Origin of the sequence: Butyricicoccus porcorum (genome assembly GCF_002157465.1) — a bacterium.
Lineage (GTDB): Bacteria > Bacillota > Clostridia > Oscillospirales > Butyricicoccaceae > Butyricicoccus_A > Butyricicoccus_A porcorum.
This window is the reverse complement of record NZ_NHOC01000001.1, coordinates 1-114,642: the sequence shown is the minus strand read 5'-3', so window position 1 is coordinate 114,642 and position 114,642 is coordinate 1. Positions and strand designations below refer to the sequence as shown.

Below are 114,642 nucleotides of genomic sequence, written 5' to 3'. Positions count from 1 at the left end.
ATAGCGGCAGACAGATTCAGCGGTATATCCGTCTGACAGAGCTTATTCCTGAAATTCTGGATATGGTGGATAACGGTCAGATTAAATTCAATCCTGCCGTGGAGCTTTCCTATCTCGCAAGAGAAGAACAGCAGGATTTTCTTTCTGCTATGGACTTTGCCCAGGCTGCGCCTTCTCTTTCACAGGCACAGAGAATCAAAAAACTGGCACAGGAGGGCGAGTGTACGCTGGACGCTATGTGCGAGATTATGAATGAGGTCAAAAAGGGCGAGCTGGACAGGGTGACATTCAAAACGGACTCCTTGCGGAAATACTTTCCGAAGTCCTATACCAGCAAGCAGATGGAGGATAAAATCATTCAGCTGCTGGAACAGTGGCAGAAGAAACGAGAGAAATCTATGGAAAGGTAAGGTGAATCCCGATGTTTAACGAAAGAGAAATGAGCAAAGCAATCGACTGGCTGTTTGAGCTGTTTTCTCCCGAAGATTATGAGGGGTATGATGAAGATGAGATCGGCTATGCCGGTGGTTTGTGTCTGCCGGAGGTTTGCACCGCATTGAGAGGTGCGGCACAGACGGTATATCAGTATTCCGTAGCCGGTGGCTATGAGAAATGCTTCAATTACCGTGGCATGGAACTGTTTGACCAGCGTGCCTGCCTCATTATTTCCGATGTGGAACAGGCGGTTTTAGATGAAATCAAAACCACCTATGAAACCGAACTGTGGCTTATGGAAGATATGAATTTTGCCATTGTCCGCTGTGTGTCAATGCTGATCGGGTCTGATGATACCGGCTATGTGACGGAGTACCGGGCTTTCAAAAAGATTTTGAAAAGTGCGGAGGATTTGTTCTTTTCCCCGGAGGAACTGATCGAGGAACTGGAATCTATGTGTGTCCCCCAGTGGGAACATGAAGCGACTATTTATGAACTGTAACAGGTTCATGGATAGCCGCTTTTCTTATATCTGAGGAAATGGAGGTATCGAAGTTTGAAGGAATACGATGTAAAGATCACCGAGACACTGGAAAAGACGGTAACGGTGGAAGCCAAGTCCCGTGCTGATGCAGAAGAACAGGTCAGATCAGCCTACTACAATTCCGAGTACATTCTGGACTCCGAGAACTTTACCGGCGTCGAGTTTGGCACTACGGAGGAACGTGAAATTCAGCAGGAACAGGCTGAGACAATGACGGTTCTTCTGGTAAAGCCCCACATGTATCCCCAGCAGGTTCAGATCGGCTGCGATTTGGAGGATTTGCAGAAAGCTGTCGGTGGCGACATTGAAGCTGTTTACCCTTTTAATGAGCCTGTCGCATTGGTGATGCACGATGAGGGAAAAATCATGGGGAAAGACCTGAATCGTGCGCTGCGGGACGGAGACGGCGAGATCTACGACATCATCGCCGGTGACTTTCTGGTTGTCGGTTTGGGCGAGGAGGATTTTTCTTCCCTTTCCCCGGAGCTGATGAAGCAGTTTGAGGAACACTTCCATCAGCCTGAAACCTTCGTCCGCATGGGGCGCAGTATCATGGCTTTGCCGTTGCCCGATGATATGTCCTCTATCCCGTTGGGGGAAAACCTAATCCATATCCAGCGGGGCTTGACGACTTCCAGCACCGCTATTTTTGTCCCCTTTACGGTACAAGAGTTGTTCCAAAGCGGCGAAGCGTTGTATTACGGCTTAAACGCCCTTTCCAACAACATGATTTTGTGCGACCGAAAACGGCTGAAAAACCCTAACGGCTTGATACTCGGCACACCGGGAAGCGGCAAGAGTTTTTCGGCTAAACGCGAGATCACCAACGCTTTTCTCATTACCGCAGACGATATTATCATTTGCGATCCCGAAGCCGAATATTACCCCCTTGTGGAACGGCTGAAAGGACAGGTTATCAAGGTTTCGCAGAACAGTACGCAGTACATTAACCCGATGGATATTAACCTCAATTACAGCGAGGGCGACACGCCCATAGCGTTAAAGAGCGACTTTATCCTTTCCTTTTGCGAGTTAATCATGGGAGGTAAAAACGGGCTGGAAGCCGTTGAAAAGACCTTGATTGACCGCGCTGTTATCAGCGTGTACCGCAGCTACCTTGCAGACCCGAAGCCGGAAAATATGCCGGTTTTGGGCGACCTCTACAACGAGATTAGGAAGCAGCCGGAAAAGGAAGCGCAGCGTATCGCGTCGGCGTTGGAACTGTATGTAAACGGCAGCTTGAACCTGTTTAACCACCGCACAAACGTTGACATTCACAACCGCCTTGTCTGCTTTGACATTAAGGAACTCGGCACCCAGCTTAAAAAAGTCGGTATGCTCATTATCCAAGACCAGGTGTGGAACCGCGTAACGCTCAACCGCAGCGAGGGCAAGGCGACGCGGTACTACATCGACGAGTTTCATTTGCTGCTCAAAGAGGAACAGACCGCCGCCTATTCCGTTGAGATTTGGAAGCGTTTTCGGAAATGGGGCGGTATTCCGACAGGCATTACGCAGAACGTCAAAGACCTTTTGACGAGCAGAGAAGTTTCAAACGTTTTTGAAAACAGCGATTTTGTGTATATGCTCAACCAAGCGCAGGGCGACCGGGAAATCCTTGCAAAGCAGCTTAACATTTCACAGCAGCAAATGACCTATGTAACCCATTCCGACGCGGGCGAGGGGCTTATCTTCTACGGCAACGTGATTTTGCCCTTTATTGACCGTTTCCCGCAGGACACAGAACTCTATCGCGTGATGACGACCAAGCCCGGCGAGGTGTCGGCATGAGGATAGAAACGGATAAAATCTATTGCGGCGACAGCTTGCAGGTGCTTCAAACCTTGCCGGAAAACTGTATTGACTGTTGCGTAACGTCCCCGCCCTACTACGGCTTGCGGGACTACGGCGCAGACGGGCAGATCGGGCGGGAAGCAACGCCGGAGGAATACGTTTCCCGCATTACGGCGGTTTTCCATGAGGTAAAGCGGGTGCTTACGCCGGAGGGCACTTGTTGGCTGAATATCGCGGACACTTATTGCGGCACAGGCAGCAAAGCCGGCCACCAAGACCCCAAATATCCCAAAGGCAGGAACGGGCAGCAAGTGGCGGTCAACCACCGCGCCCCCGGCTGCAAGCCCAAAGATTTAATCGGTATCCCGTGGCTTGTAGCCCTTGCCTTGCGGGGCGACGGTTGGTATTTGCGCAGTTCTATCATCTGGTACAAAACAAACCCCATGCCGGAAAGCTGCAAAGACCGTCCGACCCGCTGCTATGAGTATGTATTTTTGCTCACCAAGTCGAAGAAATATTACTACGATTGGCAAGCAGTAGCCGAGCCGATAGCCCCCGCAACGGCGGAGCGGCTGAAAAGCGGCGTTGGCAAAGGTAACAAATATGCCGTTACTGTTCCGGGGCAGAACCAGCCTCAGAAAATCAACCGCCCCCGCGAAAAGGGCGCATACGCCGACGAGTTGATTTCCCCCGTCCGCAGCCGCCGCAACGTTTGGCAGATCAACAACGTTGCCTATCGCGGCGGGCATTTCGCGGCATACCCGCCCAAACTTGCGGAAACGTGCATTTTGGCGGGCTGTCCCGTGGGCGGGATTGTCCTTGACCCCTTTTTAGGCAGCGGCACCACCGCAGCGGCGGCAAAGCACCTTTCGCGCCGCTATATCGGCATTGAGTTAAACCCCGAATACTGCACCCTTGCAAAACAGCGGATTGGAGGTGATGAAGATTGAGCAAGGAATTAAAAGCCCCCGACAAGGTAACGCAGAAAATGACCCGCGACGGTGCGGTTGCGGAAAACCTCACGACGGGCGAAACAACGAGTATCAGCGAAAGGCCGCAGGAGGAAAACTATGCAGCTCCCGCAACGGCGGCAGCGGAAAAGGCTTTTCAGCATATCGGCGCAGAGGTTGAACGGCAAGCGGCAAAGGGCGCGGAGAAAAAAGCTCTTGACGCGGCGCAGCTAAAAACCCATACTTCCCGCTTGCAGTTTTCCGAAGCGGAACGGGCAACGCCGGAATTGCAGAAAGCTATCCGTAAATCCGAGAAAGCGGCAGACCGTTTAGACGCAGCGCGGGCGGCTATCCCCAAGCAGACCAAAATCAAGAAAGAGCGCGTTTTTGACGAAGCGAAAGGCAAGGCAAAAACGCGCCTTTCCTTTGAAAAGACGGATAAGCCCCCAAACGGCAAGTTGCGGCATAACCCCTTATCCCGTCCGGCGCAAGAGTTAAACAATACCGTACACGGGAAAATCTACGAGGTAGAGAAAGAAAACGTCGGTGTGGAAAGCGGACACCGGGTAGAACTCGCGGGCGAGAAAGCGGGCGGTATGGCGGCGCGGTCAGCAAAGCGCAGCATACGCAGCCATAAGCTGAAACCCTACCGGGCAGCGGCGGTAGCGGAGAAAAAAGCGGTAAAGGCAAACGCCGATTTCCTCTATCAAAAGGCGTTGCACGATAATCCCGCCCTTGCGCACTCAAATCCCGTTTCCCGGTTTTGGCAGAAGCAGCGCATTAAAAAGCAGTATGCAAAGACGCTGAAAGCGGGCAGCAAAGTGAAAAAGACCGCCGAAGCCACCGCAAAGGCAGCGAAGAAAACCGCGCAGGAAACCAAACGGGCGACGTTCTTTGTCGTCCGGCATTGGAAAGGCTGCTTGATTGTGGGCGGAATTGCCTTTATCGTGCTGCTGCTTTTCGGCGGGCTGTCCTCTTGCTCCCTCTTTGGCGGCAACAGCGGCAGCGGCTTGATTGCGTCGTCCTATCTCTCCGAGGACGCGGATATAACGGGCGCGGAAAGCGCGTATGCCGCTATGGAAGCCGAGTTACAAGATATGCTGGACAATATCGAAAGCGAATACCCCGGCTATGACGAATACCGGGTAAACGCGGACGAGATCGAGCATGACCCCTATGTGCTAATTTCTATCCTTTCCGCGTGGCATGAGGGCGTGTTTACACTCGATGAAGTGCAAAGCACCCTTGAAATGCTCTTTGAGAAACAGTATATCTTGACGGTCGAGGAAGAAGTACAGGTACGCTACCGCACCGAAACAAGGACGGACAGCGAGGGCAACCCCTATACGGTTGAAGTCCCCTATAACTATTACATTCTTCATGTGGATTTGGAAAACTTCAACCTCTCCCATGTCCCCGTTTACATCATGGGCGAAGAACAGCTATCCATGTACGCTATGTATATGTCGTCGCTGGGAAACAGACCCGACCTTTTCCCGCAATCCGGCTATGTGTCTAAATACTATGAAAACCCGCCCGCCGATTATGAAGTACCCGCCGCGCTGCTGGGTTCCGATGAAAAGTTTGCGCGGCTCATGGAGGAAGCAGATAAATACGTCGGTTTTCCCTATGTGTGGGGCGGCAGCACCCCGGAAACCTCTTTTGATTGCAGCGGCTTTGTGAGTTATGTGTTGACGAACAGCGGCCTATACAATACGGGCAGACTTGGGGCGCAAGGGCTTTACAACATCTCAACCCCTGTTTCTAACCCGCAGCCGGGGGATTTGGTGTTCTTTACGGGTACATACGACACCCCCGGCGTTTCCCATGTGGGGATTTATGTGGGCGAGGACGGGGACGGAAGCCCCGTCATGCTGCATTGTGGCGACCCTATCCAGTATTCAAAGCTGGACACCAGCTATTGGCAATCCCACTTTTACGCCTACGGGCGGTTAAATTACAATTAAAAGGAGTTGAAAAATGAATATTGTATCTTTTGGCGGCGGCACGAATAGTGCCGCCTTACTTATTGGCCTATACAAGCACAAAATCCCGATTGACCTTATCACCTTTGCCGATACGGGCGCGGAACACCCGCATACCTATCAATTTATCGAGATAATCAATCAATGGCTTGCGGAACACGGTATGCCGCAGATTACCGTTGTGCAGTATGTTGACCGCTACGGCAACCGCCTATCTCTTGAAACCGAGTGCTTGCGCTCTCATACGCTCCCGTCGATTGCCTACGGGCATAAGCGTTGTTCGCAGAAACACAAAATCGCACCGCAGGAAAAGTTTTGCAACCACTATGCGCCTTGCCGCGAAGTATGGCAGCGCGGCGAGAAAGTCAACCGCTATATCGGCTATGACGCGGGAGAAGTGAAACGGTATGAACATTCCCGCAAGTACAACGAAGCCGACAAAAAATATCATAACCGCTACCCCCTCATTGAAGAATGGGGCTGGAACAGGGACGATTGTATCCGGGAAATCAAAGCGGCAGGATTGCCGCAGCCGGGTAAATCGTCCTGTTTCTTTTGTCCGAGCATGAAGAAACAAGAGATTTTATATCTCAAAGAACACTATCCCGATCTATTTAACCGGGCGGCGACTTTGGAAGAAAACGCTATGCCCTATCTTAAAACCGTTAAGGGATTGGGGCGCAGCTATTCATGGAAAGAACAGTTTGGAAAGGAGTAAATGACTATGGCGAACACGAAACTTGACCGTATCGAAAGGGATATTGAGAAAACGAGGGCAAAAATCCTTGAATGGGTATTTCAGTTTGACCGACAAGCGTATTGCAATCAAAGAGGGCGTGAGTGAATTACAGGCGGTAAAGACCGCCATTCACGAAATCGCCCATGCGAAGCTGCACGACGTAGACTTAAACGCCCCGCCGGAGCAGCAAAACCGCGTTGACCGCCATACCTGCGAGGTAGAAGCGGAAAGCGTCGCTTATACGGTTTGCCAGCATTTCGGCCTTGATACTTCCGATTACTCTTTCGGCTATGTGGCTGGTTGGAGCAGCGGCAAGGAAATGACCGAGTTAAAAGCGTCCCTTGAAACAATACAGACCACCGCAAAGGAACTCATTACCGAGATTGAGGGGCATTTTACCGAGTTGCAGCAGCAGCGGCAAGCCGAGCAGGAGCAGGGCGATACCTTTTCCATTTATCAGTTAAAGCGCGGGGACGAAACAAGGGACTTGCGCTTTGAGCCTTATGACCGTCTGCAAGCGGCTGGACTTACCATTGACCGGGTAAATTATGAACTCGTCTATACTGCACCGCTTACAAAGGATATGACGCTGGGCGACATTTGGGAAAGGTTTAATATCGACCACCCCGCCGACTTTAAGGGGCATAGCCTTTCCGTTTCCGACATTGTTGTGCTTCATCAGAACGACGAGGACACCGCCCACTATGTAGACAGTATCGCTTCTTCCGTATAGGCCGCGCCGAGCGTCTTTGTGCGGGTAAACCGTTCCTGTCCGGCAGCGCGAAAGGAAATGTATTTGCCCTGTTTGATTTCATACCCCATTTCCTGCAAGCGGCGCAGCAGTTCGTCAAAATCTTTCACTTGGGGAATGAGAGTATCTATCGCCGTTTTCAGCTTTGCTTTGTAGCTTGTCCCTTGCTTTTCGGCGGTGTATTCTGCATAGCTTTTTCCCTTGTCCTGTCCCGGTACGACGACGGATAGCCCATGCTCTTTACATATCCTGTCGCTGGTGCGCCGGATAGCGTGATAGCTTTGCTTGTTGGAATGGTACTTTTTGTAGTCAACAAAGCTAACCGCATTGAAAATCAGGTGATTATGCAAATGTTCTTTATCAACGTGAGTTGTCAAAACAAACTCATACTTGCCGCCTAATACCGCCCCGGCAAGTTCCATGCCGATTTTGTGCGCTTCTTCCGGTGTGGTTTCTCCCACCGCAAAGGATTGTATCAAGTGCCGCCCTAAATGTGTGCCGCGATCTCCGGCAGCTTCCCGCGTCCATGCAAACTCAATATCGGCGGTTTCCAGCCCGCAGCCGAAAGAGGACGCAAGCAGCTTCCCGTCTGTCTTTTCGGGATTTAAGATATAGTCTATCGCAGCCTTTAAGGTTGATTTAATAGGGTGCGTCTTTGTAACCGCCATATCTCGTCCACCGCCTTTTTAATGTCCTCTATATCCTGCCTGTAAACCGTCCCCGTCGCATTGGCGCGTTTTGCAATTTGGTTGATGTTCCGGCTCACCGCTTGCAGTTCCCGGATATATGCTTTTGTGTCGCTTCGGTCAACGACAAGAATATACCCGTCTATCGCCATTTTACGGAAGTATGCCCCATACTGCTTTATGGGAAGCTGCTTCATCTTCTCGTCGATCAGCCGCTTTTCTTCTTCCGTAACGTAAAACTTCATCTGTATATTTCTCTTTCGGTTTTCCATTTCCGCACCGCCTTTCGGTATAAGGGTTTGGGATTATCCCAACAAGCATTTTCCGCAAACGGGTACTCGTTTGCTGTGCTTGCTATCTACTCCATACCCCCACCGAAAGGCGGTATTTGTTGCGCGTTCCTTTGATTTTGGACGCAAAAAAAGATTGCAGCCGCCATGCGCTGCAATCTCCCGATTTCTCATATTGTGAGGTTAATCCTCTGCTTTTTCGACTTCCGTTATCTCCCTTGCTGTTGCGGTTACAATCCGTATGCCTTTATCGCTCATACCGTCCAGCAGCGCGTCAAGCTGCCGCCGCCCGGTGGATTTCTCCGCATTGCTGTTCGGGAAGAAAAATTGATCTACCGAAATATGATACCGGGTTACAAGGTCATAGAATACCTGTAAACTCGGCTGTTGTCCCTTGTTCTCGATATTCGCAAGGTAGCGCGGGGAAATATATAACTCGTCGCTTACCTTTTTGCGGCTCTCGCCGTATTCATTTCTCGCGGCTTTTATAGCTGCCCCGAAAGCCTTAAAGTCGTACAATGGTACGGGTCTTTTTGCCATTTTCATTCACCCTGTTACATTTTACAGTTCACCTTTCTTTTTGGATATGTCCACACAATTCATATCATTAGGTTAAATACTTCCTGTTGTGTATTGACAGTAGACTGATTTTCTGATAAAATAAAATTTATGTAAAAGGAGGCGGCGTTTATGTTGCATAGCATGCGTATTAGATAAGCATTGAAAAAAAGGATTTTCCCATTTTCAACATGGGCTTTTTTGTCATGCTTATTTTGCGGATGCTATACAAAAAACTAACGACGTATAGATATAGTATAGACATAGTGCAAGCTATGCCTTAGTTTTGTTGTACTGCTCTGTGCATTTTTTTGTGTAAAAAGGACGAGTGAAATATAATGCTTAAAAAATATTGGATAAAATGTCCGATTTGTAACGGAAAGACGAGAGTTCAAGTATTTCATAATACTGTATTAAAAGATTTTCCTCTTTTCTGCCCTAAATGCAAATTGACGCATATCATTGATGTAGAAAAATTAGAGATTGTAATCAAAAATACAGAAAAACAAACTTTTATTATTTAGAAGAAAGGATATAAAAATGAAACGTTTACCTAAATATACGCCTGCGGAAGTACGGAATGATCCATACGGATTTACTTACAAAGAAATGTCGGAAGTTATTGGCGAGAATGAAGCAAAAGCCTTATATGAAGAATTATATAAGCAATTACCACGCAAAAAAAATCTATCAATGTTGGTAAAAAATATTTGCAAAAGCAGTGATACTGAAAAGTATGTTTACGAACTGAAAGACAACAAATACATTGAAACGGTTTTTATCAAGCGGCGAGATGGTGGAACTGTTTGCGTGAGCACACAAGTCGGTTGTCCTGTTGGTTGTATTTTTTGTGAGTCCGGGCGAAATGGCTTTGTTCGTAATCTAACATCGTCAGAAATCGTACAACAGATTATATTGTTGCGTCGAAAAGTAAACCGTATCGTTTTTATGGGTATGGGAGAGCCTTTATTCAATTATGACAACTTGATAAAAGCAATCCATATTCTCCGAGATAGATATGGGCTCAACTTTCCAACCGACGGCATTACCATATCAACAGTTGGTCCGGTCGATCAATTAAAAAAATTGCGCGAGGAACATCTTAAAATTCAGTTGACAATATCTTTACACGCAGCAACACAATCTGCAAGAAATCGTATTATTCCTCACATGCGCATATATGCTATTGAAGATGTTGTTAAGCAAGCCTTATCCTATTCTGAAAGGCATAATCGCAAAATTGTCTTTGCGTATTTGCTTTTACCGGGTATAAATGACCGGCCCTCAGATGTAAGACAACTTGCAAAATGGTTTCGGGGCAAAAAAGTTATGATTAACTTGTTACAATACAACCCAACAAGCAATTCAAGAATTAAAGCACCACAGAAACGGGAAATAGTTGCATTCAAACATCAATTAGAGCAAGCAGGACTTGAAGTTACTATGAGAGTTTCTCATGGCAGAGAGATTAACGCGGCTTGTGGACAGTTAGCTAACACATATAATAAATTCAAAAAAAAATGATTAAAAGTGCCAGACGCATAGACGCAGAGCCGATAACGCATTAGGTCAAAAAACCTATGTGTTATCGGCTTTTTTATTTAATATTGCGCAAAAGCCGCTGTTCCCTATTATAGAATGGATTGCGGGTAGTGTATTAAAGTCGCCCTTTTTTAAGGATACGGCGGTATCGGGGAGGTATCGCCGTGTCCATTTTTATTTACTGTAACCCGCCTAATGCTTTGCGGTCAAAAAAAGCTATGCTCCGCAAGCGGGATATTCCGGCTATGAATGTGAACTGTCAATACATTTAGCTACTGCTTACATTTCCTTTGCGCCCGTCCGCGTCTTGCGGACGGGCGCATTTTGCTTTTTTCAACTTTTTTCTGAAAAGCGCACTCAAGAGCCATCTCCCGAACGGGTACGGAGCTAAAGGGGCAGAGAGGACAAGCCCTTAACTCCCGTCCTCTACTCCACGCGGGAAGCAGGTGAACTCTATGGAGCTATCTTCTTCCGACAAGGAAAGAATACAACATCAGTACGACGCATTAGCAAAGAAAACTTTGGTCGGCGAAGCGAAAAGCCACCGCCGCACTCTTGCGAAACGCGCAGCACGCGAAGTTACTTTTTCGGATTTGAGCGAAAGCGAACTCGCGCAGCTTTTCACAACGGACGAATACGAAAGCGATTATTTCCGTTTTCAAGTGTCCGGCTTTGATGTACTCGTCAAAAATGAACTGCTTGCCGAAGCCCTTAACGCTTTGCCCGAAAGGAAACGCGACATTATCCTTTTGTCCTACTTCTTGGATATGAGCGACGCGGAAATTGGCGAACTGCTGAATGTTGTACGCACGACGGTTTTCCGGCACAGGAAATCCGCGCTTGCGAAAATCAAACAGTATTTGGAGGGAAAAGCAGATGATGAATACCGTTAGGAAGTCTGAAAATCTGTTGCCGTTCCCTGTCATTTCCGCAGCGGCAAACGGCGACACAACCGCCATGTGCGCGATCTTGAAGCACTACGAGGGTTACATAGCGAAACTTTGTACCCGCACGCTGAAAGACGACGCGGGCAATACCTATTCCTATGTGGACGAGGAAATGCGTAACAGGCTGCAAGTGCGCCTTATTACCCGCACCCTTGCTTTTCATGTAGGATAATCTTTTAGCCCATGCGGGGAGCGTGTCCCCTTTCCACGCTTCCCGTTATGGGCTATTTGTCGTTCCGCAAAAGCATATCCGCTGTTGATGTGCTTTTGCAGGCCGACAAAGCCTATTGTTCTTTGACAAAGAAAGCGGCCTTTGGTGCGCAGCATAACAGGCAAACGGGTACATTCCGTCTGTACCGAGCCAGTCGGCGGGTACGCCATGACAGCTTTTCCCCATAGGGGAAAAGCCGAGCGAGAACTACCGCGCCGTAAAACAGGTTTAGCAGCTTGTGGGCGACGACATACAAGGCGGCACAATGATACTCCCGCGTTGAACACCCTCAAAGTATTGCGCGGCGCACCCATAAGCATGGGCCGGGGTGAAACTCCCGTGAGGTTGCAGCTAACAACCGCCCGTTTTTGCCTTTTGACGAATATAGTTTATCCATACAGGAAAAGGAGGTTTTTCTAATGGATAAAAAACAGACAATTACAACCGAACGCAAAATAGGGAAAATCACCTATCTTGTTCAAGCGTTGCCGAGTGAAAAGGCAACCGATACAATCCATAAAAAGATTGAGAAACTCATTGTAAAGGATTTGCAGAAAAAGCCCGGAAATCCGGGATTTTTAGCGTCCGAGTAGTGCATTAGGCGGCGGGATATGGTATAATGATAGCAACACATTATACCTGTTTATTCGGCTGTCGGAAAGGAGGACTAATGTTACAGTCGAATAAAATCACCGCCCTTTACTGCCGTTTAAGTCAAGAGGATATGCAAGCCGGAGAAAGCGGAAGCATACAGCACCAAAAAATGATACTTCAACGCTATGCGGACGAACACCATTTTTTGAACACAAAGTTTTTTGTGGACGACGGATTTTCCGGCGTGAGTTTTGAGCGCGAGGGGCTGCAAGCGATGTTGCAGGAAGTGGAAGCCGGACGAGTGGCGACGGTCATTACCAAAGACCTTTCCCGTCTTGGCAGAAACTATCTGAAAACGGGCGAACTCATAGAGATTGTATTTCCCGAAAACGGAGTACGCTATATCGCGATCAACGACGGAGTTGACACAGCGCGGGAGGATAACGAGTTTACCCCCTTGCGGAACTGGTTTAACGAGTTTTACGCCCGCGACACAAGCAAGAAAATCCGCGCAGTTAAACAGGCACAGGCGCAAAAAGGCGAGCGCGTCAACGGGGAATATCCATACGGCTATATCCCAGACCCGAACAACCGCCACCACCTTATACCCGACCCGGAAACCGCGCCGATTGTCAAACAGGTTTTCGCTATGTTTGTTAGCGGCGTGCGTATGTGCGAAATCCAAAAATGGCTTGCGGAAAACAAAGTCTTGACGATTGGAGCGTTGCGCTATCAGCGTACAGGACAGGCGCGGTATCAGCGGGCAATGATCGCCCCCTATACTTGGCCGGACAAAACGCTCTATGACATATTAGCAAGGCAGGAATATTTAGGGCATACCATAACCGCGAAAACTCACAAGGTATCCTACAAGTCGAAAAAGACCCGGAAGAACGAAGAAGAACAACGCTATTTCTTCCCAAACACCCATGAGCCGCTTGTTGACGAGGAAACCTTTGAACTTGCGCAAAAGCGGATTGCTACCCGCCACCGCCCGACAAAAGCAGCGGAGATTGATATTTTTTCCGGCTTGCTGTTTTGCGCTGGTTGCAGACATAAGATGTATTACCAACAGGGCGTAAATATCGAGCCGCGCAAGTTTTCCTATTCTTGCGGCGCATGGCGCAACAGGGCAAGGACAGGCAGCGAGTGTACCTCTCATTATATCCGCAAAAACGTACTTCTTGATTTAGTGCTGGAAGATATGCGGCGGGTTTTGCGGTATGTTAAGGAACACGAACAGGACTTTATCTGTAAAGCTACCGAGTACGGCGAAGGTAACTGTATTTAACGGAAGTCCCGCCGGGTGCAATAGTGCAACCAATGTCATTGCCAGCGCCTTTTTGAAAGGAGCAATGTCAGCTGGAGCAGAAACGGAAAATATATTTTTAGGTGACTATCATATTACCCAATGTCAGGGGTGCTTTGCCTGCTGGTTTAAGACACCCGGAAAGTGTGCCATGCAGGACGATATGGCGCAACTGTTGCAAAAATATAATGAATCAGACATTGTGTGCTTTGCCACCCCGGTATATACATGGAATATGACAGCACTGCTGAAAAACTTTGTAGACCGCCTGGCACCCTTGAAATCTCCCAAAATCAAAGCAGAGAATGGAAATTTTGATTTACAAGACTCCAAAGCAAAAACTCAAAAGTTTGTAATAATTTCAAATTGTGGTTTTCCAGGCGAAAACAATTTTGACGTGCTTCGCGCGGCGGTTGCATGTTGCAATCCTTCTCTTGAAATCTACCGTAATTGCGGCAAATTATTAAAAAGCAAAAAGCCTGAAATTGCTAAAACTGTTGATCGATGGTTGAATGTAGTAGAACAGGCGGGAAAGGAAATGACTATACAAGGAAAAATCTCAGAGATTACAGCGAAAGATTTGAATATGTCTCTCATGTCCATTCCAGATTACATAGCTTATATTCAAATGGGATAATACCCTCTTGATTGATAGATTGATATTTAATTAGATTGTTATTTGATTCTTTGGTATTTCTTTTATTTAGTATTCAATTGTGCGGGATTTTCCGTGTACGGTTTTCCCGTGAACGGATTATCCGTAAGCGAGTTTTCCGTATACGGATTTTCCCTGTGCGGATATTGCCCATACGGAGAAGTCGAAAAACAACTCATTTAGCCTTTGAGCGCCGTTTGTCGGAGTAGGAATACCCGGGATATGGCAAGCCGTCCAAAATCCGCTTATAGCGAAAGAAACCCCCCAAAATCAACCCTTATCCTGACAGTTAGCGATTTGTCAAGTTGCTATTCTCGAAAAGAACATTTTGAAAATGGGGGACTTAAGTCCCTCTTGGTTGCTGCAAAGCACTGAAGCTGGAGGTGGTCAAGGGTGCCGTAGGCAAATTACTTTCTGAGGCAAGCAAGCTTGAAAGCGACTTTCTTTGTGTGCTATAACTGGATTAAATGGGGCGATAAATCCTAATTTGGAGGAGAAAACTATCAATGAACATAGAAAAAATAGAGAAGAACGGTACTATCTGCGCGGTTGTCCGTAGTGATGAGGTTGTGGTTACAGATCCGCAGTCTGCTCTTGACTTGCTAATGACAGCAAAGTACGATGTTGGGACAAAGAATATAGTGATTGATAAACGATTGATAAAAGAGGATTTCTTCATTCTTAGTTCCGGCTTTGCGGGCGAGATTCTCCAGAAGTACGTGAACTATGGCGGACGTATCGCTATTTATGGTGATTATTCACATTACACCAGCAAGCCATTGCACGATTTCATCTATGAGAGCAATAAAGGACATGATGTGTTTTTTGTTGCCACAGAGGATGAAGCGATAAAATGTTTGTGCTGATAAAGGCAAATTTGTCGGGGAGCTGAATAAGACGGGGCATGACCAGTTTTCACCAGGCCATGCCCTGTTGTATATATGTCTCCTTTCCCTCTGCTGATTGTCACTTTGCCAAAAGTGAACCGTCAGCCGGTAGTAATGTAGTAGGCGGTGTAATCCCCCTTATACAGTACATCCCAGTAATTTTTCCTCTCTATCCCTACTGTAAAACCTAAAGCCGTCTGCTCCATCATTCTATTAAATAGGCACAGAAGCAGATGTTTTTTTCAAATCATGCTGCCCATCAAGATTGATAGATTGATATTTAATTAGATTGTTACTTGATTCTTTGGTATTTCTTTATTTAGTATTTATTTGTGCGGGATTTTCCCTGTGTGGTTTTTCCTTGTGTGGATTTGCCACATCTGGATTATCCACGTGTGGATATTCCCTATGTGGAGGGGCGGAGAAATACTTGATTCGCGCTCTGAGCGGCGTTTTCCTATGTGGGAATTCGGAATATGGCAAGCCCTTCAAAAGCCGCTTACAGCGAAAGAAAATGCCCAAAATCGACCTTTATCCTGACAGTAAATCGTTCTGTCTATCCACCCATTTAGGGCAAAGAAAACCGCCTGTCCCACAGACCGATTCACTCGGCCACAGGGACAGACGGTTTGGATTTTCTGATTGCTCACGCACTGATGGTTTTGTGTCATTCTTTATTCAAGGTTGTCATTGAAAAAGTAATCCAGGGAACCTATGACAAGAAAGGTTTACCGGATGATTGGGCTGAGTTCATGGAGTCGGTGTTTGACTTTATGACCTTCTACGGTTGGGGCGAAATTATGAACCCAGCCGTCTATGGAAAAGTGCGGCGGTGTGGCAACGACATTATCTATTGTAGCGTAACCTTTGACGAAGGATATAAGAGCTATTATTACATAGCCGATGACGACTCAATCGAGGTTGGTGATTATGTGATTGTTCCTGCTGGTAAAGACAACCATGAAGCTACTGTTGAAGTGGTGAAGAAAGAATATTTTGCAGCGGACGAAGTGCCGCTGCCGATGGAAAAGACAAAGCATATTATCCGGAAATGTACGAAAGATGATTTTGATTTACCTAAAGAATAATGAAAATTTGAATTTATTGCTCTACTTAAGAGAGAATTTGGGCTATGGAGCCAGATTCTACTTTCGAGGGGTGTGATTTCTTCCCTACAAAGGGTACTATCACATCAAACGAAGGAGGTAATCACATGGATCTAATTAAAATTGGAAAGTATATAGCCGGCAAAAGAAAAGAACTGGGTATGACACAAAAGCAGCTCGCTGAGAAATTGGGCATGAGCGATAAGTCAGTTTCTAAGTGGGAACGAGGAGTTTCACATAATTAAAGATACCACACCAATCCCATGCTGACTTTTGCTCAACCGATACAGCCGGAGGGCTGGATAACAAGAAAAGGCGGTATGCGCCCCGTGGAGGGGTAGCGTACCGCCTTTTCTTGTGGGGGTTTCCAAAGGGGGCAAAGCCCCCATTTGGCACACGACTTTGCGAAGCAAAGTGTAGTGTGTTATACCTGCTGGCGTGGCTGACGGGGGAAACGGGGTGCGGTGCTTTTTGCGCCCCGTTTGCTCCGGCAGGAAAACAGGCTGAATTTTTGTGAATGGGAATGAACAAAAAATCGGGCTGGTTTCAGAGAACGGCGGCAGGTATATGAAAGCCCCGTCCCTCGTCCTACGCTCCGACTTGTGGACAAAATGTCCCGAAGCTGTGGCCACACTCCCGGAAAAGTAGCAGGACAGCGGGCAACCGTCAAGGCTGAAATGAACGGTTTTATACCCGGCCTTGACCGCCGCCCTCCGTCCCGCTGAACGGGCAGACAAGGCGGCCAATCCCTCAAAGTGCTTGGCCGCACTTTTTTTAATTTGGGAGCGTTCTCCCTTGCAAAATTGAAATGGGCGGGAAGCCATTTTGTGGCTTTCCCGCCTTGATTACCCATTAGCAAAGACGGGCGAGACTGTCAACGGCGGCGCTGAAAGCGCCGTTCATCTTGACCGTTGACTGGCTCGCCTGGCTTTGCTACTGCCCGTAAGAGATGGAAAAACAAGATGGAAAACAAGGTTAAAAATGGTTGACAAGTCTATCGGATGTGTGTTATACTGTGCGACAGTTTGAGATTGGAAGGAGGCTTACGTGTGTTAATTTGTGTACGCTAATAAGCAATAAAAAGTAGAAGTACCTTTCCACATGATGGTGGGCTTTTTTTGCGTGCGTATGCAAAGGAACACGTAGGTTTGACACGAGCAGTCTTTGAACTGTATCGTGGTGTTTTTTCGTGCTTTGTTGTTATGCAGGCGTCTGCCCTCTCTGTGGGACAACGCCTGCTTTTTATTGCAGAAACAAAGGAACAATGCAATAAAAAAGGAGGTTCGCATTATGACCCAAAACAACAATTCATGGAGAAAAACTTATTTTACACTTCTTGCCGGACAAGCAATATCCTTTATTAGCAGCGGTATTTTGCAAATGGCCATTATCTTTTATTTGGTTGCGAAAACTAATTCTGCAATCATATTGACGGCGGCAACACTGATTGGATTTTTGCCGCAAGCCTGTTTAGGCCCGTTTGCAGGTGCTTTTGTTGACCGGCACAGCCGTAAAAGCGTAATGATTGGTGCGGATTTGATAATTGCCGCCGCTGGCGGTATTCTGGCGCTGGTGGCGTTTTACATGGAATTGCCCGTATGGTCTATTATGGTTGTCCTGTTAATCCGAAGTGCGGGAACTGCTTTTCATTCTCCAGCATTCAGCGCAGCAACACCTATGATTGTGCCAAAAGAGGAACTTACAAAATGCGCTGGTTACACGCAGACCATGCAAGCAGTAAGTGCGATTATCAGTCCAGCTGCCGCAGCGTTTTTATATGCTGTTTGGCCTCTTAATGCAATTATATTGTTAGATATTGTGGGTGCAATCCTTGCCTGTGTGACTGTTGCGATTTCGTCCATACCAACGCCTGAACTATGTCCAGAAACGAAAAGACAACAGTTTTTACAGGATATGAAAGAGGGGTATGTGGTATTAAAGCAAAACAGGGGCCTCTTTGCTCTGCTCTGGATTGGTGTAATTTATATGTTCTTTTATATGCCAATCAGTACGCTTTTTCCTCTCATCTGTATGTCATACTTCAAAGGAACACCGGCCCATGCCTCTGCCGCTGAAATTGCTTTTGCGGTTGGTATGCTGCTTGGCGGAGTCATTCTGAGCATTTGGGGCGGTTTTAAGAAACGGCGGTACACCATCGGTCTTTCCGTTCTCCTGATGGGCGTTAGCATTATGCTCTCCGGGCTTTTGCCGCCAGACGCATTTCTTGTCTTTGTTGTGTGCTGTACTGTTATGGGAATTTCCGCTCCATTTTACGGTGTGCAAAATGCGATTTTTCAAGAAACGGTCAAACCAGAATATCTGGGGAGAGTTTTTTCTCTACTGACAAGCGCCGTTTCCCTCGCCATGCCGTTTGGCCTTGTCATTTCCGGGCCTCTGGCGGAGCGGCTGGGAGTTGAGAAATGGTTTGTCATTTGCGGAATTGGCATTATCATCGTTGCGCTTGCCGTATTTTTACTACCCGGTTTGAGAGAGATTGACAATACGCAATAATCAACTGCACCTTTTTCTATTACTAAACAAAATGCCTGGATGGTGGTTCTGAAAAACCAGAACCGCCGTTCAGGCATTTTTTATCTTCGTCCTCTCTGCGGTTTTGGATTCTTCAGCAAGTCGGATTTTTCCGCAATCTTTTTCAGCCACTTCCGTTCTTCTACTGACAGCTTCCTAAAATTCAGCTTGAGCCGTTTGCAGATAAACGCCAAGTACGCTTGTTCCGTGTCGCTGTCCTGGCTGACGATTTCACCAGCAGTTTCCAGCATTTCTTTTAGCGGGTTATCCTCTGGGACGCTGAAAAAATCGTCCTTGTGTGTTTCCCGCAGAGCAAGGGCAATCCCGTTTATGTCCCGTTGTATCACATAGCGGCAAAACTCGTCCTCATCAATATGGGCGGTGATAAGCTGTCTTAACTGCGTATCACTCATGCCAGGATTATGCTTTTTTATAACAGTTGCGCTCATCGTGTCCACTATCGACCTTACGCAGATTACCGCCGATGATATCAGCCTGAATGAAGATACATACGAGCTCACAATTCGTATTCCACATGCTGTACTCTATAAGACAATATTTGATCCGTCAAAAACAGAGATAGGCGACGCCCAAAACGGGTGGCTCGCTTTCGGAAGCATCAAGTTGGATGCAGAACAGCAAAAGGAGTTTGAAGTCACAGCTGAGCAGGAATTGAAGACAAGGCTCAGCGAAAAGGAATGCTTGGAAGAGGCAGACAGATTCGCCAAGCTCTCTGCATACGAAACATATCAGCCGATCGTAAAGACAATCTCACCGGCTTATAAAGTTATTATTGAATTCCAATAAAGACATTTCACACGGAAAGGTCAGTACGCATCGGGAGCGGACGCGACTGACCTTTTCATATGCTGCAAGCTGTCTTATTCAATTCCTTTGCGCGGTGAGAGATTTGCACATCAGAATTTGAACGGGAAGGCCCTGCCCCTTGCCACATTGCGGAAACAGGAAAATTATGTTATACTGGTTACAACATAGAACAGATCAAAACCCGGACTCACCGGAAGGAGGCGAGCCTGTATGAAACGGAAATATGCATGGTGTGCCCTGCTGTTGGGGGCACTGCTGCTCACTGGCTGCTCGAATGCGAAGACAGTGTATGAAACAGACAATCTGCGGGCAGTGCGCAGCACAGACGGCGGTGTGACAACGCTGGATGTCTACTGCACGTTTGCGGGCGCGGAGCTGAGCGAAGCGGCGCGCGGCAATCTGAAGGAACTTCCCGTTGTCACAGAAGAAGAAGTCACCCTGTCTGACGGGCAGACCTATGGCGTACAGACGATGGAACAGGAGAGCAGCTGGCATACCGGGCTGTTCCAGTCCTGGGAGCAACTGGAAGAACTGCTCGGCCTGTCCCTGGTACAGAGCACCGCCGTACAGTATCCGGCGGACGGGAATCACTTTTATGTACAGTACAGCGAAAACGAAGGCTCGGTCGCAATTACCTGCGCACAGACGGAACAGGATGCCATGACCATATCGCCGGACATCTTTTTCTATCTGGATACGCAGGGCAAGCAATATATCACCGGCGGCATGGAGGTCAGCAAACAGGTCGCCCACGAGACTTATGCGCCCATCGAAGGCAAACAGGTGGAAATTTTTGCGGATGACAGCACACAGGCGGCAAAGATTCTTGTACAGGAAAACAATATCCTGTATGTCTGGAACCTGACCTGCGGCATGCAGGAGGCAAAGCAGTTTGCAGATACGCTTGCATGGCCGGTACCCGAAGCGACACGAAACATCACAAGGGGATAAAAATCGCGGCATTTCCTCGAAATCCGCTCGATTGGGATTGGACTTTCCCCATCTTCTTGGTATAATAAAGATAGAAAGGAAGTATCCGAAACGATGCAGAGCACCTGCGTTGCGGACAGGCCTTGTCAGAGCAACAGGCGGGCGTCGCAGCATGTGGTTCAGATACATTTGGAAGAGTGGGAGGGGTCTGGTATAAAGGATAGAAAATGGCATCTGAAGGAAGCCATCGCGTTTTACCAAAGTCAGGGGGCGCCGCACGATCAGCAGGCTCTTCAGGAGCTTTTGACGGAGGTGCAGAAGGAAAAAGGCGGCGTGATTCCAAAAAAGCATTGGGAAAAATCGCCGATGCCTATGATGTAAAGAAATCCTATCTGCGCGTTGTCATCCGGCAGTCGCCTGAACTGCATCTGGAGGATTGACTGCTTAAAAAATCAGTGAGGGGACAGCGTTTTCCGCTGTCCCCCTTTTTTGCACGGTTCGGATTTTGTTTTCTGTGTCACAGCATCTCAATAAACGCCGCCATGCGGGTGTTCAACTGTTCGATATCCGCCTGCGAATAGTCGGTCTCAACAGCTGTGTACGGGATGCCCTTTTGTTCCTTTACCAGCTTGCGCACCATGCCGGTCTCGACGTTGTAGGTATGACAGGCCTGTAGAACGAGGTCAACCACACCGTCAACCTGGAAATCGTCAATCAGACGGTCAAGCAAAGCCATCCGGTTTTTGTTGGGCGACATGCAGGAGCAGCCGATGTTCAGGTATTTTTCTGCCAATGCACCGTATACATCCGGATTGGTCTCATCGACCGGGTCGAGCGGCTTCATACCGGTACAGTTCTCAAAGCAGACGACGACACCGCCATTTGCTTCAATGGCACGGACAACCTTGAGCGCTGCGCCGCCGGATGGCGAGCCGGTCAGCAGAATACGCTTTTTGTCACCGACGTTGCTGCCCGATGCATATTCCTGTTCAATTTTCGCCGTAATGTCGTCAATTTCTTCTGCCAGTCCCTCTGTGCTGACGCGGAAGCCGATGTTGTACACAGTGTTGATAATATCCAGTCCGCTGACCGGTGCGGGATTGTGTGCCATCGTATATTGCAGACGCACCAGTGCCGCGTTGATTTCATTGCGGATATGAATCTGTTCGCACACAGCATCGTCCGGGATGGCGGTTTCAAAGGTTTCCTCCAGCAGATTTTTGAAATCAATCAGTTCCTGACGGTACATCTGCATGCCTGCTTCGGTCTGGCTGTTCGGGAGCTGGACGACATGCACCGGCTTAAATTCCGACATCATTTCATACATTTTCTTTTTGCCGTCACAGGTGGTCTCACCGACCACGAGATCGGAGAAATAGAAGAATGGACATTTGTCCGTCTTGGCGAAGCCATAGCTCGACTTAATCAGCGGACACAGGTTGCGCGGCAAATCCTTTTCTGCCTCCGGGATGGTTTCATCGGATACGGAGCACAGTCCGACCACTGCAGCACCCATCGCGTTGGGGATTTCGCGCGGCAGGTAGGTGCAGTAGATGCCGATAACCGGTACGCCTGCATCCTTCAGCTCTTTGATTTTCAGGAATGAATTTTTTCGGGTTTCTGCAAATTTCTCAAAGATTTCCGGCAGCTCTTTTTTTAATTCCATGGGGGTTATCTCCTTCTCTGGTATTTTTGCCAACCCAGTACGGCGGCGCCGACGGCGCCGGTAAACTGTGCGAGCGGGTGCGTGGTGATGTCTGCGGGCTTCAGGTATTCGCCCAGAACTGTGCGCATGATGTCTGACTGAGCCAGCCCTCCCGAGAAAAATACCGACGCATGCGCGGCGGCGAGCCTCTGCGCAAAGATTGCTGTACGGCGGCAGATGGAATGCACACAGCCGAGGACAATATCACCGGGCGCGGTTTCCCGCGCCATAAGGCCGACAATTTCGCTCTCCGCAAATACTGTACACATACTGTTGATGGCGACCGGCGTGCAGCCGTGTACAAACGCATCCAGATGGTCGATATCACTGCCGACACGCGCCATGGTCATCTGCATAAACCGCCCGGTTCCGGCGGCACATTTGTCGTTCATCAGGAAATCAGTCACACAGCCATCGCGGTCAAGCGTGATCACCTTGCAATCCTGCCCGCCGATGTCAATGACGGTGCCACAGCCCGGTGCGAGAAATGCGGCACCTGCGCCGTGGCAGGTGATCTCCGTAATTTTGTAATCCGCTTCGCGCAGCAGGTTCCTGCCGTAGCCGGTCGTGGTGACAACGGCGGCTTTTTCCCCGCACAGCTCTGTATACATCTCGCGCAGTGCGGCAGCCGGATTCATGGAAGTCGGGCGCATGGTGCAGGCAGTAATCTCTGTGCCATCGAACAGGACACCCTTGGTTGCCGTTGAACCGGAATCAATTCCAAGGCTGAGCATAGCATCCTCCATTTTCGTTATATTTTTGAAAGAATAACGATTGCTTGAAAAAAGCCGCATGTTTGCGGATTGATGCAGCTCTTGGTGGAAAAATATGCTGAATTGGTATAAAACTCCACAATAGTATCGTTATTTTTTATTATTATAGCATATCTCATACCTCTTGTAAATACAAAACGCCAAAAAGGGCGCCTACACCGTCGTCCTGCCATCCCCGTTATCGCATTCCGACGGCGCAGTGCGCCCCAAAGACCCCGTGCCCACCCTGCCTGCTGACGCTCCCCCGTCCGGCAGGCCATCCATACCTGTCAACGCTCGTGCGCAGTGTGCAGTCAGGAAACAAAACCGCGCCGGTTTCGCATCTTGCTGGATCATGGCTACAGTATATCACAGCGGCGCATGCACAAGGTCGCTTTGCGGGCGACATCGGCAGAATGGGGCGTTTTCCGCGCGCAGAAAAAGCTCCCTCGGCCGGGGCGAAGGGAGCAGGCGCGTCTGTTATTCAGGCAAATACGTGGTCAAATCCTGGTCAGGCGCCCAGCAGCTTCTGGTCAAATGCGAACAGCGCTTCATTGATTGCATAGATGTCGTAGATACCCTCTTCGATGAAATATTCAATAATCACATCGAATTTGCTGCTGTGTGACAGTGCATAGCCTGCCTTGCCAAGCAGGTCGCGTGTCTCATCCAGATCGAGCCGCAGTGCAATGGCGAGCGCAAGCGCAGTCGGCTTGCTCGGATTGTAGCCGTTGTCCTTGCGGATTTTGGAAAACAGCTTGCGGTCAATGTTTGCGCGCTTATAGGTTTCGACATCCGTCATGCCTTTTTCATCAATCAGCCGCAGCAGCATGCGTGAAAATGATTCGTCCAGATTGTAGACAACATCCTCCAGCGACCGCGTGGCGGGAATCGAGCGGAAGGAACAGTTGGACATCAGGGTGTTTTCCTGTGTTTCACTGGTGTCGGGCGGCATCCGGAAATCCGGTACCCACATGTCTGCCTGCTCACGCAGCCGGTTCCGATCGGAGCGAAATTCGGCTCGTCCCCGGCGGGGAACTCTCCGCGTGCCGATATAGTGGTCATCGAGGTACGACTGGACACGTGTAAACTGCTTTTCGCTGCGAAGCGCCGCGCCGGAATCATGGACGACGAGATAAATGTCCATGTCGTGCGTCAACAGGAAGCTGCTGATCGCCAAAACAGCGACATGCATCGTCTCCGCAGGCGGATAGCCGTGTGCACCGGTGGAAATCAGTGGGGACGCCAACGAGCGGCAGTCGCACTGCTGTGCGCGGATGAGCGCATTGTGGTAGCAGCGTTCCAGCAGCTGTGATTCTCCCGGCCTGCCGCCATGCCAGACCGGCGCGGCAGTGTGGATGACATAGTCCGCCGGAAGCGCAAAGCCCGGTGTCATTACGACATCGCCTGTGTCACAGTGCCCGATGGCGCGGCAGGCCTGCTGCATGCGGTCAAAGCCTGCCGCCGCAAAAATCGCGCCGGAGACGCCGTCGCCCGGCGTAAGGCTGCTGTTCGATGGGCACACAACCGCATCGACCGGCATGGCTGTAATATCATTTCTGACGATGGAAAGCGGCATCGTTTCATCCTCCCGCAAAATGGCATAATAACAACAGGATACACCTGTATTTTACAGGAAAACAGCAGGTGTGTCCATGGACAAAACAGACACAGAGAGAAAACTCCCCTGACCGCATGCGGTCAGAGGAGCCGGTTCTATGCGAGGGAACGACGGCAGATCAGCCCTCGTATTCGTCCTCGTTTTCCCAGTTGTGCCAGACATGCTGGACATCATCGTTGTCTTCCAGTGCATCGAGCAGCTTGCGCATGCTCGCCATGTCGTCCGGATTTTCCAGCGTGATGCTGTTGGACGGAACCATCTGGATTTCCGCCTGTGCAAATTCCATACCGGCGGCCTCCAATGCCTCGCGGACAGCGGAGAAGTCCTCCGGGGAGGTGTAAATCTGGAAGCAGTCTTCGTCTGCCTGGAAGTCATCCGCACCTGCGTCCAGTGCGGTCATCATGGTTTCATCCTCGTCGAGGTCGCCGCGCTCGATGATGAGCACGCCCTTCTGTTCAAACTGCCAGGAGACACAGCCGGCATTGCCGAGGCCTGCGCCGAACTTGTCAAAATAGTGGCGGACGTCTGCAACGGTGCGGTTGCGGTTGTCGGTCAGGGTCTCGCAGATGACAGCGATGCCGCCGACGCCGTAGCCCTCGTAGGTATTGGCTTCGTAGTTTACGTTGCTGGTGTTGCCGCGGTCAAGCATGCGCTTGATGTTGTCGTTCGGGACGTTGTTTGCCTTTGCTTCTGCGATGCAGTCGCGCAGCTTTGCGTTGTTATCCGGATTGGCGGAACCGCCTTCTTTGATGGCGACAGCCATTTTACGGCCGATTTTGGTGAAAATAGCCGCCTTTTTGGCATCATTTGCGCCTTTTCTCTTGGCGATATTGTTCCATTTTGAATGTCCAGACATTGGGTCGTACCTCCATATGATATCAGATCATTAAATTTTTTATTAAAAAAACAGGGTTTCAACATCTAATTATATCAAACCTGCGGATGGTTTGCAACAGCGGATTTTCTGCACGGGCGCGGTATAAAATGCGCATGCCGGGTTCATACTAAGCTGCGAAAAGAGGTGATTGTAATGTCCCGCAACCAGAACAGAAACCAGAACCAGAACAGAAACCAGAATCAGAACCAGAATCAGCAGCAGAACAATCAGAAGCAGGATCAGAACCAGAACAGAAATCAGCAGAACAGCCGCAACCGGAACAACAGCTCCGAGGGTTAAGCGGACAGCGAACGGGGAATGCCGTCCGGCAGGACAGCATTCCCCGATTTTATTTCTGCTGTGCCCACTGCTGTGCGGCAGGGAGAATGACCTCGAACAGCTCGTTGAGCCGGTCATACTGCCCGCGCAGATACAGCCAGCCGAACAGCGATTCGACTGCGGTGGCGAGTGCATATTCCGTCGGAGAGGATGATTTGGGAACCGATTTCGGCTTGGCATTGCGCCCGTGGCGGAATACCGCCTGTTCCTCCTCTGTCAGCATCGGCTGGATGACATGTGCGCCTGCTGCCTGCGCGCCCGCACAGACCAGTCGGATGGTTTCCCGGTGCAGGTTTCGGCTCGTGACCAGACCGGAGGCGATCAGCCAGCCGCGCGTCATCAGCTCATAGACACTGTCGCCCATGTGCGCGAGCGCAAGCGCGCTGCATTGCCGCAGTGCGTGCTCATCCATCATCGGATGCAAAAAATCAGTCATAGATCTGTCTGCCTTTCATCCGGCGCGGCGGCCGGAAAGTTTTTCTGTTTTTCACAAAAAAAGAATTCCCTTCGGGTGAAAAACAGGGTATAATATCTATGTACTATTATAACGTATTTGCCGCGGCTTTCCAATATGCAGAACTGCCGAGACACATGCGTTTTTCAGGAAGGAAGATTGGTAGAATGTCTATCATACATATTACAGAGGAAACCTTTGACAAGGAGGTTCTGGAGTCGCCCGTGCCGGTGCTCATTGATTTCTGGGCGGACTGGTGCGGCCCGTGCCGTATGCTTGCGCCGACCATCGACGAGCTGGAGCAGCAGTACCGCGGCAAACTCCATGTTGGCAAAATCGACATTGATCAGCAGCCCAAGCTCGCGCTTGTGCATAAGGTCATGTCCATCCCTACCGTCAGCATTTATGCGCACGGCAAGGAGGTCAAGAGGCTGATCGGTCTGCGTGACAAGCCGGAGCTGGATGCAGTCATTCAGGAAGTGCTTGCAGCGAAATAAAAGAACAAAAGAATGTCCCCGCGGTGCGGTTTGGAAGAGCCGTTCTGCGGGGCATTTTTTGCCGGGAAAGGAGATCAGATGAAACGATATGCAAAAACCATAGGGGCGTTGCTGCTGTCCCTGCTCTTACTGCTGTGCGGCTGTACAGTCCGTGTGGAGATGGCGGACACCGGTTCTGCCGCCAGCGGGCAGACCGTCGAGGTGGACGGCGCGGAGGCTGAGGGCACGGCGCCAGAGGAATCCCCGCTGGACGAGGACGGGACATATACCTCCAAAGAGGAGGTCGCCGCGTACCTCAATACATACGGCCATCTGCCGGGCAATTTCATCACCAAGAAGGAGGCACAGGCGCTCGGCTGGGACAGCAAAGAGGGCAATCTCGGTGCCGTTGCGCCCGGCAAGAGCATCGGCGGCGACTATTTTGGCAACTATGAGGGCAGGCTTCCCGAAGCGGACGGGCGTGAATACCACGAATGCGACATCGACAGCACCGGGAGCTACCGCGGCGCCAAACGTCTGGTGTATTCCAATGATGGCCTGATTTACTACACCGAAGACCATTATGAGACCTTTGAGCTGATGTATGGGGAGGAATCGCCGTGACTGTCGTGCTGGATGCCCGCCGCATGGGGCGGGACGGAGTGTATGCCTATCTGAAGGACATGCTGGAGCTGCCGGACTACTGCGGCAGCAATCTCGATGCACTGTATGACTGCCTGACCGCCCTGCCGGAGACAGAGCTGCTGCTGACGCATGTGCCGGAGGCTGCGGATGGCTTTGAACGCGTCTGCCGCGTGCTGTGTGCAGCGGGACGCGAAAACCCTGCGCTGAAGATTACGATACAAGAAGCATAAATGCATACAGACAGACGCCTGCGATGGGATGAAATCGCAGGCGTTTTTGCTTTCTGGTATCAAATTTCGGCGTTAAGCGCATGGAAAAACGGCGGATTCGGGAGAAATTCGGCACTATTTCAAAAAATCCGCTTACATGAGGCGATAAAAAGGTGTTACAATAAATATAACGGAAGGATGTACAATGAGGCAAATATACGCATTTGCCGGACAGAACGGAAATCCGGCGGAGGAGGAATTCAGATATGTATCAGGCGGGAGATTTGATTATGTACGGGAGCACAGGTGTGTGCCGTGTGGAGAGCGTCGGAAAGCTCGACGGCAATCCCAGGGACAACACACAGTATTATAAGCTCGCCCCGGTTTTTGATACGGAGACCATTTATACACCCATTGATACCAAGGCGTTCATGCGCCCGGTCATGACCAGAGAACAGGCAGAGGAGCTGATTGCACGCATTCCGGATATCCCGGAGGACGTATGCGGCGGCTGTGACATCAAGATGCTGAGTGAGCGCTATCGTGCCTGCCTGAATACGCATGAAAACGACGACCTGATTCGATTGATTAAAAGCGTCTACCTGAAAAATGAGCGCTCCATCAAGGCGGGGCGCCATATGGGACAGATCGACCAGCAGTATATGAAGCGTGCGGAAAAGCTGCTGTATGGCGAGCTGGCTGTGGCACTGGACATGGAATTTGACCAGATTCAGCCCTATATCAAAAAGCGCATGGGGCATGCGAAAAAGAAAACCGCTGAGTCGTAACGCATCCACTCGCTGCCTGTGGTATACTGGGGCAGAGGTGGACTCCTATGAAAGCATTTTTTATCTGACCTGGATGCTGGATACGGACGGACATCCGCAACCATCCATTACAACAGTTAGACCTATAGAAAAAACCTCCCGCGGGCGTTTCATCCTGCGGGAGGTTTCGCTGTTTTCAGATTGTTTTTTTACAGCCTCAGCATGCGCGCCAGTTTGGACAGCGGCTGCGGCCGGAGGGAAAATTTGGCCTGCAAAGCGAGGGCAAGCGTGTTGAAATCGTCCGTACTGCCGTCCTTGAGCTCCAGCTCCATCTCACAGATCGGGCTGATACGGCCACGGTGTGTGATCTTGCCGGTGTCAAACGCCAGCTCACAGGTGCAGCCCTGATAGGCGAGCTGATAGGTGCGGCGCGTAAAAATCGTGCGTCCCAGCTCCATCAGGTCAGACTTGAGAATTTCATCGCAGAACTCCTGCGGTGCACCGACCGAGGGCAGGTTGAGCATGCCGCTGCGGACATCCGGCGCATAGCATTCGTATTCTTCACGTGCCTTGAATGCGCCGTCAAAGTCCTCCTGTGGGGCGAGCTTGAGACAGACGACACACTCGCCGTCCTCGCGGCGCAGGCGCAGACCGCCGCGTACCTTCGCAAGCTGTCCGTCAAAGGTGTCGTAATAGATGGCTTCCATTTCGGTTGTACCGCTGGACTGTACCAGCGGCTGGACTGCATCACTCTCCGCAATGCGGTCGAAGTCGGCAGGGTTAGCAATCTGCCATTTGAATTCGCGTTCCATGACAAGGCTCCTTTCTGTGTGCAGGAATGCGCGTCAGCGAATTTGTCCTTCTCCATAGATGATATATTTGCTGGAGGTCAGCTCCTTCAAACCCATCGGGCCGCGTGCATGCAGCTTCTGGGTGGAAATACCGATTTCTGCGCCGAAGCCGAATTCTCCGCCGTCGGTAAACCGGGTGGAGGCGTTGACATAGACCGCCGCCGCATCGACGCGGTCGAGGAATTTCTGTGCCGCAAAATAGTCGTGCGTCACAATGCTCTCGGAATGACCGGTGTTGTAGTGGTTGATGTGGTCGATGGCTTCCTCGACCGAATCGACAATTTTGCAGGAAATCTCATAGTCGAGATATTCCGTGCCATAATCTTCGTCGGTTGCGGGGACAATGCCGGGCAGGATGGCACAGGTATCCGGACAGCCGTGCCAGACGACATGGTGTGCGTCCAGGCGCTGCTTTGCCAGCGGCAGGAAGGCGTCTGCGATATCGCGGTGCACAAGCAGGCTTTCTGCCGCATTGCAGACAGAAACGCGCTGACATTTGGCATTCTCCAAAATATTCGCCGCCATGTCGAGGTCGGCGCTGGCATCGACATAGATATGGCAGTTGCCGACGCCGGTTTCGATGACCGGGACAGTGGCGTTGTGCACGACTGCCTGAATCAGGCGCGCACCGCCGCGCGGGATGAGCACATCGATCAGGCCGTTTGCCTGCATCATGACGTTGGCGCCCTCGTGTGTCGTATCTTCGACGAGATTCAGGATATCCGGCGACAGGCCGCAGGAGGCGACTGCGTCGCGCATGATGTTCATCAGGCACTGGTTGGAACGGAAGGCTTCTTTTCCGCCGCGCAGTACGCAGGCGGAGCCGGCCTTGAAGCACAGCGCCGCCGCATCGACCGTGACATTCGGGCGCGATTCATAGATGATGCCGATGACGCCCATCGGCACGCGCTTTTTGCCGATTTTCAGACCGCCGGGCGTGACCTTCATTTCGGTCACCTCGCCCACCGGGTCAGGCAGTGCAGCAACCTGGCGGCAGCCCTCTGCGACGCCGTCAATGCGGTCATCGCCCAGCGTGAGACGGTCAATCAGGCCTTCGTTCAGGCCGTTTTTGCGTCCGGCTTCGATATCCAGCGCATTGGCGGCCTTGATGTCCGCACGGTGCGCCTGCAATGCGTCCGCAATGGTGAGCAGAACGCGGTTTTTTTCTTTGGTTCCAAGCGCGCCGATCTCATGCTTGACAGCAGCGGCACGGCGGCAGGTATCGAGTACAGAGGTCATGGTACCATCCTTTCTCAGTCCTTGTCAGGGGCTTCGGGCGGCAGGAACAGTGTTCCGGCGAGCCGTCCCTGGGTGATTTCGTACAGTGTTTCCGGCTTTGCACCGTTGATGACGAACATCGGAATGCCGCGCTCCATGCACAGCTCAGCGGCGCCCAGCTTGGTCGCCATGCCGCCGGTGCCGTTTTCCGTTCCGGCGCCGCCCGCGATGCCGCGCAGGTCATCGGTGATTTTGTGGACAACCGGGATGAGGCGTGCCTCTGGATTTTCACGCGGGTTATCGTCGAACAGACCGTCCATATCGGTCAGGATGACCAGCAGATCGGCGTGCGATACGCGCGCGACGACGGCGGCAAGGCGGTCGTTGTCGCCAAATTCGATTTCTTCGACGGCGACGGTGTCGTTTTCATTGACAATCGGCAGTGCGCCGGTTTCAAGCAGCGCGTCAAATGTATTGTGCACGTTGAGGCGGCGGCGTTCGTCTTCTGTATCGTCGGTGGTGAGCAGAATCTGGGCGGTAGAGATGCCGTATTCTGCAAAGATTTTATCGTACACATGCATCAGCTCGCACTGGCCGACCGCAGCGGCAGCCTGCTTCATGCGCAACGTGGTGGGGCGCTCCGGCAGGCGGAGCTTGGATGCGCCGACGCCGATGGCACCGGACGAAACGAGCATCATATCGTAACCGCGGTTGTGCAGGTCAGCAATGCAGCGGACGAGGCGTTCAATGCCGCGGATATTCAGCTTTCCGGTCGGATAGGTGAGCGTCGAGGTGCCGACTTTGACCACGATGCGGCGCACCTGGCTCAGATTCATCATAATATATGGGTCTCCTTTTTGCGCCGCGGCTGCGGCGAAGCGTTTGTTTGTGTTTTTCATTTTAGCATGAAAAAGCGCCGGATACAATTTCTTTTCTGTTTGTTTTTCTGTGCAGGATGCACACAGCGGCGGCGCGGCACGCAATTGTTACGCATTCCGTGCAAAAAAAGCACAGTTTCTGCAACAAACTGTTAACAAAATAGCGGGGACTGTGATATAATACCCGTGTATGAAGAAATCCGCCCGCGGCAGCGGCTGTGAGAGCGGACAACTGGAGGCAGGGATTCATGAAAAACAGAGTCGAAGTCGTCATTGCAGGCAACCGGTTCACGATGACCGGTGAGCAGGATGAGGAATATATGACTAAGATTGCCGCGCTGGTCGACAACCGCGTGTGCAAGATTCGGGAGAACGGTGCGAACATGATGCAGGCGCTCATGCTGGCAGCCTGTGACATGGCGGACAACTATGTACAGGCCGTGCAGGGCGCGGAAAACCTGCGCACGCAGATTTCCGGTTATCTGACGGAAAACAAAAGCCTGACACAGGAGCTGGCGGATGCGCACGAGGAAATCAGCAGCCTTGAGAAGAGCGCGGCGGAGCGCGCAGAAGAAATGGCATCGGTCAACCAGTTCAAGGACCGCATTGCCGAACTGGAAGCGCAGGTCGAAGCGGCGGAAAAGAACAAGGTGCGCATTGCCGAGCTGGAGGATAAGCTGGGCGAGACACAGAAGCGCATGCAGGCCGCACTGGGTGAGGCGGAAGCGCGCACCCGCCGCGTCAACGAGCTGGAGCAGCAGCTGAATGACGCGGACACGCGCCATCAGACCGACCTCGAGCAGGCGGAGCGCATCGAGCGCGAGCTGCGTGAGGTGCGTGAAAAGGCGGCGGAATGCGACAAGATGCAGCGCCGCATTGAGGAGCTGGAGAAGGAACTGGCGTCTACGGAGCGCCAGCTCAATGACCTGCGCTCCCGCCTGTCGCGCTTGCTCAAGTGACGCAGCAGACCCATTTGCCGGAGCTGCTTGCCCCGGCGGGCTCCATGGACGCGGTGCGCGCCGCCGTACAGAACGGCGCAACGGCAGTCTATCTGGGCTTTGGAACTTTTAACGCGCGGCGCGGTGCGAAAAATTTTACCGCGGACGAGATGCGGCAGGCGCTGTCGTACTGCCGCCTGCACGGCGTCAAGACCAATGTCACGGTCAATACGCTGATTTCCGACCGTGAAATCCCTGCGCTGCTGCGCGATGTCCGCCTGCTGCTGGAGGCGGGCGCAGATGCGCTGATTGTACAGGACCTGGGTGCGGCGCGCTGCATCTGGGAACATTTCCCTGACGCAGTGCTGCACGCTTCGACGCAGCTGACCGTGCATTCGCTCGCGGGCGCACGGGCGGCGAAGGCGCTGGGCTTTTCGCGCGTAGTGCTGTCGCGCGAGCTTCCGCTGGAGGAAATCCGGTATATCACGGCGCATGCCGGTGTGGAAACCGAGGTGTTTGTGCACGGCGCGCTGTGCATGTGCTATTCCGGGCAGTGCGAGTTGTCCGCCGTCATCGGACGGCGCAGCGGCAATCGCGGCATGTGTGCCCAGCCGTGCCGTCTGCCTTATGGCGGCAAAAACCGCTATCCGATGAGCCTGAAGGATTTGTGCCTGCTGCCGCGCCTGCGCGCGCTGTGCGAAGCAGGTGTGTCCTCGCTCAAAATCGAGGGACGCATGAAGCGCCCGGAATATGTCGCCATTGTCACAAAAATTTATGCGGCGGTGCTGAATGAAGGCCGTGCCCCGACACGGGACGAGCTGGACACACTGGAAAAGGTGTTTTCCCGCGACGGCTTCACACAGGGCTATCTGGATGACCATATCGGTCCGTCGATGTTCGGTATGCGCGCGCCGACACCGGAAAAGGGGCTTGCGCCGCTGTATGATGCGGCGGCGCGCACCTTTGCAGAAGGGCAGGAGCGTCCCTGTGCCGCAGTGTCGTTTGCCTTTTCGGCACACGAGGGCGCGCCGGTCACGCTGCGTGCGGACGACAGCGCGAATACCGTGACGGTGACATCTGGGATTCCGGAACGCGCACAGAAACGCGAGACGATAACAGAAGATATTGAAAAATCCCTGCGCAAGACAGGCGGCACAATATTCAGCGTAAAGCAGATTGATATGCAGCTGGACGGTGGCCTGCGCATCGCGGCGAAGACGGTCAACGACCTGCGCCGACAGGCGCTCGCTGCGCTGGAGGAAATGCGCACGACGGTACCGCCGGTGCGCGAAAATACAGAGACCGTTGAAATTGAAACCCTGGATACCGGCTTTTCCGGCTATACCGTGCAGGTGCGTGAGCTGGAACAGCTCACAGACGCACTCGCACAGCTGCCGGTACAGACGTACTATGTGCCCGTGCATGAACTCGCAGCGCACAAAGCGCGTGCAGCGCAGCTGCTGGCGCGCGGCTGTATGCTGGTTCCCGTTTTGCCGCGCATCATATGGGACAGAGAGCAGAAACAGGTGCTCGAACAGCTGGAGGAATGCAAGACGATCGGCTGCACGGCGGCGCTGTGCGGCACCATCGGGCAGATTGTCCCGGTGCGCGCACTCGGCATGCAGGCGTTCGGCGATTTCGGGTTGAATGCGTTCAATTCGGGTGCGCTGGAGGTGCTGCGCGGCATGGGTGTTGCACGGCAGACGCTGTCGTTTGAGCTGCGGCTGCCGCAGGTGCGCGACCTGCACAAGCCGCTGGAAACCGAGCTGATTGTCTGCGGCAGGCTGCCGCTCATGCTGACGGAAAATTGCATGATTGCAGGGCGCGAGGGCGGCTGCAAGCGCGACGGTACGGGCAAATGCGCGGACGGCGCATATTACCTGACCGACCGGCGCGGCGCAAAATTTCCTGTGTTCCGCGAGGAGCACTGCCGCACCAGCCTGTATAATTCGCAGCCGCTGTATCTGGAACCCGATGAATACCGGCAGACCGGCATCACATATGCCCGGCTGTTGTTTACCGATGAATCCCCGGCGCAGGCGGCGCGCATCGCGCGCGCAGTGCTGGCAGGTGAAACGCCGGACTTCGGCGTGCAGCTCACACGGGGATTATATCGCAGAGGAGTGGAATAATACTGATGATAACCGTGAAGTTCCGGCGCATCGCGTCGCCGCAGGGACGCCTGCCCGCGCTGCCGCGCCGGGCAACCGAAGGCGCGGCAGGCGCAGACCTGTGTGCCAATATGGATGAGGCGGTGACTGTACCGCCGATGGGGCGCACGGTCATTCCGACCGGGCTTGCCATCGAGCTGCCGGATGCAGGCTATGGCGCGTTTGTATTTGCGCGCAGCGGGCTGGGAATCCGGCATGGGCTGACACTGTCCAACGGCGTCGGCGTGATTGACAGCGATTACCGCGGCGAACTGTGCGTCGGGCTGGTCAATCTGTCCGACACGGCATATACCATAGAGCCGGGCGAACGCATTGCACAGCTGTGCATCCTGCCTGTTGTGCCGTTTGCGGCGGAAGAAGTGCAGGGGTTGGGCGAAACTGCGCGCGGTGCGGGCGGCTTCGGTTCAACCGGACGATAAAGGAGGAACAGCATTGATGATACCACAGTATCATCCGATTATACTGGCGTCGCAGTCGCCGCGCAGGCGCGAGCTGTTGGCGCGCATCACGCCGGACTTTATTGTCTGCCCGGCGGATGTGGATGAAAGGCTGTCGCCCGACAGTACGCCGGAGGAAAACGTGCGGCAGCTGGCACAGCGCAAGGCGCGTGCGGTGTCCGCGCAGGCGGAATCCAGCGCGCTGGTCATTGCGGCGGACACCATCGTCGTATGCGACGGCACCATACTGGGCAAGCCGCAGGACGAAGCGGACGCGGTGCGCATGCTGCGGATGCTGTCCGGGCGGACGCATCAGGTGATGACGGCGGTCTGTGTCAAAACCGCAGACGCCGAATGTGCGGAGGTATCTGTGACCGATGTGACCTTCCGCACGCTGCATGACGGAGAGGCGGAGGCCTATGCCGCCTCGGGCGAACCGCTGGACAAGGCGGGGGCCTATGGCATTCAGGGCGCGGGCGGCCTGTTTATTTCCGGCATCCGCGGGGACTATTACGGCGTGATGGGGCTTCCCATCTGCCTGTTGAGCGAAATGCTGCGACAGGTGTGCGGCGGTACAAACGTAAATACGCAGAAAGGTTGAGTGGACTTGCGAAAAATCTGGAATAAAATCGTCCATGCCAGATGCTTTCCCGCGGCAGTGATCGCGGCGGTCGTCTGTGTGGTGCTGTCGGTCTATACCGGCGTGTCCGGAGAGGGTAGCATCGTGACGCGCGCAGTCGGCACGGCACTGCTGCCGGCACAGCGCGCCATTACGCACACCGCCGTGCATGTGGCGGATACATACAATAAATATTTTAAATATGACGAGCTGGTGGCGGAAAATGAATCGCTCAAACAGCAGGTCGCGGAGCTGACCGGACAGCTGGAGGACGCACAGGCGGCAGTCAATGAAAACAAAGACCTGCGCGAGATGCTGGGCGTTGCGGAGCGCAACACCGAGTTCACCTATGCCGCAGCGGAGGTCATCGGCCGCACGCTGGACGAGTGGTCGAGCGTGCTCACCATCGATGCGGGCAGTGCGGACGGACTGGAGAAAAATGACAGCGTTGTGACCGCACAGGGCATGGTCGGCTATGTCAGCAGCCTGACCGAGCATTCCGCTCAGGTCACAACCATCCTCGACAGCAATATGTCCGCAGGTGCGCGCCTTGTGCGCACGGGTGAGATTGCGGTCGCACAGGGCGATTACCAGCTGATGACCGACGGCAAGCTGAAGGTCAGCTATCTCAGCCGCGATGCGGATGTCGTCGTCGGCGATACGGTGCAGACCTCCGGTTCGGGCGGTCTGTTCCCCAAGGGGCTGGGCATCGGCACGGTCGAGAGCATCCAGACCGAGAGCGACGGCATGTCCAATTATGCAATTATTCAGCCGCTGGTCGATATCTCCTCGCTCACACGCGTGTATATCATCACCGAGACAACCGTCATCGGTGAATAAGGAGGGCGCGGCATGAATCAGAAACTGTCTGTCGGCTTGCGCACGGCACTGTGCATTGTGTTGCTCGCGCTGGCCTATGTCGTGCAGACCAGTCTTGGACTGCGCATTTCGATTTTCGGTGTGCACATTGATCTGCTGCCGTTGATTGTCGCAGCGGCTGGCATTGTGATGGGTCCGGGCGCAGGACTGGCGTGCGGGCTTGCCGCCGGCGTGCTCTATGACGTTTCCGGTGCGGGCATTGAGGGCATGTACCCGCTGTATTATATGATCTGCGGCATTGCCTGCGGCTTTTTCCGCGGGCAGTTCCGCGGGCGCGAGATCCGCGGCACCATGCTGTGCTCGGTGTGCACCATTACGCTGCTCGCTGTGCTGCGCTATCTGTTTGATTTTCAGTTCGGCAGCACCGGCATCTTGGCATTTGCGCGCGATATGGTATTGCAGGCACTGCTCGCAGTGGTGTTCAGCCCGCTCGTGCTGGTCGTCGTGCGCGCAGTCAGCGGCAGAAAGAAGCCGAAGGCGGCTGTGCTGCCGCCGGATGCCTGATGGAAGGAGAGAGCAATGGATCTTCACAAAAAACAGCAGATGCACCGCCTGGCCGTGCTGGTGGGCGGTTGTGTCGTCTGCGGACTGATCGTTGTGGCGAACCTGTTTTCCCTCCAGATCATCCACGGCGATGAATACGCGGATCAGGCAAACCACCTGTTTACTTATACCAGTACCTCTGCCGCCTCGCGCGGCGATATCCTCGACCGCAACGGCGAGACGCTGGTCACAAACACGACGGTTTACGGCCTGCGCATTACGTATGCATTCTGGGAAAAGGACGGGCAGAACGATAAAATTCTGCAGCTGGTGAACATGATTGAAGCAGATGAGGACGCGGAGCTGAACGATACGCTGCCGATTTCCTCCGGGCGCTATGGCGCATATACGTATACCAAGGACACCGATTCGTCCGATTACACCAGCATGCAGAAATTCTGCGCAAATGAAGGCTGGGATACCGATATGAGTGCGGATGCCGTGATGACGGCACTGCGCGAAAGATATGAAATTCCCGCAGAGACCGGCATGACGGACGCACGCAAAATTGTCGGCGTGCGCTATCAGATGGATCAGGAGCAGTTCTCCATGTACAACGCCTTCAGCCTCGCGAGCAACATCTCGATGGATCTGGTCGCAAAGATCAGCGAACAGCATGAGGATTATCCCGGTGTCGAGGTCGATACACGCGCGGAGCGCGATGTCCAGACGGAATATGCCGCAAACATCCTCGGCTATGTCGGCCCGATTTTTGCGGAGGACTGGGACAAATACAAAGAAGAAGGATACTCGATGAACGCAAAGGTCGGCAAGACCGGTGCGGAGCAGGCGTTTGAGGAATATCTGCGCGGTACGGACGGTGAGCGGACGATTGAGACCGACTCGCGCGGCAATGTCGTCAGCGAGAATGAAACCGTGGAGGCACAGTCGGGCAACAACGTCGTGCTGACACTGGATATCAACCTGCAAAAGGTGGCGGAGGAGTCGCTGGCCAGCCAGTGCCGCAGCATCAGCGGCGCACGCGGCGGTGCAGCGGTTGCCATCGACGTCACCAACGGCGAAATTCTCGCGCTGGCGAACTATCCAACCTACGATCTGGAGACCTTCAACGAGGATTACAACGAGCTGAGTCAGGACGAGCTGACACCGCTGCTCAACCGCTCGATTGCAGGCACGTATGCGCCCGGCTCGACTTATAAAATCTGCACGGCGGTCGCCGGCCTGGAGGAAGGCGTCATTGACGCGGATACCAGGATCTATGACGAGGGCGTGTACACCTATTTCAAGGGCTACCAGCCGCGTTGCTGGATTTATTCTTCGACCGGCCATGGACATGGCTGGGAGGATGTCACCGGAGCCATTCAGGATTCGTGTAACTATTTCTTCTTTGAGACCGGACGGCTGCTCGGCGGCGACAAGCTGGAGAGCTATGCAAAGCAGTTCGGCTTCGGCGATTACACCGGCCTGGAGCTTTCGGGCGAAAAGAAGGGCCGCGTTGCGGGACCGACCGCACGCGCTGCCGCACAGGAAAACGATCCGTCGCTGCGCGACTGGTCGGGCGGCGACACGATTCAGGCAGCCATCGGACAGGGCGACAATGCATTTACGCCGTTGCAGCTGGCGAACTATTGCGCGGCCATTGCGACCAGCGGCACGCAGTATGAGGCACATCTGCTGCGCTCGGTCAAGGCATATGACTATTCCGAAACCGTCTACACCAAGGAGAGCCGTGTGCGCAGCAAGATTGAGGCGAAGGACAGCACCTGGGAGCTGGTACACGAAGGCATGGCGAAGGTAACCGGCGAAGACGGCACCGCCGCGAGCGTGTTCCAGAATTACCCGATCAAGGTCGCGGGCAAGTCGGGTACCGCCCAGGTCACCGGCACCGAGCGCGACAACGGTATCTTTATTTCGTATGCACCATATGACGACCCGCAGATTGCGATCTGCGTCGTCATTGAGGGCGGCGATTCGGGCAACAATGTCGCACCTGTCGTGCGCGATATCTACAATGCGTATTTCTATTCGCGTAGCGGTTCGGATTCCGTCAGCGACGATACCGGCAATTACGATGTCATCGCCTGACAGGTGTGCAGCTTTGGGGCACTCTGACGGATTTTTTCCGTTTCGCCCCGCCGCATTTGTAACGAATGTGAAAAAAGATAACAGAAACACTTGTGTAAAACTGGGAATTGGTATATAATTTTTTTAATTGGCAGGAGGAGTTATGACGAAGATCATTATCATTGCATCCGGCAAAGGAGGAACGGGCAAAACCTCGCTGGCAGCCGGCCTCGGCGCGGCGCTGGCGGCGCGGGAACATCAGGTTCTCGTGATTGACGGGGATTCCGGCCTCCGCAATCTGGATATCGTGCTCGGCATGAGTGACCGCGTGGTATTCAGCTTTGCTGATGTGGCGTCCGGCATGATCCCGCTCATGGAAGCGGCGGCACGCCACCCCTCGCTGGAACGGCTTTTCCTGCTGACCGCACCGGCGGAACCGCTTTCATCCGGCTCGCTCACCGCAGACGGCATGCGCAGGCTCGCAGAGCAGGCGCAGGATGTCGGCTTTGACTACATTCTGATCGACGGCCCCGCCGGACTGGCGGAGGAGTTTCATGCGTTCGCCGCAGTCGCGAGTGAGGCGATTGTCATCACCTGCGGCGGCGAGGGCAGTCTGCGCGGCGCCGAACGCATGGCGCGCGTGCTGGAGGATGACGGCGTGCCCAATGTGCGCCTTGTCGTCAACCGCATCCGCCGCCGTCTGATCCGCCGCGGCGCCATCGGCACGGTCGATGACGCGATGGATGCCACCGGGCTGTGCCTGCTGGGCATCGTGCCGGAGGACGAGGAGGTATCGGTGAGCGCCGGGAAGGGCGTGCCGATTGCGTCGGAAAAGGCGCGCAGTGCGGCGCATGCATACCGCAATATCGCGCGGCGTCTGGACGGAGAGGACACTCCGCTCATGCGCCTGTAATGCGGGAAAAAACGATAAGAACCATTTTATGTATAGACTAGGAATCGCATTGTTTAGGAAAGAAGGTGTCTGAGTCGTGAACATCGCATTGATCGCTCATGACAAGAAGAAGGAACTGATGGTTCAGTTTTGTATGGCATACTGTGGCATTTTATCCAAGCACCGGCTGTGTGCTACCGGTACAACAGGCAAGCTGGTTGCGGACGCCACCGGGCTGAACATTGAGAAGTATCTGGCAGGTATGCAGGGCGGCGAGCAGCAGATCAGTGCCCGTGTATCGTACAACGAAATCGACATGGTGCTGTTTTTCCGCGACCCGAACTCCAATACCGAATACGAGCCTGATCTCCACTCGCTCGTGCGGCTGTGCGATATGCATAACATCCCGATTGCGACGAACGTGGCAACCGCGGAGATGCTGGTTCTCGGTTTGGATCGCGGCGACCTCGACTGGCGCGATATTGTCAACCCCAAGCCGAAGCGATAACCATCACAGATAATCAGGCGGTTTCCAACCGCCTGTTTTTCGTCGCGTCCGTTTTGTTCGCGGCAGAAACATAGAGAGTACTACTGACGAAAGGAACTACCGATTTTATGGCAGAGCTTATCAAGGCCCCCAAGGGCACGAAGGATATCGTGCCGTCCGAGGTATATAAATGGCATTATGTGGAGGGTGTGCTGCGCACGATTGCGATGCAGTACGGCTTCGAGGAGATCCGTTTCCCGAATTTTGAGCACACCGAGCTGTTCAACCGCGGCATTGGCGACACGACCGACGTCGTACAGAAGGAAATGTATACCTTCAACGACAAGGGCGGCCGTTCGGTCACGCTGCGCCCGGAGGGCACGGCATCCACTGTCCGCGCGTATCTGGAAAATTCCCTGTACGCAAAGGGACTGCCGTTCAAGGGCTATTACATCGTCCCGAATTACCGATATGAGAACGTCCAGAAGGGACGCCTGCGCGAGCACCATCAGTTTGGCGTGGAGGTATTCGGCGCACCGACGCCGGCGACCGATGCCGAGATCATCTCGCTCGCGGATACCGCACTCAAGCGCCTCGGCATCACAGAGGTCGTCGCGCACATCAACTCCATTGGATGTCCGGAGTGCCGCCCGAAGTATTATGCGGCGCTGAAGGAATATCTCGAAGCGCGCAAGGATCAGCTGTGTGAGGACTGCCTCGACCGCCTGGACCGCAACCCGATGCGCATTCTCGACTGCAAGCATGAATCGTGCAAGAAGGTTGCCGAGGGCGCACCGGTCGCACTGGATTACCTGTGTGACGATTGCCGCGAACACTTCGAGAAGGTCAAGGCTTATCTCGACGATATGGGCATTCAGTATGAAATCGACACCGGCATTGTCCGCGGTCTGGATTACTATACCAAGACGGTCTTTGAGTTTGTTTCCAGCAACATCGGCGCACAGGGCACGATCTGCGGCGGCGGACGATATGACGGCCTGATTTCCCAGTTGGGCGGCCAGCCGACTCCGGGCATGGGCTTCGGCTGCGGTCTGGAACGCCTGATTATGGTCATGGAAGCCGTCGGCGCACCGTTCCCGGAGCCGCCGAAGGTGGATATCTATCTGGCACCGCTCGGCGACGCGGCAGACCGTCCGGTCGAAAAGCTGGTCTACGACCTGCGTCAGCTCGGCGTTTCGACGGAGCGTGACCTGGTCGGACGCGGTCTGCGCGCACAGATGAAGCATGCAGATCGCATCGGCGCGCGCTTCTCCGCTGTCATCGGCGACGGCGAGCTGGAAGCGGGCATGCTGAAGGTCAAGAACATGGAGACCGGCGAGCAGACGGAGACTGCACTTGATGCGGAAGCCATCGCCGCCGTCGTCATGGCGTAAACAAACGCCCGCTTTCCGCCTGCTGCGCAGACAGCTCTCTCAGAGGAGAGAGTCTTTGGCGCTGCGCGAACCACAATGAATTTAAGATATGGAGCATGGGCAGTCGCAGAGCGCCGGTGCTCCGGGGAGGTTATTATGAATACATCCATTCACGGCATGAAGCGCACCGCATGGTGCGGCGAACTGCGTGCAGCTGACGACGGCAGGGAAGTCATCGTCAACGGCTGGTGCGACCGCACCCGCGACAACGGCGGTGTCCTGTTTCTGCTGCTGCGTGACCGCACCGGCATTGTGCAGTGTACGTTTGACAAATCGGTCAATGCAGACCTGTTTGATATCGCCTTCGGCGTGCGCACCGAGTACGTGCTCGCCATCAAGGGCAAGGTTGTCCGCCGCGACGAACGCGCCGTCAACAAAAAGATGCCGACCGGCGAGATTGAAATCGTTGTCACGGATATCCGCGTGCTGTCCAAATCCGAGACAACGCCGTTTGAGATTTCCGATGACAAAGAGGTCAACGATCAGCTGCGCCTGAAGTACCGGTATCTCGACCTGCGCCGTCCGTCCATGCAGAACAATCTCGCGCTGCGCCACCGCGTCACGCAGATTGCCCGCAATTACTTCGATGAGCAGGGCTTCCTCGAAATCGAAACCCCGATGCTTCAGAAGTCCACGCCGGAGGGCGCGCGCGATTACCTCGTACCATCCCGCGTGCATCCGGGCAAGTTCTATGCGCTGCCGCAGTCTCCGCAGCAGTACAAGCAGCTGCTCATGCTGTCCGGTGTTGACCGCTATATGCAGATTACCCGCTGCTTCCGCGATGAAGACCTTCGCGCCGACCGTCAGCCGGAGTTCACCCAGATCGACCTCGAAATGTCGTTCGTCGAGCAGGACGATGTCATTGCAGTCAACGAGGGCTTCCTCCAGCGCGTGTTCAAGGAAGTTTTGGATGTCGATATCCAGCTCCCGCTGCCGCGCATGAAGTGGAAGGATGCCATGGACAAATACGGTTCGGACAAGCCGGATCTGCGCTTTGGCTATGAAATTCAGGATATTTCCGACATTGCAAAGGATTGCTCGTTCAAGGTATTCAGCGGTGCAGTAGAAGCGGGCGGCACAGTTCGCCTGATTAACATCAACGGCGCCGCGGACAAGTTCCCGCGCAAGGAAATCGACAAATTACAGGACTTCGTCAAGACCTACCGCGCAAAGGGTCTGGCCTGGATGAAGCTCGCAGGTGACGGCAAGATGACTTCCTCGTTTGCCAAGTTCCTCTCTGAGGACGAGGTAGAGGCAATCAAGCAGCGCGCCGGCGCAAAGGATGGCGACATCCTGTTTGTCGTCGCAGACAGCGACTGGCAGACCGCAGTGACCGCACTGGGTGCGCTGCGCTGTGAGCTGGCAAAACGCCTTGGTGTCATCGATCCGCACGATTACAAGCTGCTGTGGGTTGTTGAATTCCCGCAGTTCGAGTACAGCGAGGAAGAAAACCGCTATGTCGCCATGCATCATCCGTTCACCGCGCCGATGGACGAGGATCTGGACATCCTCGAGAGCGATCCGGCAAAGGTTCGTGCAAAAGCATATGATATCATCCTGAACGGCTGTGAGCTGGGCGGCGGCTCGATCCGTATCCATTCGACCGAGACACAGGCGCGCATGTTCCGTGCACTCGGCTTCACGGATGAGGATGCAGAGGCGCGCTTCGGTCATCTGCTGACTGCGTTCAAGTACGGTGCACCTCCGCACGGCGGCCTTGCGTATGGCCTCGACCGCCTGTGCATGCTGCTGGCAGGTCTGGATTCCATCCGCGACGTCATCGCGTTCCCGAAGGTACAGAACGCTTCTGAGCTGATGACGGCATGCCCGTCCGAGGTCGACCAGAAGCAGCTGGATGAGCTGCACCTGGCTGTTACCGAAGTTGAAAAGTAAAACCTTCAATTGAACAAATGTGATAAAAAAAGCCTCTGTTTCTGCGGAAACAGAGGCTTTCTGCCTATTCTGTAACCGAACTGTTGCTGAATTGTTCACGCTTTGTTCATTCCAATTGACAGATGAATATGATAAAATAAAAAACGTGGGATGATACGCTCCGATGCGTTGCACCGGGCATATCTCGTTTTTTTGCGCAGGATTGCGCATGTGGATTAGGGCGTATCTGAAAAGTCGAAACGTTTGACTCTTTCTACAAATGCGGATCGCTTCCTCGTTCAAAACACTTGAAATCCGAACGGATTCCAGCGTGCTTTTGTCTTGAATCGACCTCGCCTTTGCGAAATATTCGTCATTTTCTTGGTTTTCAGATAGCGCCTGGATTTCAATTTTTTGTGGAGGAAACCAAAAGTGCCGAAGGAAACAAAACGAGACTTTTGCTGTCTGATTATCAGCGGCTTTGGTGCAGGCTATCAGTCCGGCATCATTCTGCGCGATCATCTGTGTGACAGCGGCATTGATGCATTCCTGACCACGCCTTCCGGAACAGAAACGCTGCGGATGGATCAGGAACATTGGATTCATGGCATCCGCATGGAATATCTCGCTCTGCGCAAGCAGTACCGGCGCATTGCGCTGATCGGTCTGTCGCTGGGCGGAATGCTGCTGATTCATCTGCTTGATCTCAGCCCGGCTGCGATTGTGTTTGTCAATACACCGGTTGCGCGTCCGCGCAACGGAAAGGAATTGAACCGCATTTTTGATGCGGATCTGAAATCCCGCATGCACGGCGTATTGCAGCAGCCGCGCGGACGGTATCAGCTGCATCGGCTGGCGGAGGACACGCGGGAGCGCGGCATACAGGGCGTAATCTGTCCGGCGCTGGTATTGCAGACGCTGGATGACTGCGTTTGCAACTCATCCAACGCAGATGAGCTGTTTAAGCTGCTGCATATGCCGGACAAAAACATTCGGTTTTATCCCGAGGGCGGGCATGATGTGCTCACCAGCCGCGCCGTACTTGCGGTGTGCAGCGATATTTTCCAGTTCTGCTCGCGTGTGCGTGCAGAGGGACATAAGGTATAACGAAGGAATCTCTCACGCCGGCGCCGGCAGGAGGGATTTTTTTGTGCGCAAAGCAGTTTCTGCAAGGTCTGCGGCGGAGGGGCAAACGGACGGACCTGTTTTGTCCGTTCGTTTGCGGTGCGCGGGAGCGCACGAGACGTTTCTTTTGCCGAGCTTTTCTTTCCGCAAAGAAAAGCGGGGAATACCGCAGAGGAAAGCCGCATAGGTTGTACCAGATACATCAGACGGCGAGGAGCGGGACATATGTTTATCATAACGGCAAAACTTTCCAAACAGAAGCTGGTGCTGGGCGCGGCGGCGCTTGCGGCAGTTCTGCTTGCGGTCGGCACGGCGGCAGGGCTGGCGGGTGATGTGGCGGCGTTGGGCACACAGGGCGAAGCAATAGAGGGCTCGGCGGAACAGGCGGAAGAAACAGTATCCACCCTTGCGCTGACCAATGAGGAGCGTGTGGCATATCTCAGCGCGTGCGGCTGGGAGGTAGATGCATCCTCCTGCACCATCCGCGAGGTCATTATCCCAGAGGAATTTGACGAAACATATCAGAAGTATGCCGATTTGCAGGCCAGACAAGGCTTTGATCTGGAACGGCTTAAGGGCAAGCGCGTCAAACAGGTCACCTATACCGTCACCAATTACCCGGACGGAACGGATGTGGTTGCGGACCTGCTGGTATACCGCGGCAACGTCGTCGCAGGCGACATTTCTTCGATGAAAACCGACGGCGGTTTTACACGCGGGCTGATGGATCATCCGGAAACAGGTACAGATTCCACAAATACGACGAACAAATCCGACGGGAGTTGACGGCAGAATTACCTCATATTTGCTACTTTTTACTACAAAGCAGGCGAAAATTATCGCCTGCTTTTGTAATTTTGCAAATGGCTCTTGTACAAATGTCACAAAAGTGTTACAATGATGAAAAACTGTGATGGGAGGCGCTGACATGCCGGTTCAACGCATTGACAGGCTTCTGACCAATATGGGACTGTGCTCCCGGAAGGAGGCTGCGGCCGCAGCCAAAAGCGGTGCGGTCACTGTGGACGGCGAGATATGCCGCGATGCGTCGCGTAAAATCGATCCGGAGAAATGCCGCCTTACCTTTCGCGGCGAACCGGTCAGCTATGAAGGAAACGTCTACCTCATGCTGCACAAGCCGCTCGGCGTGCTGTCTGCAACCGAAGACCGGGAGCAGAAAACCGTTCTCGATTTGCTGCCGCAGCCCTACCGCGCGCGAGGGGTGTTCCCTGTGGGGCGGCTGGATAAGGATACCTCCGGGCTGCTGCTGCTGACCGATGACGGCGCACTCGGACATGCGCTCACCTCGCCGCGCCGGCAGGTAGAGAAGGTCTATGAGGCCGAGGCGGACGGCGTGCTCGGACAGGCGGATATCGACGCGTTTGCGGCCGGACTTGCGCTGCGCGACGGTACGGTCTGCCGGCCGGCAAAGCTGGAGATCCGCGCGGTGCGCGAAGGGCATTCCTATGTCACCGTCACCGTCTGTGAAGGAAAGTATCATCAGGTGCGGCGCATGCTCGCCGCGCGCGGCGCACCGGTGCTGGCGCTCAAGCGCGTTGCGGAAGGGCCGCTTCCGCTTGATCCCGCGCTCGAGCCGGGACAGTGGAGACCGCTCAGATCGGACGAGATCGGCTTGCTGCGTGCCGGTTTCGGCTGAAAAACAGGAAAAATTTTCCCTACAGGTTACATAGGGGAAAATTCACAAAGAAACATAAAAAAATTTGTACAAATTTCTGTCGATTTGTGTTATAATGGAAGAAATGAACAGCATGACGACAGAGTGATTGGTAATGTTTCTGTTCCGTGTGCGGACTGAAATGCGCGGGCAGATGATTGATAAGTAAAGAAGGGTGAAGGAAAGATGGCATCAAGAATGTTTCAATCGATTATTTTGCAGATGAAGGAAGCGGTGGACCGTACCATCGGCATCATCAACGCCAGCGGCGCAGTTGTTGCCTGTACCGATCTCAAGCGCATCGGCGAAATGCGGGAGGACGCAGCGGCAGAGCTGTCCTATGTGGGCGACATGATCCGCTTTGGCGGCTATACCTACCGCCCGGTTGCTGACCGCACCACCCGTTTTGAATATGCGGTTTTTGTACACGGTGAGGACGAAAATGCCCGCAGCATCTGCGCAATGGCAACCATCGCAATCAGCAACATCAAGACGCTGTACGATGAAAAGCATGACAAGGCAACCTTCGTCAAGAATATCATCATGGACAACATCCTGCCGGGTGATATTTATATCAAATCGCGAGAGCTGCATTTTGAAGGCGACACCCCGCGCGCTGTCTTCCTGATCCGCCAGGAGGAGCACGCAGATGTAGCCGCACTCGACGTCATCCAGGGGCTGTTCCCGGACAAGCAGAAGGACTTTGTGCTGCACATCAATGAAACCGACATCGTCCTCGTCAAGGAAGTCAAGGCGACAACCGATGTCAAGGAGCTGTACAAAATTGCAAAGGGCGTAGAAGAAACTCTGGAAAATGAAATTCAGATCAAATGCCTCATCGGTATCGGTACCGTATCCACACAGCTCAAGGACATCGCCAAGTCGTACAAGGAAGCACAGGTCGCGCTGGAGGTCGGCATGGTCTTTGAAGACGAAAAGACCATCGTCAATTATGAAAACCTCGGTCTCGGCCGTCTGATTTATCAGCTGCCGACGACGCTGTGCGAGATGTTCCTCAGCGAAATCTTTAAGAAGGGATCGATTGATGCCCTCGATCAGGAAACCCTGTTTACCATCCAGAAATTCTTTGAAAACAACCTGAATGTGTCCGAGACATCGCGCAAGCTGTTCGTGCACAGAAATACGCTGGTCTACCGCCTGGAGAAAATCAAGAAGCTGACCGGCCTCGATCTGCGCGAATTCGACCATGCCATCGTCTTTAAGGTCGCTCTCATGGTGCGCAAGTATCTGGCTTCGCGCGAGGCGGGACGCATTCAGCTGTAACCACAGGAGTTGGTCGTATTGATGAAACCCACAACCGCAAAACGAATCGTCGCCATTGTCGCACTGGTGCTGGCGCTGCTGATGCTGCTCAGCTCTCTGTCCGTGCTTCTGTGACGGAATTCCGATCTTTTTGTGAACATGGAAAAAAACAGTTGCCGCAGGCTTTGTCCTGCGGTATTCTTTTTATAGTGCGTGCGGCAATGCAGATACGGATTGCCGCACAGAAAGGAGCAGGCTATGAAACATACGGTATCCCTGCGGCGCGCGGTCGCCGTGGGTGCGATGGCGGCTGCGACATGCAGCCTTGTAACTGGAATGGCAGTATACGGTGTCGCGCATCCGAGCGGTGAACTCGCGGAAATTTATGACGCGCTGGAGGAAGTACAGGCCATTGTCGACAGCCGGTTTGTCGGCGATTATGATATGGATGAGGTGCGTGATTACGTGCTCACCGGCTATGCGGAAGGACTGGGCGATCGCTGGACAAGCTATATGACAGAGGAATATTATCAGAACTATCTGGACTCGGCGGCGGAGAGCACGGTCGGCATCGGTGTGACGGTCAGCGCGAAGACGGAGGATGACGGCAGCACGGTGCTGCGTGTGGAATCCGTTGCGCATGGCTCGCCTGCGGAACAAGCGGGCATCGGTGCGTATGACGAGATCACTGCGGTAGACGGCACAACCATCGATGAGCTCGGCGGCTATGAGGACGCTGTGGATGCCATCCTCGGCGAGGAGGGCAAGCGCGTCACACTGACTGTACACGGTTATGCAACCGGCAAAAGTACGGACATCACCGTGACGCGGCAGGAATATGAACAGATTCATGTCACCGCGCGCATGCTGGAGGACAACATTGGGTATATCTGTATCGAACGCTTTACCGATCAGACCGATGAACAGTTCCTTGACGCGCTGGAGCAGATGCAGGAGGAGGGTGCAACCAGCCTGATCTTTGATCTGCGCAACAATCCGGGCGGTCAGCTGACAGCGCTGGTCAATTCGCTCGATCCGCTGCTGCCGGAGGGCGATATCATTTCGCTCAAAGATAAAGAGGGCAAAACCGAGACCTATACCTCCGATGCCGATGAGCTGAAGCTGCCGATGGCGGTCATTGTGAATGAGGATTCATACAGCGCGGCGGAGTTTTTCGCAGCGGCATTGCAGGAATACGGCAAGGCAACTGTGATCGGTGAAAAAACCTGCGGCAAAGGCTATTCGCAGCAGGGCTTCCCGCTTTCGGGCGGCGGCTGCCTGAATATTTCGACCAACTGCTATTACACACCGAAGGGCGAGAGCCTGATCGGAAAGGGCGTCACACCGGATGTCACCGTCAGCCTGAGCGACGACAAAACCGAACGGTTTTATGTGCTCGAGGACAGCGAAGATGACCAGCTTCAGGCGGCAATTGACGCAGTCAAATCGTGAGAAAATTCACGAGGTGCACAAAACCCGTGCTTGACATCACAGAAACGGGTTTATATAATGGGATGTAACATAGCTTAGGTGCTAAAATTTGTAATATATTGTGAGGAATCGGCCATGAAGCAAGAGTTCAAGCTGACACAGGAGAATCTGGATAAGCTCAAGGACGAGCTGGAATATTTAAAAACCGTCCGTATGCAGGAAGTTGCGGAGCAGATCAAGGAAGCACGTTCCTTCGGCGACCTGTCGGAGAACGCCGAGTACGATGAGGCGAAAAACGAGCAGGGCAAGGTAGCCTCCCGCATCGCGGAGCTGGAAACCATTATTGCCAATGCCGTCATCATTTCCGAGGACATGTATGCAAAGGACGAGGTTTCCCCGGGCTGCCGCTTCAAGGTGCTCGATCTGGAATTTGACGAGGAAGAGGAATATCATTTCGTCGGCTCGCAGGAGGCTGACCCGATGGACGGCAAGATTTCCGATGAATCCCCGTTCGGCAAGGCGGTTCTCGGCCACAAGGTCGGCGATATTGTCGATGTCGTTGCGCCGAACGAGACCACCGTTCAGTTCAAGATTACCGAAATCATCAAGTAACACTGACACGAAGAAAGGCTGTTCGCCTGTCCGGAACCGGAGGGCGGACAGTCCTTTTGCACTGCAAACAGAGGAGGAAAAACATGGAACAGAACCTGACCGCTGAACAGCAGGCACCGGAGCAGGGCAAGAAGTTCAACAAGCCGGTTCGCTCGGAATCGGAGGAGCATGACATCCGTACGGCAAAGCTGGCGGCCATGCAGGAGGCGGGAGAAGACCCGTTCCAGCGCGTCCGTTTTGACCGCACCAACTATACCACCGACATCATCGAAAATTTCGATGAGATGGAGGGCAAAATTGTCCGTCTGGCAGGCCGCATGATGAGCAAGCGCATCATGGGCAAGCTGACCTTCTCGGATATCACAGACCGGTATGGCCGCATCCAGCTCTGCGTCAAGCGCGATCTGCTGGGTACGGAGGAATACAAGCAGTTTAAAAAATATGACATCGGCGACATCATCGGCATCGAGGGCGAGGTGTTCCGCACGCAGAAGGGCGAAATTTCTGTCCGCGTCAGCAGTCTTGAGCTGCTGTCCAAGTCGCTGCGCCCGCTGCCGGAGAAGTGGCACGGCCTGAAGGATACCGACATCCGGTATCGCCGCCGCTATGTCGATCTGATCGTCAATCCGGAGGTGCGCCGCACATTTGAAAACCGCTCGAAGATCGTGCGCGAGATCCGCAATTTCTTCGACAACCGCGGTTTTATGGAAGTTGAGACACCGTGCCTGAACACGATTCCGGGCGGCGCTGCGGCGCGTCCGTTCATCACGCACCACAATGCACTGGATATCGACATGTACATGCGCATTGCGACCGAGCTGCACCTCAAGCGCCTGATTGTCGGCGGCATGGAAAATGTCTATGAGATCGGCCGTATTTTCCGCAACGAGGGTATGGACACCAAGCACAACCCGGAATTCACCACCATCGAGGTATATCAGGCGTATACCGATTACAAGGGCATGATGGATCTGACCGAGGATATGGTCATCCACTGCTGTGAAAAGGTGCTCGGCACGACGAAGGTCATGTATCAGGGCACGGAGCTGGACTTCTCCAAGGGCTGGAAGCGCCTGACCATGGCGGAGGCTGTCAAGCAGTATTCCGGTCTGGACTTCATGGCGATGGACGGCGAGCAGGCACTTGCTGCTGTCAAGGCGGCAGGCTTTGAGCCGGAGAAGGGCAAGGAGAGCTGGGGTGACCTGATGGCGATGGTCTATGACGAGACCGTCGAGGAAAACCTCATTCAGCCGACCTTTATCACCGATTATCCGGTTGAGATTTCCCCGCTTGCCAAGCGCAAGCCGTCTGATCCGCGCCTGACGGAGCGCTTCGAGTGCTTTGTCTATGGCCGCGAGCTGTGCAATGCGTTCTCCGAGCTGAACGACCCGGTCGACCAGCGCGGACGCTTCGAGCGCCAGGTCGAGCTGCGCAACGCAGGCGACGACGAGGCGAACATGATGGACGAGGATTTCCTGTGCGCGCTGGAATACGGCATGCCGCCCACAGGCGGTATGGGCATGGGCATCGACCGTTTGGTTATGTTCCTGACCGACAGCGCGTCCATTCGAGACGTACTGCTGTTCCCGACCATGAAGCCGCTTGACTAACTGAAATCAAGCAAAGCCTGAGCGGCATCTTCCTGCTGTTCAGGCTTTTCCCCTTGCAGGAAGGCGAAGGAGGGAACAATGGCAAAAGAGTATGATTCGCCATACCGGCACATCGCGCATGCGCGCAGCGCGCACCGCCGTGCCGTGCGTCCCGGCCGCGTGATTATGCTGGGATTCCTGGCAGTCATCGTGCTCGGCACATTGCTGCTGCACCTGCCGGTTTCGGCGCGCAGCGGGCAGATGACGCCGCTGGTGGACTGTCTGTTTACGGCGACCTCGGCGACCTGTGTCACCGGATTGGTTGTCGTGGATACCTATCAGCACTGGACGATATTTGGTCAAACAGTCATTTTGTGTCTGATCCAGATCGGCGGTCTGGGTATTATGTCGGTCGCGGCGATGGTATCCTTTTTTACGCGCCGTACCATTACCGTGCGCGAACGGCTGGAAATGTCCGCCTCGCTCAGTGTGGATGATATTGCAGGCATCGTGCGCCTGACAAAAGGCGTCATCCTGTTCACCTTTGCGGTTGAGGGAGTGGGTGCGGCACTGCTGTCGCTCCGGTTTATCCCGCAGTTCGGACTGTGGAAGGGCATTGGAAAGAGCGCGTTCCATTCGGTATCCGCGTTCTGCAACGCAGGTTTTGACCTGATGGGTGAGCAGCAGGAATTTGCCAATCTGTCCGGCTATGCGACCGATCTGCTGGTCAACGTGGTCGTTGTTGCGCTGGTTGTTATGGGCGGTCTGGGCTTTCTGGTCTGGAATGATCTGGCGCATCACCGCCGGTGGCATCAGCTGTCCGTGCACACCCGCCTCGTGCTGGTCACGACGGCGATTCTGCTGGCGGGCGGCAGTGTGCTGCTTTTCTGTCTGGAAGGGACGAACCCGGAGACCATGGGTGGCATGACGGTGGGACAGCGCGCGGTGGCATCGCTGTTTCAGGCAACCACATGCCGCACGGCGGGCTTTAACACCATTGACCAGCAGGCGATGACCGATTCGTCTGTTATGGTCAGCATGCTGCTGATGTTCATCGGCGGCTCGCCCGGTTCAACGGCGGGCGGCATCAAGACGACCTCAGCGGCGATGCTTGTGCTGGCGGCGGTAAACGTCCTGCGCGGCAGGCGGGATATTGCGGTATTCCGCCGCAGGATTGACAGCCGCACGGTGCTGCATGCTCTGACCGTGTGTATGGTTGCTGTCATGCTGGTTTTCATCGGCACGCTGCTGCTGTGCGCATGCGACGGCATCGCGGTGGAACGTGCGCTGTATGAAACCGTGTCTGCATTCAGCACGACCGGACTTTCACAGAATCTCACGCCGACACTGGGTACAGCTTCCAAGCTGTGGCTGGTTCTGGAAATGTATCTCGGCCGCATCGGCATCCTGACGCTCGGCGTCGCCGTGTTCTCACGGCGCGTGATGGAGCCGAAAATCCGGTATCCGGAAGGCCGCGTGATGATAGGATAGGAGATAACATGAAATCATTTATTGTGATCGGGCTGGGCCGCTTTGGCACGGCGGTTGCGGAGGAGCTGTATTCGCTCGGGCATGAGGTGCTTGCGATTGACAGCAGCGAGAGCGCAGCACAGGCGGTCGCGGAGACCGTGACGCACACCATCATTGCAGATGCCAAAGATGAGGCCGTGCTGGAGTCCATCGGCGTGCGCAATTTTGACAGCATCATCGTCTGCATGACCAACATTGAGGACAGCATGATGATTACGCTGATGCTCAAGGAGCTGGGCGCGAAGTATATCATTGCAAAGGCGCGCTCCAGCCAGCACAGCAAGATGCTCAAGCTGATCGGAGCGGATCGCATCATCTTCCCGGAGCACGACATGGGCTGCCGTCTGGCGCACACGCTGTCCTCCCGCCGGGCGCTCGACTTCATCGAGCTGGCACCGGATTTTGCGATTGTGGAGCTGACGCTGCCGCAGTCGTGGGTCGGCAAAACGCTGGCAGGCGTCGGCGTGCGCCAACAGTTCGGCGTCAACGTGCTCGCGGTGCGCCGCAGCAGCACAGAGGTTGTAGTTTCCCCACAGGCGGACTATGTATTCCGTCAGAACGAAATTCTCATTGTTGCGGGTGAAAATAAAAAAATTCAGAAGCTGGAGCGTCAGTCATGAGTACACGGATTGAGAGCCGCGAGAATGCGCTGGTCAAGCGGCTGGCAAAGCTGTCTGCTGACCGGAAATTCCGCCGGGAAACCGGGGAAATGGTCTGCGAGGGCGGCAAAATGCTGGGGGAAGCACTGGCCAGCGGCGTCACCGTGCATGCGGTGCTGGTAGCGGATGACGCACTGGTGTCCACTGCCGTGCTGCACAGCGCGGAACAGGCAGGGGCAAAGCTGTACAGCTGTCCGCCTGCGCTGCTGGCAAAGGTATCCAACGTCAAGACGCCGCAGGGCGTGGTGTTTTCCTGTACGCGCCCGATGGCGGAGCTGGAATCGTTCGCCGGTGCGCGCCGCCTGATGGTGCTCGAAGGGCTGCAGGATCCCGGCAATCTGGGCACGATCATGCGCACAGCGGATGCATTTGCACTGGATGGCATAATTTTATGCGAGGGCTGCGTCGATCCGACGTCGCCCAAGGTTGTGCGCGCGACAATGGGGGCGGCGTTCCGCCTGCCGATTGCCGCCGCAGGCATTGAGGAGACCGCCGCATTCCTGCACAGGCAGGGTCTGCCGCTGTATGCGGCGGCGCTGGGTGCGGACAGCGTGCCGGTCACACAGGTCGATCTGCACCGCGCGGCGGTGCTCATCGGCAACGAGGGACGCGGCGTGTCCAAAAAAGCCGCCGCACTCAGCGACAGACAGATTATTATCCCGATGGAGGGCCGCGCGGAGTCGCTCAACGCTTCGGTGGCGGCGTCCATCCTGATGTATGAAATGAGCAGAGGCGGAGGCGAAGCGATATGACACGGGAGGTCTGCTGGATCTGGCTCGCGGAGCGTCTGGGCGCAGGTTCCCGGCTCTGCCGCAGGCTGCTGGAAGCGTTTGGTTCACCGGAGGAAATCTGGCGCGCACCGCGCGAACAGCTCGCTGCGGTTTCCATGACGAGGCGCCGGCTGGACTATCTGGCAGACAAAGACCTGTCGTATGCGCAGCACATCTGGGACAGCTGTGTGCGCAAACACATCGCGGTCATTCCACTGACCGATACCGCATATCCGCCGCTGCTGCGTGAAATCGCAGATCCGCCCACCGTGTTGTATGTGCGCGGCACCCTGCCCGACATGCGTGACCGGCTGGCGGTTTCGGTCGTCGGCACGCGCAGGGCGACACGGTATGGCAGACATGCCGCGCGGTATTTTGCCGGGACGCTGGCACAGAACGGCTGTCTGATTGTCTCCGGCATGGCGGCGGGCATTGACAGCGAAGCAAACCGAGCCGCACTCGACGCGGGCAGAGAGACGATTGCCGTGCTCGGCTGCGGCGTCGATGTCTGTTATCCGAGAGGCAGCGAGAGGCTGATGGCTGATATTATCGCGCACGGTGCAGTCATCAGCGAATATCCGCCCGGGGCAGACCCGGACGGCAGCCATTTCCCGGTGCGCAACCGTATCATAACCGGCCTGAGCCGGGGCACACTGGTGGTGGAGGCACCGAAGAAATCCGGCGCGCTCATCTCCGCCGATCTCGCACTCGAACAGGGACGCGAGGTGTTCGCCGTTCCGGGTGATATCAACCGGCCGAACAGCGCGGGCTGCAATGTACTCATCCGACAGGGCGGTGCCGAGTTGGTACAGTCCCCGTCGGACATTCTGTCGTATTATGAGCACGGGGACAGCCGCCGCGTACAGTCGGTTCCGCCCGGCTTTGTGCAGGCGGAGGAACCGCCGGAACGCAAACTGGCAGCAGCTGTTCCGCCAGCGGTTTCCGCGCCGCGCGAAATGCGTGCGCTGGAGGCCTCGGAGCAGGAACGCACCGTCTGGTGCGCCGTGCGGGACGGCAGGCACACGGTGGACGGCGTGGTTGAACAGACCGGCCTGTCCGCTTCCGAGGTGCTGACCGCGCTGACGATGCTCGAGGTCGGCACCTATGTCATCCGCACCGCCGACGGCTACCGCGTGGCGGATGATGTGCAGCTGTAACAATCGAAAGCAATTCCATTTGATCGAATAGATTTTTTTTGAAACATGGTGTGCACCGCAGTGCAGGACAGACCTGCGCGGGAAGCACCCAACAGGAGGAAGACATGTCAAAACTTGTCATTGTGGAGTCCCCGGCCAAGGCGAAGACCATCGGGAAATATCTCGGGTCGGATTATGTGGTCAAGGCATCGATGGGACATCTGCGCGACCTGCCGGCAAAGACGATGGGCGTGGATATCGAACACGATTTCCGCCCGGAATATATCCCGATTGAAGGCAAGGATAAAATCATCAACGAGCTGCGCGAAGCGGCGGAGGAGAGCGACTTTGTCTATCTCGCAACCGACCCCGACCGCGAAGGAGAAGCCATTTCCTGGCATCTGAAGGAGATGCTGTATCTGGGCGACCAGCGCTCCAAGCGCGTGACGTTCAACGAGATTACCAAACGTGCAGTACAGGACGGCATTGCGCATCCGCGTGATATCGACCTCGACCTGGTCGACGCGCAGCAGGCGCGCCGCATCCTCGACCGCATTGTCGGCTATGAGTTGTCGCCGTTCCTGTGGCGCAAGGTCAAGCGCGGCCTGTCCGCCGGTCGTGTCCAGTCGGTCGCAACGCGCATGGTCGTCGACCGCGAGAAGGAAATCCGTGCGTTTGTACCGGAGGAATACTGGTCTCTGGAGGCGGAGCTCGCCACACAGACGGGCGGTGCATTCACCGCGTCGTTTTATGGCGATGCTTCCGGCAAGGTTGAGCTGAAGACCGAAGCACAGACCAATGCCATTGTCGAGGCAGTCACCGGAAAGCCGTTTACGGTCAGCAAGGTGCGCCGCGGCAAGAAACGCAAAAATCCGGCCCCCCCGTTTATCACCTCGACCTTGCAGCAGGAAGCCAGCCGCAAGCTCGGCATGACGCCGCGCCGCACGATGGCAGTGGCACAGCAGCTGTATGAAGGCATTGAAATCGGTGAGCAGGGGCTGACCGGTTTGATTACCTACATGCGTACCGACTCGCTGCGCCTGTCCGACGAGGCGACGGATGCCGCAAAGCAGTTTATTCTGGAGCGCTATGGCGAACAGTATTATCCGGACAAAAAGCGCGTGTTCCGCACCAAGAACGGCGCGCAGGATGCGCATGAGGCCATCCGTCCGACCAACGTCACGCTGACGCCGGACGACCTGCATCCGTATCTGACAGAGGAGCAGTATAAGCTGTATAAGCTGGTGTGGAGCCGCTTTGTCGCCTGCCAGATGTCGGAGGCAATTCTGGATACCGTTTCCGCCGATATCGTTTCCCAGGGCTATGTGTTCCGCGCGAGCGGCTATAAGGTCGCATTCCCGGGCTTTACTGCCGTCTATGAGGAATCCACCGATGACGCGAAGCAGAGTGACACCACCTCCGGCAAGCCGCTGCCTGATTTCGGCGAGGGCGACACGCTGGACTGCAAAAAGCTCACGCCTGCCCAGCATTTCACCCAGCCGCCGGCACGCTATACCGAGGCATCACTCATCAAGGCGATGGAAGAAAAGGGCATCGGACGCCCGTCCACCTATGCGCCGACCATTTCCACTATTCTGGCGCGCGATTATGTCGTCAAGGAGGGACGCAGCCTGCGCCCGACACCGCTCGGTGAGGGCGTAACCGAGCTGCTCGTAGACAAATTTACGTCGGTCGCGGACCTCACGTTCACCGCACACATGGAGGATGAGCTGGACGAGGTCGAAAAAGGCAAGATGAGCTATGTCGAGGTTCTGCGCCGCTTCTACGGCGACTTTGAAGCCGCTTTGCAGCAGGCGGAGAAGGATCTCGAGGGTCAGCGCATTAAAATCAAAGACGAGGAAACCGATGTCATCTGTGAGCAGTGCGGCCGCAAGATGGTCATCAAGTCCGGTCGGTTCGGCAAGTTCCTCGCCTGCCCGGGCTATCCGGAATGCAAGTTCACCAAGCCGATTGTCGAGGAAACCGGCATCGCCTGCCCGAAGTGCGGCGGGCAGATTGTCGGGCGCAAGTCCAAGCGCGGCTTCCCGTATCTGGGGTGCAGCAACTACCCGGACTGCACGTTTATGACCTGGGATAAGACGACCAAGGAGGAATGCCCGGAGTGCGGCTCTGCGCTGTTCCGCCATTATGACCGCGAGACCGGTGAGACCCATCTGGTCTGCTATAAGGACGGCTGCGAGTACAAGAAGTTTATCAGCAAGCGCACCCCGCGCAAGACCAAGGCGCAGAAGGAAGCGGAGGCTGCCGCAGCGGCAGCAGCGGCGGGTGAGACCGGTGCAGAGACGGCGGAGACCGCAGAGGAAGCGCCGAAGAAAAAGACGACCCGCAAGACGACTGCAAAGAAAACGACCGCGAAGAAAACAACGGCGAAAAAGACCACCACCCGCAAGACGGCAAAAAAGGCAGAGGCGGCTGAGGGCGAGGAAGCGCCGAAGAAGCGCACGACGCGCAAAAAGGCAGCTGCTGCCGACGGGGAGGAGGCGCCGAAAAAGCGCACCACCCGCAAAAAGACTGCCGTGACAGAGGAGGAACCTGCCAATGCTGAATAAAGCAACCGTCATCGGAGCCGGACTCGCGGGCAGCGAGGCGGCGTGGCAGCTCGCGCAGCGCGGCATTGCCGTCGATCTGTACGAGATGAAGCCGGTGCGCATGACACCGGCGCATCACTCCAATGATTTCGCCGAGCTGTGCTGCTCCAATTCGCTGCGCGGCGCGGAAATCTGCACCGCGCCCGGCCTGCTCAAGGAGGAACTGCGCCGTGCAGGCAGCCTGTTGATTGCCTGCGCGGACGCAACGCGCGTGGAGGCGGGCGGTGCGCTCGCCGTTGACCGCGTCGCCTTTGCCGCGATGGTCACGGAGAAAATCAAGTCGCATCCGAATATCACGGTGCATGCGGGCGAGATCACGCACATCCCCGACGAGGGGCATGTGATTGTTGCGACCGGCCCGCTGACCTCCGACGCGCTGTTTGACGATATCAAAAACAAAATCGGACAGCATGAATATCTGCATTTCTATGATGCAGCCGCGCCGATTGTCAGCTTTGACTCGGTTGACATGGAGAGCGCTTATTTCGCTTCCCGCTATGACAAGGGCACGGCGGATTATATCAACTGCCCGATGGACCGCGAACAGTACGACGCGTTCTGGCAGGCGCTGTGCGATGCCGAGCAGGCACCCGTGCACGGCTTTGAGGACAAGAAAGTGTTTGAAGGCTGCATGCCGGTCGAGGTGATGGGCCGCCGTGGGCACGATACGCTGCTGTATGGCCCGCTCAAGCCGGTTGGTCTGCGCGACCCACGCACCGGCAAAGACCCGTATGCTGTCGTACAGCTGCGCCGCGACAATGCAGCGGGCTCGCTGTACAATCTCGTCGGCTTCCAGACCCATTTGAAATTCCCCGAGCAGAAGCGCGTGTTCTCGATGATCCCCGCGCTGCGCAACGCGGAGTTTGTGCGCTATGGTGTCATGCACCGCAACACATTCATGGATTCGCCGCGTCTGCTCGACCGGCATTTCCGCCTGCGGGAGCAGCCGCGCATCCGCTTCGCCGGACAGATGACCGGCGTAGAGGGCTATATTGAATCGGCGGCGTCCGGCTTTGAGGCGGGACTGAACCTTGCGCGTGAGCTGAAGGGACTGCCGCTCATTGAGTTCCCCGACACGACTGCCATCGGTGCGCTCGGACTGTATGTCTCAAATGAAGCCAATGTGAAATTCCAGCCGATGAACATCAATTTCGGCATTATCCAGCCGCTCGGCTACCGCGTGAAGGGCAAGCGGGAGAAGAATACGCAGATCGCCCTGCGCGCGCTGGAACAGCTGGACGAACTGCTGGATACCGTAAAGGAGGATGTCTTGTGAAACTGATTATCGACGCGATGAGCGGCGACAACGCGCCGGAGGCGATTGTATCCGGCTGTGTGATGGCCGCACGCGAATTTGGACAGGAATATATTCTGGTCGGCAAGGAGGACACCATCCGCGGCCTGCTCGAACAGGAGAAGGCCGCAGATCTGCCGATTTCCGTATATCATGCAGATGACGTCATCGATATGCATGACGACCCGGCAACGGCTGTCCGCCGCAAGAAAAATGCGTCCATGTCGGTTGCGCTGCGCCTGCTGCGCGATGGCGAAGGTGACGCCATGGTATCCGCGGGCAACACGGGCGCGATGCTCTCCGGCGCGACGCTGGTCGTCAAGCGCGTGAAGGGAATCCGCCGTGCGGCACTGCCGCCGATGCTGCCGTGCAAAAACGGCCATGTGCTGCTGGTGGACGCGGGCGCGAACACCGAATGTACGCCGGAATACTTATTGCAGTTTGCCTATATGGGCAGCTTTTACATGGAGAAGGTCATGGGCATTAAGTCCCCGCGTGTCGGACTGGTCAACAACGGTGCGGAGGACACCAAGGGCGATCCGCTGCGCAAGGAGGCCTATCAGCTGCTGAAGGAAGCAGGCGATGCCGGACGCATCCACTTCGTCGGCAACGTCGAGGGCAGCGATGTGCCCAAGGGTGTGTGTGATGTCGCTGTCACCGATGGCTTTACGGGCAATGTCATGCTCAAGACGGTCGAGGGTGTTGCGAGCTTCCTGATGGGGGAGATCAAAAACCTGTTCCTCACAAACACGCGCACCAAGCTGGCATATCTGCTGGTTAAGCCTGCGATGGGCGGTCTGAAAAAGCTGCTGTCCACCAGTGAGGTCGGCGGTGCGCCGTTCCTCGGCATTTCCAAACCGGTCTTCAAGGCACACGGTTCGTCTGACGCCAGAGCCATTCGTTCCGCTGTGAAGCAGGCGATGGACTTCGTAAATGCGGATGTCGTCGGGGAAATCGAACGCAATATTGACCACATGACGCTTTGACGCACATTTCCTATTGACATGGCCGTTAACGGCGCATATTATTTGAATATAAGATGGGAAAAGGGAGGTGAGCGTGTGGTATTCGAGAAGGTATGTAATATCCTCTCCGAGCAGTTCGGCGTAGATGCCGGCTCTCTGAATATGGACACGGCGTTCATAGAGGATCTCGGCGCGGATTCACTCGATGTGGTCGAGCTGATGATGAGCATTGAGGAAGAATTCGATGTCGGAGAAATTTCCGAGGAAGAAGCAGCAAGCATGAAGACCATCGGCGATCTGGTTCGCCGCATCGGCGATGACGATTGAGTTGAGACACAGCGGTGCGCCGGGGAACAGGGGCACATTTTTCCCTCGCTTCCCGGCGCATCTTTTGAGTAAAAATAAGTAAAAACAGAAAGGAGAGAATTTTTTATGGAAAAGGACGAGCTGATTTACCAGTTTCATGACACCGGCCTGCTGACCACTGCGATGACGCATTCGTCGTATGCGAATGAGCACCGTGACCAGCATATTCAGAACAATGAACGGCTGGAGTTTCTTGGCGATTCCATACTGGGACTTGTATCCGCCGATTATGTCTTCCACCGCTATCCCAACGTACCGGAGGGACAGCTGACCAAGATGCGTGCGGCGGTTGTCTGTGAGCAGACACTGTATGAGGTCGCCAAGGAACTTGGGCTGGATCACCTGCTCCTGCTCGGCAGGGGCGAGGAGAACGGCGGCGGGCGCAAGCGCCCGTCTATTCTGGCGGATTCAGTGGAAGCGCTGATCGGTGCGATTTATCTGGACGGAGGTCTGGAATCCGCGCGCACGTTTATCCTGTCATTTCTGCCCGCAAAGGTTGACCTGGCGGAGCAGGGCGGCGCATTCCGCGACTACAAGACCGCATTGCAGGAGATTGTGCAGAAAAACCGGCAGGAGACGCTGTGTTACCGTCTGAGCGGCGAGAGCGGTCCGGATCACGACAAGCGCTTCACCGTGCAGGTGCTGCTCAACCGCAATATCTTTGCGGAAGGTACCGGACGCAGCAAGAAAGAAGCCGAGCAGATGGCGGCAAAGGCCGCGCTCGAGCTGATGGGCAAGGAATAACATGGCATCGATTGTGCCGGTGTTTGTGCCGCACGCCGGCTGCCCGTGCCGCTGTGTGTTCTGCAATCAGCGCGCGATTGCCGGACAGTCCGCGCGCATGACACCCGAACGGACGCGGGAGATTCTCACGCAGGCGCTGTCCGTCCTGCCGGACGGGAGCACGCCGCAGGCGGCGTTTTATGGCGGCAGCTTTACGGCGATTCCGGTCGAAGAGCAGGAGGCACTGCTCGCCGTGACAGATGAATTTCTGGCGCAGGGCAAGCTGTCCGCTGTGCGGCTGTCCACGCGTCCGGATGCGATTGACGAAGACACACTCAGCCGTCTGCGCCGCCACGGTGTGGCGACGATTGAGCTGGGCGCGCAGTCGATGGACGACGAGGTGCTGCGGCTGTCCCGGCGCGGGCACACAGCAGCGGACACCGTGCGGGCATCCCGGCTCATTCGGCAGGAGGGGGTCTCGCTGATTTTACAGACCATGGCGGGACTGCCGGGCGATACGCGTGAAACCGTGCGGCAGACTGCGGAGCGCGTCGCCGCACTGGAGCCGGACGGCGTGCGCATCTATCCGGTGGCGGTGCTGCCGGATACCGAGCTGCACGACCTGTGGCAGGCGGGCAACTATACGCCGCTGGATAACGAAACCGCAGCGGTGTGGTGTGCTGACATGCTGGAAGTGTTCCAGCGTGCGGACATCCCGGTCATCCGCATCGGGCTTAACCCGACGGAGGAATTAAACCGCACGGTCGAAGCGGGTGCATATCATCCCGCACTCGGCGAGCTGTCATGGAACGAGCTGTGGTACCGCAGACTGCGCGCACAGCTGGAAGCACAGGCGGGCGGCACGCTGTATGTCCCAGCCCGCGCGCTTTCGCGCGCCATTGGGCAGAACCGCCGCAATGTGCAGCGGCTGAAACGGGACTTTCCCGGACGGGATATCCGGATCAAAGCGCAGGACACGTAAGGCAGGACCCTCTCGCCGGAGCAGGATGGAGAGGGTCTTTCCTCATGCCGGAAAACCGACAAAGGCGTCGAATTTGTGCGGCGCGCACCGGAAAAAAGGTATGAATGTGGCGACTTTCTGCATGGATTGATTGCAACGAAGCAAAAAACATGATATCCTGTATCATAGAATCGGTATCGGCAATTGCGCCGCTGCCGCCAATAACAGAAGCTGAGGGATCCGCGTGTATCTGAAATCACTCGAATTACAGGGGTTTAAATCGTTCCCCGACCGGACGACCATCCGGTTTTCTGACGGTATGACTGCAATTGTCGGCCCGAACGGAAGCGGAAAATCGAATATTTCGGACGCCATCCGCTGGGTGCTGGGTGAGCAGTCGACCAAAAGCCTGCGCGGCGCAAAGATGGAGGATGTCGTCTTTGCCGGAACAGCGCGGCGCAGTCCGATGGGGGCAGCACAGGTCACGCTGATTCTGGACAATTCCGCCGGACAATTCCCGGTCGAGGCGACAGAGGTCATGGTGACGCGCAAATATTACCGCAGCGGAGAGAGTGAATATTACCTCAACCGCAAGCGCGTGCGCCTGCGTGATGTCCGGGAAGTGTTCATGGACACCGGTCTGGGACATGACGGTTATTCCATCATCGGACAGGGCCGCATTGATGAAATCCTTGCGGTCAAGAGTGCCGACCGGCGCGAGGTGTTCGAGGAAGCGGCAGGCGTCACGCGCTTCCGCACGCGCAAGGAAGAAGCCGAACGCAAGCTGGAGCAGACGGCGGACAATCTTGTGCGCATCCGCGACATCTGGAACGAACTGAACGCGCGCTCCGGCCCGCTGGCAAAGCAGGCGGAGGACGCGAAGAAATATATCGGTCTGCGCGATGAGCTGCGCGTGCATGAGGTGTCTCTGTGGATGGACACACTGGACGGCATGAAGGATGCGCGCGACACCAGTGAGCGCGAACGCCGTGAGGCCGAGCAGAAGCTGGAAGCGGTGCGCGAAGCGCAGCGGAAGCAGTACATGCGCGCGGAGCAGCTGGCGGAGGAAATGCGCCAGTCGGATATCCGTGCCGAGCAGTTGCAGGCACAGCTTTCCGCAGCGGAAGAAGCTGCGGCAGGTGTGACACGCCGCATGGCGGTGCTCGATGAAAGCCGCCGCAACGCAGCGGAAAACATCGGGCTGGCAAAAGGTCAGCTGGAAGCGCAACGCGAGCAGACCGATGCCCTGCGCGGGCAGATGCAGGCGAGACAGACGCGGCTGGAGGAACTGGAACAGCAGATTGCGGAGCAGTCTGCTGCACTGGAGCAAAAGCAGAAGGCGGTTGCGGCGTTGTCGGCGCAGGTGGAGGACAGCCAGAAGCAGGCCGACCGTCTGCGCGAACAGGCGGAAGAACTGGGCGAGCGCATGTTTGCCGTGCAGGCCGACCGCCGCGCGGCGGAGGCACGGCTGGAAGCGCTGGAGGGGCGCAGCAAAAGTGTAGGCGACGATGTGCGTTCTGCAAAGACGCGCACCGAACGCGAACAGGAAGCCCAGCAGGAGATGCAGCATGCGCTGGATGAAATGCGCGGTAAAATCGCGCAGGAAGAACGCGCATTGCAGCGTGCACAGGAGGATGCGCAGGAAGCGGCGCGCATGGTAAATGACGCCCGCCGGGAACATGCGGAGCTGACGGCGGCACTGACGGACAGCCGCAACCGCGTGCGCATGCTGACCGAATTGCAGCGCGAATATGAGGGCTTTTCCCGTGCGGTCAAGCTGGTCATGGGGCAGGCATCGTCCGGCGCGCTGAAGGGCGTGCGCGGGCCGCTCTCATCCCTCATTCATGTGTCCGGGCAGTATGTCACGGCGATTGAAACCGCGCTCGGCGCGGCGGCATCCAACCTTGTGGTCGAAACCGCACAGCACGGCAAGCTGGCCATTCAGATGCTCAAAAAGCGCGACGGCGGGCGTGCAACCTTCCTGCCGATGGATACCATCCGCCCGCAGTCGCTGCGCGAGAGCGGGCTGGAACAGAACAAGGGCTTTTGCGGTGTTGCAGCCGATCTTGTGGACTGTGATGCGGATTATCGTGATATTGTGGACAATGCACTCGGCCGCACGGTCGTGGCGCAGGATATGGACTGTGCGCTTGCAATTGCGCGCAGCTACCGCAACCGCTTCCGCATTGTGACGCTGGATGGTCAGCTCATCAATGCGGGCGGTTCGATGACCGGCGGCTCTGCCGGACGGTCATCCGGCATTCTTTCGCGCGCCAACCAGCTCGAACAGATGCAGGAGCGCGCGCGCGTTCAGCAGGAAAAACTCGACCGGCTGACGGCGCGCGGCAAACAGCTTGCAGAGGATGCGAAGCAGCATGAGCAGGACGCGGCGCGCATGGGCACTGCCCTTGCAGAGCAGCGGCAGAAGCTGGCGGCGCTGTCCGCACAGGCAAAGCAGCATCAGATTTTGCTGGACAGCGTGCGTGAGGCAGAACAGCAGTTTCGTGCCGAGCAGAGCGATGCCGAGCAGCACCGCAAACAGCTGCGCACGGACATTGCCAGACTGGAACAGCAGGCGGCGGAGCTGGGGCGTGAGCGCCAGCGGGCGCTCACCGCGCTGAACGCGGCAGCGGGCAGTGCACAGAAGGCCGCCGGAGAGCTGACCATACAGAACGACAGGGCGGCGGAGCTGCGCACAGCACTTGTACAGGCGCAGACCGAGCGCGACAGCGCACAGCAGGGTCTGGACGATCTGAAACAGATGGCAGAGAGCGCACAGCGTACCGCCGAAGACCATCGCCGCCGCATGGGTGAATATGAACAGGCCATCCGGCAGGCAGATGCGGAGCGCACTCAGCTGGAAACGCGCGGCGAGGAAAACCGTCAGCGCACCGAAGACCTGCGCACGCAGCTGCGCGAATGCGGGCAGAGCCGCATGCGGCTGGAACAGAACAAAACCGAAGCGGAGAAAACTGCGCGTGAGACCGGCAACGACATGGTAACGCTGGAGCGCCGCCATGCGGAGGCGGAAGCCGCGGCACAGCAGCTGCGCCGTGAGGAACAGCAGATTCTCGACAAAATGTGGGAGAGCTATGAGCTGACGCCGACGGCGGCACGCCCGCTGGCGCATGTGGTCCAAGACCGGCAGGCGGAAGAAAAACAGGCGTCTGACCTGCGCCGTGCGATCCGTTCACTAGGTGCGGTCAATCTGTCGGCAGTCGACGAGTATGCCGAACTGAGCGAACGTCTGATATTCCTGACCGGGCAGAAAAATGATCTCGAGCAGGCAGAAGGCGAGCTGCGCGGCATTATCGGCAAGCTCACGGAACAAATGAAGGACACGTTTGCCCAGTCATTTGCCCAGCTCAACCAGTATTTTGGGGAGACCTTCCGGGAAATTTTCGGCGGCGGCAGTGCCGAGCTGATTCTGGAGGATGAGACCGATATTCTCGGCTGCGGCATTGAAATTCGCGTCACGCCGCCCGGTAAGACGGTTAAGAGCCTGTCGCTGCTGTCCGGCGGCGAGAAGGCATTTGTCGCCATCGCACTGTATTTTGCCATTCTCAAGGTGCGCCCGACGCCGTTCTGCGTGCTTGACGAAATCGAAGCCGCACTGGATGACGTCAATGTGACGCGCTTTGCGCAGTATTTGCAGCGGCTGTCGGATAAGACGCAGTTCATTGTCATCACACACCGCCGCGGCACGATGGAGGAAGCCGATATGCTGTATGGCGTGACTATGCAGGAGCGCGGCGTGTCCAAGCTGCTGATGCTCAACATCGCGGACGTCGAGCGCGAAATGAAGATGGAGCTGACGTGACTTTTCTTTTTGAGGAAAAGAAAAGTCACCAAAAGAAAACCTTTGTGGCGCGCTCCCGCGCGCGCAGACATGCCGGACAAACGCGTCCGCCAGTCTGCCCCCAACGGCACAAAACAAGCTGGGAGCTTATAGAGTTCTCTTTTTGAGAAAAAGAAAAGTCACCAAAAGAAAACCTTTGTGGCGCGCTCCCGCGCGCGCAGACATGCCGGACAAACGCGTCTGCCAGTCTGCTCCCAACGGCACAAAACAAGCTGGGAGCTTATAGAGTTCTCTTTTTGAGAAAAAGAAAAGTCACCAAAAGAAAACCTTTGTGGCGCGCTCCCGCGCGCGCAGACATGCCGGACAAACGCGTCCGTCAGTCTGCCCCACCCAATGATATAAAACAGGGTAAATTCATTCCAATCTGAATGTTGACAATAGAGAAAAGGAGGATTCCACAATGGGATTTTTCGATAAGATCAAACAAGGTCTGAAAAAGACGACAGCGGCGGTCAGTGAATCGCTCGGCGATGTTATGGCGGCCTTTGTCAAAGTGGACGAAGACCTGCTGGAGGAATTGGAAGAGGCAATGATTCTTGCGGATCTCGGTGCGGCGACGGCATCCAAAGCGGTTGACCAGCTGCGCGACCGCGCCAAGCACGAACGCATTGAGACCAGGGAAGAATTGCGCACTGCGCTGTGCGATATTCTCGCGGGCATGATGCAGGAGGATTCCGGGCTGGATGTATCCAGTGAACCGGCAGTCATTCTGGTCATCGGTGTCAATGGCGTGGGCAAGACCACGACCATCGGCAAGCTCGCCGCATCGTATGCGGCACAGGGCAAGCGTGTTATGCTGGCGGCAGCGGACACCTTCCGCGCGGCGGCAGCAGACCAGCTGACCATCTGGGCGAAGCGTGCCGGTGCGGATATCGTCCGCCATGGCGAAGGCGCAGACCCGGCGGCAGTCGTATTCGATTCGATTGCTGCGGCAAAGGCACGCGGCTGTGATATCATCATTGTCGATACGGCGGGCCGTTTGCACAACAAGGCAAACCTCATGAACGAGCTGAATAAGATCGACCGCGTCATTGCGCGCGAATTGCCCGATTCCAGCCGGGAGACCCTGCTGGTGCTCGATGCGACAACCGGACAGAATGCCGTTTCACAGGCAGAGCAGTTTAACAAGGCGGCGAAACTCACCGGCATTGTTCTGACCAAGCTGGACGGCACTGCAAAGGGCGGCATTGTGGTCGCAATTTCTGCGGGGCTCGGGGTTCCGGTCAAATATGTCGGCGTCGGCGAAGGCATTGATGATTTAATGCCGTTTGAGCGCAGGGCGTTTGTCGAGGCGTTGCTGCCGGTGGAAGGAGACGAGTAAACAATGGCAAGACCTGATTTACGGCGCAACGATGAGATGCGCAAAATGAAGATTGTACCCAATTTTACGATGCATGCGGAGGGCTCCGTGCTCATTTCCGTGGGCAACACCAAGGTGATCTGCAATGCAACGGTAGAGGAAAATGTCCCGCCGCATGTCAAGGGCACCGGGCGCGGCTGGGTCACGGCGGAATACAGCATGCTGCCGCGCGCGACCAATACCAGAAACCGCCGTGATATTTCCAAGCTCAAGCTTAACGGCCGCAGCGCGGAGATTCAGCGTCTGATCGGCCGCGCGCTGCGCGCAGTCACTGATATGGAGGCGTTGGGCGAGCGCCAGATTATCATCGACTGTGATGTCATTCAGGCGGACGGCGGCACGCGCTGTGCATCCATTACGGGCGGCTATGTCGCGCTGTGGCTGGCGTGCAAAAAGCTCGTGGATGACGGCGTGCTCAAAAAAATTCCGCTGACCGGACAGGTTGCAGCGGTATCCGCAGGTATCTGGAACGACGAGCCGATTCTCGATCTCGCGTATGAGGAGGATTCGCACGCCATTGTCGATGCGAACTTTGTCATGACCGAGAAGGGCGAATTCGTAGAGATTCAGGGCACCGGTGAGGGCCGCCCGTTTACCAAGGAAGAATACACCCGTCTGATGTCACTGGCACGCCGCGGCACAGCAAAGCTGTGTCGGGAACAGAGAAAGATCACGGGTGAAGTCGGATGAAATTCGTACTTGCATCACACAATAAGGGTAAGATACAGGAAGTAAAGCAGATTTGGGAGCCGATGGGCTTCGAGGTCGTGCCGATGCCGAAGGATTTTCCGGAAATCGAGGAAAACGGCGAGAGCTTTGAGGAAAACGCGATGATGAAAGCGCGTGCCGTCAGCAAGGCGCTGGGGCTGCCGGCGGTTGCGGACGATTCCGGCCTGGTTGTCGATGCGCTGGATGGGTTCCCCGGCATTTATTCCGCCCGCTGGGCAGGGCCGGACGCGACGGCACATGACAGAAATCTGTTGCTGCTGGAAAAGCTGATGGCAGTGCCGGAGGATCAGCGCGGCGCGGAATTTGTCTGTGTGGCGGCGTGTGTATTCCCGGACGGCAAGGAGCTGACCGTGCGCGGGCAGTGCCGCGGCACGATTCTCAACGAGGAACACGGCAACGGCGGCTTTGGCTATGACCCGATTTTCTGCGTGCCGAAATACGGCTGCACGTTCGGTGAGCTCGACCCGGAGGTTAAAAATTCAATTTCACACCGCGCCCGCGCGTTTACCGCACTCGGCAGCGCGCTGCGGGTATACATGGAAGAAAAAGGAGAAAACTAAATGCTGACAAGCAAACAGCGCGCCCGTCTGCGCGCCATGGCAAATACGCTCAGTGACACCGTCCTCATCGGCAAGGAAGGGCTGACCGATGCAGTGATTGCACAGGTCGAAGAGGTGCTGGAAAAGCACGAGCTGATGAAGATTAAGATTTTGGAGACCGCGATGTTGACGCCGCGCGAGGCACAGCAGGTGCTGTGTGAGGAGCTGGACGCCGAGCCGGTACAGTGCATCGGCACCAAGGTTGTCATCTTCCGCGTTGCGCGCCAGCCGGAAAACCGCCATATCGACCTGAACGCATGAGCCGCGTCGGGATTATGGGCGGTACGTTCAACCCGCCGCACAACGGGCATGTGCACGCCGCGCGGCAGGCGATGGCAGCGATGCAGTTTGACCGCCTGCTGCTCATCCCCGACAACGTGCCGCCGCACAAAACGATGCCGCACGGCTCGGCGGACGGGGAACAGCGCCTCGAAATGACGCGGCTGATGGCGCGGGAAATTCCCGGGGCGGAGGCATGCGACATGGAGCTGCGGCGCGGTGGGCGGAGCTATACCGCTGATACGCTGCGCGCGCTCCAGCGCGCGCTCCCGGAGGCAGAGCTGTTCCTCATCATCGGAACAGACATGCTGCTGACGCTGGACAAATGGCGCGAGCCGGAGACATTGTGCGCGCTGGCCGGGCTGGTCACGGTCGCACGCGATGACGACGACCATGCCGCGCTCGAACAGAAGGCCGCATGGCTGAAAGAGAAATGGAACGCGCGTGTCTGGCTTGTCGACTGTCCGGCACTGCCGGTTTCGTCGACCGATGTGCGCGCGGACCGCGCGCTGTGCCGTGCGATGGTGCCGCCGGCAATTTATCAGTATATCGAACAGCAGGGGCTGTATTTCTAATTTTTTTTCAGGGGACAGACCGGCGCTGCGGCGCACGGCCGGAAATGAACGGAGGATCACCATGCGTTACGATGATGAAACCAGAAGAGATATCCTTTCCCGCCTGTCGGGGTTCCGTCTCAAGCACACGCTGGGCTGTGAGAAGGCCGCGCGCATGCTCGCACAGCAATATGGCGAGGATGAAGACAAGTGTGCCTTCGCCATGCTGCTGCACGACATCACGAAGACATTTTCTCAGGAAGAGCAGTTGAACTTGTGCGAAAAATACGGTATAATACCCAATGATGTCGAAAAAACAGAATGGAAAATGCTGCACGGGAAAACGGCAGCTGCCATTGCCGCAGACGTGTACGGCGCGCCCCCTGATGTGGTGCATGCAATCTCGTACCACACCACCGGCTGCGCAGATATGACCCTGCTGGATAAAATCGTCTATATGGCCGATTACATAGAAGAAAATCGCAGTTTTGACGGCGTGAAAACCGCACGAAAGCTGGCTGCACGAAATCTGGACAAGGCCCTGCTCTATGGCCTGAATTCCTCCTTGCGCGACCTCATTCACCGTGGAAAACAGATTCATGTGGATACAGTTTTGGCGAGAAACTGGCTGCTGGAGCATATGTAACAGACAGAGGATGGGACGAAGAGTGCATGGATAAGAAAGAGAACAGATGGCTGCGCCGGGTGCTGATTGTCCTGGCGGCGGCTGCGGTGGTATGCGTGGTAGGATATTTTGCGTTCTGCTACTGGGTCAATGCGTCCGGCTCCCTGCTGGGCGGAAACGAGCTCAATCCGGACGATATGGATCAGGGCTCGGCGATCGTCGTAGACGGCGAAGGGCGGCGCGATGGCGTGTTTACATTGTTTATCGCCGTGACAGATGAGGATGAAACACGAACCGATTCCATGATGGTTTTGGTGTTTGACACCAAAAACCATACGGCAAAGCTGCTCAATATCCCGCGCGATTCGCTCGTGGATACCGAGCGCCATGGCGCGGGCAAAAAGCTCAACGCCTCGTATGCCAGCGGCATTGAGCAGCAGCTGGATGAGATTTCCGGCGTCATCGGCTTCCGCCCGGACAAGTATATCGTCGCCAATTTTGACGGTGTTGCGGACATTGTGGACGCCATCGGCGGCATCGATTACGATGTGCCGTTTGACATGAACTACCATGATGCATCGCAGGATCTTTCCATCGAATTTAAAAAGGGCTGGCAGCATCTGGACGGCAAGGCGGTTGTCGAGTTTCTGCGCTGGCGCCATAACGACGACGGCACGGGCTATGACGACGGCGACATCGGCCGCGTGGAAAAGCTCCAGACCTTTCTGACCGCACTCGGCAAGGAGGTTCTCTCTCCGACCAACCTCATCAATATCCCGTCGATTGCAGCGGCGGTTTCCGAAAATGTGGAAACCGATCTGACGACCTCTCAGGTTCTCTGGCTCGGCATGCAGGCCATGAAGCTGGACATGGAGGAGGGCGTGGAGATGCAGACGCTGGTGGGCGACAACGCCATGGTCGGCGACCTGTGGTTCTTCATCCTCGACGAGGACATGATTCTTGACCAGATCAACGAGTCGTTCAATCCGTACACGCGCGAGCTGACGGAGGACGATTTTAACATCATCACGCCGGATGACCTCGGCATCTACAGCAGAAGCTGGGAGGAAGAGCGTGCCGTGCGCTATGCCGGCTATAAAAAGGCGCAGCAGAGCGACACCGGCAGCGGAGAGCTTTCGGATGACGACGATGATGAATAAACAGCTGTCATTTCCCTCAGGCAGGGAATAAGGAGAATATATTATGGCAAACAATACCACGGAAACGTATATCAAGGCCGCAGTACAGGCCCTGGACAGCAAGCGCGGACAGGATATTCAGGTGCTCAAGGTAGCTGACCTGACCACGATTGCCGAATATTTTGTCATCTGCACCGCGTCCAGCACGACGCAGGTTAAGACACTCGCTGACGAGGTGGAATTCCGCCTGAAGACGGATTACGGCATCCTGCCGCACCATGTTGAGGGACATGATTCCGCGAGCTGGATTCTGCTCGATTACGGCTTTGCCCTCGTACATGTATTCCTGGAATCCGCACGCAGCTTCTACAGCCTGGAAAAGCTGTGGAAGGATGCCGTACAGATTCCGGTCGACGAGCTGTAACGCATTGTTCGCATATACTTCAAAATAGATGGGAGTCACAAACATTGGAAAAATACGATTTCAAAGCCATTGAAGCCAAATGGCAGAAGGCTTGGGATGACCAGCAGGCATTTGCTGCAACCAACGACTATTCCAAGCCCAAATATTATGCACTGGTCGAGTTCCCGTATCCGTCGGGCGCCGGCCTGCACGTAGGCCATCCGCGTTCCTACACCGCACTGGACATCGTTGCCAGAAAGCGCCGCATGCAGGGCTATAACGTCCTGTATCCGATGGGCTGGGATGCATTCGGCCTGCCGACTGAAAACTTCGCCATCAAGAACCATGTGCATCCGGCGGAGGTCACCAAGCAGAATGTCGCACGTTTCAAGAGCCAGCTGAAGGCGCTCGGCCTGTCGTTTGACTGGAACCGCGAGATCAACACCACCGATCCGGAATACTACAAGTGGACACAGTGGATTTTCCTCCAGCTGTTCAAGAAGGGTCTGGCATACAAAAAGGAAATGGCAGTCAACTGGTGCACCAGCTGTAAGTGCGTGCTTGCGAACGAAGAGGTTGTCAACGGCGTCTGTGAGCGCTGCGGCAGCGAGGTCATCCGCAAGAACAAGAGCCAGTGGATGCTCAAGATTACCGAGTATGCACAGCGCCTGATCGACGATCTGGACGATGTCGATTACATCGACCGCGTCAAGAGCCAGCAGCGCCATTGGATCGGTCGCTCGACTGGTGCCGAGGTCGATTTCAAGACCACGGAAGGCGATGTGCTGACCGTCTACACCACCCGCCCGGACACCCTGTTCGGCGCAACCTATATGGTTATTTCGCCGGAGCACCCGATGGTTGAGAAGTGGGCGGACAAGCTGACAAATATCGATGCAATCCGCGCCTATCGTGAGGAGGCTGCACACAAGTCCGATTTTGAGCGCACCGAGCTAGTCAAGGACAAGACCGGTGTCAAGCTGGACGGCGTGCGCGCCATCAACCCGGTCAACGGTACGGAAATTCCGATCTTTGTCTCTGACTATGTCCTGATGAGCTACGGCACCGGTGCCATCATGGCAGTACCGGCGCACGATGACCGCGACTGGGCATTTGCAAAGAAGTTTGATCTGCCGATCATCGAGGTCGTCAAGGGCGGCAACGTACAGGAGGCTGCCTTCACCGACTGCGCAACCGGCATTATGGTCAACTCCGGTTTCCTGGACGGCATGACCGTAGAGGAAGCTAAGAAGGCAATCACTGAATTCCTGACCGAAAAGGGCGTCGGTCATGCGAAGGTCAACTACAAGCTGCGCGACTGGGTCTTCTCCCGCCAGCGCTACTGGGGCGAGCCGATTCCGCTGGTCAAGTGTGAAAAGTGCGGTTGGGTTCCGATTCCGGAGTCTGAGCTGCCGCTGCGCCTGCCGGATGTCGATTCCTATGAGCCGACCGATGACGGCGAATCCCCGCTTGCATCGATGACCGATTGGGTCAATACCACCTGTCCGTGCTGCGGCGGCCCGGCCAAGCGCGAGACCGATACCATGCCGCAGTGGGCCGGTTCTTCGTGGTACTTCCTGCGCTATATGGACCCGCACAACGACAAGGAGCTGGCTTCCAAGGAAGCACTGGAATACTGGGGCCCGGTTGACTGGTATAACGGCGGCATGGAGCACACCACGCTGCATCTGCTGTACTCCCGTTTCTGGCATAAGTTCCTGTATGATATCGGCGTTGTTCCGTACAAGGAGCCGTATAAGAAGCGCACAAGCCACGGCATGATCCTGGGTCAGAATCCGCACAGCTTCGTCAACCTGCCGGAAGACGAAAAGAAAAAGCTGCTGGAAGAGTTTGGCGATGAAAAGGGCGCGAGAAAGCATCTTGTTGAGAAGTATGGCGAGATGGCAGAGCATCCGGTTGTCAAAATGTCCAAGTCGCTGGGCAATGTCGTCAACCCGGATGAGACCATCGACGAGTACGGCGCGGATACCATGCGCCTGTATGAGATGTTCATCGGCGACTTTGAGAAGTCCGCTGCCTGGTCGCAGAAGGCAATCAAGGGCTGCCGCCGCTTTGTCGAGCGTGTCTGGGCTCTGTTTGACAAGGTACAGCCGGGCGATGAATACAGCAAGGAAAATGAGGTTGCGATGCACCGCACGATCCAGAAGGTCAGCGAGGACATTGAAAACCTGAAGATGAACACCGCTATCGCGCAGATGATGACGCTGCTCAACCAGCTGTACGACAACGGCGTCAACCGCGCTGAATACAAGACCCTGCTGACACTGCTCAACCCGTTCGCACCGCATGTGACCGAGGAGTTGTGGCACATGCTGGGCGAGACCGACCTGCTGAGCCTGCACACCTGGCCGGAGTTCGATGAGAAGAAGACGGTTGAGTCCTCCATCGAGATCGCTGTACAGGTCAATGGCAAGGTCAAGGGCAAGATTACCCTGCCGATGGACTGCCCGAAGGACGAGGCACTTGCCATTGCTATGGCAGATGCCAAGGTACAGAATGCCATCGCGGGCAAAAATGTGGTTAAATCCATCGTTGTGCCCAATAAAATTATCAATCTCGTTGTCAAGTAAACCGTCCCGCATGCTTTTTTGGACAAACAGAAAAGTAGTGCTTGACAGTACACTGGGAAAACGATATAATATATTCACGGCATTTTTGCCGGATTGTGCAAAAGCGTTTATTGGCAACGCGCGGAGGGAGGGAAAACAATGTCGGAAATCCGCGTAAAGGAAAACGAGTCTCTCGACAGCGCACTGAGAAGATTTAAGAGATCGTGCGCAAAGGCGGGTGTGCTTTCCGAGCTTCGCAAGCGTGAGCATTATGAGAGCCCGAGCGTTAAGCGCCGCAAGAAGTCCGAAGCGGCTCGCGCAAAGAGAAGAAAGTATTGATTTACTACTTGCTCAATCAACACCGGAACGGGAAACCGTTTCCGGTGTTTTTTGCTGTCCGGGCGCATAATGCGCCGTTCGGCTGCACATACTACCTGCGGAGCAGAAATCCCCGGCGCGTGTCATAGGTCATGTGCTGGTGCACCCGGCCGGCGCTGGAGAGATAAACCAACCCGATCCGGACTCTGTAACGCAGGTATCCGCCGGACGGATGCGGAATGCGGTTTCCCCGTTTGTGATGGGAGACCGCATTCTTTTGCATAGCAGCGCGGAATGTGATATACTGAATATAATATTCTGTGGGGCACATGGCCCGGTGTATATTCCCATGCATTTCAGGAGGACAGGCTTATGAGTAAAACAGAAAAGTTCTTCCGCGCGCTGGCGTGGTTTGGTCTGGGCGCAATGGTCGGTTTCCTGCTGGCGCCGATTAAGAAGGGTGTGGACATCAGCATTTGCAGCAACAATGTCGGCACGGATGGCTTTCCATTCTTTGACGATGACGATGAGGATGCATTCGACGATCTGGAAGACTGAGCTTTGTGAACAATGTGGAAAGAACACCCGCCGCCGGGTGTTCTTTTTTGTACAGATGTGGTATACTTAGTTCGTCGCGGGGAGACTGACCCTGCGCAGACTGACAGGAAGAGAGACTGAATGACTATGGGCAGCAAACAGAATACGAAAAAGAAAAAGGCAGACGGTATGTGGATCAGCGACGAACGGCGTATTACAGAGGAATGCCGCAAGGTGTATCCGGCGCTGTATCGGCTTCAGCGCATTGCGCTCATCATTGCATCTGTTGCACTGGTTATCACGCTGGTGACGCCGACCATTTTTTCAAAATCCATTGCAGGCTATGAATCATGGGGGAATACCTATGAGATTGCGACGATTGTTCTTACACTTGTGTTACTTGTGCTGTATGGCGTCGCCAATTACTTCTGGCAGGAAAAGATGAAGCTCTTCCGCGCCGAGTCGGAAAAGAAAAAGCTGAAGAAAAAGAAATGAAATGGAATTCTGGCCTCGAATGGGGTCAGAATTTTTTTATGCATGGAGAAACCGGCCGCAGGATTTCAAAACGCAATGATTTGACGCGCGCGGAGAATTGCGATATAATACCGAGTATTCGGGAATTTATGATTCAGAAGTATGATTTGGAGTTAATAATAGCATGAAAAAAGCAAATCAATACGGCAATGAGAGCATTTCCGCGCTCAAGGGCGCAGACCGTGTGCGCAAGCGCCCGGGCGTTATTTTTGGCTCGGACGGTTTGGATGGCTGTCAGCATGCAGTATTTGAAATTTTATCCAACTCAATTGATGAGGCGCGCGAAGGGTATGGCAGTGAAATCACAGTCACGCGCTTTGCCGATTATTCTATTGAGGTAGAGGATCATGGCCGCGGTATTCCGGTTGATTTCAATCCGAATGAAAAGCGGTATAACTGGGAGCTGGTATTCTGTGAGCTGTATGCCGGCGGCAAATATAAGACCAATGACGGTGAGAACTATGAGTTTTCGCTTGGCCTGAATGGTCTCGGTACCTGTGCGACACAGTATTCATCGGAATATATGGATGTCATGGTTCGCCGTGACGGTACGGAATATACCCTGCACTTTGAAAAGGGCGAAAATCAGACCGGAACCAAAACCGGTTTCAAAAAGAAGAAATATGATGGGAAGGATACGGGTACCATGATCCGTTGGCGTCCCGATCTTGAGGTGTTTACCGATATTTCCATTCCGGAGTCGTATTATCTGGATGTGCTCAAGCGGCAGGCTGTGGTCAATCCGCATCTGAAATTTATTTTCCGCAATCAGACGGAAACCGGTTTTACAACGACGGAATTTTGTTATGAAAACGGCATCACTGACTATGTTGCAGAGATTGCGGAGGACAGAGCACTGACCTCCATCCAGTCGCTCAGCGGAGAACGCCGTGGACGCGACCGTGCGGATAAGCCGGAATATAAAGTACGGCTGAACTGTGCGTTCTGCTTTTCTTCCAGTGTGTCCCGTTTGGAATATTATCACAACTCGTCATGGCTGGAATACGGCGGCGCGCCGGATAAGGCAGTGCGTTCCGCGTTTGTCTATGCGATTGACGCTTATCTCAAGCAGAACGGCAAATATAACAAGAATGAGAGCCGCATTTCGTTTCAGGATGTCTCGGACAGTCTGATTCTGGTTACGAGCTGTTTTTCAACGTATACCTCGTATGAAAACCAGACGAAAAAGGCGATTACCAATAAGTTTATACAGGAAGCCATGACGGAATTCCTGCGCTCCGGCCTGGAGATTTATTTTATTGAGAACAAGGCAGAAGCGGACAAAATTGCGGAGCAGATTTTGATTAACAAGCGTTCGCGTGAGCAGGCGGAAAAAGCCCGCTTGAATATTCGCAAAAAGCTGTCCGGCTCGATTGATGTTGCCAACCGCGTACAGAAATTTGTCGATTGCCGCACGCGCGATGTCTCGCGCCGCGAGCTGTACATCGTGGAGGGCGATTCCGCACTCGGTTCCTGTAAGCAGGGACGCGATTCGGAATTTCAGGCGATCATGCCCATCCGCGGCAAAATCCTCAATTGTCTCAAGGCGGATTATGATAAGATTTTTAAGAATGATATTATCACAGATTTGTTGAAGGTACTCGGCTGTGGTGTTGAGGTCAAATCCAAGGCGTCCAAAGACCTGTCTACGTTTGACTTGAACAATCTGCGCTGGAACAAGGTCATCATCTGCACCGATGCTGATGTCGATGGCTTTCAGATTCGCACGCTGGTGCTCACGATGCTGTACCGCCTTGTCCCGACGCTGATTGAAGAGGGATATGTGTATATTGCAGAGTCGCCGCTGTACGAAATCACTTGCAAAAACAAGAGTTATTTTGCGTTCGACGAGAGTGAAAAGGCGGATATTCTCAAGGAACTGGCGGGCAAAAAATACACCATCCAGCGATCCAAGGGTCTCGGTGAAAATGAAGCGGATATGATGTGGGAGACCACGATGAATCCGGAGAGTCGTCGTCTGATCCGTGTTCTGCCGGAGGATGCTGCTGCGACCAGCGAGATGTTTGATCTGCTGCTCGGAGAGAATCTGTCCGGTCGAAAGGAATATATCGCGGAAAACGGCTGGCAGTATCTGGAGTTTGCAGATATCTCCTAACCCCCTCTCTTACTTCTCTTTTTGAGGAAAAGAGAAGTAAGCAAGAGAAAACCTCTCTCCGCGCTCCCGCGCGCGACCCCGTCCCGCCGGTCAAACGACGACCGGCGGTTGGCAGAAGTTGAGGGGAACGTGCTTTGCGCTCCCGCGCGTGGCCCCGTCCCGCCGGTCAAACAACGACTGGCGGTTGGCTGAAGTTGAGGGGGCAGAACAGTTCCAAAAGCCTTCTTTTTGAGAGAGGTATCGAAGACGGAGCGAGATGTTAGCTGAAAAGCGCGTATATAACAAACTGGTTTATCAAATAGAGAAGGAAAGGTAGTTTTTTCCTAAATGGCAAAGAAAAAAAGCAAACAGCAGCCCGTGCGCGAATATCATCCGCTCGAGCCGGCCACGCAGCGCATTACAGAAACGCTGCGGGAAAATTATATGCCGTACGCAATGAGCGTCATTGTCTCGCGTGCGATCCCCGAATTGGATGGCTTTAAGCCGTCACACCGCAAGCTGCTGTATACAATGTATAAAATGGGTCTGATGGGTGCGACACGCACCAAATCGGCAAATATTGTCGGTCAGACTATGAAGCTCAACCCGCACGGCGACGCCGCCATTTATGAGACTATGGTGCGCCTGACGCGCGGCAATGAAGCCCTTTTGACTCCGTTTGTCGATTCCAAGGGCAACTTTGGCAAGGTTTATTCGCGCGACATGGCATATGCTGCTTCGCGTTATACCGAGGCCAAGCTGGATAAGATCTGTGCGGAGCTGTTCCGCGACATTGACGCGGATGCAGTGGATTTTGTCGACAACTATGACGGCGAGCTCAAGGAGCCGACCCTGCTGCCGACGACGTTCCCCAATATTCTGGTTTCTGCCAATACCGGCATTGCTGTCGGCATGGCAAGCGCTTTCTGTGGATTCAATTTGGAGGAGGTCTGCCGCACCACCATCGCGTACATTCAGGACAGCGGCTGTGACCTGATGGAGACACTCCCGGCACCGGATTTCCCGACCGGCGGCGAGATCATTCTCGACCGTGCGGCGATGCGCAAAATTTATGACACCGGCCGCGGTTCCTTTAAAGTCCGCGCAAAGTGGGAGTATGTCAAAAAGGAAAATCTGATTGAGATCAAGGAAATTCCGTATACCACCACCATTGAGGCGATTATTGACAAGATTGCCGATCTGGTCAAGAGCGGCAAGCTGCGTGAAATCTCTGATATTCGAGATGAGAGCGATCTGTCCGGTTTGAAAATTGCAATTGATCTCAAGCGCGGCGTCGATCCGGATAAGCTCATGGATCGTTTGATGCAGCTGACGCCGTTGATGGACAGTTGTTCGTGCAACTTCAATGTGCTCATCGGCGGCATGCCGAAGGTGCTCGGCGTGCGCGGCATTCTCGAAGAGTGGGTCAAGTGGCGCACCGAATGCAAGCGCCGCACGATCCGCTTTGACCTGAATAAAAAGAAGGAAAAGCTGCACCTGCTGCACGGACTGAAGGTCATCCTGCTGGACATCGACAAGGCAATCCACATCATCCGCGAGACCGAAACCGATGCGATGGTTGTCCCGAACCTGATGGAAGGCTTCGGCATCGATCAGGTGCAGGCGGAATATATTGCAGAGATCCGTCTGCGCCATATCAATCAGGAATATATCCTCAAGCGCATTGAGGAGACCGACGGACTGGAAAAGGAAATTGCCCGGCTCGAGGGCATTCTGGGCAGTGACACAAAGGTACGCCGTCTGATTGTCAAAGAGCTGGAGAATATCATCAAAAAGTATCCGTCGCCGCGCCGCTCGGTCATTCTCGACGCCGATGCCGTCGGGCAGTTCGACGCGGAGGATCATATTGAGGATTATCCGGTGCATCTGTTCCTGTCAAACGAGGGCTATTTTAAGAAAATTACGGCGCAGTCGCTGCGCGGTGCGTCCGATCAGAAATTTAAGGACGGCGATGACCTGCATCAGACACTCGATGCGACCAACAAGCAGGAAATTATGTTCTTCACCGACAAACAGCAGGTTTACAAGGCACATCTGTACGATTTTGACGACACCAAGGCAAGTGTCCTGGGCGAATACCTGCCGTCTAAGCTGTCGATGGATGAGGATGAAAAGGTTGTGTTCATGCTGCTGCCGGGTGAATATACCGGCAGCCTGGTTGTGGTCTTTGAAAACGGTAAGGCGGCGCGCTTTGAGCTGTCCGGCTTTGCGACAAAGACCAATCGTCGCCGTCTGACGGGTGCATATTCTGACCGTTCACCCGCAAAGGCATTCTTCCACATCACCGAAGAACGCGACATCACAATTTTTGCAAGCAATGGGCGCGCTCTGACGGTCAATACCTCGATTATCCCGGAAAAGACGACGCGCACCACGGTCGGCGTACAGGTGATGGTGCTGCGCGGCAGCCATACCGTCACGCGCGCCAGCGATGCGGCAGAGGTATCGTTTGTCCAGCCGCGCCGCTATGTCTCGCATTCCATTCCATCCATCGGTGCACTGCTCAAAGATGAGGACAAGGGCCAGCTGAGTCTGCTGTAAAAAGCGGTTGTGCGGCGTATCCCTTTGGTATTATAATAAGAATCAGAGGGAAGAGGGTTGGATATGGACGAATTATTAACGCTGATTCATCAGAAATACGATAATATGCAGGATTTCTATGATGAAAGCGGTTTGACATCGGCGGAGCTTTTGGATATTTTACAGCTGGGAGCTGACGGTTTGGATGAGATCGGCTGCTTTCAGCTGTGTCATACGCTGCATATCAGTATGGATAAATTTTCGATCGGCATCATTGAACCGGAGGAAATGACCAAGAACATCGAAACAGTTGTGCTGGAGGATGTCATCGGTGAGTTGATTTTTCGTCTGCATGACCACCCGGTTACGCTGGGCGGCAGCCGCATTCATCCCGACGTACTGGATGCCTTTCAGTACGATTTGGAGCAGGCGCTTATCGTTGCCCGTCGCAGGCAGAAGGGAAACGACTGTCTAGATTGAATACAGGTTGATAGAGTGAGAAATCCCCCGGACGCATTTTATTGCGTCCGGGGGATTTTTGACAAATGTCTGGTTTTTATTCACAGATGGTGCCGCCGCCGAGAACGATATCGCCGTCATAGAACACTGCCGCCTGTCCGGGGGATACTGCGCGCTGTGGTGCGTCCAGCCGAACGCGGACGATGTCGTTGTCCGGTGTGAGCGTCGCGGGCGTTTCCGCGCCGTGATAGCGTGTGCGCACACAGCAGCGCACCGGTTCAGTCACGTGTTCCCAGGCGATCCAGTTGACGTCGCGCACACAGAATTCCGTGCACAGCAGGTCTTCTTCATAGCCGACCGTGACGGTGTTGCGTGCCGCGTTTTTGTCGATGACATACAGCCTGCGGTCGGCGCTGATGCCCAGCCCGCGGCGCTGTCCGACGGTGTAGTAAATCACGCCGCGGTGCTGTCCGATGACCTTTCCGGTCTGATCGATAAAATCACCCGGCACGGCGGACTGTCCGCAGTGCTCGCACAGGAATTTGCCGTGGTCACCGTCCGGGATAAAGCAGATATCCTGGCTGTCCTTTTTGCGGGCATTGACCAGACCGCGCGCCTCGGCGATTGCACGGATGTCGTCCTTTTCATAGCCGCCGAGCGGCAGCAGCGTGTGTGCCAGTTCGTCCTGTGTCATGGAATACAGCACATAGGACTGGTCTTTGGACGGTGCGGCGCCTTTTTTGAGCACCCAGCGGCCGAAGGTATCGCTGTATTCAATGCGGGCATAATGTCCGGTTGCAATCGCGTCAAAGCCCTCGGCACGCGCCTGCTCAAGCAGTCGGCCGAATTTCAGATGGCGGTTGCAGTCCACACACGGATTGGGTGTCAGCCCGCAGGCATATCCGTCCGCAAAGCGCTGGATGACCTCGGTGTGAAAAAGATCTGTGAAATCGAACTGATAAAATTTGATGCCGAGCGCGTCGCACACACGGCGCGCGTCTGCGATATTGTCCTCTGTGCCGCACGGGCGGTCGCTTGTGCCGGATTCCGGCGCATATAGCTTCATGGTTGCGCCCGCGATGGAATAGCCCTGCTCGAGCAGCAGGACGGCGGTCACGGAACTGTCAACACCACCGGACATGGCGGTGAGAATACGATTGTGCTGGTTCATGGCGGAGCCTCCTTCGGTTCTGTCTTTGATTATACGGAACGGCGGCGGTGTTGGCAAGAGTGGATTGCACGGCACGAGAAAAGCTGTGTCAGCGGCGCGCCGGACGCATAGGATGGAGGCATGGAAGGGGGAGGGGTTCATGAAACACACGCTGACCTTTGCGCTGGCAGGCGGCGACGTGCGGCAGGCCTATCTGGGCGGGCTGCTGGCGGCAGACGGCGCACAGGTGCGCACCATTGGACTGGAGCGCAGCGGCACGGAGCTGGAAGCCGGCGGCGCTCCCCGCACGCTGTTTGCTGAGGCGGATGTCATTTTGCTGCCCATACCGGTGATGGGCACGCGCGGGAGGCTGAATGCACCGCTCGCCAATGCGCCGTATAAGCTGACCGATGTGCTCGATGCCATTCCGGCAGGCAAGCCGGTATATGGCGGCTCTGTGCCGCGCATGGTACGCGATATGGCGGCGCGCCGCGGCATTGAGGTACAGGATTATCTGGAACGGGAGGAACTGGCGCTGCTCAACGCGATTCCGACGGCAGAGGGTGCCATTCAGATCGCCATGGAAGAGCTTCCGGTTACGCTGCACGGTCTTCCGGTTCTGGTGATCGGCGCCGGGCGTATCGGCACGGCACTGGCACCGCGTCTGCGTGGACTAGGGGCACATGTCACAGTTTCCGCACGCCGATATGATGACTTTGCACGTATTCGCAGTGGGGGATACCATTATCTGGATACACGCAGACTTGCCGGACAGCTGCATGCGTTCCCATTGGTCATCAACACCGTGCCATCGCCTGTGCTGACGCGGCGCGTGCTGGCGGATTGTGCGCCGGATACACTTGTGATTGATCTCGCATCGGGAAAGGGCGGCGTCGCTGACGATGCAGGTGATCTGTGCCGTGTCATTCATGCGCTGTCATTGCCGGGGCGCGTTGCGCCGCGCAGTGCAGCTGCTGCGATTTATGATACGGTATGCCATATGCTGGAAGAGGAGGGATTGCTGTGAGTCTGACGGCAGGCTTTGCGTTGTGCGGCTCCTTCTGCACGATAGATCGTGTGCTGGGCGTGATGGAACGCATGGCGAAGGATGGCTGGAATATGATCCCCATTGTCTCCGAGACAGTCGGGACGCTGGATACACGCTTTGGTTCGGCACACGATACGCTGGATGAAATCACACATATCTGCGGCAGGGAGCCGATGCGCACGTTACAGGATGTCGAACCCATCGGGCCGAAGGCCATGATGGATGTGTTGATTATCGCGCCGTGCACGGGCAGCACGCTCGCGCGGTTGGCGCATGGGCTGAGTGATACGCCGGTATCACTGGCGGCGAAATCCCAGCTGCGCGTGGAACGCCCGGTAGTGCTCGCCGTGTCCAGCAACGATGCACTCGCCGCGTCCGCACCCAATATCGCAGCGCTGCTCAACCGCAAGCATTATTATTTCGTTCCGATGCGGCAGGATGCCCCACATGCCAAGCCGCGTTCGCTTGTCGCCGTGATGGAGAGCATCCCGGAAACCGCACAGGCTGCGGCAGAGGGGAAGCAGCTCCAGCCGATTTTCCTGTGAGACGCAAAATGCCCTGATTCCACGCGGAACCGGGGCATTTTTCCCTGCCTGAACCGGTGGGACAGGACGGCGCAGGTGCTCCTGGTTCCGGCTTGTCATCCGTGCGGTTGTGTGCTATAGTGAAACCAATAAAATGAGGGCATTTTTGTAAAAATTCCAGGGGAAAGGAGGATGTAGCATGGGCGAAGCATTGGCTTATCTGCACGAATTCAACATTGTCTCCGTCACACTGCGCCTTGTGCTGGCGATGGTCAGCGGCGGCATGATCGGCATGGAACGCGGGCGCAAACGCCGCGCTGCCGGCTTCCGCACCTACATACTTGTCTGCCTTGGTGCCGCGCTGACCATGCTGCTCAGTCAGTATGAGTTGACCATGCTCTCTACGCGCTGGTCGGCGCTGGCGGAACAAATCGGTTTGCGGACAGATGTCTCGCGTTTTGGCGCACAGGTCATCAACGGCATTGGTTTCCTCGGCGCAGGCACCATCCTTGTCACAGGACATCAGCAGGTCACAGGCCTGACAACCGCAGCCGGACTGTGGGCATCTGCCTGTATGGGGCTTGCCATCGGTGCAGGCTTTTACGAATGCATCCTTCCGGCATTTGTGCTGATTTTTCTGTGCATCCGGGTCTTTCCGATTGTCGACGGGCTGATTCAGGAAAATTCCAGAATGATGCATATTTATGTTGAATTTGAATCGCTGGACAATGTGGGCGCGATTATCAGCCGCATCAAATCACAGGATATGCAGGTTCTCGATATCGATATTGAACGGGGCCGGGAAAAGCGCGGGCAGTATCCCAGCATTGTATTTTCCATCCGTCTGAACCAGCGAAAAGCGCATGAGCAGGTGCTGTCCTCCATTGCGGATCTGGACTGCATCCGTGTCATCCGGGAAATCTGAAGGGAGGTGCAGCCATGCTGCCCATATTTGACGGCCTGCGGGACGTTACATTGCTGTCAGTGACACTGCGGTTGCTGCTTGCCGTGCTGTGCGGCGGTGCAATCGGCATTGAGCGCGCATTCAAGCGTCGCCCGGCTGGTTTTCGCACGCACATTCTGATTTGTCTGGGCGCGGCAATGACAACACTGACCAGCCAGTATCTGTATCTGAATATGCATTATTATACTGATATGGCGCGGTTGGGCGCACAGGTGGTCGCGGGAATCGGTTTCCTCGGCGCGGGCACGATCATCGTCACACGCCGCCAGCGCGTCAAAGGCCTGACGACAGCCGCAGGTCTGTGGGCATCCGCCATCATTGGCCTCGCTCTTGGCGGTGGGTTCTATGAAGGCGGTATTCTTACAACGATCATGATCCTGCTCACGGAACTGCTGTTCTCCAGGCTGGAACGCCGTGTACTGGACAATGCGCCGGAGATCAATTTGTACATGGAATATACCGATAAGCGCTGTCTGGAACAGGTTTTGAAGCTGTATCACGACCGCAATCTCAAGATTCTGAACATGGAAATCACCAGAGCTACAGGAAGTAAAAAGCACAATGCCTGTGCGATCTTTACGCTGCGGCTGCATAAAAACTGCAAAGTCGGACAGCTGGTGGACAGTGTCGCCGCAGTCAGGGGCGTGATTTCGGTTGAAGAGCTGTGAACCGGAGGGAGACTGTCGATGACCTTGGATGCCGGCTGTCCTGCGGGCTGCGTGGCATGTCGCTGAAGCTGTGACAGCCGAACTGGCACATGCTGTCCGGAAAACAGTGAAAACAGTATAGAAAAAAGCCTGAATCAAAATGATTCAGGCTTGCATAATGGTTGCGGAGGCAGGATTTGAACCTACGACCTTCGGGTTATGAGTTGCCCGCGATATTTGTTGAGTATCTTTGTAGGTTCTCGAAAATGTGTGAAACGCATTGAAATTCGAGGTTTATTTGTTGAATATTGTTGCGATTCATTCTGAAACTTTGCCTGAATTGTCCCCGTTGTGTCCCCAAGCTGTCCCCACAAGCAGAGCAGATAAGGAAAAGCCCTGCTCTGTTTTTTGCCTCGTAGATGCCCTGTATTGCGTTTTGCCAGCCGGGCATGAAATTACACCATGAACAGGAGAAACGCGCAGGAAGGGGCGCTGACGCTTGAAAGAACAGGCGTTCTGATTGAGTGTGTGCCTGCTGGGTACGCATTGCCACTGTCAGCTGTTGACTTATGTTTACTTATGGTTGTGGTTTCAAATTTTCTGATACCCACAAATGAGGAGTGCACGAAATTGTGCCGTCTGATCGTGACACGAACAACACCACCCCAAAATTGGGGACGTTCACTCAATCCAAAATTGGATTCACCTACTGGCGGGCGCATATTCAGATTTTTCAGGTCCTAAAAAGGTGACAGATAAATTTTCATCCGACCGGTTGTGCGTACGTTTTTCGTACGAAGAAAAAGAGCAGGCCGCTGTGGGTCTGCTCTGTGCATTTTGTCGTTGATTATACCACAGTCTCCAGCGGATCAGCTGTAACCGGCATATCTGCCACGGTAAATGGGTCAATATCAATGCACTGCGCCGGATCATGCTCACCTGTCAAATCCCAGGCAACAGTGTCATTCAATACGGTCAGGCGTGTCGCAAAGAAGGCTTCATCCCGCAGCTGCTCAAACACGCCGCCTTGGGCAATCATCGGTTTCATGTCAACGCAGCGCACTGTCCCGTCATTCAGATAGGCGTACACGGTATAGTTATCGCCTGCGACGGCCTGCAATACTTTCGGAAAAATCTGTTCCATCGTGCATCCTCCTTTCGGTCAGATCAGCGGATTGATACGGTTGAGCGGCTTTGCATCCTTGGACAGCTCCCAGTTCTGCATCAGTTCATCCTTGTGGATTTCACACCACGCAAGAACCAGCTTTAGCTGTCTGCCGGGAAGCGCACCATTCAGTACACAGCCATTTTCAATGTCGATTAGGGCTTTTCGTCCTGCATATTCTACATGGAAGTGTGGCGGGTTGTGGTCGCTATAATACATGGTCACGCGGATACCGTAAAACAGAGATATTTCAGGCATGATATTCACCATCTCTTTCTGTTGTATCGCTGGCGGGCGTGTCATCCCGCTGCATGGTTTCATCTATTGCACGCTGAATAAATCCGTTCAGGCTTTCACCGCGCTGCTCCGCATGAGCTTTTACTTCTTCCTTGCGTCCCTTCGGCAATGTCAGGTTCACCCGGTCATAGGCTTTGGCAATGTAACGGTTTTGGGCTGCTGTGCTGGGTTTTCCCATATATCTACACCTCCTCCAGCATATCAGTATTATACCCTATATTGCAACGTTGCGCAACGATAAAAATACACGAATATAGTTGCGCAATTATGTTCATTCTGCCAATTGATATAGTTGCGCAACGATGATATAATATAATCACAGCAAGGGAACAGAGGGCAGCCGGAAGAAGCGGTAACCAAGCCGTCAAGGCCGAAAGCGTCCGATACTCCAAGCCATATACCGCGTGAGCCTACGGGCAACAGTCAGGAAGATGCTTGGAGGGCTGCCGATCAGTTCCACAATAAAGAATCAGGAGGTGATAACATGAAACGATTCAATCTTTCCAAGATCATGACCAGAGCATGGGAGTTATTCCGAAAGCTGGTCAATGAGCCGTTCGCTGAGTGCCTGCACAGAGCATGGCTTTCTGCAAAGGCCAAGAGTGTGAATGCAGAGCGCATTGCAGCAGCCAAAGAGCTGGCGGGAGTAGTTGAAGAAACCAACACTTTCTCCGGATGGAAAGAGCTAGGCTTCAAGGTCAAGCATGGCTGCAAGGCTCTGTTCGGTGTATCCCTGATATGGGGAAGCCGTGGAGACGGAGCAGAATACAAAGCCCGCTTTTTCGGAGCTTCGCAGGTTGAGCCAATACCGACATAAGAAAAGCCCTTTACCAAAACGCCGACCAAAGCACTGGTAAAGAGCCCGTAACCTACCCACAAAGGGAGATTGTGCTTATATTTTAGCATGATCTCCCGCCGGAAGCAAGGAGAAATCTATCATGACGAACCACATCACACCGACATCGAACACAAATTCCCCGTCCCATGAAAGAAATATTGACAAATTGCTGGCCACCATAAATTCAACTCCGCATCCGCGGCAGGCACTTGCGCTTGTTGGCATGATCTACTGTTTATACAAGACTGACCTGCATACCGATTCCGAAGACGAGGAGGAGTGATATTATGACTAAAGATGATTATGTTTCGGAACTGCTTGATATGCTTGCAGCAATGAACTACCGACAGGCTCGTGTTATCTATACATTTGCCAGCACATTGATGAGATGGCAAAGTTCCTCGGCAGAAACAGAGGACAATCCGTGAAGATTACGATTGCATACCAGTGCGGCGAACCGGTTGCGGACATACTGAACGCCCTTTCGCCGTTCTTCAAAGCTGACCCGCACACTGCTTCCGAAGTCGCGGAGGGTTGATATTTTGGACGAGCGATCGGACAAGGCTACGCCTGATTTGTGCATCGACCTACGGTGCAACTGGACTGCTCTAACATTGAATATACACAAACACCCGCGCGGGCACATGTTCGCCGGGTGTTGTTGCGTCTGGAGATACTGAACCACAGCCGGATTCTTTCTCCTGCTGGCTTGCTTTTGGCTCACTTTTGGCTTGCTACAGGCAGAGTTTGCGGACAAAGTCGAACTGAGCAATGCCCTCTTTTTAAGGACTGCGGAATCTGCGGATATATACCGGAAACAAGAACATTTTCCGCTGCCTGCTGCTGTAGTTTTGCTGAAATCTTGTTTCCCGACCATTAGCGCAAGAAATATACAGCCGAAATCTGCGCCAGTTTTGCGCTACTTTTGCGCCATAGATGAATGGCTTTTTTAGGGTGTTACAAATGTCACCATACTTTGCTTTTTTAAGGCGTTAGAAATGTTAGGATACTTCCTTTTTAGGGTCTCGGAAATCTTGGCTTTCTCTTTGTTCGCTCTTTGTTCAAAGCTCAATTTCTCGGGGTTCGCTCGGGGTTCGTCCCTTTCTGCGCGGGATATTTGAGCAGTGACGGCGTGAAGATCAGCAGCGGGAACCGGGAGGGGGATAGCCCCCCTATATCCGGCAGGCTACCCTGCGCCGTCCAGCGCCGATTTACACACAGGGAAATTTCAACTGAACTTTTCTGAACCATAAGTTTTGTTAAGTTTTGAATGTTAAGTTTTGTTAAGCTGCGCCGCCTCCCACATGACCAGCTCCCGCCGCTGGCCAGCTACATCAGGCTGTATGCTGTTGTCGGAACACCATGCCAGATACAGAGATATGCCATCATCTATACGACGCTCAATGGCTTCATGGTCATCGTGCCAGCGTATCTGGAACTCTGCATCCCATAGTTGACCGCGCCTGTCGCTTGCACTGCCCTCATGCATATAATACGGCTCAAAGGCTTGTATTGCTAGATCCCGTTTCAGCTTGCGGAACATCTTGTGCTGAAGCTGTCGTGCACGTTCAGGGCTGATTCCCTCGGCACGAGCAAACTCTGCGACTGGCTGATTATTCACATACACGATGTTGACCAGCTCTTGCTCTCGTTTTGTCAGGCGGGCGACCGCGCCGCGCACGACGCGCTGAAGGTCTGTGATCTCCGCACCACCGGTTACATCTATGCTTTCATCTGCAATCATGTCAGCAATCGTGATATCTTCTCCGTCCTTCACAGGCGTGTCAATGGACACTGTGGGCACAACGCGCATCTTACCGTCATGAATATTCAGCGCCCGCATACAGGCTGTTTTGACATGAAAGCCCAGGTATGTACTGAACATGCCTCTGCCGGTCTGGTACCCCATTACGGCGTTGTGAAAGCCGATCCAACACTCTTGCATCAGGTCGTCTTCGTCGATACCGGCACGGCTGCACAGCGTCAAGCATCGCCGAGAGAGCTTGTAGATCAGGCGGTATACATTTTCATACAGAACGTTTTCCGCGTCCGTGTCGCCCTCCTGCGCACGTACCGCAAGTTCTTCATTCGCCATTGCATAGTCCATTGCAAACCATCCTTTCCGGTGATATAATCGAATATAATAAGATCATCCGAAAAAGACGGAAGCCGCCCGGCGGGAGCATGTGCCCCTGTCGGACGGTTTTCTTTATGTCCAGTCAAATAATGTAACTTCTACGCGCGGTACATCGCTATACAGCTTTTCTATGGTTGCGGTCACGATCTGCGCGTCATCACGGTATGCGATGCCGTTCAAACTGTCCGCAATGCATTTGAGTATGTTATCTGCATCCGGCTTCTTTGTCGGCTTGATATCGCCCGCCTGCATTGCAGCCTGCTTGCGTTTGCTGGCACTCTTAGGGATGCTGTAATATGCACATACCTGTATGCCGATCATTGCGCCATCAGGGAAGCGGTAGCCGTCTGCCTGCATGTCATATTCTGTGGCAACCAGATTTTCATACAGCACGGTTTTCTCTGGCGTGTGGGTGAATGCACGTCCGTTCCGGCTGGAGAAACGCGGCCGGCCTTTGCCCTGCGGCTCGCCGGGTACTGTGAATGATACTGTCATAGGTTCGCACCGCCGATCACATCAACCACGGTGCAAGCTTGACTTCCATAAGGCCGCGCGCCTCAATACAGTATTTCTCTCGTCGTGTCATTCTAATTTACCTCTCTGCTCAAATGTATCTGTATTCTCCTCCGAGCCGATCTCAGCCAGCGCGACCAAAACGTTATAAACGCGTTCCATGTCATCCGGATGGCTGAACCGTTTCAACATCTCCTCACAGCGTCCACGATAGTGCTGGTGCTTCTGCGCTTCTGCCTTGGTGTAATGGATAGTGGTGCTGCCGTCTGCATTGTGTGTGTACTTCATAATAAAATCCTCCTGTATTTTTGTGATATGGATGTTTTTATCTAAACTTTTCTCAACTATTGAGTAGCCAATTTGGGGTTTCTCAGGTTGTTGCAGGCTTTTAATCTCAACTTTTTTCAACAGTCGGTTTGCAACCTTGAATTTTCTGAAGTGAATCTGTAATCGCTGAATAGATGGTATCAAAAGGCAACAGATCAATATAGTTCTGACCGGCATTGAGCCTGCCTTCTATGTACTGCATTACCTTTTCTGCATCTTCTCGTTTGTTCAAGATCAAAAGACAAGGATAATCCTTATCATAATCAACGCAATGACGAGAATAAGCAAACTTGGGTTTATTGGCTACAATTTCCCAATCACCATCATCTGATCTGGCCAATTGAATACGATTGAAATTTTCAATAGTAATACACCTGCTGAACAATTCGTAGTATCTCACAATCATTTTTGTGTCCTTTCTGCACTCTTGTACGTCCATCCGTGCTCCGGTACCCATATCATTCCCCGGGCCTCCAACTGGCGGGAGATTTCTACCTGGTGCCTGCACAGGCTATCTGTCATAGTGCGGAACAGCTGTTTGCATGCGGTGTCAGTCTCTAAATGATAATTGCCGGTCGTGCGTTCTATTTCGTCCTGAAGTTGCTCCCATCGTTCAATCAGGCTGGGAGTATGGTTCTCTGCGATACCCCGACATCGCGCCCGCCCGCGGGCTTCTTTGTAAAAATCCGGGTCATTGGTCAACTCTGCGATCAGGCCGCATGCCTGTCCCAGTAGCGTGAGCAAGTGCGTCCCGTTGGTCAGGCCGCCAAGGATGGATGACTTTGAGACTGCGGGTGAGGCTGGCGCAACAGTTGACTTGCACCCCACCTCTTGTTTTGAACTTCTCACAGCATTAAATGCTGGAAATAATCTATTTTTTTGCATTTTTCGCACCTTCTTTCGTTCGCATGGGTGAGGTTAAGGGGTGGGGTATGTTTCCAAACTATATATACGTATAAAATAAAAAAACATATATTTTTATATAACTATATATTTTTATTTCTTATCTCTCACGTATTATATAAAATCTACCTTACCCCACCTCACCCGTAAATAGAAGTTTATAATTTATGGCTTTTTGTTTCAAATATGGTGTTTAAAATTCTCGAAAAATTCAGAATGAGGGTGGAGTGGAGGTGGGGTAAGGTAGGGTAAAAGCCTTATCCGCCCGTTTCATATGGCTGTTCAGTATGTTTTGTGCGCTGAATGGCTTCATCTGTAAGTGGCGGGAGCATATATCTCGATGAACCATGTAGCACTCGATATCTCCGGTCTATATTTACATCTGCCGTCCGTTCATACCCCATATTGCGCAGAGCTTTGCCTACGCGTGCAACTTCTTTTAAGCCGAGTTCTTTTGCGATCTCTGTTGCTGTCCATTCGTTCCAATCCGCGCTATCTGTATCCCAATCGAAACTATCAAGTATGGCTTGCTCTTCCGAGAAAATTGCACGGAATTTATCCGAGCTTCGAATAGTAGCTTGCAGTTCTTCTTTTGACAGCCTGAAACTATTCGGAGCTTCTTTATATGCGTCATACGTCTCCGCCCATAGCTTTCCCACGTCAATTTGATTCATCCGTTTACGATCAATATCAATAATGGGAATGACAACAAAGCGTCGCCCCGCCTCGGTTAAAAATCCTGTTTCGTTAACTGTTCCTGCAAAGGATGTAAAGCGCGGATAATTGCAGGAAGCCGGGTCATATGGTGCCCTTACACGATCTGATTTGTTCGTAATGAACGCTTTTAGCCGGTCAACTTCCTTCTTTTTCGTTGTCCCCTCCAGCTCGCCAAGTTCGCATATCCAACAAGCAGTATCTTCCAGTACATCATCTTTGTTTGCAGGGTTGAGCTGCCGACCTTCTAAAAAGTAACCTTGTAGCTCCGGAGGGCTGCATAAATATCGAAAGAAGGAGGTTTTTCCAATGCCCTGCTCTTTGCTTTGCAGTACAAGAACAAATTCCGCACCATAATTGCCGTGCTCATTGTGGGCCATTGCGACACACTGCACAAGCCATTTACCAAAAAGATTAAGGTATGAAGATAGTTCCTGTTCTGTTACGTCATTTTCGAAAGATAAGCAACCGAACAGGTTGATAATGGTTTGTCCGCGTTCTGCTGGTGGTATAGCATACTTGCGCGACTGCTGTTCCAGGTATTCGCGTACCGGATTCACTCTGGATTCATCCGCAGCGGCCTTTATCCATGATAAAACGGTTTTCGTGTTCGCACGGATGCCTTCTCGGGTGCAATGATCCTGTACCTCCAGAGCAAAGGCGTTTGCAGCCTCATTGACACTATGCACAGCACGGATTTCCGGTGGAACGGCCTGTACACGTCGGATAACATCCATTTGCAGATGAATATCCAATGTGTTGCACATTGCTTTGAAATTGGCGTATGTAGGTTGCACGATGATATCACCAAAGCGGTTAATAATAAAATCGGGATAGGGACAGGATGATGCTTTTTTCTCCCGTTGCTTTTTGGCCCGCTCTGCTCGATCTTCTGCATCTACCTGCTTTTTTGCGAGTTGCAGGTCTTTCAGCACAGGTTTTAACAAGGTTCGGATATCGCCCACACTTACGCCTTTTGTTGCTCTGGCGCGGTCTATCAACTGCTGTTCATATCGGGTATATTCCGCCTCGCCTTGTTGCATGTAAATCTGCTCCAGTGCTCCCCTGACATGCGGGGTAAATAACTCGTTTGCTGTTGTCGCGTTAGATGGAAGCAGCTCTGAAAATGTCAGATATTCGCCACCATCGCTATAAAATGTCGGTTCAATCGGTATCAGATCATCCTCCGGCAATTCATCCGGCATGCTGTATTCGTAGTTCAATTTGATTCACCTCGATTCTGTGTGTCCTCCAAAACAGCTTGCGCCATTCTATGTTCTGGTTCTCCAGCGTGTCCAGACAGTATCCGATATAATCCAATCGTTTTACAGCCTCCACATAACGTGGGTCGAGCCGATCAAGATCATCAGGGCCATCGGGTGCATAATCTCTGCGCCATTGCTTCAACAGCCGGTAGTAGCGGCTCAATGTTGCCCAGGTACGTTGTTCCCAAGCCTGAAACGCCTGATCCAATTCTCGCCGCTTCCTCGCCGCTTTGGCGGCTTCCTGCTGCCGGCTGCGTTCCTCAGGCGTTGCCGCACGCCCGATGGTCAGGCCAAGGAAATACTGGTCATTGATCTGCTTTGCCGCATCTACAGGTGACAACTTATCCAACTCAGCAACCAACGCCACAGCATCCCATGATTGATTACATTTGAAACAGTGCAGTTTGTTGTTATATACGCTCGCGCTCAGGTGTTCGCCATGATGTACAGGGCATTTACAACGTTTTCCATGCAACTGCAAGCCATAGCTGCTTAGCACCTGTTCAATCGGCACACGCTCGCGGATTTCTGCGAAAATATCTATGGTGTAACACCTCTATAATCATTCCGGTATACGGCGGATGCCAGCAGGTACAGGTATAGGAGCAGTTGGTGCGTTATCCTGCCCATCCTCGCACAGCAACCATTTGACAACATTCTTCCATGCAATCAGATATTTCTTTCCAACCGTTCGGCACGGAATAGCGCCGCACCTCAACGCCCGCCGGAGCGTGTACTCGCTAACCGGCATACCTTCCTGCTTTGCGCGGGATACTGTTTCCTGAATGGTAAGTATCTGTTTTTCAGGCATTCGTTCCAGCCTCCTATTCAGTAATGTCCGATACATCCACACCAAGAGCAAATGCCAGTTTCCCGGCAGTTCTTGGCTCACATGTACCACGACGAACAACAGTACTAACATTCTGACGAGACATTCCCGCCTTTTTTGCTAGTTCCGTCTTTGTAAGTCCCTGCACAGCAAGCAAGGATTCAATTTTGATTGCATTCACTTTCATATTTACACCTCGTATAAATCCAATGGTTTTTCTTGTAATAAATTATACACCCTTTGGTTTCAAACGTCAATAAAATAAATACAATGGCTTTACTTTTCTTGACTTGCTTAAAACCATATGGTTTAATAATATCGAGGTGAAGCGTGATGGACGAAACAATTCATGAAATAATAAAAAAATTTTTAGCGATAAGCGGCTGTAGTAACAGAAGATTTGCTACATTAGCTGGCATAAACACAGGCACATTCCAAAACTCGATTACAAGAAAAAGTAAACTTCGTGCTGATACATTACTTAACATCGGTAATGCAATGCAAAATATTATTCAAAAACTTCGTAACGATATAGCCGGAAAGCAGTCTGTGTGTGATGTAATCCGAAGTAAAGCACAAAATGAGGATGACTTACCTATGATATACGAAGAGTATGTCGCTGAGGTCGTCACTCTGCAATACCAGCTAACACAATTAACTCACATGTACGAAGAGTACATGGCTCTTGCAGGAAAAACAATGTTGCAAGTTCTTCCCAAGCCGGAAGATATGCAAAAGTTTATACCGCCTGAACAAAGAAAATTTGAACGTAGCCAAGGACGACTGATAGTAAGGCGTGCAACAACTCCGATTCAATCGGACAAAGCAGTGCGGATTGTGTGCAATATGGATACGGAGTTACACAACCTTGTTTCTAAATCAGCAGAAAAGAACAATAGAACTTTTGAGGACGAATTAGAAGATATTATATATTGGACATTTGAAAATGAAGAAAATCAAACAGGTGATGGATATACAGGGCTTTAAAACGTCAATGCACTGAGTTCTCAACTCCATAGTAACGAAGGACCACAGAAAGGAAGGTGCAGCCATGGCAAGCATTGAAGCACGCAAGAACAAAGCCGGTGAAATCACATCATATCGTATCGTTGTATCCGGCGGGTTTGACTACACTGGAAAACGGATCAAACACACAAAGCTGTGGACACCGGACAAGAAGATGACTGCCCGCCAGCTGGACAAGGCTCTGTCACGTGCTGTCGCTGACTTTGAGCGCGAGATTGAGCAAGGTTTCCAGACGGATAACCGGCAGACTTTTGCGCAGTATGCTGAGTATGTAATCGCCCTGAAAGAGCGTTCCGGCATTAAGCCACGTACGATTGACCGATATCGTGAACTGCTGCCGCGCATCAATCAGGCTATCGGTCATTTGAAACTTGCAGAAATCCGCCCACAACACCTCAACAGCTTCTATGCAAATTTAGGGGAGCAGGGCATAAGGGCAGATGGAAGCAAGGCGGTTGCAAAGGTTGATATGGCTGCATTGCTGAAAAAGCGCAGACTGTCCAAAGCTGCCGTTTCAAGAAAAGCCGGTATTTCCGCAGCGACAATGACTAATGCGACACGGGGCGACCAGATCACGCAGGAAAAGGCAGAAGCTATTGCCGCAGCTTTAGAAATGAAGCTGGCTGATCTGTTTGAACTCAGACAGGACACCCGCCCGTTATCAGATAAAACCATTCTGGAGCACCATAGACTGATTTCTACTATTCTCAATCAGGCAGAAAGGGAAATGTTGGTACAATATAATGCTGCTGCAAAGGCTATGCCGCCCAAGACCAAAAAGAAAAATCCGACCTATTACCAGCCGGAGGAAATGGACGTTATTCTGGATGCATTGGAAACTGCACCGTTGAAATGGAAAACACTGACCTATTTCCTGATTGATACCGGATGCAGACGGGGAGAAGCTGCTGGCTTGAAATGGGAAAGTATAGACATTGATTCTGGTATAGTCACCATAGAACGTGCGCTGTTATATGATGCACAGCGGGGAATATATGAGGGAACAACCAAAACAGGCAAAAACAGGACAGTTCATATCGCAGCCGAAACAATAGCTTTGTTGAAGCGTTTGCGTGTGAAGCAGATGAGTGACAGGCTTGCAAGCGGGGATTTGTGGAACGATACTGGATATGTTTTCACACGGGACAACGGTCTGCCGCTGAATCCTGACAGCATAACTGACTGGTTAAATAAGTTCAGTAGAGACAAGGGACTGCCTCATATTCATCCGCACGCATTCCGACACACCGCAGCTTCTATGATGATTTCAGAAGGAGTTGACCTTGTAACCACGGCACATGAGCTTGGACATGCCAATGCATCTACCACAGCCACCATATACGCACATCAAATTGAAGAAGCGCAAGCCAAGGCAACGGAAGCACGTGCAAGTGTTTTCTCCCGCCGGAAGCAGGCATAAGAAAAAGCCGCCAGTTTTTACGCTGACGGCTTAATTATTGTTTGATTTTTATAAGCATTGTCCCCAAAGTGTCCCCATGACGGATTTATAGAAAAACAAAGAACTTGAAAAAGTACGAAAAAACCGCCAAATCTTACGAAATGACGGTTTCTAATGGTTGCGGAGGCAGGATTTGAACCTACGACCTTCGGGTTATGAGCCCGACGAGCTACCGAACTGCTCCACTCCGCGATATTGTGTTTTATTTGCCTCTCTCGTTGAGTGCTTAATTAGAATACCACACAGAATACGGCATGTCAAGACTTTTTTGAAAAATTTTTTCATGTAGAGGGCGACTGGAGAGCGGATCGCCCGGAGCAGCAGCCGGAATCATACGAATCATGCCGGAAATGCGGGAACATCCGGCCATTTCCCGCGGCAGGAAGGATTACATGGTCATTTGCTGGCTGAGAAAGGTAGCAGCTGTTTGCAGCAGCTTGCTTTCTACCTCACCGACAGTGGGATGCTGTTCATCGCGCAGCAGTGCTACGCAGCCGGATACATCACCGCCTGCAATGACCGGAGCTGCGATGGAAACACGGTAGCGGTCATCATCGGTCAGGCAAATCGGTGTGTCTGTGGGGCGGATGATCTGCCGCTGCTCCATGGCACGTTCCAGCTCCGCGCTGATGCTGCGTTCATATACATCTTTTTTTGCAGTGCCGGATACGGCAATGACGGAATCGCGGTCACAGATGACACAGCTTGTTCCGATGGTCTTGCTCACGGAATCGCACAGCTGACTGACGAACGTGTTCAGGTCTCCCATGGGAGAATATTTTTTGAAAATGACCTCACCATTGCGGTCGGTGTAAATCTCCAGCGGATCGCCTTCGCGGATGCGCATGGTTCTTCGGATTTCCTTTGGAATGACCACCCGCCCGAGATCATCGATGCGGCGGACAATGCCCGTTGCTTTCATATACATGCCTCCATGTTATTTTTTTATTAAAAATTAGCCGGCTATCTGGTTGCTTCCAATATGGATAGTATTTATATATTGCAGAAATTTATACCGCAGAAGGGCAAAATCCCGCATAAAGCTGTGGATATATGGAACAGCTGTATGATATGCGTATTTTGACAAAGAAATGGATATGCGGTATGATAACAAAACAGGGGGTGAAGACCATGCGGCAGTCAAAACGAAAAGCGGCAATCTGCTTTGTGCTGGCAGGATTGTTGCTGTGCTGTGCGCCTGCGTTCGCCTTCACGGATACAGAGGGACATCCGGCGGAGGCGGATATTGACCGTGCCGTGCGGCAGGGCTGGCTGTCCTGCGGGGCAGGCGACCGGTTCTCACCCGATGCCGCGTTGACGCGCGGGGTATTTGTCACGGCACTTGCAAAATTAGACGGCGCTGACCTTCCGCCTGCCGGACATATCTTTTCCGATGTTCCGGCGGGACGATCCTGCGCGCGCGCTGTGCAGTGGGCTGTGGTCAACGGCATTGCCTCCGGTACGGAATCGGGCAAATTTTCCCCTGACCAGCCGGTGACGCGTGAACAGGCTGCTGTCATGCTCATTCGGCATGCCAATTACAGCGGTGTTGTCCTGCCGCGCAGGCGGAGCAGAACCGTGCAGTTTTCCGATCTGGATGCCTGCTCAGACAGCGGGCTGGATGCGCTGTATACCCTGTACCGAGCAGGGATTTTTGATGCGGTGGACGGGGAGATTCGCCCGGCAGACGTCATGACACGCGCAGATTGTGCCGTGCTGCTGCGCCGGTATCAGGGGGTCTGTGAGGGAACCTGCCCGGACGATCAGCGGGCCATGGTCATCAGCCACATGGGCTATTCGGTGGAGGCTCCGGAAAACACACTGGAGGCATATGAGCTGTCGGATAGCAGAAACTATATTTATGTGGAAACCGATGTGCGGTTCACCCGGGACAATGTGCCGGTGCTGCTGCACGACGAGACCATTGACCGCACAAGCAATGGCACCGGAAAGGTAGCGCAGATGACATATCAGCAGCTACAGAGCTTCTGTTTTGATGCGGGAAAAGACGGCTATGCAGGTACAGCACTGCCAACCTTCCGCCAGTTCATCCAGCTGTGTGCCGAGCGCTATCTGCACCCATATATCGAACTCAAATCCACGGTGTCCGGCAAGCAGCTCGAACAGATGTCTGATATTGTCGCCGAATATGGCATGGCACAGCATGTCACATGGATCAGCTTTGATTATTCCAATCTCAGGAGTATCTGCCGCAGGTATCCGCAGGCAGAAGTGGGATATGTGCGTTCTTATGCGGACGTTCGGACAGTGGAACAGACCGAACAGCTCAAAACAGGAAAAAACAATGTATATCTCTGTGCGAAGTACACCACACTGACCAGTTCGGTGCGCGCACAGTGTCTGCGTGCAGGGATTTACCTTGAGGCGTGGACAATAGACGAACGGCGGACCGCCGTGCAGCAGCTCAATACCAGCATCCAGGGGATTACGGTGGACAGGCTGACGCCGGCAGACATATACCGTTGATGACATGATTTGAACCAAGGAATCCGGGGGCGATTATATTGAAAAAAATACTGTCTTTTGTGCTCGCTGCGTCGCTGCTGCTTTGTGGGCTGCCGACGCAGTCGCTTGCTGCGGGGTTTACGGATATCCAGGGACACTGGGCAGAGAAGAGCATTAACCGTGTCGTGGAAAAAGGACTGTTTTCCGGCGTTTCCGCGACAGAATTCCAGCCGGACGGCACCATGACGCGCGCGATGTTTGTCACCGTGATGGCAAAATACAGCGGCTACACGCCGTCTGACTATCATACAAAAAAGTTTAAGGATGTGCCGGCGGATGCCTGGTATGCATCGGCAGTTGCGTGGGCGGTGCAGAACGGTGTTGTCAGCGGAACCTCGGACAATACCTTTTCCCCGAATGCACCGGTCAGCCGCCAGCAGGCGGCCGTCATTTTGGTTGCCTATTCCAATGCGGCCGGTGTGCTGCTGCCGCGCACGCGATCATGCTCGGGCTTTCCCGACAACGCACAGTGCGCCGATTATGCGCTGGACGCTGTGTATACGCTGTACCGCGCCGGGCTGGTTGACGGCATGCCGAATGGGAACTTCGGACCGAAGAATGGGATGACCCGTGCGCAGTGCGCGGTAATTTTGTGCGGCTATTTAGATATCTGTGCCCGCAGCTGTACGGACACGGAGAAGATCAGCATGGTCAATCATCGCGGCTACAGCTGTACCGCACCGGAAAATACCCTGCCTGCCTATCAGGTGTCCGCTCAGATGGGGTATACATATGTGGAAGCGGATATCCAGTTCACGGAGGACGGAGAGCCGGTGCTGCTGCACGATGCGACAATCAACCGCACCAGCAATGTCGAAGAGGTGACCGGCAGCGATCAGAAGGTATATCTGTCTCACTGTACGCTGACACAGCTGCAAACCTATGATTTTGGCTCGTGGAAGGCGGAAAAATATGCCGGGACAAAAATTCCGACGTTTCGGGAGTTTATCTCTCTGTGTGCACAGAACGGTCTGCACCCGTACATCGAGCTTAAACAAAAGATGACACAGCAGCAAGTCGGGCAGCTGGTGGACATTGTCAGAGAATATGACATGTATGACAACGTCACATGGATCAGCTTCTATTCGGACAACCTGACGAAGCTGTGCGCTGTATGTCCGGCGGCAGAGCTTATGCTGCTGGCAACGACAATGGATACAGACAACATTGAGGCGGCAAAGAGCCTCCAAAACGGAAAAAACTGTGTTCTGCTCAGCGTGCGCTACAACAAGCTGACGGCTGCACAGCGGGCGGACTGCCTGCGTGCCGGACTGGATTTCGGCGTGTGGACGGTTAACAGCAAAGAAGATGCCATTCGGCAGACGAATACAAGTGCCATGTTCCTCACGACGGATGAACTGACTTGGGATACGCTGTATTCTGGCTGACAGAGGTTCTTTTATGCGAGAGCAGCGCATAAGATTCCTTCAGAAACGGAGGGACAAACATGACGCTGACCCCGCAGCAGGAACAGGAGCTGCACCGCTGCATGCTGCTCGGGCTGATCCAGGCCCTGCACCGCACGCAGCACCTGACGGAGGCGCAGTTCCGCGAACTGATGGACATTTGGAAACCACATGCGAAAGCGCCGCCCGGCTAGCCGGACGGCGCTTGTTGCGGATTACAGCAGTTCTTCCCATTCCTTCTGTTTGAAGCCAAAGAGGGCAAACCCGTCTGCGACGAGGACGGGACGGCGCACGAGCATACCGTCGCTCGCGAGCAGCGCGAACTGCTCGTCTTCGCTCATATCCGGCAGCTTTTTGGACAGCTCCAGTGAACGGTACAGCTGTCCGCTTGTGTTGAACAGGCGCTTGAGCGGCAGACCGCTTTTGGCATGCCAGTCACGCAGCTCCTGCTCGGTGGGGTTTTGCTCTTTGATGTCGCGCACTTCTACAGGAATGTCGCGCGCATCGAGGAAGGCACGCGCCTTTTTGCACGTGCTGCATTTGGGATAACAGACAAACAGCATGGGGATTCTCCTTCCGTCCGGTTCGGTTTGTATTCTGGAAAATGATGTAAGGGACAGCCTGTCCGGCACATGGCCGCGGATGAGCTGTTCCTTTTCCGTCTTTGTCAGTGTTTTGATGCGGGCTTCGAGCTGAGCCGCGGCGGTATGGCCGGGGGCGCGCCAGATCGCCTCCATACATACCGGACGGCGGGAGGCGGTATATTTTGCCCCGCCCCGCAGTTTCCCGGTATGTTGAGCAAACCGGCGCGCCGGGTCGGTTGTGATGCCGGTATACAGCGAACCGTCCGCACAGCGCAGCATATAAGTGTAATACATAGGTGCTCCGTTTCTGTTTTTTTCAGTATAGCATACCGACACGCGGAAATACAGGCCAGAATGCCTGCGCAATGTATCCAAAAGGTGCCATTGACGGCAGGGGTACGGCTGTGGTACGGTATAGGTGAACGGATTGACGGGATATTAGGGCGTATCTGAACAGTCGAAATTTTGACTCTTTTTGCAAATGCGGGCAGCTTTATCGTGAAAAACACTTGAAATCCGAAAGGATTCCTGCGAGTCTTTTTGTTGAAACAGCCGCCCCTTTGCGAAAGTTTCGTCATTTTTCTGGTTCTCAGATAGCGTCTGGCACGGCGATTTTCGTGCTGTGTGCCGCAATCTGCTCGAAAAAAGGAAAAACAGGAAAAGGAGTGAAAGGAATGGAAAACTTTTTCCATATCAGGGAACGCGGCTCGAATGTGAAAACGGAGGTCCTGGCAGGTATTACGACCTTCATGACAATGGCGTATATCCTCATGGTCAATCCGGGCATTTTCAGCGATCTCGGCGACGGCTATTACAATGCCGTTTATATTGCGACAGCGCTCTCTGCCGTCATCGGTACGGTACTCATCGGCCTGCTGGCCAATCTGCCGCTCGCGCAGGCGCCGGGCATGGGACTCAATGCGTTCTTTGTCTATACTGTCTGCTTCGGCATGGGCTTCACCTATGCCAATGCGCTGGTGTTTGTCCTGATTGACGGCGTTATTTTTCTGCTTCTGACGGTCACCGGTCTGCGCAGAATGATTTTTGAGGCGATTCCGAAGACAATCCGAATTGCAATTCCGGCAGGCATCGGTCTGTTTATCGCGTTCCTCGGCTTCCAGGACGCGGGTATTGTTCAGCCGAATGAAAGCACGGGTGTATCTCTGGCATCGTTCAACCTGCTCGGAGGACAGACATGGGGCGATATCATGCCGATGGTTATCACGGTAATCGGTATCTTCCTCATCGCAATTCTGACCAAGCGCGGCGTCAAGGGTGCGATTTTCTGGGGCATTCTGGGCTGCACGGTGCTGTATTATGTATGCGGCATCCTCGTCCCGGGCTTCTATGACGGCTTCGGCGCGAATTTCAGCTTTGCGCCGTTTGCGGCATTCAGCGATTTCACAAAACTGTCGTTCGGCAAGGTGTTCACAGAGGGCTTTGATTTCAGCATCTATTTGGCGAGCCATTCCACGGCGGATCTGGTCATTACCTTTATTTCCACCTCGCTCGCATTCTGCATGGTCGATATGTTCGACACGCTGGGCACGCTGTATGGCGCGTGCGCGCGCGGCAACCTGTTGGATGAAACCGGCGACGTGCCGAATATGGAAAAGGCAATGCTGTCCGACGCCATTGCAACCACCTGCGGCTCGATCTGCGGCACCTCTACGGTAACTACGTTCGTCGAATCGTCGGCAGGCGTTGCAGAAGGCGGGCGCACCGGGCTGTCAGCACTCGTCACAGCGGGTCTGTTCTTTGTCTCTCTGTTCCTGACCCCGATCGCTTCCCTGATCCCGTCTGCGGCGACGGCAGCGGCACTGGTTTATGTCGGCATTCTGATGATGAACGGTGTAAAGGAAATCGAATGGACTGACCCTGCGGTTGCCGTTCCGGCATTCCTTGCAATCGCCATGATGCCGTTTACCTATAACATCAGTTATGGCATTGCATTCGGCGTGCTGTCGTATATCGTCATTCATGCGTTTACTGGCAAGCTCCGCGAGGTCAATGTAGGTACCTGGATCATCGGCGTACTGTTTGTCGCCATGTTCCTGCTGACGCACTGAGTTTGCGGCAGAATCAACCCGATATACACCGCCCGGCGCACGGCGCGCCGGGCGGTTTTTTTATCTCGCGGCGGTGTGTCAGGCTGCGGCGGCTGCGTATGGACGCAATTTTTATAAATTGCGACAACAGGCGGAACTACCTGCAATTTGGTGCAGAATGGCATGAGGATCATTCACATCGGTAACACCAGGGAGGATGGCAGGAGAGCAGAAAATATGTAGTAGAATGACATCAGAAAATGCACAATGCACAGGAAAAATGCAGCATACGATTATTTTTGGATAAAAAGCAGAATTTATTTGTTGAAATAATCGAAAACATTAAGGTGTTACATGCGAAATTTGTGTAGCTTATAAAGACAAGAGAATAGAACTATTTGGGAAAATACACAGCAGAATTTTGTTAAAAAGCAGGAAATGCATATTTTAGGGCAGGAAAAGTGATTGCAACAAATCTTGCATGTGTCATAATAGTACCACGGAATGCGATTTGCGCATGACGGGAAAGAGAGGAAGTAGAAAATGAAAATGAAAAAATGGATGGCGATGCTTGTTGCAGGCGCACTGTGCGCAGGCATGATGGCAGGCTGCGGGTCTTCGTCGGATTCGACGGATCAATCCGCGGCACAGGCAAGTGACAAGACATTTGACGGCAGCATTTCCTTCATCATCTCTCACAAGGATGAGTATCTGGGAACGCTGGATCAGGCGGCAAAGGCGTCTGCTGAGTCCAAGGGCTGCACGCTGACATCCACCGACTGCGCGGATGACATGGACAAGCAGATTGACTATGTGCGTGCGGCTGCCGAGAACAAGACGGATGCAATCATCATCGTTCTCGCGGACGATACGCGCGCAGATGAGGTCGTTGAGGCGGCCGGCGACACAAAGGTCGTATTCCTCAACCGCATCCCGCAGGATGAATCGGTACTCGACGAAAACCATGTGTATGTCGGTTCAAATGAGGACGACTCCGGTACCTATCAGGGTGAAATGCTCGCGGATGCACTCAAGAAGGAAGGGAAGGAAAGCGTTGCTTATCTGATGTTCGAGGGCACGGAGGGGCTGGTTCACACCACCAAGCGTACCGAGGGCGTGCTCAAGGCACTCGACGCGGCGGGCATCACCGCGACGGCGGCAGCAGAGACGGTTGACTGCGGCTATGACCGTACAAAGGCAATGGATCAGATGAGCATCATGCTGGCAGAGGGTCTGGATATGTCCAAGGTCGACTGCATCATTGCAAACAACGACGCAATGGCACTGGGCGTACTCGAATCGCTCCGCCAGAACAAGGTTGATACCTCCAACCTCAAGGTTGTTGGTGTCGATGGCACCAACGCAGGCTTGCAGGCCATTTCCGACGGCATCATGCTGGCAACGGTCTACCAGAATGCGGTCGGACAGGCAACCGCGGGCGTACAGGCGGCAATCAATCTCGCCAGCGGCGCAGATCTGTCGACCGACATCTCCTATGAAACGGATCAGGACAATGAAAACATCATCTGGGTTCCGTTTGAGAAGATCACAGCTGACAACGTTGCAGAATACTTCTGAGTTGTAATGCTATCAATACGAAACACAGGGCGCGTACCTTCGGGTGCGCGCCCCCTTTTTTATGCCGTGAATGGCAGGCTTTGGGGAAAACCGGCGCGGACGGTTCGGAAACCACCACATTCCGACGCATTGCGCGCCGGAGCCTGCGTGGGTCTGCGTGCAAATCAGAGGGCTTTTTGGCGCAGCGCGGCGGATTCGACAGCAATCGGACAAAACGGAGAATTTTAACACAGATGATACATGAATAGCAGGAAATGTATATTTTAGGGCAGGAAATGTGATTGCATCCCAAAAACGCTGTGCCATAATGTTTATGTTTGGATTACTGAATTCTATGGAAACGATTCACAAAGGGAAGAAAGTGAGGAAACTCATCATGAAATTCAAAAAGTGGATGGCAGCTTTGCTGACCGGTACCCTGTGCATGGGTATGATGGCAGGCTGCGGATTTACACCGCTCAATGCGGAAGAGGAAACGGCAGAGGAAAGCACTGCCTTTGCGGGCGAGCTGGAGCTGATTCTTTCGCAGAAGGATGAATACCTGAGCTATCTGGATCAGGCGGCAAAGGCATCTGCGGAAGCGCATGGCTGCACGCTGGCCTCGCTCGACTGCGGCGGAGATATGGATCGGCAGCTGGAATATGTCAAGGCTGCGGCAGAGGGCGATGCGGGTGCGATTCTCGTCGTACTGGCGGATGACACACGTGCAGATGAGGTCATAGAAGCGGCAGGCGGCAAGCCGGTTGTCTTTGTCAACCGCATTCCGCAGGATGAGTCGGTGCTGGATGAAACGCATGTCTATGTCGGCTCGGACGAGGATAAGTCCGGTACCTATCAGGGCGAGGCGTTGGTTTCATACTTTGAGAAACAGGGCAAGGACAGCGTCAATTACCTGCTGTTCAAGGGCAATGAGGGCCTGATTCACACCACCAAGCGCTCGGAAGGTGCAATTCAGGCGCTTGAGGACGCCGGCATTTCCACCAATGCGGCAGAAGAACCGGTCGATTGCGGCTATGACCGCGCAAAGGCGATGGAACAGATGACACTCATGCTGGCAAATGGACTGGAAGTGTCCGGAATTGACTGCATCATTGCAAATAACGATGCAATGGCGCTGGGTGTCATTGAAGCACTCAAGCAGAATGGGGTCGATCCGAGTGGCATTGCCATTGTCGGCGTCGACGGCACGAATGCAGGCCTTCAGGCGATTCGTGACGGCGAGATGCTGGCAACCGTACATCAGGACGCAGTCGGTCAGGCTTCCGGAGCAGTACAGGTTGCCATCAATCTGGCGGGCGGCGCAGACCTCATGGAGGGCGTCAGCTATGAACAGGACAAGGACAACGGTTCGCTGATTTGGGTTCCGTTTGAGCTGGTCACCGCTGAAAACGTGGACGATTTCAACTGATACAAAATCGGATTCAACTCCCGTCCGTATGGGCGGGAGTTTTTTGCGCACGGCGGTGCGGACAGAAATCGCGCGCCTGCGCGAGCTGCTGGCCAACGGGGAAGCGGTTACGAAGGAGTGGACGACATGAGGAAAGTAATCCACAGAACATTTTTTGCATGGGAGCACGAAAAGGAAGAGGACTGGCTCAACGGAATGGCGGCGCAGGGCTGGAACTTTGTGGACACGACACCGTTCCGTCGGCTCAAACAGGAACGGGAGATACACGAATAAGGAGGCGTTACAGTGGAACAGATTTCATCGATTTTTACCGCAGTGGTCTGTGTAGTCGGCGTCATATGCGTGGCACTGTTGCTGTACAAGCTGCGCCAGCAGGGAAAGGAGCAGCCGAATGAGGAAAAGCAGGAACGCGTCTCACGCCGCGGGACAACCGGAATGTGTCTCGGTGTCTGCATTGGCGCGCTGCTCAGCGTGACAGGGCTGATTTCTACCGCATACGGCGTTTGCTTCGGCATGCTGATCGGACTTACCGTCGGGACATATCTTGCGAAATAATGCGAAACAGCCGGTCAAATCGACCGGCTGTTCCTATATCTGTGCGCAAGCGCAAACGGTGCGTCCATGAGAACCATCACGCAGAAAATCACAACGGCGAACAGCAACAGATATCCTGCGCGGCTTCCGCCCGCGAGCTGTGCGAGCCATACGAGTGGAGAGCCGGGGGACGGCAGCTGTAAAAACATATAATTCGCGTGGAAACAGGAATCAAACCATGCAATTGGCGGAACAACGGCGCACAGAAACAGGACCGGCTTCCACACGGCGGACAGGCACGGACGGATAGCACCGCTTGCAGTTTGCACAACGATATACAGTACAATCAGCCCGTGAGCGGCGAAGCTGTGCAGCGATACAAAGCTGAAAAACGGGTATATCGTCCAGTCGGGAAACAGCAACGCTGCACAGGCACCCGGCAGGCACAGTGCATACAGCACCTGCCCGAGCCAGTCGGGTTTCCACAGGCTGTGAATGGCACAGAGATACACCGCCATGCCACACAGGTGCAGCGGAAGCTCATAAAGATTCATACAGCCCATACAGTGGTATACGATGGTACGCACAATATCCAGCAGGACAATGGAAAGGCCGAGGGCCTGCGTCAGGTGTCGGCGCGCCGATGCCTGTGCCGCGCGGAACCGGCAGGCGCACACAAGACAGAGCAGGGCAATGGCCATGAGCGCGCCGAGATGCGGCGCGGAAAACAGCGCAAAGCCCACACCCGGCGGGAGGTCGGCGGCATAGGTAAAGAACAACGGAACATTCCTCCTTGGAAGGAAAAAATATCCGCCCCACGGCGCTGTGCGGGACGGATTGCGGGTCACGATTTGCGGTTTTTGGACTTGACGGTATCATCTGTGCGCGGGCGCAGCGGCCACGGGCGATCCTCCCCCATCTTGCGGCGCGTGCGGTAATATACCACATAGACCAGCAGTGTGGGCAGGTTGATGATGACAAACGACAGCACCAGCGTCAGGATGGCACCGCCGATTCCGCCGGTTTCCGCCATCTGAGAAAAGACAGACGGTGCGGATTGAATGATTGCCACAACCGAGATGATAAAGAATGCAACCGGCATGACAAGTCCGGCCGTGCGGCTCGGCTTGCGTGCGAAATAGCGTTCAAAATACCACAGTCCGAACGCGATGACCGCGATGAGGACGAGGGAAAATACAATAGCAGTCATGATGAATGCCTCCTGTCAGACAGAACGGTGATAGAAAAAGCCGAAAATCGCACTGACACCTGCGCAGAGCGCAAAAAATGCGAAATCACCGAGACAGGCTTGTGTAAAACCGGCGACAATCAGCTCACGGATGCAGACAATCAGGAATGCAGCCGCAGCAATGGCACAGAAAATACACAGCCATTTCCACAGCGGGCGGTTTTCCGGGTGCTGTGGGATGGTAAAATCCTCCTGAATCGGACGATGGCAGACTGGACATTCCGTCTCGCCGTCTTCGATGCGATTGCCGCAGTACTGGCAGATTTTCATGATTGCAGAGTCTCCTTCACTGTTTCTGGAATGGTATCAGTGTAACACACTTTGCGGAGCGGTTCAACCGCGGAATGGTGCTGTTTCCGCGTCGGACAGCTCCAGCATCTTCAGAATCAGTGTGGCAGAGGTGCGTGCGGCATCCCCGATAAAGTTGTCATAGCTCTCATCGGCATTGTCATCGGCGGCATCCGACATGGTGCGGATGACCAGATACGGCTTATCGAACATGAAGGCCGCATGTCCGATTGCGGCGCCCTCCATCTCGACACAGGCGGGCGCAAAGCGTTCGTTGATCGCCTGCTTGGTCTGTGCATCGCTGATGAATTTGTCGCCGGAGACAATGCGGCCACGGCGGTAACGGCCTTCCATTTCCGGAAGCGCCTCACAGGCGCGCACGCACAGTGCGGCAAGCGCCTCATCCGCCGGGAAAAACGCGCGCTGCGGATAGTATTTCAGCATGACTTCATCCTGATCGTGGAAGCCTGTCTCACTGCTGATGACGACATCGAGGATGTGCAGGCCGTGTGCCATGGCGCCCGCAATGCCGACATTGACGATGCAGTCCGCGCCGAATTTGTCACAGACGGTCGCAGCGCAGACGGCGGCATTGACCTTGCCGACGCCGCAGCAGACGAGCACAACTTCGTGCCCGGACACCGTTCCCTCATAGAAGACTGTGCCGAACAGCGGCGTTTCGTTTTTGATATCCATGTGCTTGCGGATCAGTTCGATTTCGGCGTCCAGTGCGCCGAGAATTCCCCATTTCATAGGTAGTGTTCCTTTCTTTGCGGTAAATTTTGCTGCTGTACCTATTATAAAAAGCGGGGTTGCATTCGTCAATGCGAATCCGTATAATGAAGAAAAAACCAAACGTCAGGAGCAGAAATATGAAACGAATTGCGAGCTTTTGCATCAACCATGATACCCTCACTGAGGGAATGTATACATCCCGCGTGGACGGCGATGTCATCACCTATGATATCCGCATGGTAAAGCCGAACCACGGCGAATACCTTGATCCGCCTGCGCTGCACACATTTGAACACCTGTTTGCGACCTATGTGCGCAACACGAAATACAGCGATGCCATTGTATACTGCGGTCCGATGGGCTGTCGAACCGGTTTTTATTTCCTCGTGCGCGACACGATGACGCAGGAAACAGCGATTGCACTGGTGCGCGAGACGATGCAGTTCGTCTGCGAGTTTGAAGGCACCATTCCAGGTTCCGCAAAGGAAGAATGCGGCAATTATCTGTCGCACGATCTCGAGGGCGCAAAGCGCATGGCTGAGAAAATGCGCAGTGTGCTCGCCGACTGGACACCGGAAAAGCTGGTGTATCCGGAATAAAAAAGGGCTCCCTCCAACAAAGGAGCCTTTGCGCATCAACGTGCGGTTTCCGTGCGCCATTCGAACGTGACTTCCTTTATCCACAGGTATTCAAACGGGTGATGGGTTACCCGTCGAAGTATTTCAAGAAAATTTGAAAATAGTTGTTGACAACGGTCGAAAAAAATGGTATCCTATTCAGGCACTCAACGAGAGCGACACGAAAAACCGAAGAATTTGTTGAGATTACTGGCCGGGAGGCAAAAAAGTGCTTGACAAAGTGGTTTGAATGTGTTAAACTAAATGAGTTGCCGCTGAGAGATCGGCGAAACAATCGAATCAAGTTTGAAAAAAGAAATGAAAAAAGTTCTTGACAAACCTCTGGTGAGATGATATAATAACTAAGCTGCTACGCTGAAAGGCGAACAGCGAAAAGCATTGTACCTTGTAAATTAAACAACGCAAGTTTGAACGAATTACAAACCTGAAATTCTTTTGAAGTTTATACTCAGAAGACCACCGGAAGCTGTAACTTCGGTATAAAAAACAACAGCAAGCCAGCTTAAAGCTGAAATTTGATTATAACGGGCTTTGCTCGTGATAATACAATTTTTAGAGAGTTTGATCCTGGCTCAGGATGAACGCTGGCGGCGTGCCTAACACATGCAAGTCGAACGGAGCACTGAGACTTCGGTTTTTGTGCTTAGTGGCGGACGGGTGAGTAACGCGTGAGCAATCTGCCTTTCAGAGGGGGATAACGACTGGAAACGGTCGCTAATACCGCATAACGTATTTTGCAGGCATCTGCGAGATACCAAAGGAGCAATCCGCTGAAAGATGAGCTCGCGTCTGATTAGATAGTTGGTGAGGTAACGGCCCACCAAGTCGACGATCAGTAGCCGGACTGAGAGGTTGAACGGCCACATTGGGACTGAGACACGGCCCAGACTCCTACGGGAGGCAGCAGTGGGGAATATTGCGCAATGGGGGAAACCCTGACGCAGCAACGCCGCGTGATCGAAGAAGGTCTTCGGATTGTAAAGATCTTTTATCAGGGACGAAGAAAGTGACGGTACCTGATGAATAAGCTCCGGCTAACTACGTGCCAGCAGCCGCGGTAATACGTAGGGAGCGAGCGTTATCCGGATTTACTGGGTGTAAAGGGCGAGTAGGCGGGCTGGTAAGTTGGAAGTGAAATGTCGGGGCTTAACCCCGGAACTGCTTTCAAAACTGCTGGTCTTGAGTGATGGAGAGGCAGGCGGAATTCCTAGTGTAGCGGTGAAATGCGTAGATATTAGGAGGAACACCAGTGGCGAAGGCGGCCTGCTGGACATTAACTGACGCTGAGGAGCGAAAGCGTGGGGAGCAAACAGGATTAGATACCCTGGTAGTCCACGCCGTAAACGATGGATACTAGGTGTGGGAGGTATTGACCCCTTCCGTGCCGCAGTTAACACAATAAGTATCCCACCTGGGGAGTACGACCGCAAGGTTGAAACTCAAAGGAATTGACGGGGGCCCGCACAAGCAGTGGAGTATGTGGTTTAATTCGAAGCAACGCGAAGAACCTTACCTGGTCTTGACATCCCGGTGACCGGCATAGAGATATGCCTTTCCCTTCGGGGACAGCGGTGACAGGTGGTGCATGGTTGTCGTCAGCTCGTGTCGTGAGATGTTGGGTTAAGTCCCGCAACGAGCGCAACCCTTATTGTTAGTTGATACATTTAGTTGATCACTCTAGCGAGACTGCCGTTGACAAAACGGAGGAAGGTGGGGACGACGTCAAATCATCATGCCCCTTATGACCAGGGCTACACACGTACTACAATGGCAGACATACAGAGGGAAGCAAAGCTGTGAGGCAGAGCAAATCCCTAAAAGCTGTCCCAGTTCAGATTGCAGGCTGCAACCCGCCTGCATGAAGTCGGAATTGCTAGTAATCGCGGATCAGCATGCCGCGGTGAATACGTTCCCGGGCCTTGTACACACCGCCCGTCACACCATGAGAGCCGGTAATGCCCGAAGTCCGTAGTCTAACCGCAAGGAGGACGCGGCCGAAGGCAGGACTGGTAATTAGGGTGAAGTCGTAACAAGGTAGCCGTATCGGAAGGTGCGGCTGGATCACCTCCTTTCTAAGGAGACCATGAAGCTTGAAACAGAGCTTTGTAAATTCCTAGGTCAATTCAGGAATGAGTCATTCAAACGAACGTTGTTTAATTTAGAGGGCATAATGCCCTTACAAAAGGAAATCAATTTCATATGGGGGTGTAGCTCAGCTGGGAGAGCACCTGCCTTGCAAGCAGGGGTCAGGAGTTCGATTCTCCTCATCTCCACCACTTACTTTTCTTTTTATAGAAGAAGAAAGGTAAGCAAAAGAAGAACAATTCTTTTGCTGATATTGATTTCCTTTCATATGGGCTTATAGCTCAGGTGGTTAGAGCGCACGCCTGATAAGCGTGAGGTCGATGGTTCGAGTCCATTTAAGCCCACCACTAACATCCCAAAGGATGTTAAACTCTGCACCTTGAAAACTGAACAGCGAGAAAACGACAAAGCAACAATAGGAAATTAAAATTGTTATTCTGGGAAATTGCGAAAAGCAAACTGAAATAAAAGGTTTTAACGATCCAATTGTGGCGAAAGTACGAAAGTACTACTACAAATTAGCTATAACAAAAGATAACCGAGATTACTCACAATCTTAAGTTACTAAAATAATTCCTGATCTGACCGGATCAGGTCTTACAGCTGGTCAAGCTGTAAAGGGCGCAAGGGGAATGCCTTGGCACCAGGAGCCGACGAAGGACGTGACAAGCTGCGATAAGCTTGGGGGAGCTGCAAATAAGCATTGATCCCAAGATTTCCGAATGGGGAAACCCGCATGAGAGAAGCTCATGCAGCTCATACTGAATCAAATAGGTATGAGTGGGGAACCGCCTGAACTGAAACATCTAAGTAGGGCGAGGAAGAGACATCAACAGAGATTCCGCTAGTAGTGGCGAGCGAACGCGGAAGAGGCCAAACCTGAGGTAGCAATATCTCAGGGGTTCGGACTGCAATATGTAGTGTGAAAGATAGCTGAACGCTTTGGGAAGAGCGGCGAAACAGGGTGACAGCCCCGTAAGCGACATCGGAAGCACGCTAGCAGTATCCAGAGTACCACAGGACACGAGGAACCCTGTGGGAAGACGGGTGGACCATCATCCAAGCCTAAATACTACCTGGTGACCGATAGCGAAGCAGTACCGTGAGGGAAAGGTGAAAAGGACCCCGGGAGGGGAGTGAAAGAGAACCTGAAACCTTGTGCCTACAAGCACCGAGAGCACGTTCATGTGTGATCGGGTACTTTTTGTAGAACGGTCCGGCGAGTTAATGTATGTAGCAAGGTTAAGTGACTGGAGTCACGGAGCCGCAGCGAGAGCGAGTCTGAACAGGGCGAATTAGTTACATGTATTAGACCCGAAACCGGGTGACCTATCCATGAGCAGGCTGAAGTTGCGGTAAGACGCAATGGAGGGCCGCACCCACGTCCGTTGAAAAGGCCGGGGATGACTTGTGGATAGCGGAGAAATTCTAATCGAACTCGGATATAGCTGGTTCTCCCGAAATAGCTTTAGGGCTAGCGTTATGATAGATTACCGGAGGTAGAGCACTGAATGGGCTAGGGGCCGCGAGGTTACTGAACCCTATCAAACTTCGAATGCCGGATAATTGGTTCATGGCAGTCAGACCATGTGAGATAAGTCGCATGGTCAAAAGGGAAACAGCCCAGATCCGCAGCTAAGGTCCCAAATGAATACTAAGTGGAAAATGATGTGAAATTGCTAAGACAACCAGGATGTTGGCTTAGAAGCAGCCACTCATTCAAAGAGTGCGTAATAGCTCACTGGTCGAGTGATTTTGCGCAGAAAATTTAACGGGGCTAAGTATTCAACCGAAGCTCGGGCAATGTTTGAAACATTGGGTAGGGGAGCGTCGTATGCGGGGTGAAGCGTGATCGGAAGGACACGTGGACTTCATACGAGTGAGAATGCCGGAATAAGTAGCGAGAATTATGTGAGAATCATAATGGCCGAAAATCTAAGGTTTCTTGGGGAAGGTTCGTCCGCCCAAGGTTAGTCGGGAGCTAAGGCGAGGCCTAACGGCGTAGTCGATGCACATACGGTTGATATTCCGTAACCACCGAAGATGTTAAGCTGAGGGACACTTTCATTAAGTCTGACCCGGGCGATGGTTGCCCCGGGCGTAAGGGACCGAAATATAGTAGGGAAGCAGATGGCGTGAGAGGCGAGAAAAGCTCAGTGTATTGTCCAGGTGCCCGTACCGCAAACCGACACAGGTAGATGGGATGAGTATTCTAAGGCCAACGGGAGAATGGTTGTTAAGGAACTCGGCAAATTGGCCCCGTAACTTCGGAATAAGGGGCGCCTCTGAGAAGAGGCCGCAGTGAAAAGGCCCAAGCGACTGTTTAGCAAAAACACAGCTCTCTGCTAAATCGAAAGATGACGTATAGGGGGTGACGCCTGCCCGGTGCTGGAAGGTTAAGAGGAGATGTTAGAGCAATCGAAGCATTGAATTTAAGCCCCAGTAAACGGCGGCCGTAACTATAACGGTCCTAAGGTAGCGAAATTCCTTGTCAGGTAAGTTCTGACCCGCACGAATGGCGTAACGATTTGGGCACTGTCTCAACAGCCAGCCCGGCGAAATTGTAGTACCGGTGAAGATGCCGGTTTCCCGCAACTAGACGGAAAGACCCCATGGAGCTTCACTGTAGCTTGATATTGGATTTCGATATTTCATGTACAGGATAGGTGGGAGGCTTGGAAGCAAGTGCGCCAGCATTTGTGGAGCCAACCTTGGGATACCACTCTTGGAATATTGGAATTCTAACCTGCGGCCATGAATCTGGTCGGGGGACACTGTCAGGTGGGCAGTTTGACTGGGGCGGTCGCCTCCTAAAGAGTAACGGAGGCGCTCAAAGGTTCGTTCAGCACGGATGGAAATCGTGCAGTGAGTGTAAACGCAAAAACGAGCCTGACTGCGAGACTGACGGGTCGAGCAGGAACGAAAGTTGGAGTTAGTGATCCGGCGGTATGTGAATGGAAATGCCGTCGCTCAACGGATAAAAGCTACCCTGGGGATAACAGGCTGATCTCCCCCAAGAGTCCACATCGACGGGGAGGTTTGGCACCTCGATGTCGGCTCATCGCATCCTGGGGCTGAATTCGGTCCCAA

General features: G+C 53.8%; 114 protein-coding genes, 3 tRNA genes, 2 rRNA genes and 6 pseudogenes (1 of these 125 only partly in view). 93 read left to right on the top strand and 32 right to left on the bottom strand.

Going from position 1 to position 114,642, the window contains the following annotated elements; genetic code table 11:
• From CBW42_RS00615 to CBW42_RS00585, 8 genes and pseudogenes are all read left to right on the top strand, one after another.
• Nucleotides 1–410 carry the end of a ParB/RepB/Spo0J family partition protein gene (locus tag CBW42_RS00615; RefSeq protein ID WP_087016725.1) on the top strand. 493 nt of this gene lie to the left of the window's left edge, so the window shows 410 of its 903 coding nt (coding positions 494–903); its start codon lies beyond the left edge, outside the window; the stop codon is at nt 408–410.
• Nucleotides 411–421: 11 nt separating this feature from the next.
• The gene (locus CBW42_RS00610; protein ID WP_087016723.1) at nt 422–937 is read left to right on the top strand and encodes a hypothetical protein; all 516 of its coding nucleotides are present in this window, start codon (nt 422–424) and stop codon (nt 935–937) included.
• A 54-nt stretch (nt 938–991) separates the two neighbouring features.
• Nucleotides 992–1,126, top strand: a pseudogene (locus CBW42_RS15290) (DpnD/PcfM family protein); the annotation flags it as partial.
• A gap of 63 nt (nt 1,127–1,189) precedes the next feature.
• Nucleotides 1,190–2,770 (top strand): VirB4-like conjugal transfer ATPase, CD1110 family, encoded by a 1,581-nt coding sequence (locus CBW42_RS00605; RefSeq protein ID WP_407922945.1) that lies wholly within the window; start codon nt 1,190–1,192, stop codon nt 2,768–2,770.
• Complete coding sequence (locus tag CBW42_RS00600) at nt 2,767–3,723, top strand: DNA-methyltransferase (RefSeq protein ID WP_055271303.1); 957 nt, start codon at nt 2,767–2,769, stop codon at nt 3,721–3,723. Before CBW42_RS00605 ends, CBW42_RS00600 begins: the two co-directional genes overlap by 4 nt.
• Nucleotides 3,724–3,761: 38 nt before the next feature.
• Nucleotides 3,762–5,690, top strand: a complete 1,929-nt coding sequence (locus tag CBW42_RS00595; protein ID WP_430750807.1) for a C40 family peptidase — start codon at nt 3,762–3,764, stop codon at nt 5,688–5,690.
• Nucleotides 5,691–5,703: 13 nt separating this feature from the next.
• Nucleotides 5,704–6,426 carry a phosphoadenosine phosphosulfate reductase domain-containing protein gene (locus CBW42_RS00590; RefSeq protein ID WP_002604475.1) on the top strand — a complete coding sequence of 241 codons (723 nt, stop codon included), beginning with the start codon at nt 5,704–5,706 and terminating at the stop codon, nt 6,424–6,426.
• 70 nt (nt 6,427–6,496) lie between these two features.
• Nucleotides 6,497–7,165, top strand: a pseudogene (locus CBW42_RS00585) (YodL domain-containing protein); the annotation flags it as partial.
• Here CBW42_RS00585 and CBW42_RS00580 read toward each other — a convergent pair.
• The 3 genes and pseudogenes from CBW42_RS00580 to CBW42_RS00570 form a co-directional block, all read right to left on the bottom strand.
• Nucleotides 7,162–7,866: pseudogene (locus CBW42_RS00580) on the bottom strand (relaxase/mobilization nuclease domain-containing protein); the annotation flags it as partial. The pseudogenes CBW42_RS00585 and CBW42_RS00580 overlap by 4 nt on opposite strands.
• Nucleotides 7,827–8,156, bottom strand: a complete 330-nt coding sequence (locus CBW42_RS00575; protein WP_002584958.1) for a plasmid mobilization protein — start codon at nt 8,154–8,156, stop codon at nt 7,827–7,829. The gene CBW42_RS00575 and the pseudogene CBW42_RS00580, both read right to left, overlap by 40 nt.
• 201 nt (nt 8,157–8,357) lie before the next feature.
• Nucleotides 8,358–8,714, bottom strand: a complete 357-nt coding sequence (locus tag CBW42_RS00570; protein ID WP_002584957.1) for a helix-turn-helix transcriptional regulator — start codon at nt 8,712–8,714, stop codon at nt 8,358–8,360.
• Nucleotides 8,715–9,070: 356 nt separating this feature from the next.
• Between CBW42_RS00570 and CBW42_RS00565 the strand changes: the two genes are divergently transcribed.
• The 11 genes and pseudogenes from CBW42_RS00565 (at nt 9,071) to CBW42_RS00505 (ending at nt 18,494) form a co-directional block, all read left to right on the top strand.
• Nucleotides 9,071–9,256, top strand: coding sequence for a cysteine-rich KTR domain-containing protein (locus CBW42_RS00565; protein ID WP_003431289.1), 186 nt, complete (start codon nt 9,071–9,073; stop codon nt 9,254–9,256).
• A gap of 16 nt (nt 9,257–9,272) precedes the next feature.
• Nucleotides 9,273–10,256, top strand: coding sequence for a 23S rRNA (adenine(2503)-C(2))-methyltransferase RlmN (gene rlmN, locus CBW42_RS00560; RefSeq protein ID WP_087016719.1), 984 nt, complete (start codon nt 9,273–9,275; stop codon nt 10,254–10,256).
• Nucleotides 10,257–10,729: 473 nt separating this feature from the next.
• Nucleotides 10,730–11,167 carry a sigma-70 family RNA polymerase sigma factor gene (locus CBW42_RS00555; protein WP_002604474.1) on the top strand — a complete coding sequence of 146 codons (438 nt, stop codon included), beginning with the start codon at nt 10,730–10,732 and terminating at the stop codon, nt 11,165–11,167.
• Nucleotides 11,151–11,393, top strand: a complete 243-nt coding sequence (locus tag CBW42_RS00550) for a helix-turn-helix domain-containing protein (RefSeq protein WP_002604473.1) — start codon at nt 11,151–11,153, stop codon at nt 11,391–11,393. Before CBW42_RS00555 ends, CBW42_RS00550 begins: the two co-directional genes overlap by 17 nt.
• 458 nt (nt 11,394–11,851) lie before the next feature.
• Nucleotides 11,852–12,025, top strand: coding sequence for a transposon-encoded TnpW family protein (locus CBW42_RS00540; protein WP_002604472.1), 174 nt, complete (start codon nt 11,852–11,854; stop codon nt 12,023–12,025).
• A 77-nt stretch (nt 12,026–12,102) separates the two neighbouring features.
• Nucleotides 12,103–13,293 (top strand): annotated as a pseudogene (locus CBW42_RS00535) (recombinase family protein); the annotation flags it as partial.
• Nucleotides 13,250–13,972: an NAD(P)H-dependent oxidoreductase gene (locus CBW42_RS00530; protein WP_087016717.1), complete on the top strand. Its 723-nt coding sequence runs from the start codon at nt 13,250–13,252 to the stop codon at nt 13,970–13,972. The pseudogene CBW42_RS00535 and the gene CBW42_RS00530, both read left to right, overlap by 44 nt.
• Nucleotides 13,973–14,496: 524 nt before the next feature.
• Nucleotides 14,497–14,856: a DUF4180 domain-containing protein gene (locus CBW42_RS00525; protein WP_087016715.1), complete on the top strand. Its 360-nt coding sequence runs from the start codon at nt 14,497–14,499 to the stop codon at nt 14,854–14,856.
• Between the two features lie 650 nt (nt 14,857–15,506).
• Nucleotides 15,507–15,965, top strand: coding sequence for a hypothetical protein (locus tag CBW42_RS00520; protein WP_242969746.1), 459 nt, complete (start codon nt 15,507–15,509; stop codon nt 15,963–15,965).
• A gap of 125 nt (nt 15,966–16,090) precedes the next feature.
• On the top strand, nt 16,091–16,228 hold the full coding sequence (locus CBW42_RS00515; RefSeq protein WP_087016713.1) for a helix-turn-helix domain-containing protein: 138 nt from the start codon (nt 16,091–16,093) through the stop codon (nt 16,226–16,228).
• 1,045 nt (nt 16,229–17,273) lie between these two features.
• Nucleotides 17,274–18,494 carry an MFS transporter gene (locus CBW42_RS00505; protein ID WP_087016711.1) on the top strand — a complete coding sequence of 407 codons (1,221 nt, stop codon included), beginning with the start codon at nt 17,274–17,276 and terminating at the stop codon, nt 18,492–18,494.
• 80 nt (nt 18,495–18,574) lie between these two features.
• On the opposite strand, the pseudogene CBW42_RS00500 reads toward CBW42_RS00505, so the two are convergent.
• Nucleotides 18,575–18,976: pseudogene (locus CBW42_RS00500) on the bottom strand (helix-turn-helix domain-containing protein); the annotation flags it as partial.
• On the opposite strand from CBW42_RS00500, the gene CBW42_RS00495 reads away from it, so the two are divergent.
• The 3 genes from CBW42_RS00495 to CBW42_RS00485 all read left to right on the top strand — a co-directional run bounded on the left by CBW42_RS00495 (nt 18,924) and on the right by CBW42_RS00485 (nt 20,651).
• A complete protein-coding gene (locus CBW42_RS00495; RefSeq protein ID WP_087016709.1) occupies nt 18,924–19,319 on the top strand; it encodes a DUF4230 domain-containing protein in 396 nt (131 codons plus the stop codon). The pseudogene CBW42_RS00500 and the gene CBW42_RS00495 sit on opposite strands and share 53 nt — an antisense overlap.
• Before the next feature lie 231 nt (nt 19,320–19,550).
• Entirely contained in the window at nt 19,551–20,291 is a 741-nt protein-coding gene (locus CBW42_RS00490; RefSeq protein ID WP_087016707.1) for a hypothetical protein, read from the top strand.
• Between the two features lie 93 nt (nt 20,292–20,384).
• On the top strand, nt 20,385–20,651 hold the full coding sequence (locus tag CBW42_RS00485) for a hypothetical protein (RefSeq protein ID WP_087016705.1): 267 nt from the start codon (nt 20,385–20,387) through the stop codon (nt 20,649–20,651).
• Nucleotides 20,652–20,787: 136 nt separating this feature from the next.
• Here the strand turns inward: CBW42_RS00485 and CBW42_RS00480 are convergent, their stop codons facing one another.
• From CBW42_RS00480 to CBW42_RS00465, 4 genes are all read right to left on the bottom strand, one after another.
• A complete protein-coding gene (locus tag CBW42_RS00480) occupies nt 20,788–21,936 on the bottom strand; it encodes a double-cubane-cluster-containing anaerobic reductase (RefSeq protein WP_087016703.1) in 1,149 nt (382 codons plus the stop codon).
• A gap of 5 nt (nt 21,937–21,941) precedes the next feature.
• On the bottom strand, nt 21,942–22,709 hold the full coding sequence (locus tag CBW42_RS00475) for an acyl-CoA dehydratase activase (RefSeq protein WP_087016701.1): 768 nt from the start codon (nt 22,707–22,709) through the stop codon (nt 21,942–21,944).
• Between the two features lie 529 nt (nt 22,710–23,238).
• Complete coding sequence (locus tag CBW42_RS00470; protein WP_087016700.1) at nt 23,239–24,306, bottom strand: macro domain-containing protein; 1,068 nt, start codon at nt 24,304–24,306, stop codon at nt 23,239–23,241.
• 160 nt (nt 24,307–24,466) lie between these two features.
• The gene (locus CBW42_RS00465; protein ID WP_087016698.1) at nt 24,467–25,204 is read right to left on the bottom strand and encodes a YebC/PmpR family DNA-binding transcriptional regulator; all 738 of its coding nucleotides are present in this window, start codon (nt 25,202–25,204) and stop codon (nt 24,467–24,469) included.
• 174 nt (nt 25,205–25,378) lie between these two features.
• Here CBW42_RS00465 and CBW42_RS14560 point away from each other — a divergent pair, with 174 nt between their 5' ends.
• Nucleotides 25,379–25,525, top strand: a complete 147-nt coding sequence (locus CBW42_RS14560) for a hypothetical protein (RefSeq protein WP_165760986.1) — start codon at nt 25,379–25,381, stop codon at nt 25,523–25,525.
• 49 nt (nt 25,526–25,574) lie between these two features.
• Here CBW42_RS14560 and CBW42_RS00460 read toward each other — a convergent pair whose 3' ends face one another.
• On the bottom strand, nt 25,575–26,000 hold the full coding sequence (locus tag CBW42_RS00460) for a Mini-ribonuclease 3 (RefSeq protein WP_087016696.1): 426 nt from the start codon (nt 25,998–26,000) through the stop codon (nt 25,575–25,577).
• Between the two features lie 185 nt (nt 26,001–26,185).
• On the opposite strand from CBW42_RS00460, the gene trxA reads away from it, so the two are divergent.
• The 4 genes from trxA (at nt 26,186) to CBW42_RS00440 (ending at nt 28,136) form a co-directional block, all read left to right on the top strand.
• On the top strand, nt 26,186–26,515 hold the full coding sequence (gene trxA / locus CBW42_RS00455; protein WP_087016694.1) for a thioredoxin: 330 nt from the start codon (nt 26,186–26,188) through the stop codon (nt 26,513–26,515).
• Nucleotides 26,516–26,593: 78 nt separating this feature from the next.
• Nucleotides 26,594–27,118 (top strand): ribonuclease domain-containing protein, encoded by a 525-nt coding sequence (locus CBW42_RS00450; RefSeq protein ID WP_087016981.1) that lies wholly within the window; start codon nt 26,594–26,596, stop codon nt 27,116–27,118.
• Nucleotides 27,115–27,369: a barstar family protein gene (locus CBW42_RS00445; RefSeq protein ID WP_087016692.1), complete on the top strand. Its 255-nt coding sequence runs from the start codon at nt 27,115–27,117 to the stop codon at nt 27,367–27,369. Before CBW42_RS00450 ends, CBW42_RS00445 begins: the two co-directional genes overlap by 4 nt.
• A gap of 245 nt (nt 27,370–27,614) precedes the next feature.
• Nucleotides 27,615–28,136, top strand: coding sequence for a CarD family transcriptional regulator (locus tag CBW42_RS00440; protein WP_087016690.1), 522 nt, complete (start codon nt 27,615–27,617; stop codon nt 28,134–28,136).
• 188 nt (nt 28,137–28,324) lie between these two features.
• Here CBW42_RS00440 and CBW42_RS00435 read toward each other — a convergent pair whose 3' ends face one another.
• Genes CBW42_RS00435 through proB form a run of 3 tightly spaced genes read right to left on the bottom strand, consistent with a single transcriptional unit; the run spans nt 28,325 to nt 31,023 of the window.
• Nucleotides 28,325–28,927, bottom strand: a complete 603-nt coding sequence (locus CBW42_RS00435; protein ID WP_087016688.1) for a CYTH domain-containing protein — start codon at nt 28,925–28,927, stop codon at nt 28,325–28,327.
• A 33-nt stretch (nt 28,928–28,960) separates the two neighbouring features.
• Nucleotides 28,961–30,205: a glutamate-5-semialdehyde dehydrogenase gene (locus CBW42_RS00430; RefSeq protein WP_087016686.1), complete on the bottom strand. Its 1,245-nt coding sequence runs from the start codon at nt 30,203–30,205 to the stop codon at nt 28,961–28,963.
• Between the two features lie 14 nt (nt 30,206–30,219).
• On the bottom strand, nt 30,220–31,023 hold the full coding sequence (proB, locus tag CBW42_RS00425; protein ID WP_087016979.1) for a glutamate 5-kinase: 804 nt from the start codon (nt 31,021–31,023) through the stop codon (nt 30,220–30,222).
• A gap of 287 nt (nt 31,024–31,310) precedes the next feature.
• On the opposite strand from proB, the gene zapA reads away from it, so the two are divergent.
• The 44 genes from zapA (at nt 31,311) to CBW42_RS00200 (ending at nt 80,688) form a co-directional block, all read left to right on the top strand.
• Nucleotides 31,311–32,021: a cell division protein ZapA gene (zapA, locus tag CBW42_RS00420; protein ID WP_087016684.1), complete on the top strand. Its 711-nt coding sequence runs from the start codon at nt 31,311–31,313 to the stop codon at nt 32,019–32,021.
• Entirely contained in the window at nt 32,018–34,132 is a 2,115-nt protein-coding gene (locus tag CBW42_RS00415; protein ID WP_133058236.1) for a U32 family peptidase, read from the top strand. The genes zapA and CBW42_RS00415 overlap by 4 nt, the downstream gene beginning before the upstream one ends.
• Nucleotides 34,133–34,137: 5 nt before the next feature.
• Entirely contained in the window at nt 34,138–34,590 is a 453-nt protein-coding gene (gene dut, locus CBW42_RS00410) for a dUTP diphosphatase (RefSeq protein ID WP_087016680.1), read from the top strand.
• 16 nt (nt 34,591–34,606) lie between these two features.
• On the top strand, nt 34,607–35,209 hold the full coding sequence (locus CBW42_RS00405) for a Maf family protein (RefSeq protein ID WP_087016678.1): 603 nt from the start codon (nt 34,607–34,609) through the stop codon (nt 35,207–35,209).
• A complete protein-coding gene (gene mreC / locus CBW42_RS00400) occupies nt 35,210–36,067 on the top strand; it encodes a rod shape-determining protein MreC (RefSeq protein ID WP_087016676.1) in 858 nt (285 codons plus the stop codon).
• Between the two features lie 12 nt (nt 36,068–36,079).
• Nucleotides 36,080–36,610, top strand: coding sequence for a rod shape-determining protein MreD (mreD, locus tag CBW42_RS00395; protein ID WP_087016674.1), 531 nt, complete (start codon nt 36,080–36,082; stop codon nt 36,608–36,610).
• Between the two features lie 15 nt (nt 36,611–36,625).
• Nucleotides 36,626–38,695, top strand: a complete 2,070-nt coding sequence (locus CBW42_RS00390; RefSeq protein WP_087016671.1) for a penicillin-binding transpeptidase domain-containing protein — start codon at nt 36,626–36,628, stop codon at nt 38,693–38,695.
• Nucleotides 38,696–38,837: 142 nt separating this feature from the next.
• Nucleotides 38,838–39,587, top strand: a complete 750-nt coding sequence (gene minD, locus CBW42_RS00385) for a septum site-determining protein MinD (RefSeq protein ID WP_087016669.1) — start codon at nt 38,838–38,840, stop codon at nt 39,585–39,587.
• Nucleotides 39,588–39,663: 76 nt separating this feature from the next.
• Nucleotides 39,664–40,074: a methylglyoxal synthase gene (gene mgsA / locus CBW42_RS00380; RefSeq protein WP_087016668.1), complete on the top strand. Its 411-nt coding sequence runs from the start codon at nt 39,664–39,666 to the stop codon at nt 40,072–40,074.
• Between the two features lie 107 nt (nt 40,075–40,181).
• Nucleotides 40,182–41,447 (top strand): histidine--tRNA ligase, encoded by a 1,266-nt coding sequence (gene hisS / locus CBW42_RS00375; RefSeq protein ID WP_087016666.1) that lies wholly within the window; start codon nt 40,182–40,184, stop codon nt 41,445–41,447.
• A 135-nt stretch (nt 41,448–41,582) separates the two neighbouring features.
• Complete coding sequence (aspS, locus tag CBW42_RS00370; RefSeq protein WP_087016664.1) at nt 41,583–43,379, top strand: aspartate--tRNA ligase; 1,797 nt, start codon at nt 41,583–41,585, stop codon at nt 43,377–43,379.
• A 411-nt stretch (nt 43,380–43,790) separates the two neighbouring features.
• On the top strand, nt 43,791–44,465 hold the full coding sequence (locus CBW42_RS00365; protein WP_087016662.1) for an alpha/beta hydrolase: 675 nt from the start codon (nt 43,791–43,793) through the stop codon (nt 44,463–44,465).
• Nucleotides 44,466–44,708: 243 nt separating this feature from the next.
• Nucleotides 44,709–45,269, top strand: coding sequence for a DUF4830 domain-containing protein (locus CBW42_RS00360; RefSeq protein ID WP_087016660.1), 561 nt, complete (start codon nt 44,709–44,711; stop codon nt 45,267–45,269).
• A 142-nt stretch (nt 45,270–45,411) separates the two neighbouring features.
• Nucleotides 45,412–46,140, top strand: coding sequence for a pseudouridine synthase (locus CBW42_RS00355; protein WP_087016658.1), 729 nt, complete (start codon nt 45,412–45,414; stop codon nt 46,138–46,140).
• A gap of 204 nt (nt 46,141–46,344) precedes the next feature.
• Nucleotides 46,345–47,442: a PucR family transcriptional regulator gene (locus CBW42_RS00350; RefSeq protein WP_087016657.1), complete on the top strand. Its 1,098-nt coding sequence runs from the start codon at nt 46,345–46,347 to the stop codon at nt 47,440–47,442.
• Nucleotides 47,443–47,679: 237 nt separating this feature from the next.
• Entirely contained in the window at nt 47,680–48,873 is a 1,194-nt protein-coding gene (locus tag CBW42_RS00345; protein ID WP_087016655.1) for a S41 family peptidase, read from the top strand.
• A 114-nt stretch (nt 48,874–48,987) separates the two neighbouring features.
• A complete protein-coding gene (greA, locus tag CBW42_RS00340; protein WP_087016653.1) occupies nt 48,988–49,464 on the top strand; it encodes a transcription elongation factor GreA in 477 nt (158 codons plus the stop codon).
• Between the two features lie 83 nt (nt 49,465–49,547).
• Entirely contained in the window at nt 49,548–51,074 is a 1,527-nt protein-coding gene (lysS, locus tag CBW42_RS00335; RefSeq protein ID WP_087016651.1) for a lysine--tRNA ligase, read from the top strand.
• Between the two features lie 78 nt (nt 51,075–51,152).
• Complete coding sequence (locus CBW42_RS00330) at nt 51,153–52,544, top strand: TrkH family potassium uptake protein (RefSeq protein WP_087016649.1); 1,392 nt, start codon at nt 51,153–51,155, stop codon at nt 52,542–52,544.
• A gap of 8 nt (nt 52,545–52,552) precedes the next feature.
• On the top strand, nt 52,553–53,203 hold the full coding sequence (locus CBW42_RS00325) for a potassium channel family protein (RefSeq protein ID WP_087016647.1): 651 nt from the start codon (nt 52,553–52,555) through the stop codon (nt 53,201–53,203).
• On the top strand, nt 53,200–53,994 hold the full coding sequence (locus CBW42_RS00320; RefSeq protein ID WP_087016645.1) for a TrmH family RNA methyltransferase: 795 nt from the start codon (nt 53,200–53,202) through the stop codon (nt 53,992–53,994). The genes CBW42_RS00325 and CBW42_RS00320 overlap by 4 nt, the downstream gene beginning before the upstream one ends.
• Nucleotides 53,991–55,169 carry a DNA-processing protein DprA gene (dprA, locus tag CBW42_RS00315; protein WP_087016643.1) on the top strand — a complete coding sequence of 393 codons (1,179 nt, stop codon included), beginning with the start codon at nt 53,991–53,993 and terminating at the stop codon, nt 55,167–55,169. Before CBW42_RS00320 ends, dprA begins: the two co-directional genes overlap by 4 nt.
• A gap of 104 nt (nt 55,170–55,273) precedes the next feature.
• Nucleotides 55,274–57,718, top strand: coding sequence for a type I DNA topoisomerase (gene topA / locus CBW42_RS00310; RefSeq protein WP_087016641.1), 2,445 nt, complete (start codon nt 55,274–55,276; stop codon nt 57,716–57,718).
• Nucleotides 57,708–59,033 carry a methylenetetrahydrofolate--tRNA-(uracil(54)-C(5))-methyltransferase (FADH(2)-oxidizing) TrmFO gene (trmFO, locus tag CBW42_RS00305; RefSeq protein WP_087016639.1) on the top strand — a complete coding sequence of 442 codons (1,326 nt, stop codon included), beginning with the start codon at nt 57,708–57,710 and terminating at the stop codon, nt 59,031–59,033. Before topA ends, trmFO begins: the two co-directional genes overlap by 11 nt.
• Nucleotides 59,030–60,037, top strand: coding sequence for a phosphate acyltransferase PlsX (gene plsX / locus CBW42_RS00300; protein WP_087016637.1), 1,008 nt, complete (start codon nt 59,030–59,032; stop codon nt 60,035–60,037). Before trmFO ends, plsX begins: the two co-directional genes overlap by 4 nt.
• Before the next feature lie 75 nt (nt 60,038–60,112).
• Nucleotides 60,113–60,343 carry an acyl carrier protein gene (gene acpP / locus CBW42_RS00295; protein ID WP_087016635.1) on the top strand — a complete coding sequence of 77 codons (231 nt, stop codon included), beginning with the start codon at nt 60,113–60,115 and terminating at the stop codon, nt 60,341–60,343.
• Nucleotides 60,344–60,448: 105 nt separating this feature from the next.
• Nucleotides 60,449–61,126, top strand: a complete 678-nt coding sequence (gene rnc / locus CBW42_RS00290; RefSeq protein ID WP_087016634.1) for a ribonuclease III — start codon at nt 60,449–60,451, stop codon at nt 61,124–61,126.
• Between the two features lies 1 nt (nt 61,127).
• Nucleotides 61,128–62,087: an elongator complex protein 3 gene (locus CBW42_RS00285; RefSeq protein WP_087016632.1), complete on the top strand. Its 960-nt coding sequence runs from the start codon at nt 61,128–61,130 to the stop codon at nt 62,085–62,087.
• A gap of 223 nt (nt 62,088–62,310) precedes the next feature.
• Nucleotides 62,311–65,886 (top strand): chromosome segregation protein SMC, encoded by a 3,576-nt coding sequence (gene smc, locus CBW42_RS00280; protein ID WP_165760985.1) that lies wholly within the window; start codon nt 62,311–62,313, stop codon nt 65,884–65,886.
• Between the two features lie 439 nt (nt 65,887–66,325).
• The gene (ftsY, locus tag CBW42_RS00275) at nt 66,326–67,246 is read left to right on the top strand and encodes a signal recognition particle-docking protein FtsY (RefSeq protein WP_087016627.1); all 921 of its coding nucleotides are present in this window, start codon (nt 66,326–66,328) and stop codon (nt 67,244–67,246) included.
• Nucleotides 67,247–67,249: 3 nt separating this feature from the next.
• On the top strand, nt 67,250–67,975 hold the full coding sequence (gene rph / locus CBW42_RS00270; RefSeq protein WP_087016625.1) for a ribonuclease PH: 726 nt from the start codon (nt 67,250–67,252) through the stop codon (nt 67,973–67,975).
• Nucleotides 67,972–68,574, top strand: coding sequence for an RdgB/HAM1 family non-canonical purine NTP pyrophosphatase (gene rdgB, locus CBW42_RS00265; protein ID WP_087016623.1), 603 nt, complete (start codon nt 67,972–67,974; stop codon nt 68,572–68,574). The genes rph and rdgB overlap by 4 nt, the downstream gene beginning before the upstream one ends.
• Nucleotides 68,575–68,874: a YhbY family RNA-binding protein gene (locus tag CBW42_RS00260; RefSeq protein WP_087016621.1), complete on the top strand. Its 300-nt coding sequence runs from the start codon at nt 68,575–68,577 to the stop codon at nt 68,872–68,874. It abuts the gene before it with no gap.
• A complete protein-coding gene (gene nadD / locus CBW42_RS00255; protein ID WP_087016619.1) occupies nt 68,871–69,467 on the top strand; it encodes a nicotinate-nucleotide adenylyltransferase in 597 nt (198 codons plus the stop codon). Before CBW42_RS00260 ends, nadD begins: the two co-directional genes overlap by 4 nt.
• A gap of 61 nt (nt 69,468–69,528) precedes the next feature.
• Nucleotides 69,529–70,092, top strand: coding sequence for a bis(5'-nucleosyl)-tetraphosphatase (symmetrical) YqeK (yqeK, locus tag CBW42_RS00250; protein ID WP_165760984.1), 564 nt, complete (start codon nt 69,529–69,531; stop codon nt 70,090–70,092).
• Between the two features lie 26 nt (nt 70,093–70,118).
• Nucleotides 70,119–71,231, top strand: coding sequence for an LCP family protein (locus tag CBW42_RS00245; protein ID WP_087016614.1), 1,113 nt, complete (start codon nt 70,119–70,121; stop codon nt 71,229–71,231).
• A gap of 43 nt (nt 71,232–71,274) precedes the next feature.
• Complete coding sequence (rsfS, locus tag CBW42_RS00240; protein ID WP_087016612.1) at nt 71,275–71,634, top strand: ribosome silencing factor; 360 nt, start codon at nt 71,275–71,277, stop codon at nt 71,632–71,634.
• Nucleotides 71,635–71,678: 44 nt separating this feature from the next.
• Nucleotides 71,679–74,204: a leucine--tRNA ligase gene (gene leuS / locus CBW42_RS00235; protein ID WP_087016610.1), complete on the top strand. Its 2,526-nt coding sequence runs from the start codon at nt 71,679–71,681 to the stop codon at nt 74,202–74,204.
• Between the two features lie 138 nt (nt 74,205–74,342).
• Nucleotides 74,343–74,522 carry a 30S ribosomal protein S21 gene (gene rpsU, locus CBW42_RS00230; RefSeq protein WP_087016608.1) on the top strand — a complete coding sequence of 60 codons (180 nt, stop codon included), beginning with the start codon at nt 74,343–74,345 and terminating at the stop codon, nt 74,520–74,522.
• Nucleotides 74,523–74,873: 351 nt separating this feature from the next.
• Nucleotides 74,874–75,059: a hypothetical protein gene (locus tag CBW42_RS00220; RefSeq protein ID WP_087016604.1), complete on the top strand. Its 186-nt coding sequence runs from the start codon at nt 74,874–74,876 to the stop codon at nt 75,057–75,059.
• 120 nt (nt 75,060–75,179) lie between these two features.
• On the top strand, nt 75,180–75,533 hold the full coding sequence (locus CBW42_RS00215) for a hypothetical protein (RefSeq protein ID WP_087016602.1): 354 nt from the start codon (nt 75,180–75,182) through the stop codon (nt 75,531–75,533).
• A gap of 163 nt (nt 75,534–75,696) precedes the next feature.
• Nucleotides 75,697–77,688: a DNA gyrase/topoisomerase IV subunit B gene (locus CBW42_RS00210; protein ID WP_087016600.1), complete on the top strand. Its 1,992-nt coding sequence runs from the start codon at nt 75,697–75,699 to the stop codon at nt 77,686–77,688.
• Nucleotides 77,689–78,015: 327 nt separating this feature from the next.
• Complete coding sequence (locus CBW42_RS00205; RefSeq protein ID WP_087016598.1) at nt 78,016–80,229, top strand: DNA gyrase/topoisomerase IV subunit A; 2,214 nt, start codon at nt 78,016–78,018, stop codon at nt 80,227–80,229.
• A 63-nt stretch (nt 80,230–80,292) separates the two neighbouring features.
• Nucleotides 80,293–80,688, top strand: coding sequence for a hypothetical protein (locus CBW42_RS00200; RefSeq protein ID WP_087016596.1), 396 nt, complete (start codon nt 80,293–80,295; stop codon nt 80,686–80,688).
• Nucleotides 80,689–80,764: 76 nt separating this feature from the next.
• Here the strand turns inward: CBW42_RS00200 and mnmA are convergent, their stop codons facing one another.
• Nucleotides 80,765–81,838, bottom strand: coding sequence for a tRNA 2-thiouridine(34) synthase MnmA (mnmA, locus tag CBW42_RS00195; protein WP_087016594.1), 1,074 nt, complete (start codon nt 81,836–81,838; stop codon nt 80,765–80,767).
• Nucleotides 81,839–81,977: 139 nt separating this feature from the next.
• On the opposite strand from mnmA, the gene CBW42_RS00190 reads away from it, so the two are divergent.
• From CBW42_RS00190 to CBW42_RS00175, 4 genes are all read left to right on the top strand, one after another.
• Nucleotides 81,978–82,844, top strand: a complete 867-nt coding sequence (locus tag CBW42_RS00190) for a dipicolinate synthase subunit DpsA (protein WP_087016592.1) — start codon at nt 81,978–81,980, stop codon at nt 82,842–82,844.
• The gene (locus CBW42_RS00185; RefSeq protein ID WP_242969745.1) at nt 82,841–83,410 is read left to right on the top strand and encodes a dipicolinate synthase subunit B; all 570 of its coding nucleotides are present in this window, start codon (nt 82,841–82,843) and stop codon (nt 83,408–83,410) included. The genes CBW42_RS00190 and CBW42_RS00185 overlap by 4 nt, the downstream gene beginning before the upstream one ends.
• A gap of 178 nt (nt 83,411–83,588) precedes the next feature.
• Nucleotides 83,589–84,314, top strand: a complete 726-nt coding sequence (locus tag CBW42_RS00180; protein WP_087016588.1) for an MgtC/SapB family protein — start codon at nt 83,589–83,591, stop codon at nt 84,312–84,314.
• Nucleotides 84,315–84,328: 14 nt separating this feature from the next.
• Nucleotides 84,329–85,021, top strand: a complete 693-nt coding sequence (locus tag CBW42_RS00175) for an MgtC/SapB family protein (RefSeq protein ID WP_087016586.1) — start codon at nt 84,329–84,331, stop codon at nt 85,019–85,021.
• Nucleotides 85,022–85,847: 826 nt separating this feature from the next.
• Here the strand turns inward: CBW42_RS00175 and CBW42_RS00170 are convergent.
• From CBW42_RS00170 to CBW42_RS00160, 3 genes are read right to left on the bottom strand one after another with little or no spacing between them, the layout of a single operon-like run.
• The gene (locus CBW42_RS00170) at nt 85,848–86,144 is read right to left on the bottom strand and encodes a DUF2442 domain-containing protein (RefSeq protein ID WP_087016584.1); all 297 of its coding nucleotides are present in this window, start codon (nt 86,142–86,144) and stop codon (nt 85,848–85,850) included.
• A gap of 18 nt (nt 86,145–86,162) precedes the next feature.
• Complete coding sequence (locus CBW42_RS00165) at nt 86,163–86,423, bottom strand: DUF4160 domain-containing protein (RefSeq protein ID WP_087016582.1); 261 nt, start codon at nt 86,421–86,423, stop codon at nt 86,163–86,165.
• Complete coding sequence (locus CBW42_RS00160) at nt 86,416–86,640, bottom strand: hypothetical protein (protein WP_087016580.1); 225 nt, start codon at nt 86,638–86,640, stop codon at nt 86,416–86,418. The genes CBW42_RS00165 and CBW42_RS00160 overlap by 8 nt, the downstream gene beginning before the upstream one ends.
• A gap of 306 nt (nt 86,641–86,946) precedes the next feature.
• On the opposite strand from CBW42_RS00160, the gene CBW42_RS00155 reads away from it, so the two are divergent.
• The 3 genes from CBW42_RS00155 (at nt 86,947) to CBW42_RS14555 (ending at nt 87,728) form a co-directional block, all read left to right on the top strand.
• Complete coding sequence (locus CBW42_RS00155; protein WP_087016578.1) at nt 86,947–87,279, top strand: hypothetical protein; 333 nt, start codon at nt 86,947–86,949, stop codon at nt 87,277–87,279.
• 121 nt (nt 87,280–87,400) lie between these two features.
• Entirely contained in the window at nt 87,401–87,583 is a 183-nt protein-coding gene (locus tag CBW42_RS00150) for a hypothetical protein (protein ID WP_087016576.1), read from the top strand.
• Between the two features lie 4 nt (nt 87,584–87,587).
• A complete protein-coding gene (locus tag CBW42_RS14555) occupies nt 87,588–87,728 on the top strand; it encodes a hypothetical protein (RefSeq protein WP_165760983.1) in 141 nt (46 codons plus the stop codon).
• An 845-nt stretch (nt 87,729–88,573) separates the two neighbouring features.
• Here CBW42_RS14555 and CBW42_RS00145 read toward each other — a convergent pair.
• The 8 genes from CBW42_RS00145 to CBW42_RS00105 all read right to left on the bottom strand — a co-directional run bounded on the left by CBW42_RS00145 (nt 88,574) and on the right by CBW42_RS00105 (nt 94,175).
• On the bottom strand, nt 88,574–89,407 hold the full coding sequence (locus tag CBW42_RS00145; RefSeq protein WP_087016574.1) for a sigma-70 family RNA polymerase sigma factor: 834 nt from the start codon (nt 89,405–89,407) through the stop codon (nt 88,574–88,576).
• A gap of 102 nt (nt 89,408–89,509) precedes the next feature.
• Nucleotides 89,510–89,932, bottom strand: coding sequence for a RusA family crossover junction endodeoxyribonuclease (locus CBW42_RS00140; RefSeq protein ID WP_087016572.1), 423 nt, complete (start codon nt 89,930–89,932; stop codon nt 89,510–89,512).
• Nucleotides 89,933–90,019: 87 nt separating this feature from the next.
• A complete protein-coding gene (locus CBW42_RS00135; protein WP_087016570.1) occupies nt 90,020–90,238 on the bottom strand; it encodes a hypothetical protein in 219 nt (72 codons plus the stop codon).
• A gap of 106 nt (nt 90,239–90,344) precedes the next feature.
• Nucleotides 90,345–90,734, bottom strand: coding sequence for a hypothetical protein (locus CBW42_RS00130; RefSeq protein ID WP_133058235.1), 390 nt, complete (start codon nt 90,732–90,734; stop codon nt 90,345–90,347).
• 703 nt (nt 90,735–91,437) lie between these two features.
• On the bottom strand, nt 91,438–93,117 hold the full coding sequence (locus tag CBW42_RS00120; RefSeq protein WP_133058234.1) for a VapE domain-containing protein: 1,680 nt from the start codon (nt 93,115–93,117) through the stop codon (nt 91,438–91,440).
• Nucleotides 93,089–93,685, bottom strand: coding sequence for a CHC2 zinc finger domain-containing protein (locus CBW42_RS00115; protein WP_278308572.1), 597 nt, complete (start codon nt 93,683–93,685; stop codon nt 93,089–93,091). Before CBW42_RS00115 ends, CBW42_RS00120 begins: the two co-directional genes overlap by 29 nt.
• A 36-nt stretch (nt 93,686–93,721) precedes the next feature.
• Nucleotides 93,722–93,970 carry a hypothetical protein gene (locus CBW42_RS00110; protein ID WP_087016561.1) on the bottom strand — a complete coding sequence of 83 codons (249 nt, stop codon included), beginning with the start codon at nt 93,968–93,970 and terminating at the stop codon, nt 93,722–93,724.
• Nucleotides 93,971–93,983: 13 nt separating this feature from the next.
• Entirely contained in the window at nt 93,984–94,175 is a 192-nt protein-coding gene (locus CBW42_RS00105) for a helix-turn-helix domain-containing protein (RefSeq protein ID WP_087016559.1), read from the bottom strand.
• A 146-nt stretch (nt 94,176–94,321) separates the two neighbouring features.
• On the opposite strand from CBW42_RS00105, the gene CBW42_RS00100 reads away from it, so the two are divergent.
• Both CBW42_RS00100 and CBW42_RS00095 read left to right on the top strand, forming a co-directional pair.
• Entirely contained in the window at nt 94,322–94,975 is a 654-nt protein-coding gene (locus CBW42_RS00100; protein WP_087016557.1) for a hypothetical protein, read from the top strand.
• Nucleotides 94,976–95,039: 64 nt separating this feature from the next.
• Entirely contained in the window at nt 95,040–96,434 is a 1,395-nt protein-coding gene (locus tag CBW42_RS00095) for a tyrosine-type recombinase/integrase (RefSeq protein WP_087016555.1), read from the top strand.
• Nucleotides 96,435–96,588: 154 nt separating this feature from the next.
• Here CBW42_RS00095 and CBW42_RS00090 read toward each other — a convergent pair.
• Nucleotides 96,589–96,665, bottom strand: a tRNA-Met gene (locus CBW42_RS00090).
• Between the two features lie 196 nt (nt 96,666–96,861).
• A complete protein-coding gene (locus CBW42_RS00085) occupies nt 96,862–97,395 on the bottom strand; it encodes a stage V sporulation T C-terminal domain-containing protein (protein WP_087016553.1) in 534 nt (177 codons plus the stop codon).
• Nucleotides 97,396–97,577: 182 nt separating this feature from the next.
• On the opposite strand from CBW42_RS00085, the gene CBW42_RS00080 reads away from it, so the two are divergent.
• The 3 genes from CBW42_RS00080 to CBW42_RS14550 are packed head-to-tail and all read left to right on the top strand — an operon-like array spanning nt 97,578 to nt 100,599.
• Entirely contained in the window at nt 97,578–98,960 is a 1,383-nt protein-coding gene (locus tag CBW42_RS00080; RefSeq protein WP_165760981.1) for a glycerophosphodiester phosphodiesterase family protein, read from the top strand.
• 38 nt (nt 98,961–98,998) lie between these two features.
• Nucleotides 98,999–100,387 (top strand): S-layer homology domain-containing protein, encoded by a 1,389-nt coding sequence (locus CBW42_RS00075; RefSeq protein ID WP_087016549.1) that lies wholly within the window; start codon nt 98,999–99,001, stop codon nt 100,385–100,387.
• 59 nt (nt 100,388–100,446) lie between these two features.
• Nucleotides 100,447–100,599 (top strand): hypothetical protein, encoded by a 153-nt coding sequence (locus CBW42_RS14550; RefSeq protein WP_165760980.1) that lies wholly within the window; start codon nt 100,447–100,449, stop codon nt 100,597–100,599.
• A gap of 21 nt (nt 100,600–100,620) precedes the next feature.
• On the opposite strand, the gene CBW42_RS14865 is transcribed toward CBW42_RS14550, so the two are convergent.
• Both CBW42_RS14865 and CBW42_RS14860 read right to left on the bottom strand, forming a co-directional pair.
• Entirely contained in the window at nt 100,621–100,968 is a 348-nt protein-coding gene (locus tag CBW42_RS14865) for an arsenate reductase family protein (protein ID WP_165761003.1), read from the bottom strand.
• Between the two features lie 99 nt (nt 100,969–101,067).
• Nucleotides 101,068–101,283: pseudogene (locus CBW42_RS14860) on the bottom strand (GIY-YIG nuclease family protein); the annotation flags it as partial.
• A 380-nt stretch (nt 101,284–101,663) separates the two neighbouring features.
• On the opposite strand from CBW42_RS14860, the gene CBW42_RS00065 reads away from it, so the two are divergent.
• The 5 genes from CBW42_RS00065 to CBW42_RS00050 all read left to right on the top strand — a co-directional run bounded on the left by CBW42_RS00065 (nt 101,664) and on the right by CBW42_RS00050 (nt 106,578).
• A complete protein-coding gene (locus tag CBW42_RS00065; RefSeq protein ID WP_087016545.1) occupies nt 101,664–103,058 on the top strand; it encodes an NCS2 family permease in 1,395 nt (464 codons plus the stop codon).
• A gap of 522 nt (nt 103,059–103,580) precedes the next feature.
• Nucleotides 103,581–104,615: a substrate-binding domain-containing protein gene (locus CBW42_RS00060; protein ID WP_087016543.1), complete on the top strand. Its 1,035-nt coding sequence runs from the start codon at nt 103,581–103,583 to the stop codon at nt 104,613–104,615.
• A gap of 376 nt (nt 104,616–104,991) precedes the next feature.
• Nucleotides 104,992–106,023, top strand: coding sequence for a substrate-binding domain-containing protein (locus CBW42_RS00055; protein ID WP_165760979.1), 1,032 nt, complete (start codon nt 104,992–104,994; stop codon nt 106,021–106,023).
• 126 nt (nt 106,024–106,149) lie between these two features.
• A complete protein-coding gene (locus CBW42_RS14295; protein ID WP_108721033.1) occupies nt 106,150–106,296 on the top strand; it encodes a DUF2812 domain-containing protein in 147 nt (48 codons plus the stop codon).
• A 12-nt stretch (nt 106,297–106,308) separates the two neighbouring features.
• Nucleotides 106,309–106,578: a hypothetical protein gene (locus CBW42_RS00050; protein WP_087016539.1), complete on the top strand. Its 270-nt coding sequence runs from the start codon at nt 106,309–106,311 to the stop codon at nt 106,576–106,578.
• A 14-nt stretch (nt 106,579–106,592) separates the two neighbouring features.
• On the opposite strand, the gene CBW42_RS00045 is transcribed toward CBW42_RS00050, so the two are convergent.
• The 4 genes from CBW42_RS00045 to CBW42_RS00030 all read right to left on the bottom strand — a co-directional run bounded on the left by CBW42_RS00045 (nt 106,593) and on the right by CBW42_RS00030 (nt 108,847).
• Nucleotides 106,593–107,336, bottom strand: coding sequence for a YwaF family protein (locus CBW42_RS00045; RefSeq protein ID WP_087016537.1), 744 nt, complete (start codon nt 107,334–107,336; stop codon nt 106,593–106,595).
• Nucleotides 107,337–107,401: 65 nt separating this feature from the next.
• Nucleotides 107,402–107,767: a hypothetical protein gene (locus CBW42_RS00040; RefSeq protein ID WP_087016535.1), complete on the bottom strand. Its 366-nt coding sequence runs from the start codon at nt 107,765–107,767 to the stop codon at nt 107,402–107,404.
• 15 nt (nt 107,768–107,782) lie between these two features.
• Nucleotides 107,783–108,076, bottom strand: a complete 294-nt coding sequence (locus CBW42_RS00035; protein WP_087016533.1) for a hypothetical protein — start codon at nt 108,074–108,076, stop codon at nt 107,783–107,785.
• A gap of 63 nt (nt 108,077–108,139) precedes the next feature.
• Nucleotides 108,140–108,847, bottom strand: a complete 708-nt coding sequence (locus tag CBW42_RS00030; protein WP_087016531.1) for a 5'-methylthioadenosine/adenosylhomocysteine nucleosidase — start codon at nt 108,845–108,847, stop codon at nt 108,140–108,142.
• Nucleotides 108,848–108,966: 119 nt separating this feature from the next.
• On the opposite strand from CBW42_RS00030, the gene CBW42_RS00025 reads away from it, so the two are divergent.
• The 5 genes from CBW42_RS00025 to CBW42_RS00005 all read left to right on the top strand — a co-directional run.
• Nucleotides 108,967–109,428, top strand: a complete 462-nt coding sequence (locus CBW42_RS00025) for an S-ribosylhomocysteine lyase (protein WP_087016529.1) — start codon at nt 108,967–108,969, stop codon at nt 109,426–109,428.
• 588 nt (nt 109,429–110,016) lie between these two features.
• Nucleotides 110,017–111,539 (top strand): 16S ribosomal RNA (locus tag CBW42_RS00020).
• Between the two features lie 129 nt (nt 111,540–111,668).
• A tRNA-Ala gene (locus CBW42_RS00015) sits at nt 111,669–111,743 on the top strand.
• A 79-nt stretch (nt 111,744–111,822) separates the two neighbouring features.
• A tRNA-Ile gene (locus CBW42_RS00010) sits at nt 111,823–111,899 on the top strand.
• Nucleotides 111,900–112,157: 258 nt separating this feature from the next.
• Nucleotides 112,158–114,642: ribosomal RNA gene (locus CBW42_RS00005) — 23S ribosomal RNA — on the top strand; the annotation flags it as partial.

Coding starts and splice junctions, on each gene's coding strand:
- CBW42_RS00610 (WP_087016723.1), top strand. CDS start 422: ATGTTTAACGAAAGAGAAATGAGCAAAGCAATCGACTGGCTGTTTGAG.
- CBW42_RS00605 (WP_407922945.1), top strand. CDS start 1,190: ATGACGGTTCTTCTGGTAAAGCCCCACATGTATCCCCAGCAGGTTCAG.
- CBW42_RS00600 (WP_055271303.1), top strand. CDS start 2,767: ATGAGGATAGAAACGGATAAAATCTATTGCGGCGACAGCTTGCAGGTG.
- CBW42_RS00595 (WP_430750807.1), top strand. CDS start 3,762: ATGACCCGCGACGGTGCGGTTGCGGAAAACCTCACGACGGGCGAAACA.
- CBW42_RS00590 (WP_002604475.1), top strand. CDS start 5,704: ATGAATATTGTATCTTTTGGCGGCGGCACGAATAGTGCCGCCTTACTT.
- CBW42_RS00575 (WP_002584958.1), bottom strand. CDS start 8,156: ATGGAAAACCGAAAGAGAAATATACAGATGAAGTTTTACGTTACGGAA.
- CBW42_RS00570 (WP_002584957.1), bottom strand. CDS start 8,714: ATGGCAAAAAGACCCGTACCATTGTACGACTTTAAGGCTTTCGGGGCA.
- CBW42_RS00565 (WP_003431289.1), top strand. CDS start 9,071: ATGCTTAAAAAATATTGGATAAAATGTCCGATTTGTAACGGAAAGACG.
- rlmN (WP_087016719.1), top strand. CDS start 9,273: ATGAAACGTTTACCTAAATATACGCCTGCGGAAGTACGGAATGATCCA.
- CBW42_RS00555 (WP_002604474.1), top strand. CDS start 10,730: ATGGAGCTATCTTCTTCCGACAAGGAAAGAATACAACATCAGTACGAC.
- CBW42_RS00550 (WP_002604473.1), top strand. CDS start 11,151: ATGATGAATACCGTTAGGAAGTCTGAAAATCTGTTGCCGTTCCCTGTC.
- CBW42_RS00540 (WP_002604472.1), top strand. CDS start 11,852: ATGGATAAAAAACAGACAATTACAACCGAACGCAAAATAGGGAAAATC.
- CBW42_RS00530 (WP_087016717.1), top strand. CDS start 13,250: ATGTTAAGGAACACGAACAGGACTTTATCTGTAAAGCTACCGAGTACG.
- CBW42_RS00525 (WP_087016715.1), top strand. CDS start 14,497: ATGAACATAGAAAAAATAGAGAAGAACGGTACTATCTGCGCGGTTGTC.
- CBW42_RS00515 (WP_087016713.1), top strand. CDS start 16,091: ATGGATCTAATTAAAATTGGAAAGTATATAGCCGGCAAAAGAAAAGAA.
- CBW42_RS00505 (WP_087016711.1), top strand. CDS start 17,274: ATGACCCAAAACAACAATTCATGGAGAAAAACTTATTTTACACTTCTT.
- CBW42_RS00495 (WP_087016709.1), top strand. CDS start 18,924: ATGCCAGGATTATGCTTTTTTATAACAGTTGCGCTCATCGTGTCCACT.
- CBW42_RS00490 (WP_087016707.1), top strand. CDS start 19,551: ATGAAACGGAAATATGCATGGTGTGCCCTGCTGTTGGGGGCACTGCTG.
- CBW42_RS00485 (WP_087016705.1), top strand. CDS start 20,385: ATGCAGAGCACCTGCGTTGCGGACAGGCCTTGTCAGAGCAACAGGCGG.
- CBW42_RS00480 (WP_087016703.1), bottom strand. CDS start 21,936: ATGGAATTAAAAAAAGAGCTGCCGGAAATCTTTGAGAAATTTGCAGAA.
- CBW42_RS00475 (WP_087016701.1), bottom strand. CDS start 22,709: ATGCTCAGCCTTGGAATTGATTCCGGTTCAACGGCAACCAAGGGTGTC.
- CBW42_RS00470 (WP_087016700.1), bottom strand. CDS start 24,306: ATGCCGCTTTCCATCGTCAGAAATGATATTACAGCCATGCCGGTCGAT.
- CBW42_RS00465 (WP_087016698.1), bottom strand. CDS start 25,204: ATGTCTGGACATTCAAAATGGAACAATATCGCCAAGAGAAAAGGCGCA.
- CBW42_RS14560 (WP_165760986.1), top strand. CDS start 25,379: ATGTCCCGCAACCAGAACAGAAACCAGAACCAGAACAGAAACCAGAAT.
- CBW42_RS00460 (WP_087016696.1), bottom strand. CDS start 26,000: ATGACTGATTTTTTGCATCCGATGATGGATGAGCACGCACTGCGGCAA.
- trxA (WP_087016694.1), top strand. CDS start 26,186: ATGTCTATCATACATATTACAGAGGAAACCTTTGACAAGGAGGTTCTG.
- CBW42_RS00450 (WP_087016981.1), top strand. CDS start 26,594: ATGAAACGATATGCAAAAACCATAGGGGCGTTGCTGCTGTCCCTGCTC.
- CBW42_RS00440 (WP_087016690.1), top strand. CDS start 27,615: ATGTATCAGGCGGGAGATTTGATTATGTACGGGAGCACAGGTGTGTGC.
- CBW42_RS00435 (WP_087016688.1), bottom strand. CDS start 28,927: ATGGAACGCGAATTCAAATGGCAGATTGCTAACCCTGCCGACTTCGAC.
- CBW42_RS00430 (WP_087016686.1), bottom strand. CDS start 30,205: ATGACCTCTGTACTCGATACCTGCCGCCGTGCCGCTGCTGTCAAGCAT.
- proB (WP_087016979.1), bottom strand. CDS start 31,023: ATGATGAATCTGAGCCAGGTGCGCCGCATCGTGGTCAAAGTCGGCACC.
- zapA (WP_087016684.1), top strand. CDS start 31,311: ATGAAAAACAGAGTCGAAGTCGTCATTGCAGGCAACCGGTTCACGATG.
- dut (WP_087016680.1), top strand. CDS start 34,138: ATGATAACCGTGAAGTTCCGGCGCATCGCGTCGCCGCAGGGACGCCTG.
- CBW42_RS00405 (WP_087016678.1), top strand. CDS start 34,607: ATGATACCACAGTATCATCCGATTATACTGGCGTCGCAGTCGCCGCGC.
- mreD (WP_087016674.1), top strand. CDS start 36,080: ATGAATCAGAAACTGTCTGTCGGCTTGCGCACGGCACTGTGCATTGTG.
- CBW42_RS00390 (WP_087016671.1), top strand. CDS start 36,626: ATGGATCTTCACAAAAAACAGCAGATGCACCGCCTGGCCGTGCTGGTG.
- minD (WP_087016669.1), top strand. CDS start 38,838: ATGACGAAGATCATTATCATTGCATCCGGCAAAGGAGGAACGGGCAAA.
- hisS (WP_087016666.1), top strand. CDS start 40,182: ATGGCAGAGCTTATCAAGGCCCCCAAGGGCACGAAGGATATCGTGCCG.
- aspS (WP_087016664.1), top strand. CDS start 41,583: ATGAATACATCCATTCACGGCATGAAGCGCACCGCATGGTGCGGCGAA.
- CBW42_RS00360 (WP_087016660.1), top strand. CDS start 44,709: ATGTTTATCATAACGGCAAAACTTTCCAAACAGAAGCTGGTGCTGGGC.
- CBW42_RS00355 (WP_087016658.1), top strand. CDS start 45,412: ATGCCGGTTCAACGCATTGACAGGCTTCTGACCAATATGGGACTGTGC.
- CBW42_RS00350 (WP_087016657.1), top strand. CDS start 46,345: ATGGCATCAAGAATGTTTCAATCGATTATTTTGCAGATGAAGGAAGCG.
- CBW42_RS00345 (WP_087016655.1), top strand. CDS start 47,680: ATGAAACATACGGTATCCCTGCGGCGCGCGGTCGCCGTGGGTGCGATG.
- greA (WP_087016653.1), top strand. CDS start 48,988: ATGAAGCAAGAGTTCAAGCTGACACAGGAGAATCTGGATAAGCTCAAG.
- lysS (WP_087016651.1), top strand. CDS start 49,548: ATGGAACAGAACCTGACCGCTGAACAGCAGGCACCGGAGCAGGGCAAG.
- CBW42_RS00330 (WP_087016649.1), top strand. CDS start 51,153: ATGGCAAAAGAGTATGATTCGCCATACCGGCACATCGCGCATGCGCGC.
- CBW42_RS00325 (WP_087016647.1), top strand. CDS start 52,553: ATGAAATCATTTATTGTGATCGGGCTGGGCCGCTTTGGCACGGCGGTT.
- CBW42_RS00320 (WP_087016645.1), top strand. CDS start 53,200: ATGAGTACACGGATTGAGAGCCGCGAGAATGCGCTGGTCAAGCGGCTG.
- dprA (WP_087016643.1), top strand. CDS start 53,991: ATGACACGGGAGGTCTGCTGGATCTGGCTCGCGGAGCGTCTGGGCGCA.
- topA (WP_087016641.1), top strand. CDS start 55,274: ATGTCAAAACTTGTCATTGTGGAGTCCCCGGCCAAGGCGAAGACCATC.
- trmFO (WP_087016639.1), top strand. CDS start 57,708: ATGCTGAATAAAGCAACCGTCATCGGAGCCGGACTCGCGGGCAGCGAG.
- rnc (WP_087016634.1), top strand. CDS start 60,449: ATGGAAAAGGACGAGCTGATTTACCAGTTTCATGACACCGGCCTGCTG.
- CBW42_RS00285 (WP_087016632.1), top strand. CDS start 61,128: ATGGCATCGATTGTGCCGGTGTTTGTGCCGCACGCCGGCTGCCCGTGC.
- ftsY (WP_087016627.1), top strand. CDS start 66,326: ATGGGATTTTTCGATAAGATCAAACAAGGTCTGAAAAAGACGACAGCG.
- rph (WP_087016625.1), top strand. CDS start 67,250: ATGGCAAGACCTGATTTACGGCGCAACGATGAGATGCGCAAAATGAAG.
- rdgB (WP_087016623.1), top strand. CDS start 67,972: ATGAAATTCGTACTTGCATCACACAATAAGGGTAAGATACAGGAAGTA.
- CBW42_RS00260 (WP_087016621.1), top strand. CDS start 68,575: ATGCTGACAAGCAAACAGCGCGCCCGTCTGCGCGCCATGGCAAATACG.
- nadD (WP_087016619.1), top strand. CDS start 68,871: ATGAGCCGCGTCGGGATTATGGGCGGTACGTTCAACCCGCCGCACAAC.
- yqeK (WP_165760984.1), top strand. CDS start 69,529: ATGCGTTACGATGATGAAACCAGAAGAGATATCCTTTCCCGCCTGTCG.
- CBW42_RS00245 (WP_087016614.1), top strand. CDS start 70,119: ATGGATAAGAAAGAGAACAGATGGCTGCGCCGGGTGCTGATTGTCCTG.
- rsfS (WP_087016612.1), top strand. CDS start 71,275: ATGGCAAACAATACCACGGAAACGTATATCAAGGCCGCAGTACAGGCC.
- rpsU (WP_087016608.1), top strand. CDS start 74,343: ATGTCGGAAATCCGCGTAAAGGAAAACGAGTCTCTCGACAGCGCACTG.
- CBW42_RS00220 (WP_087016604.1), top strand. CDS start 74,874: ATGAGTAAAACAGAAAAGTTCTTCCGCGCGCTGGCGTGGTTTGGTCTG.
- CBW42_RS00215 (WP_087016602.1), top strand. CDS start 75,180: ATGACTATGGGCAGCAAACAGAATACGAAAAAGAAAAAGGCAGACGGT.
- CBW42_RS00210 (WP_087016600.1), top strand. CDS start 75,697: ATGAAAAAAGCAAATCAATACGGCAATGAGAGCATTTCCGCGCTCAAG.
- CBW42_RS00205 (WP_087016598.1), top strand. CDS start 78,016: ATGGCAAAGAAAAAAAGCAAACAGCAGCCCGTGCGCGAATATCATCCG.
- CBW42_RS00200 (WP_087016596.1), top strand. CDS start 80,293: ATGGACGAATTATTAACGCTGATTCATCAGAAATACGATAATATGCAG.
- mnmA (WP_087016594.1), bottom strand. CDS start 81,838: ATGAACCAGCACAATCGTATTCTCACCGCCATGTCCGGTGGTGTTGAC.
- CBW42_RS00190 (WP_087016592.1), top strand. CDS start 81,978: ATGAAACACACGCTGACCTTTGCGCTGGCAGGCGGCGACGTGCGGCAG.
- CBW42_RS00180 (WP_087016588.1), top strand. CDS start 83,589: ATGGGCGAAGCATTGGCTTATCTGCACGAATTCAACATTGTCTCCGTC.
- CBW42_RS00175 (WP_087016586.1), top strand. CDS start 84,329: ATGCTGCCCATATTTGACGGCCTGCGGGACGTTACATTGCTGTCAGTG.
- CBW42_RS00170 (WP_087016584.1), bottom strand. CDS start 86,144: ATGGAACAGATTTTTCCGAAAGTATTGCAGGCCGTCGCAGGCGATAAC.
- CBW42_RS00165 (WP_087016582.1), bottom strand. CDS start 86,423: ATGCCTGAAATATCTCTGTTTTACGGTATCCGCGTGACCATGTATTAT.
- CBW42_RS00160 (WP_087016580.1), bottom strand. CDS start 86,640: ATGGGAAAACCCAGCACAGCAGCCCAAAACCGTTACATTGCCAAAGCC.
- CBW42_RS00155 (WP_087016578.1), top strand. CDS start 86,947: ATGAAACGATTCAATCTTTCCAAGATCATGACCAGAGCATGGGAGTTA.
- CBW42_RS00150 (WP_087016576.1), top strand. CDS start 87,401: ATGACGAACCACATCACACCGACATCGAACACAAATTCCCCGTCCCAT.
- CBW42_RS14555 (WP_165760983.1), top strand. CDS start 87,588: ATGACTAAAGATGATTATGTTTCGGAACTGCTTGATATGCTTGCAGCA.
- CBW42_RS00145 (WP_087016574.1), bottom strand. CDS start 89,407: ATGGACTATGCAATGGCGAATGAAGAACTTGCGGTACGTGCGCAGGAG.
- CBW42_RS00140 (WP_087016572.1), bottom strand. CDS start 89,932: ATGACAGTATCATTCACAGTACCCGGCGAGCCGCAGGGCAAAGGCCGG.
- CBW42_RS00135 (WP_087016570.1), bottom strand. CDS start 90,238: ATGAAGTACACACACAATGCAGACGGCAGCACCACTATCCATTACACC.
- CBW42_RS00130 (WP_133058235.1), bottom strand. CDS start 90,734: ATGGGTACCGGAGCACGGATGGACGTACAAGAGTGCAGAAAGGACACA.
- CBW42_RS00110 (WP_087016561.1), bottom strand. CDS start 93,970: ATGCCTGAAAAACAGATACTTACCATTCAGGAAACAGTATCCCGCGCA.
- CBW42_RS00105 (WP_087016559.1), bottom strand. CDS start 94,175: ATGAAAGTGAATGCAATCAAAATTGAATCCTTGCTTGCTGTGCAGGGA.
- CBW42_RS00100 (WP_087016557.1), top strand. CDS start 94,322: ATGGACGAAACAATTCATGAAATAATAAAAAAATTTTTAGCGATAAGC.
- CBW42_RS00095 (WP_087016555.1), top strand. CDS start 95,040: ATGGCAAGCATTGAAGCACGCAAGAACAAAGCCGGTGAAATCACATCA.
- CBW42_RS00085 (WP_087016553.1), bottom strand. CDS start 97,395: ATGAAAGCAACGGGCATTGTCCGCCGCATCGATGATCTCGGGCGGGTG.
- CBW42_RS00080 (WP_165760981.1), top strand. CDS start 97,578: ATGATAACAAAACAGGGGGTGAAGACCATGCGGCAGTCAAAACGAAAA.
- CBW42_RS14550 (WP_165760980.1), top strand. CDS start 100,447: ATGACGCTGACCCCGCAGCAGGAACAGGAGCTGCACCGCTGCATGCTG.
- CBW42_RS14865 (WP_165761003.1), bottom strand. CDS start 100,968: ATGCTGTTTGTCTGTTATCCCAAATGCAGCACGTGCAAAAAGGCGCGT.
- CBW42_RS00065 (WP_087016545.1), top strand. CDS start 101,664: ATGGAAAACTTTTTCCATATCAGGGAACGCGGCTCGAATGTGAAAACG.
- CBW42_RS00060 (WP_087016543.1), top strand. CDS start 103,581: ATGAAAATGAAAAAATGGATGGCGATGCTTGTTGCAGGCGCACTGTGC.
- CBW42_RS00055 (WP_165760979.1), top strand. CDS start 104,992: ATGAAATTCAAAAAGTGGATGGCAGCTTTGCTGACCGGTACCCTGTGC.
- CBW42_RS14295 (WP_108721033.1), top strand. CDS start 106,150: ATGAGGAAAGTAATCCACAGAACATTTTTTGCATGGGAGCACGAAAAG.
- CBW42_RS00040 (WP_087016535.1), bottom strand. CDS start 107,767: ATGACTGCTATTGTATTTTCCCTCGTCCTCATCGCGGTCATCGCGTTC.
- CBW42_RS00035 (WP_087016533.1), bottom strand. CDS start 108,076: ATGAAAATCTGCCAGTACTGCGGCAATCGCATCGAAGACGGCGAGACG.
- CBW42_RS00030 (WP_087016531.1), bottom strand. CDS start 108,847: ATGAAATGGGGAATTCTCGGCGCACTGGACGCCGAAATCGAACTGATC.
- CBW42_RS00025 (WP_087016529.1), top strand. CDS start 108,967: ATGAAACGAATTGCGAGCTTTTGCATCAACCATGATACCCTCACTGAG.